The sequence below is a fragment of the Paenirhizobium cremeum genome (assembly GCF_022884085.1).
Lineage (GTDB): Bacteria > Pseudomonadota > Alphaproteobacteria > Rhizobiales > Rhizobiaceae > Allorhizobium > Allorhizobium cremeum.
The window spans coordinates 56,999-170,286 of record NZ_JAGGCS010000004.1 but is presented as its reverse complement, the minus strand read 5'-3'; the positions used below and the strand labels follow the sequence as shown (position 1 = coordinate 170,286).

General features: G+C 61.3%; 108 protein-coding genes, 1 tRNA gene and 2 pseudogenes (2 of these 111 running past the window's edge). 69 read left to right on the top strand and 42 right to left on the bottom strand.

Annotated features, from left to right (window positions below):
• Positions 1-28, bottom strand: partial view of a YiiD C-terminal domain-containing protein gene (locus J5N58_RS09400; RefSeq protein ID WP_244710584.1) — the 5' end (the start) only. It extends 443 nt beyond the left edge of the window; 28 of the gene's 471 nt are visible here — the first part of the coding sequence; its start codon is at positions 26-28; its stop codon lies beyond the left edge, outside the window.
• A gap of 188 nt (positions 29-216) precedes the next feature.
• Between J5N58_RS09400 and typA the strand changes: the two genes are divergently transcribed.
• Together typA and J5N58_RS09390 are read left to right on the top strand one after the other, a co-directional pair.
• Entirely contained in the window at positions 217-2,043 is a 1,827-nt protein-coding gene (typA, locus tag J5N58_RS09395) for a translational GTPase TypA (RefSeq protein WP_112830450.1), read from the top strand.
• 200 nt (positions 2,044-2,243) lie between these two features.
• Positions 2,244-2,750 (top strand): GNAT family N-acetyltransferase, encoded by a 507-nt coding sequence (locus J5N58_RS09390; RefSeq protein ID WP_244710582.1) that lies wholly within the window; start codon positions 2,244-2,246, stop codon positions 2,748-2,750.
• 11 nt (positions 2,751-2,761) lie between these two features.
• Here J5N58_RS09390 and J5N58_RS09385 read toward each other — a convergent pair whose 3' ends face one another.
• Positions 2,762-3,319 (bottom strand): hypothetical protein, encoded by a 558-nt coding sequence (locus J5N58_RS09385; protein ID WP_244710580.1) that lies wholly within the window; start codon positions 3,317-3,319, stop codon positions 2,762-2,764.
• Between the two features lie 260 nt (positions 3,320-3,579).
• Between J5N58_RS09385 and ppa the strand changes: the two genes are divergently transcribed.
• On the top strand, positions 3,580-4,113 hold the full coding sequence (gene ppa, locus J5N58_RS09380) for an inorganic diphosphatase (RefSeq protein ID WP_112830447.1): 534 nt from the start codon (positions 3,580-3,582) through the stop codon (positions 4,111-4,113).
• A 2-nt stretch (positions 4,114-4,115) separates the two neighbouring features.
• On the opposite strand, the gene J5N58_RS09375 is transcribed toward ppa, so the two are convergent.
• Both J5N58_RS09375 and J5N58_RS09370 read right to left on the bottom strand, forming a co-directional pair.
• Positions 4,116-4,430 carry a DUF167 family protein gene (locus tag J5N58_RS09375; protein WP_244710578.1) on the bottom strand — a complete coding sequence of 105 codons (315 nt, stop codon included), beginning with the start codon at positions 4,428-4,430 and terminating at the stop codon, positions 4,116-4,118.
• Positions 4,427-4,747 (bottom strand): YggT family protein, encoded by a 321-nt coding sequence (locus J5N58_RS09370; protein ID WP_113338171.1) that lies wholly within the window; start codon positions 4,745-4,747, stop codon positions 4,427-4,429. The genes J5N58_RS09375 and J5N58_RS09370 overlap by 4 nt, the downstream gene beginning before the upstream one ends.
• 110 nt (positions 4,748-4,857) lie before the next feature.
• On the opposite strand from J5N58_RS09370, the gene J5N58_RS09365 reads away from it, so the two are divergent.
• Entirely contained in the window at positions 4,858-6,105 is a 1,248-nt protein-coding gene (locus J5N58_RS09365; RefSeq protein ID WP_244710576.1) for an MFS transporter, read from the top strand.
• 20 nt (positions 6,106-6,125) lie between these two features.
• On the opposite strand, the gene J5N58_RS09360 is transcribed toward J5N58_RS09365, so the two are convergent.
• The 6 genes from J5N58_RS09360 to hemC form a co-directional block, all read right to left on the bottom strand.
• The gene (locus J5N58_RS09360) at positions 6,126-6,857 is read right to left on the bottom strand and encodes a glutamine amidotransferase (protein ID WP_244710574.1); all 732 of its coding nucleotides are present in this window, start codon (positions 6,855-6,857) and stop codon (positions 6,126-6,128) included.
• Positions 6,850-7,326, bottom strand: coding sequence for a tellurite resistance TerB family protein (locus J5N58_RS09355; RefSeq protein WP_113457780.1), 477 nt, complete (start codon positions 7,324-7,326; stop codon positions 6,850-6,852). Before J5N58_RS09355 ends, J5N58_RS09360 begins: the two co-directional genes overlap by 8 nt.
• Before the next feature lie 12 nt (positions 7,327-7,338).
• The gene (locus J5N58_RS09350) at positions 7,339-8,937 is read right to left on the bottom strand and encodes a heme biosynthesis protein HemY (protein WP_112830442.1); all 1,599 of its coding nucleotides are present in this window, start codon (positions 8,935-8,937) and stop codon (positions 7,339-7,341) included.
• Positions 8,938-8,949: 12 nt separating this feature from the next.
• On the bottom strand, positions 8,950-10,242 hold the full coding sequence (locus J5N58_RS09345) for a COG4223 family protein (RefSeq protein WP_244710572.1): 1,293 nt from the start codon (positions 10,240-10,242) through the stop codon (positions 8,950-8,952).
• A gap of 89 nt (positions 10,243-10,331) precedes the next feature.
• Positions 10,332-11,144, bottom strand: a complete 813-nt coding sequence (locus J5N58_RS09340; RefSeq protein ID WP_244710570.1) for a uroporphyrinogen-III synthase — start codon at positions 11,142-11,144, stop codon at positions 10,332-10,334.
• On the bottom strand, positions 11,065-11,994 hold the full coding sequence (gene hemC, locus J5N58_RS09335) for a hydroxymethylbilane synthase (protein WP_112830439.1): 930 nt from the start codon (positions 11,992-11,994) through the stop codon (positions 11,065-11,067). The genes J5N58_RS09340 and hemC overlap by 80 nt, the downstream gene beginning before the upstream one ends.
• Before the next feature lie 74 nt (positions 11,995-12,068).
• Here hemC and tsaD point away from each other — a divergent pair, with 74 nt between their 5' ends.
• The 5 genes from tsaD to J5N58_RS09310 are packed head-to-tail and all read left to right on the top strand — an operon-like array spanning position 12,069 to position 15,565.
• Positions 12,069-13,166, top strand: a complete 1,098-nt coding sequence (tsaD, locus tag J5N58_RS09330) for a tRNA (adenosine(37)-N6)-threonylcarbamoyltransferase complex transferase subunit TsaD (RefSeq protein WP_244710568.1) — start codon at positions 12,069-12,071, stop codon at positions 13,164-13,166.
• On the top strand, positions 13,163-14,152 hold the full coding sequence (locus tag J5N58_RS09325) for an NAD(P)H-dependent glycerol-3-phosphate dehydrogenase (RefSeq protein WP_112830437.1): 990 nt from the start codon (positions 13,163-13,165) through the stop codon (positions 14,150-14,152). Before tsaD ends, J5N58_RS09325 begins: the two co-directional genes overlap by 4 nt.
• A 28-nt stretch (positions 14,153-14,180) precedes the next feature.
• Positions 14,181-14,474, top strand: coding sequence for a YciI-like protein (locus J5N58_RS09320; protein ID WP_112830436.1), 294 nt, complete (start codon positions 14,181-14,183; stop codon positions 14,472-14,474).
• Between the two features lie 5 nt (positions 14,475-14,479).
• A complete protein-coding gene (locus J5N58_RS09315; RefSeq protein ID WP_112830435.1) occupies positions 14,480-14,911 on the top strand; it encodes an EVE domain-containing protein in 432 nt (143 codons plus the stop codon).
• A gap of 9 nt (positions 14,912-14,920) precedes the next feature.
• Positions 14,921-15,565 (top strand): class I SAM-dependent methyltransferase, encoded by a 645-nt coding sequence (locus J5N58_RS09310; protein ID WP_112830434.1) that lies wholly within the window; start codon positions 14,921-14,923, stop codon positions 15,563-15,565.
• 15 nt (positions 15,566-15,580) lie between these two features.
• Here the strand turns inward: J5N58_RS09310 and J5N58_RS09305 are convergent, their stop codons facing one another.
• Complete coding sequence (locus J5N58_RS09305; RefSeq protein WP_112830433.1) at positions 15,581-15,955, bottom strand: hypothetical protein; 375 nt, start codon at positions 15,953-15,955, stop codon at positions 15,581-15,583.
• A gap of 298 nt (positions 15,956-16,253) precedes the next feature.
• Here J5N58_RS09305 and sdhC point away from each other — a divergent pair, with 298 nt between their 5' ends.
• The 17 genes from sdhC (at position 16,254) to J5N58_RS09220 (ending at position 33,545) form a co-directional block, all read left to right on the top strand.
• Positions 16,254-16,649 carry a succinate dehydrogenase, cytochrome b556 subunit gene (sdhC, locus tag J5N58_RS09300; protein ID WP_112830706.1) on the top strand — a complete coding sequence of 132 codons (396 nt, stop codon included), beginning with the start codon at positions 16,254-16,256 and terminating at the stop codon, positions 16,647-16,649.
• 10 nt (positions 16,650-16,659) lie between these two features.
• A complete protein-coding gene (gene sdhD / locus J5N58_RS09295; protein WP_112830432.1) occupies positions 16,660-17,040 on the top strand; it encodes a succinate dehydrogenase, hydrophobic membrane anchor protein in 381 nt (126 codons plus the stop codon).
• Positions 17,041-17,046: 6 nt separating this feature from the next.
• Positions 17,047-18,888, top strand: coding sequence for a succinate dehydrogenase flavoprotein subunit (gene sdhA / locus J5N58_RS09290; protein ID WP_112830431.1), 1,842 nt, complete (start codon positions 17,047-17,049; stop codon positions 18,886-18,888).
• An 18-nt stretch (positions 18,889-18,906) separates the two neighbouring features.
• Entirely contained in the window at positions 18,907-19,686 is a 780-nt protein-coding gene (locus J5N58_RS09285) for a succinate dehydrogenase iron-sulfur subunit (RefSeq protein ID WP_112830430.1), read from the top strand.
• 209 nt (positions 19,687-19,895) lie between these two features.
• Positions 19,896-20,417 carry a protease inhibitor Inh/omp19 family protein gene (locus J5N58_RS09280; protein ID WP_112830705.1) on the top strand — a complete coding sequence of 174 codons (522 nt, stop codon included), beginning with the start codon at positions 19,896-19,898 and terminating at the stop codon, positions 20,415-20,417.
• Between the two features lie 68 nt (positions 20,418-20,485).
• On the top strand, positions 20,486-21,649 hold the full coding sequence (zapE, locus tag J5N58_RS09275; RefSeq protein ID WP_112830429.1) for a cell division protein ZapE: 1,164 nt from the start codon (positions 20,486-20,488) through the stop codon (positions 21,647-21,649).
• A gap of 178 nt (positions 21,650-21,827) precedes the next feature.
• Positions 21,828-22,790 carry a malate dehydrogenase gene (gene mdh, locus J5N58_RS09270; protein ID WP_112830428.1) on the top strand — a complete coding sequence of 321 codons (963 nt, stop codon included), beginning with the start codon at positions 21,828-21,830 and terminating at the stop codon, positions 22,788-22,790.
• 33 nt (positions 22,791-22,823) lie between these two features.
• Entirely contained in the window at positions 22,824-24,017 is a 1,194-nt protein-coding gene (sucC, locus tag J5N58_RS09265; RefSeq protein ID WP_113443101.1) for an ADP-forming succinate--CoA ligase subunit beta, read from the top strand.
• Positions 24,018-24,034: 17 nt separating this feature from the next.
• Positions 24,035-24,937, top strand: a complete 903-nt coding sequence (sucD, locus tag J5N58_RS09260) for a succinate--CoA ligase subunit alpha (protein ID WP_112830426.1) — start codon at positions 24,035-24,037, stop codon at positions 24,935-24,937.
• Between the two features lie 172 nt (positions 24,938-25,109).
• Positions 25,110-28,106, top strand: a complete 2,997-nt coding sequence (locus J5N58_RS09255) for a 2-oxoglutarate dehydrogenase E1 component (protein WP_112830425.1) — start codon at positions 25,110-25,112, stop codon at positions 28,104-28,106.
• 13 nt (positions 28,107-28,119) lie between these two features.
• Positions 28,120-28,446 (top strand): YciI family protein, encoded by a 327-nt coding sequence (locus J5N58_RS09250; protein ID WP_112830424.1) that lies wholly within the window; start codon positions 28,120-28,122, stop codon positions 28,444-28,446.
• Positions 28,447-28,473: 27 nt separating this feature from the next.
• Positions 28,474-29,706 (top strand): 2-oxoglutarate dehydrogenase complex dihydrolipoyllysine-residue succinyltransferase, encoded by a 1,233-nt coding sequence (odhB, locus tag J5N58_RS09245; protein WP_112830423.1) that lies wholly within the window; start codon positions 28,474-28,476, stop codon positions 29,704-29,706.
• Between the two features lie 92 nt (positions 29,707-29,798).
• Positions 29,799-30,434 carry a LysE family transporter gene (locus tag J5N58_RS09240; RefSeq protein ID WP_112830422.1) on the top strand — a complete coding sequence of 212 codons (636 nt, stop codon included), beginning with the start codon at positions 29,799-29,801 and terminating at the stop codon, positions 30,432-30,434.
• 1 nt (position 30,435) lies between these two features.
• Positions 30,436-30,933, top strand: coding sequence for a hypothetical protein (locus J5N58_RS09235; protein ID WP_113338185.1), 498 nt, complete (start codon positions 30,436-30,438; stop codon positions 30,931-30,933).
• Positions 30,934-30,980: 47 nt separating this feature from the next.
• Complete coding sequence (gene lpdA, locus J5N58_RS09230; protein WP_113425508.1) at positions 30,981-32,387, top strand: dihydrolipoyl dehydrogenase; 1,407 nt, start codon at positions 30,981-30,983, stop codon at positions 32,385-32,387.
• A gap of 137 nt (positions 32,388-32,524) precedes the next feature.
• On the top strand, positions 32,525-33,025 hold the full coding sequence (locus J5N58_RS09225) for a cytochrome b (RefSeq protein ID WP_113425509.1): 501 nt from the start codon (positions 32,525-32,527) through the stop codon (positions 33,023-33,025).
• A 43-nt stretch (positions 33,026-33,068) separates the two neighbouring features.
• On the top strand, positions 33,069-33,545 hold the full coding sequence (locus J5N58_RS09220; protein WP_113425578.1) for a DUF2867 domain-containing protein: 477 nt from the start codon (positions 33,069-33,071) through the stop codon (positions 33,543-33,545).
• Positions 33,546-33,551: 6 nt separating this feature from the next.
• Here J5N58_RS09220 and J5N58_RS09215 read toward each other — a convergent pair whose 3' ends face one another.
• Positions 33,552-34,646 (bottom strand): TraB/GumN family protein, encoded by a 1,095-nt coding sequence (locus tag J5N58_RS09215; protein WP_112830418.1) that lies wholly within the window; start codon positions 34,644-34,646, stop codon positions 33,552-33,554.
• A 103-nt stretch (positions 34,647-34,749) separates the two neighbouring features.
• Positions 34,750-35,685 (bottom strand): tyrosine recombinase XerC, encoded by a 936-nt coding sequence (locus J5N58_RS09210; RefSeq protein WP_113443099.1) that lies wholly within the window; start codon positions 35,683-35,685, stop codon positions 34,750-34,752.
• A 140-nt stretch (positions 35,686-35,825) separates the two neighbouring features.
• On the opposite strand from J5N58_RS09210, the gene J5N58_RS09205 reads away from it, so the two are divergent.
• The 9 genes from J5N58_RS09205 (at position 35,826) to J5N58_RS09165 (ending at position 47,465) form a co-directional block, all read left to right on the top strand.
• Entirely contained in the window at positions 35,826-36,725 is a 900-nt protein-coding gene (locus J5N58_RS09205) for a GNAT family N-acetyltransferase (protein WP_113338191.1), read from the top strand.
• A 376-nt stretch (positions 36,726-37,101) separates the two neighbouring features.
• Complete coding sequence (locus J5N58_RS09200; RefSeq protein ID WP_162757392.1) at positions 37,102-39,417, top strand: methyl-accepting chemotaxis protein; 2,316 nt, start codon at positions 37,102-37,104, stop codon at positions 39,415-39,417.
• Positions 39,418-39,542: 125 nt separating this feature from the next.
• Positions 39,543-41,747 carry a primosomal protein N' gene (locus J5N58_RS09195; RefSeq protein WP_113443097.1) on the top strand — a complete coding sequence of 735 codons (2,205 nt, stop codon included), beginning with the start codon at positions 39,543-39,545 and terminating at the stop codon, positions 41,745-41,747.
• A 102-nt stretch (positions 41,748-41,849) separates the two neighbouring features.
• Positions 41,850-42,233 carry an AGROH133_08824 family phage infection protein gene (locus tag J5N58_RS09190; RefSeq protein ID WP_112830413.1) on the top strand — a complete coding sequence of 128 codons (384 nt, stop codon included), beginning with the start codon at positions 41,850-41,852 and terminating at the stop codon, positions 42,231-42,233.
• Between the two features lie 261 nt (positions 42,234-42,494).
• Positions 42,495-43,061, top strand: a complete 567-nt coding sequence (locus J5N58_RS09185; protein ID WP_113338194.1) for a F0F1 ATP synthase subunit delta — start codon at positions 42,495-42,497, stop codon at positions 43,059-43,061.
• Positions 43,061-44,590 carry a F0F1 ATP synthase subunit alpha gene (gene atpA / locus J5N58_RS09180; RefSeq protein WP_244710566.1) on the top strand — a complete coding sequence of 510 codons (1,530 nt, stop codon included), beginning with the start codon at positions 43,061-43,063 and terminating at the stop codon, positions 44,588-44,590. Before J5N58_RS09185 ends, atpA begins: the two co-directional genes overlap by 1 nt.
• 29 nt (positions 44,591-44,619) lie before the next feature.
• Positions 44,620-45,498 (top strand): F0F1 ATP synthase subunit gamma, encoded by an 879-nt coding sequence (locus J5N58_RS09175; RefSeq protein ID WP_113338195.1) that lies wholly within the window; start codon positions 44,620-44,622, stop codon positions 45,496-45,498.
• A gap of 24 nt (positions 45,499-45,522) precedes the next feature.
• Entirely contained in the window at positions 45,523-46,986 is a 1,464-nt protein-coding gene (gene atpD, locus J5N58_RS09170; RefSeq protein WP_112830409.1) for a F0F1 ATP synthase subunit beta, read from the top strand.
• A 71-nt stretch (positions 46,987-47,057) separates the two neighbouring features.
• Positions 47,058-47,465: a F0F1 ATP synthase subunit epsilon gene (locus J5N58_RS09165; protein ID WP_113447416.1), complete on the top strand. Its 408-nt coding sequence runs from the start codon at positions 47,058-47,060 to the stop codon at positions 47,463-47,465.
• Positions 47,466-47,566: 101 nt separating this feature from the next.
• Here J5N58_RS09165 and J5N58_RS09160 read toward each other — a convergent pair whose 3' ends face one another.
• The 4 genes from J5N58_RS09160 to J5N58_RS09145 form a co-directional block, all read right to left on the bottom strand.
• The gene (locus J5N58_RS09160; RefSeq protein ID WP_113425514.1) at positions 47,567-49,180 is read right to left on the bottom strand and encodes a GMC family oxidoreductase; all 1,614 of its coding nucleotides are present in this window, start codon (positions 49,178-49,180) and stop codon (positions 47,567-47,569) included.
• A 10-nt stretch (positions 49,181-49,190) separates the two neighbouring features.
• Positions 49,191-50,408, bottom strand: coding sequence for a mandelate racemase/muconate lactonizing enzyme family protein (locus J5N58_RS09155; protein WP_113425515.1), 1,218 nt, complete (start codon positions 50,406-50,408; stop codon positions 49,191-49,193).
• 64 nt (positions 50,409-50,472) lie between these two features.
• Entirely contained in the window at positions 50,473-51,897 is a 1,425-nt protein-coding gene (gene aldA, locus J5N58_RS09150) for an aldehyde dehydrogenase (protein ID WP_113425516.1), read from the bottom strand.
• A gap of 101 nt (positions 51,898-51,998) precedes the next feature.
• A complete protein-coding gene (locus J5N58_RS09145) occupies positions 51,999-52,943 on the bottom strand; it encodes a LysR substrate-binding domain-containing protein (protein ID WP_113425517.1) in 945 nt (314 codons plus the stop codon).
• 179 nt (positions 52,944-53,122) lie between these two features.
• Here J5N58_RS09145 and J5N58_RS09140 point away from each other — a divergent pair, with 179 nt between their 5' ends.
• The 8 genes from J5N58_RS09140 (at position 53,123) to J5N58_RS09105 (ending at position 61,702) form a co-directional block, all read left to right on the top strand.
• Positions 53,123-54,055 carry an L-lactate dehydrogenase gene (locus tag J5N58_RS09140; protein WP_112830403.1) on the top strand — a complete coding sequence of 311 codons (933 nt, stop codon included), beginning with the start codon at positions 53,123-53,125 and terminating at the stop codon, positions 54,053-54,055.
• A 127-nt stretch (positions 54,056-54,182) separates the two neighbouring features.
• Positions 54,183-54,557: an ArsR/SmtB family transcription factor gene (locus J5N58_RS09135; RefSeq protein ID WP_112830402.1), complete on the top strand. Its 375-nt coding sequence runs from the start codon at positions 54,183-54,185 to the stop codon at positions 54,555-54,557.
• Between the two features lie 59 nt (positions 54,558-54,616).
• Positions 54,617-55,510, top strand: a complete 894-nt coding sequence (locus J5N58_RS09130; RefSeq protein ID WP_112830401.1) for a LysR family transcriptional regulator — start codon at positions 54,617-54,619, stop codon at positions 55,508-55,510.
• A gap of 193 nt (positions 55,511-55,703) precedes the next feature.
• Positions 55,704-56,183: a formate dehydrogenase subunit gamma gene (locus J5N58_RS09125; RefSeq protein WP_112830400.1), complete on the top strand. Its 480-nt coding sequence runs from the start codon at positions 55,704-55,706 to the stop codon at positions 56,181-56,183.
• The gene (locus tag J5N58_RS09120; protein WP_113438929.1) at positions 56,180-57,736 is read left to right on the top strand and encodes a formate dehydrogenase beta subunit; all 1,557 of its coding nucleotides are present in this window, start codon (positions 56,180-56,182) and stop codon (positions 57,734-57,736) included. The genes J5N58_RS09125 and J5N58_RS09120 overlap by 4 nt, the downstream gene beginning before the upstream one ends.
• A 4-nt stretch (positions 57,737-57,740) precedes the next feature.
• Positions 57,741-60,623 (top strand): formate dehydrogenase subunit alpha, encoded by a 2,883-nt coding sequence (gene fdhF, locus J5N58_RS09115; protein WP_244710563.1) that lies wholly within the window; start codon positions 57,741-57,743, stop codon positions 60,621-60,623.
• 31 nt (positions 60,624-60,654) lie between these two features.
• On the top strand, positions 60,655-61,482 hold the full coding sequence (fdhD, locus tag J5N58_RS09110) for a formate dehydrogenase accessory sulfurtransferase FdhD (RefSeq protein WP_244710561.1): 828 nt from the start codon (positions 60,655-60,657) through the stop codon (positions 61,480-61,482).
• Positions 61,472-61,702, top strand: coding sequence for a formate dehydrogenase subunit delta (locus J5N58_RS09105; RefSeq protein WP_112830396.1), 231 nt, complete (start codon positions 61,472-61,474; stop codon positions 61,700-61,702). Before fdhD ends, J5N58_RS09105 begins: the two co-directional genes overlap by 11 nt.
• Before the next feature lie 172 nt (positions 61,703-61,874).
• On the opposite strand, the pseudogene J5N58_RS09100 reads toward J5N58_RS09105, so the two are convergent.
• From J5N58_RS09100 to rocF, 4 genes and pseudogenes are all read right to left on the bottom strand, one after another.
• Positions 61,875-63,530 (bottom strand): annotated as a pseudogene (locus J5N58_RS09100) (methyl-accepting chemotaxis protein); the annotation flags it as partial.
• A gap of 218 nt (positions 63,531-63,748) precedes the next feature.
• Positions 63,749-64,228: a chemotaxis protein CheW gene (locus J5N58_RS09095; RefSeq protein ID WP_112830394.1), complete on the bottom strand. Its 480-nt coding sequence runs from the start codon at positions 64,226-64,228 to the stop codon at positions 63,749-63,751.
• Positions 64,228-66,015, bottom strand: a complete 1,788-nt coding sequence (locus tag J5N58_RS09090; RefSeq protein ID WP_244710559.1) for a methyl-accepting chemotaxis protein — start codon at positions 66,013-66,015, stop codon at positions 64,228-64,230. The genes J5N58_RS09095 and J5N58_RS09090 overlap by 1 nt, the downstream gene beginning before the upstream one ends.
• A gap of 539 nt (positions 66,016-66,554) precedes the next feature.
• Positions 66,555-67,487, bottom strand: a complete 933-nt coding sequence (gene rocF / locus J5N58_RS09085) for an arginase (protein WP_244710557.1) — start codon at positions 67,485-67,487, stop codon at positions 66,555-66,557.
• Between the two features lie 131 nt (positions 67,488-67,618).
• On the opposite strand from rocF, the gene J5N58_RS09080 reads away from it, so the two are divergent.
• Positions 67,619-68,044 (top strand): Lrp/AsnC family transcriptional regulator, encoded by a 426-nt coding sequence (locus J5N58_RS09080; RefSeq protein ID WP_112830391.1) that lies wholly within the window; start codon positions 67,619-67,621, stop codon positions 68,042-68,044.
• A 39-nt stretch (positions 68,045-68,083) separates the two neighbouring features.
• On the opposite strand, the gene J5N58_RS09075 is transcribed toward J5N58_RS09080, so the two are convergent.
• The 3 genes from J5N58_RS09075 to J5N58_RS09065 form a co-directional block, all read right to left on the bottom strand.
• Complete coding sequence (locus J5N58_RS09075; RefSeq protein ID WP_244710555.1) at positions 68,084-72,241, bottom strand: translocation/assembly module TamB domain-containing protein; 4,158 nt, start codon at positions 72,239-72,241, stop codon at positions 68,084-68,086.
• Between the two features lie 31 nt (positions 72,242-72,272).
• Positions 72,273-74,198: an autotransporter assembly complex protein TamA gene (locus J5N58_RS09070; RefSeq protein ID WP_112830389.1), complete on the bottom strand. Its 1,926-nt coding sequence runs from the start codon at positions 74,196-74,198 to the stop codon at positions 72,273-72,275.
• A 154-nt stretch (positions 74,199-74,352) separates the two neighbouring features.
• Entirely contained in the window at positions 74,353-74,619 is a 267-nt protein-coding gene (locus J5N58_RS09065; RefSeq protein ID WP_112830388.1) for a YMGG-like glycine zipper-containing protein, read from the bottom strand.
• Between the two features lie 303 nt (positions 74,620-74,922).
• On the opposite strand from J5N58_RS09065, the gene J5N58_RS09060 reads away from it, so the two are divergent.
• The 5 genes from J5N58_RS09060 (at position 74,923) to J5N58_RS09040 (ending at position 81,299) form a co-directional block, all read left to right on the top strand.
• The gene (locus J5N58_RS09060; RefSeq protein WP_112830387.1) at positions 74,923-75,411 is read left to right on the top strand and encodes a (2Fe-2S)-binding protein; all 489 of its coding nucleotides are present in this window, start codon (positions 74,923-74,925) and stop codon (positions 75,409-75,411) included.
• An 84-nt stretch (positions 75,412-75,495) separates the two neighbouring features.
• Positions 75,496-77,844: a xanthine dehydrogenase family protein molybdopterin-binding subunit gene (locus J5N58_RS09055; protein ID WP_244710553.1), complete on the top strand. Its 2,349-nt coding sequence runs from the start codon at positions 75,496-75,498 to the stop codon at positions 77,842-77,844.
• A gap of 15 nt (positions 77,845-77,859) precedes the next feature.
• Positions 77,860-78,660: an FAD binding domain-containing protein gene (locus J5N58_RS09050; RefSeq protein ID WP_113443087.1), complete on the top strand. Its 801-nt coding sequence runs from the start codon at positions 77,860-77,862 to the stop codon at positions 78,658-78,660.
• A 224-nt stretch (positions 78,661-78,884) separates the two neighbouring features.
• Complete coding sequence (gene hemA / locus J5N58_RS09045) at positions 78,885-80,099, top strand: 5-aminolevulinate synthase (RefSeq protein ID WP_244710551.1); 1,215 nt, start codon at positions 78,885-78,887, stop codon at positions 80,097-80,099.
• Between the two features lie 78 nt (positions 80,100-80,177).
• Positions 80,178-81,299 (top strand): serine hydrolase domain-containing protein, encoded by a 1,122-nt coding sequence (locus J5N58_RS09040; RefSeq protein WP_244710549.1) that lies wholly within the window; start codon positions 80,178-80,180, stop codon positions 81,297-81,299.
• Between the two features lie 26 nt (positions 81,300-81,325).
• On the opposite strand, the gene dxr is transcribed toward J5N58_RS09040, so the two are convergent.
• On the bottom strand, positions 81,326-82,519 hold the full coding sequence (gene dxr, locus J5N58_RS09035) for a 1-deoxy-D-xylulose-5-phosphate reductoisomerase (protein ID WP_244710547.1): 1,194 nt from the start codon (positions 82,517-82,519) through the stop codon (positions 81,326-81,328).
• A 125-nt stretch (positions 82,520-82,644) separates the two neighbouring features.
• On the opposite strand from dxr, the gene J5N58_RS09030 reads away from it, so the two are divergent.
• Together J5N58_RS09030 and J5N58_RS09025 are read left to right on the top strand one after the other, a co-directional pair.
• Positions 82,645-84,489: a heavy metal translocating P-type ATPase gene (locus J5N58_RS09030; RefSeq protein WP_113443084.1), complete on the top strand. Its 1,845-nt coding sequence runs from the start codon at positions 82,645-82,647 to the stop codon at positions 84,487-84,489.
• A gap of 87 nt (positions 84,490-84,576) precedes the next feature.
• Positions 84,577-85,077: a YciE/YciF ferroxidase family protein gene (locus J5N58_RS09025; protein WP_112830380.1), complete on the top strand. Its 501-nt coding sequence runs from the start codon at positions 84,577-84,579 to the stop codon at positions 85,075-85,077.
• 72 nt (positions 85,078-85,149) lie between these two features.
• On the opposite strand, the gene J5N58_RS09020 is transcribed toward J5N58_RS09025, so the two are convergent.
• Entirely contained in the window at positions 85,150-85,707 is a 558-nt protein-coding gene (locus J5N58_RS09020) for a sigma-70 family RNA polymerase sigma factor (protein WP_244710545.1), read from the bottom strand.
• 239 nt (positions 85,708-85,946) lie between these two features.
• Between J5N58_RS09020 and J5N58_RS09015 the strand changes: the two genes are divergently transcribed.
• Both J5N58_RS09015 and J5N58_RS09010 read left to right on the top strand, forming a co-directional pair.
• Positions 85,947-86,144: a hypothetical protein gene (locus J5N58_RS09015; RefSeq protein WP_112830379.1), complete on the top strand. Its 198-nt coding sequence runs from the start codon at positions 85,947-85,949 to the stop codon at positions 86,142-86,144.
• Positions 86,145-86,225: 81 nt separating this feature from the next.
• The gene (locus J5N58_RS09010) at positions 86,226-86,390 is read left to right on the top strand and encodes a hypothetical protein (RefSeq protein ID WP_162708312.1); all 165 of its coding nucleotides are present in this window, start codon (positions 86,226-86,228) and stop codon (positions 86,388-86,390) included.
• A gap of 72 nt (positions 86,391-86,462) precedes the next feature.
• On the opposite strand, the gene J5N58_RS09005 is transcribed toward J5N58_RS09010, so the two are convergent.
• The 3 genes from J5N58_RS09005 to J5N58_RS08995 form a co-directional block, all read right to left on the bottom strand.
• Positions 86,463-86,753, bottom strand: a complete 291-nt coding sequence (locus J5N58_RS09005) for a hypothetical protein (RefSeq protein ID WP_112830378.1) — start codon at positions 86,751-86,753, stop codon at positions 86,463-86,465.
• A gap of 147 nt (positions 86,754-86,900) precedes the next feature.
• A tRNA-Arg gene (locus J5N58_RS09000) sits at positions 86,901-86,977 on the bottom strand.
• Between the two features lie 66 nt (positions 86,978-87,043).
• Positions 87,044-88,207, bottom strand: a complete 1,164-nt coding sequence (locus tag J5N58_RS08995) for a M20 aminoacylase family protein (protein ID WP_112830377.1) — start codon at positions 88,205-88,207, stop codon at positions 87,044-87,046.
• A gap of 208 nt (positions 88,208-88,415) precedes the next feature.
• On the opposite strand from J5N58_RS08995, the gene J5N58_RS08990 reads away from it, so the two are divergent.
• On the top strand, positions 88,416-89,483 hold the full coding sequence (locus tag J5N58_RS08990; protein WP_244710693.1) for a D-alanyl-D-alanine carboxypeptidase family protein: 1,068 nt from the start codon (positions 88,416-88,418) through the stop codon (positions 89,481-89,483).
• 14 nt (positions 89,484-89,497) lie between these two features.
• Positions 89,498-90,664: a CobW family GTP-binding protein gene (locus J5N58_RS08985; protein ID WP_113443083.1), complete on the top strand. Its 1,167-nt coding sequence runs from the start codon at positions 89,498-89,500 to the stop codon at positions 90,662-90,664.
• 70 nt (positions 90,665-90,734) lie between these two features.
• Here J5N58_RS08985 and J5N58_RS08980 read toward each other — a convergent pair whose 3' ends face one another.
• The 4 genes from J5N58_RS08980 to xerD all read right to left on the bottom strand — a co-directional run bounded on the left by J5N58_RS08980 (position 90,735) and on the right by xerD (position 94,403).
• Entirely contained in the window at positions 90,735-90,971 is a 237-nt protein-coding gene (locus J5N58_RS08980) for a sulfurtransferase TusA family protein (RefSeq protein ID WP_112830375.1), read from the bottom strand.
• Positions 90,972-90,976: 5 nt separating this feature from the next.
• On the bottom strand, positions 90,977-92,257 hold the full coding sequence (locus tag J5N58_RS08975) for a L,D-transpeptidase family protein (protein ID WP_244710543.1): 1,281 nt from the start codon (positions 92,255-92,257) through the stop codon (positions 90,977-90,979).
• 173 nt (positions 92,258-92,430) lie between these two features.
• Positions 92,431-93,384 (bottom strand): acetyl-CoA carboxylase carboxyltransferase subunit alpha, encoded by a 954-nt coding sequence (locus J5N58_RS08970; protein ID WP_112830701.1) that lies wholly within the window; start codon positions 93,382-93,384, stop codon positions 92,431-92,433.
• Positions 93,385-93,461: 77 nt separating this feature from the next.
• Entirely contained in the window at positions 93,462-94,403 is a 942-nt protein-coding gene (gene xerD, locus J5N58_RS08965; RefSeq protein WP_113438933.1) for a site-specific tyrosine recombinase XerD, read from the bottom strand.
• Between the two features lie 316 nt (positions 94,404-94,719).
• Between xerD and J5N58_RS08960 the strand changes: the two genes are divergently transcribed.
• From J5N58_RS08960 to J5N58_RS08950, 3 genes and pseudogenes are all read left to right on the top strand, one after another.
• Positions 94,720-95,316, top strand: coding sequence for a shikimate kinase (locus tag J5N58_RS08960; RefSeq protein WP_112830372.1), 597 nt, complete (start codon positions 94,720-94,722; stop codon positions 95,314-95,316).
• On the top strand, positions 95,309-96,436 hold the full coding sequence (gene aroB, locus J5N58_RS08955; protein WP_112830371.1) for a 3-dehydroquinate synthase: 1,128 nt from the start codon (positions 95,309-95,311) through the stop codon (positions 96,434-96,436). Before J5N58_RS08960 ends, aroB begins: the two co-directional genes overlap by 8 nt.
• A gap of 11 nt (positions 96,437-96,447) precedes the next feature.
• A pseudogene (locus J5N58_RS08950) lies at positions 96,448-97,317 on the top strand (HlyC/CorC family transporter); the annotation flags it as partial.
• Positions 97,318-97,383: 66 nt separating this feature from the next.
• On the opposite strand, the gene J5N58_RS08945 reads toward J5N58_RS08950, so the two are convergent.
• The gene (locus J5N58_RS08945; RefSeq protein ID WP_113338222.1) at positions 97,384-97,665 is read right to left on the bottom strand and encodes a BolA family protein; all 282 of its coding nucleotides are present in this window, start codon (positions 97,663-97,665) and stop codon (positions 97,384-97,386) included.
• A gap of 107 nt (positions 97,666-97,772) precedes the next feature.
• Between J5N58_RS08945 and J5N58_RS08940 the strand changes: the two genes are divergently transcribed.
• From J5N58_RS08940 to J5N58_RS08925, 4 genes are all read left to right on the top strand, one after another.
• On the top strand, positions 97,773-98,399 hold the full coding sequence (locus J5N58_RS08940) for a J domain-containing protein (RefSeq protein ID WP_113338223.1): 627 nt from the start codon (positions 97,773-97,775) through the stop codon (positions 98,397-98,399).
• A 66-nt stretch (positions 98,400-98,465) separates the two neighbouring features.
• Positions 98,466-99,458 (top strand): cobaltochelatase subunit CobS, encoded by a 993-nt coding sequence (gene cobS, locus J5N58_RS08935; RefSeq protein WP_244710541.1) that lies wholly within the window; start codon positions 98,466-98,468, stop codon positions 99,456-99,458.
• A 13-nt stretch (positions 99,459-99,471) separates the two neighbouring features.
• On the top strand, positions 99,472-101,376 hold the full coding sequence (cobT, locus tag J5N58_RS08930; RefSeq protein ID WP_244710538.1) for a cobaltochelatase subunit CobT: 1,905 nt from the start codon (positions 99,472-99,474) through the stop codon (positions 101,374-101,376).
• Positions 101,366-102,403 (top strand): esterase-like activity of phytase family protein, encoded by a 1,038-nt coding sequence (locus J5N58_RS08925; protein ID WP_244710536.1) that lies wholly within the window; start codon positions 101,366-101,368, stop codon positions 102,401-102,403. Before cobT ends, J5N58_RS08925 begins: the two co-directional genes overlap by 11 nt.
• Positions 102,404-102,428: 25 nt before the next feature.
• On the opposite strand, the gene J5N58_RS08920 is transcribed toward J5N58_RS08925, so the two are convergent.
• The gene (locus J5N58_RS08920) at positions 102,429-103,064 is read right to left on the bottom strand and encodes a queuosine precursor transporter (protein ID WP_112830365.1); all 636 of its coding nucleotides are present in this window, start codon (positions 103,062-103,064) and stop codon (positions 102,429-102,431) included.
• A 104-nt stretch (positions 103,065-103,168) separates the two neighbouring features.
• On the bottom strand, positions 103,169-103,459 hold the full coding sequence (rpmB, locus tag J5N58_RS08915; protein WP_112830364.1) for a 50S ribosomal protein L28: 291 nt from the start codon (positions 103,457-103,459) through the stop codon (positions 103,169-103,171).
• 240 nt (positions 103,460-103,699) lie between these two features.
• Here rpmB and J5N58_RS08910 point away from each other — a divergent pair, with 240 nt between their 5' ends.
• Genes J5N58_RS08910 through J5N58_RS08900 form a run of 3 tightly spaced genes read left to right on the top strand, consistent with a single transcriptional unit; the run spans position 103,700 to position 106,049 of the window.
• Entirely contained in the window at positions 103,700-104,464 is a 765-nt protein-coding gene (locus J5N58_RS08910) for a DUF3108 domain-containing protein (RefSeq protein WP_113443080.1), read from the top strand.
• A 40-nt stretch (positions 104,465-104,504) separates the two neighbouring features.
• A complete protein-coding gene (gene yddG, locus J5N58_RS08905; RefSeq protein WP_113447396.1) occupies positions 104,505-105,392 on the top strand; it encodes an aromatic amino acid exporter YddG in 888 nt (295 codons plus the stop codon).
• A gap of 30 nt (positions 105,393-105,422) precedes the next feature.
• Positions 105,423-106,049, top strand: coding sequence for a lysoplasmalogenase family protein (locus J5N58_RS08900; RefSeq protein WP_244710534.1), 627 nt, complete (start codon positions 105,423-105,425; stop codon positions 106,047-106,049).
• Between the two features lie 4 nt (positions 106,050-106,053).
• Here J5N58_RS08900 and J5N58_RS08895 read toward each other — a convergent pair whose 3' ends face one another.
• Positions 106,054-106,479 (bottom strand): cupin domain-containing protein, encoded by a 426-nt coding sequence (locus J5N58_RS08895; RefSeq protein WP_113443077.1) that lies wholly within the window; start codon positions 106,477-106,479, stop codon positions 106,054-106,056.
• Positions 106,479-107,249 carry a hydroxyacylglutathione hydrolase gene (gene gloB / locus J5N58_RS08890; protein ID WP_113338229.1) on the bottom strand — a complete coding sequence of 257 codons (771 nt, stop codon included), beginning with the start codon at positions 107,247-107,249 and terminating at the stop codon, positions 106,479-106,481. Before gloB ends, J5N58_RS08895 begins: the two co-directional genes overlap by 1 nt.
• Positions 107,250-107,333: 84 nt before the next feature.
• On the opposite strand from gloB, the gene J5N58_RS08885 reads away from it, so the two are divergent.
• The 3 genes from J5N58_RS08885 (at position 107,334) to J5N58_RS08875 (ending at position 110,231) form a co-directional block, all read left to right on the top strand.
• Positions 107,334-108,083, top strand: coding sequence for a class I SAM-dependent methyltransferase (locus tag J5N58_RS08885; RefSeq protein WP_113443076.1), 750 nt, complete (start codon positions 107,334-107,336; stop codon positions 108,081-108,083).
• Positions 108,084-108,195: 112 nt separating this feature from the next.
• A complete protein-coding gene (gene hisC, locus J5N58_RS08880; protein ID WP_112830357.1) occupies positions 108,196-109,302 on the top strand; it encodes a histidinol-phosphate transaminase in 1,107 nt (368 codons plus the stop codon).
• Positions 109,302-110,231 (top strand): prephenate/arogenate dehydrogenase family protein, encoded by a 930-nt coding sequence (locus tag J5N58_RS08875; RefSeq protein ID WP_112830356.1) that lies wholly within the window; start codon positions 109,302-109,304, stop codon positions 110,229-110,231. Before hisC ends, J5N58_RS08875 begins: the two co-directional genes overlap by 1 nt.
• Positions 110,232-110,242: 11 nt before the next feature.
• On the opposite strand, the gene J5N58_RS08870 is transcribed toward J5N58_RS08875, so the two are convergent.
• Entirely contained in the window at positions 110,243-111,226 is a 984-nt protein-coding gene (locus tag J5N58_RS08870) for a DUF2125 domain-containing protein (RefSeq protein ID WP_162757391.1), read from the bottom strand.
• A gap of 82 nt (positions 111,227-111,308) precedes the next feature.
• Here J5N58_RS08870 and J5N58_RS08865 point away from each other — a divergent pair, with 82 nt between their 5' ends.
• Positions 111,309-111,857 carry a gamma-glutamylcyclotransferase gene (locus J5N58_RS08865; protein WP_112830354.1) on the top strand — a complete coding sequence of 183 codons (549 nt, stop codon included), beginning with the start codon at positions 111,309-111,311 and terminating at the stop codon, positions 111,855-111,857.
• Positions 111,858-111,863: 6 nt separating this feature from the next.
• Here the strand turns inward: J5N58_RS08865 and J5N58_RS08860 are convergent, their stop codons facing one another.
• From J5N58_RS08860 to J5N58_RS08850, 3 genes are all read right to left on the bottom strand, one after another.
• On the bottom strand, positions 111,864-112,223 hold the full coding sequence (locus J5N58_RS08860; RefSeq protein ID WP_112830353.1) for a response regulator: 360 nt from the start codon (positions 112,221-112,223) through the stop codon (positions 111,864-111,866).
• Positions 112,224-112,392: 169 nt separating this feature from the next.
• Positions 112,393-112,935, bottom strand: a complete 543-nt coding sequence (gene hpt / locus J5N58_RS08855) for a hypoxanthine phosphoribosyltransferase (protein ID WP_112830352.1) — start codon at positions 112,933-112,935, stop codon at positions 112,393-112,395.
• A 68-nt stretch (positions 112,936-113,003) separates the two neighbouring features.
• Positions 113,004-113,288, bottom strand: partial view of a hypothetical protein gene (locus J5N58_RS08850; RefSeq protein WP_113443074.1) — the 3' end only. The gene runs 399 nt beyond the window's last position; the window shows 285 of its 684 coding nt (coding positions 400-684); its start codon lies beyond the right edge, outside the window; its stop codon occupies positions 113,004-113,006.

Below are 113,288 nucleotides of genomic sequence, written 5' to 3'. Positions count from 1 at the left end.
CAGCAGGTGTCATCATCGGGCCGGCCATGTCGGTTTTCCTCTCCGCAAAGGGCTCTTTCGTGACTGGATTTAGGTTGGCTCAGAGCCTCGCGAAAGCCCCTTCTGCCGCTCCGCAGGCTCTTTCCCCTTTCGCAATTGCAAAAAACAGGCTATGAGCGCGCCAAAGAAACAAGGCGCCGCACCCCGTTTCGCGCCCCAGCCATCAGAGATCTGTTCATGAACCTTCGCAATATCGCGATCATTGCGCACGTTGACCATGGGAAAACGACCCTCGTCGACGAGCTCCTCAAGCAGTCCGGTTCGTTCCGCGAAAACCAGCGCGTCATGGAACGCGTGATGGACTCGAACGACATCGAAAAGGAACGCGGCATCACCATTCTCGCCAAGGCGACGTCGATCGAGTGGAAGGACACCCGCATCAACATCGTCGATACGCCCGGCCACGCCGACTTCGGCGGTGAAGTCGAGCGTATCCTGTCGATGGTGGATGGCGCCATCGTTCTCGTCGATGCTGCCGAAGGCCCGATGCCGCAGACCAAGTTCGTGGTCGGCAAGGCGCTGAAGGTCGGTCTTCGCCCGATCGTCGCGATCAACAAGATCGACCGTCCGGACGCCCGTGCTGAAGAAGTCATCAACGAGGTCTTCGACCTGTTCGCGGCGCTCGACGCCACCGACGAACAGCTCGACTTCCCAATCATGTACGGTTCGGGCCGCAACGGCTGGATGAACCACTCGCCGGAAGGTCCGCAGGAAGAAGGCCTCGCGCCGCTGCTCGACCTCGTCGTCAAGCATGTCCCTGCGCCGAAGGTCGAGGAAGGCCCGTTCCGGATGATTGGCACGATCCTGGAGGCCAACAACTTCCTCGGTCGCATCATCACCGGGCGCATCGCATCCGGCTCGATCAAGCCGAACCAGGCGGTCAAGGTTCTCGGCCAGGACGGCAAGCTCATCGAAACCGGCCGTATTTCGAAGATCCTCGCTTTCCGCGGTATCGAGCGCACTCCGATCGAAGAGGCCCAGGCGGGCGACATCGTCGCCATTGCGGGCCTGTCCAAAGGCACTGTCGCGGACACGTTCTGCGATCCCTCGGTCAACGAGGCAATGACGGCCCAGCCGATCGACCCGCCGACGGTCACGATGTCCTTCATCGTCAACGACAGCCCGCTTGCCGGCACCGAAGGCGACAAGGTGACGAGCCGCGTCATTCGCGACCGCCTGTTCAAGGAAGCGGAAGGTAACGTCGCTCTCAAGATCGAGGAATCGGCCGACAAGGATTCGTTCTTCGTATCCGGTCGCGGCGAACTTCAGCTTGCGGTTCTGATCGAAAACATGCGCCGCGAAGGCTTCGAACTTGCCGTGTCGCGTCCGCGTGTCGTCATGCACAAGGACGAAACGACCGGCCAGATGATGGAGCCGATCGAGGAAGTCGTGATCGACGTGGACGAGGAGCATTCCGGCGTCGTCGTCCAGAAGATGTCCGAGCGCAAGGCCGAGATGGTCGAGCTTCGTCCGTCGGGCGGCAACCGCGTCCGCCTGGTGTTCTTCGCACCGACCCGCGGCCTTATCGGCTATCAGTCGGAACTTCTGACAGACACCCGCGGCACCGCCGTGATGAACCGCCTGTTCCACGACTACCAGCCTTACAAGGGCGAGATCGGCGGTCGCGTCAATGGCGTGCTGCTCGCCAACGAGGCCGGCGAAGCCGTTGCCTACGCACTGTTCAACCTCGAAGACCGCGGTCCGATGATTATCGATGCCGGCGAGAAGGTCTATGCCGGCATGATTATCGGCATCCACAGCCGTGACAACGATCTCGAGGTCAACGTTCTCAAAGGCAAGAAGCTCACCAACATCCGCGCTGCCGGCAAAGATGAAGCGGTCAAGCTCACCCCGCCGATCAAGTTCACGCTGGAGCGCGCCCTGTCGTGGATTCAGGACGACGAACTGGTCGAGGTGACCCCGAAGTCGATCCGTCTTCGCAAGATGTATCTCGACCCGAACGACCGCAAGCGTATGGAAAAGGCCCGCGCCGCTCAGGCCTGATCGTTTCTTCAAGGTCTTTCTTCCAACCCCGGCTCTCCGAGTCGGGGTTTTTGTTTGTGGTTTGGCGGTGGCTGGGCTTGCGGCCAAGGTTAAAAAAGCGTTAAATTTTCGTCGTTGCCCTAATGAAAAGTCTGTGGGTTCTTCTGCTTTTCCGGCGATTGCCGGTGGTGGCTGAGGCGCAGCGGGACGAAAGTGACGTTATGAAGACGTTGTCGATTGATGTTCGCCCTGCCGAGCGGCAGGATGCGGCTGCCATAGCGGAGGCGCACCGCTCGTCCTGGCAGCACGCCTATGCGGGCCTCATTCCTTATCGCGCCCTGACGAAGATGATCGAGCGCCGCAGCGAAACATGGTGGCGCAAGGCGACTGCCGGTCCGGCGACCGTTCTCGTCGCTGATGTCGCAGGGACGATTGCGGGCTATACGACCGTCGGCCTCAATCGCGCCCGAGCCCTGCCGCAGGAAGGCGAAGTCTACGAGATCTATATGCGCCCGGAATATCAGGGCATCGGCCTCGGCTACACGCTTTTCGGCGAAGCCCGTCGGTTGCTGAAGTCGCTCGGCTGCCGCGGCACCGTCGTGTGGTGCCTGGAAGAGAGCCATCACGCGGTCGATTTCTTCCGTTCGAATGGCGGGATCGATGCCGTCGAGGGGATGGAGGATTTCGACGACATTCAGCTCAAGAAGCTCGGCTTCATCTGGAACTGATCCCGTCCTTCCTATTCCTTGGCGAAGCCTTCCGGCCAGACATGGGTCGGGTCGGCGGCCTTGTCGCCACGCTTTCCCTCCCATCTCGCCTCCTGGTAACCGCAGGCGAAGTCCTTGGCCTCAGCGTCGGCGAGCTTGCGTGCCAGTTCGTTGGCGTTCGGATTGGCCAGGGCATCGACATAGCCCACGACGCAGCCTAGGCCGTCCGCCCGTTGTGCGACACGGCTGACCACGAGCACTTGGCCGGTGCTGGCCTCTGTCGGTACGCCCTCCGGGCCGACATTCTCGATAAACCATCGCAGGATTGCGGCGAAAGGCTTGCCTGAACCGTCGAGCCGCCATTCGATCTTGGTGCCGATGTGGTTGAAAGGCTCGAAGGATTCGAAAGCCTCTTCCTGCAGCTTCTTGTCGAGCGGGCCGTAGAAAACGCTCTGGCGCAGGTCTCCTTCGGCAAAATGGATGTCATAATCGCGGTAGCCGCGACAGAGCATGATGGCGCCCATGTCGTCGGAGGCGACCGTCTTGCATTTGTCGAGATCAAGATCGGTATAGGTGCTGTCGTTTGCCATTGCACCTTGCGGAAGTGCACACAATGCAACCAGTATTGCCAGCGGCGCGAAAGAAAAGCTCTTCATAGTCGATCCCCTCCGTATTCGGGGTCTTATACCAGACGAGGGCGGGGCGGTTGCAAGGGACGAGGGGGAAAAACATGCAAATCTGGCCGGTAACCTTGCCCGCAATTGCCGGTCTGTCCGTCCAAAGCCGTGTTGCATTGCGTTATGATTCCCTTTAGGAAATCCGGGATTTCAACATTCCCATGGGGACGAAAATGCGTATCGATGCAATCGCCATTGGCAAGAATCCGCCGGAAGACATCAATGTCATCGTTGAAGTACCGGTCGGGGGGCACCCGATCAAGTACGAGATGGACAAGGACGCCGGCGCTCTGGTCGTCGACCGCTTCCTCTATACGCCGATGACCTATCCCGGCAACTACGGCTTCGTTCCGCACACTCTTTCCGACGACGGCGACCCGATCGACGTTCTCATCTGCAACACCCGTCCGTTGCTGCCCGGCTGTGTCATCAACGTGCGCCCGATCGGCGTGATGATTATGGAAGACAATTCCGGCAAGGACGAGAAGATCATTGCCGTGCCGTCGCAGAAGCTGACCCAGCGCTACGACAAGATCATCAACTACACCGACATGCCCGAGATCACGCTGAAGCAGATCGAGCACTTCTTCGAGCACTACAAGGATCTCGAGCCCGGCAAGTGGGTGAAGATCGGTGGCTGGCAGGATGTCGGCGTGGCCAAGAAGCTGATCGTCGAAGCCATCGAGCGCTACAAGGCGCAGAATTGATTTCAGCCGGCTGAGAGGCCGTCTATTCTCTTTTCCAGGTCCTCCGGGTCGCCATCGATCCGGAGGATTTTTTGTCTGGCGGTTTCTCCTGATACGATGGAGATAGAGGATTTGGAAACGCCGAGCGTCTTGGCGAGCAGGGCGATCAGCGCCTTGTTGGCCTTGCCCTTTTCGGGAACGCTGGTAACCCGGGCGCGCAGATAGACCTCGCCATCCGCATTTTCCTCCAGCCCCTCCAATGCATCGCGCCCCGCATTCGGCGTCAACCGGATCGCGAGGCGCAGATGATCTTCCTGACGCTTGTAGGGCCGCCTCACGCGAAGAGCGGATAGACGCTGTTCCACATCAGGGAGCGGATAAAGAAGATGATGAGCAGGACGACGATCGGCGAGATGTCGATGCCGCCGAGATCCGGCAGGACCCTGCGGACGGGGCGCAGAACGGGCTCGGTCACATTGTAGAAGAAAGTCCCCAGCGAGTTGACGAAGCTGTTGCTCGAGTTGATCACGTTGAACGCATAAAGCCAGGAAAAAATGGCACTGGCGATCAGCACCCAGGTATAAAGGTTCAATGCCAGATCGATCGTCTGAAACAGCGCAAGCATGCGGGTCTCCATTTCTCGGTTGACAGACATGTAGACATTGGCGACTAAGCGGGCAAGTCCTGCAGTCTGCCGGAAAACAAAACATGTTTAACGGTGCGCCGGTTTCTCCGTGCCGCCTGCCAGATTGGAAAGTCCTTTTCATGCATGCTTCCAGTGCCGGGGACCGTTTCGCAGCCTTTCGGCATGTTTCCTATCTGCGCTTCTTCATCGCCCGTTTCCTGGGCGCCTTCGCCACGCAGATTCTCAGCGTCTCCGTGGGCTGGCAGATGTATGAGGAAACTAAAAACGCGTTCTATCTGGGATTGATCGGGCTGGTGCAGTTTCTGCCCGCGCTCCTTCTGATCCTCGTCACCGGTTCGGTCGTCGATCGCTACAATCGCCGAGCGATCGTCGCGATCTGCATGATCGTCAGCGCCCTTTGCGGCGGCGCCATGCTGGTCATCACCGCTGTCGCCGCCTTCGAACCGGTCATCGTCTTCATCATCCTGACCATCTTCGGCATTGAACGTGCCTTCAATGCGCCGGCCGTGCAGTCGCTCGCTCCCAATCTCGTGCCGGCGGAGGACCTTCCGAATGCCGTGGCGTGGAATTCCTCCTCGTGGCAGACCGCCTCGATCATCGGGCCGGTGGCCGGCGGCCTGCTTTACGGCGTCAGTCCCATTCTCGCCTATGCCATTTCCTTCGTCTTCTTTGCCGGCGCAGCCATTCTGGTCTTCATGGTCAAGAAGCCGGCGCAGCGCACGTCGTCGAAGACGGTCACCTGGGATACGATCCTTGCGGGTTTCCGTTTCATCTTCGGCGAGAAGGTGGTGCTGGGCGCAATTTCGCTCGACCTGTTCGCTGTCCTGCTCGGCGGTGCCGTTGCACTGATGCCGGTCTTTGCCAGCGATGTGTTGACCCTCGGCCCTTGGGGCCTCGGTCTCCTGCGCTCGGCGCCCGGAATCGGCGCGATTGCGGTGGCCGTGGTCCTCGCAAGTTTCCCCATCCGCCACAATGCCGGTGTCTTCATGTTCGTTGGCGTTGCCCTCTTCGGGGCGGCCACCGTGGCATTCGGTCTTTCCCAGACGGCGTGGATCTCCATTCTCGCGCTCATGCTGATGGGGGCTGCCGACATGGCCTCCGTCTATGTGCGTGAAACGCTGATCGCGCTTTGGACGCCGGACGAGGTGCGGGGCCGGGTGAATGCCGTCAACATGGTCTTCATCGGTGCATCCAACGAACTCGGTGAATTCCGCGCCGGTACCATGGCGCATCTGGTGGGACCTGTTCCGGCGGTGGTGATCGGCGGGTTCGGCACGCTTGCCGTTGCAATCCTCTGGTCCCTCGGTTTTCCGCAACTGAGGCGTATCGACAGCCTCGATGCACCGGGCCCGCAGAAGCGGACCTAAGAACTGCAAGGCACGACGGATCAGATCGGGCAGCGGTTCTTTTCAAAGACGAGGTCCAGGAACTCGGACAGCCAGGCTTTCAGCGGCGCGTCGAAGATCATGCGCCCTTCGAGATGATCCCGTCCCTGCTGGGCATTCGGCATGACGAAACGGCTTGCGCCATGCACCACCCAACGATGCATCATTGCGCGGGTCAGTTCCGCATGGAACTGGATGCCCCAGGCGTTTTCGCCGTAGCGGATGGCCTGATTGCGATAGACATCGCCTTCCGCGAGAAGCTGGCATCCATGGGGAAGATCGAAACCCTCCCGGTGAAAATGATAGACCATTTGCGGCCAGCGCATCATCAGACGGCCATGTTCGGTCGGGCGGATGGGATACCAGCCGATTTCGACACGGCCATGCGGTTCGGCCTCCACCTTGCCGCCGAGATGGCGTACCAGCATCTGGGCGCCGAGGCATATACCGAGATAGGGCTTGTTTTCCTTGAGGGGGACGTCGAGCCAGTTGATCTCGGTCTTTACGAAATCGTCCGGATCGTTGGCGCTCATCGGACCGCCAAAGACGACGGCGCCGGCGTGACCGGCCAGTGTTTCAGGCAGCGCATCGCCGAGCACGGGCCGGCGAATGTCGAGCGGGTAGCCTTTTTCGAGCAGCAATTGTCCGACGCGGCCAGCGCTGGAGCGTTCCTGGTGCAGGACGATCAGCACAGGCGCCTTGTTCCCCCGGCTGCGACCCGGCTTGTCAAGCATCGCTGTCAGTCTCCAGCCCGGCGCGGGTAACGGCGTCACGGCGCTCGATGACGCGATCGCGGGCGGAAACGCCGAGCAGGTCGGCGATCCGCCATATCACATGATCTTCCATCTCGCTTCTGGCACCGTCCGCATAGACGATATCCCAGAGAATGCCGACGAACTGCTGGCGCTCGGCTTCGTTCAGGTGGCGTTTCAGGTCGGATGTGAAACGGTAATAGTCGACCGCCTCGCTTTCGGCCTTCTGGCCGGCATCGATAAGCTCTTCGAGCTGTGCGCCTTCTAGGCCGTATTGTTCGTTCAGCAATTGCCGCAGCTTGTCGCGCTCGGCCTTATGGACGGAGCCATCTGCCTCCATTACCTGAAAGCAGAGGGCCGCGACCGCGATCCTTGGATCGTCGGGCGCCAAGGCCTTTCTCTCCCGGTTGTGGGTCAGGGTCTGGAAGAAGGATTGCAGGCGTTCCAGCATTGGGTCTCCCTGTCAGAAAAGCCGGAGGCGGGTCTTGCTGTCTTCGGTGTTACGCGCGGGATCGCGCACGCCTGGATCGTCGGGCGGGCGGCCGAAGAAGGGTTCGGGAACCGTTGCCGAAGCAGCCTCCTTCACCTTCGGCGTCTCCCTCTCTTGTCCGCTGGCGGGAGCCGGTACGGCGGCAGACGGTTCGGCCTCGATCATCGGCTGCATCTCTTCGCCTTCGGGCGTGGCAGGCCCTGACGGCCTCGTCTGCAGGGGCGGCAGCGCGCTTAGCGCCTGCTCACCGCGATTGACGGTGCCGTCCTCGATGGCGCCCTCGATCTGGTCGAACGGCACCTTCCATTCGAAGGCATCCAGCTTGCCGGTGACGGGGGAAAGCGGCAGCCACTTTTCCGATATATAGCCATCGGCAACCCAGGCGGGGTCGCGGCCGGCCTTCAGCGCCTCGCCCATCCAGTAGCGGATGCGGCCCTGGTCACCGGTCTCCGCCTCCTCGATATCGGCGAGGAGCAGATAGACGCGCTCGCTGGCCGCCATGCGGGCCGCGGCTTCCGCCTTGCTGCGCGCCTTGGCGAAGTCCTGGGCGTCAAGCGCAGCCTCGGCGACGATCAGAAGCGATTCGATATTGTTGGGGCGAAGGTGCTCCAGACGCTCCGCCTTCTTCAGCCGGTCGACGGCACTGTCGCCGCTGCGCGCCCTGAGATAGGTGCGGGCGATATCCGGATGCGGCGAAAGCTTCCAGACCTGCTCCAGCACACTCGTGGCTTTCCGCAGGTTGTCCTCCCGAAGATAACCCTTTGCGGCGACGATGGCCGCCGGCACCAGATCCTTGGCAAGCTTCAAAGCCTGCACGGCATTGTCGCGGGCAACAGACGGGTCGCTTTCCAGCCGGTCTTCGGCCTTGGCGGTCAGCAACACGGCCTTCAGGCGGTCGGCCTCGGCACGCTGTAGGACATGGGCGACACGCTGCTGGTCGAGCAGCCGGATTGCATCGTCCCAGTGGCCGGCTCGACAGCGGTATTCCAGCGTCGACTTCGCGGCCCAGGGCAGGTAAGGCGCAGTCTCGGCTGCCGTTTCCGCATATTGGCGAGCGGCCTCGTGGGCGCCGAGCCGGGTTGCCTCGACGTGAAGTCCTCGCAGACCGAGTTCGCGGGTTTCCGGATCCTCCGACATCTGCTGGAACAGGCGGCGGGCTTCATCGAAACGGCCCTCGATCACGGCGGCCTGCGCATCGAGCACGAGGATCAGCGGCTCCTGATCGGCGCGCAACAGCCCACGAGCGCGGGCGCTCATCTTGCGGGCGAGTGCGGCATTGCCAGCGCCGGCCGCGATCAAGCCGGTGGAGAGCGCCTGATAACCCCGATCGCGGGTGCGGGCGCGAAAATAGCGGCGCACGGAGTGTGGTGAGGTCCAGAGTGTGCGGATGAACCACCAGCCGAACATCACGAGCGCCACGATCGACACCAGCATGGCCGCGGCGACCATCAGGCTCATCTCGATCAACTGGCCCTGCCAGACGATCGACAGCGAACCGGGACGTTCGGCAAGCCATGCAAAGCCGATACCGAGAAGAAGGACGAGGACGACGTAAGACAGGATTCTGAGCATGGGTTCTTTTCCTCAGCCCGGCGTGCCGGCGACTGCGGTGGCCATGGCCGCACCGATCAGTGCTTCCACATCGATGCGGGTCTTCAGCAGATCATTGAAACCGGAGGAGGCCGCCTTGGCCGCGTCGGGCAGGGTATCCCATTCGAGTGATGCGCCCTTGAGGTCGCCATTCCGCAGCTTGTCCTCAATGCGGGCCATGATCGCCTCGGGCGTTTCTCCCTCGACGTTGCCGACGGGGCGGACCTTCACCACGGACAGCGCACTGGAGAGAAGCCTTTGGGCGATCCCTTCGTTGGGATCCGGCTGGTGGATGGCGGCAAGGGCGGCATCGGCGCTTTGCGAAAAACGACGAACGAGATCGGTCCGCGACGGCACACCGGTTGCCGCATGCGGGCGCAGTCCCTCAACTGCGGGATCATCGGGCGCGATGCTGGCGAGCGCATCGAGTTCCGCAAGATAGGGGCCGCCACGGTCGATAGCCGACTTCAGGGCCGTCACCGCAATGGCACGCGCCATCTGAACATCCGTTCGCGGCTCCTCGATTTTCTTTTCCGCTTCCGCAAGGCGGCGCTCGCTCTCGGAAAGGGCTTCGCTGTTGCTGGCGATCGCACTGCGAAGCGCTGCGAGCGCCTCTTCATTTCGTGCGAGTTTCAGTCGGAGTTCTTCGATCGCTGCGGGATCGACTGTCGTTTCCGGTCGGTTGGCCGCGGCGGCTTCGAGAGCCGTGACACGGTCCGCCAAGGCCGGGTCTGTTGCAGCCGTTCCGGCGGCGGGAAGGCTGGCGATCTGCGACCTGAGCGTTGCGATATCGGCAGACAGGGCGGATGTATCGGAGGCGGCCTCCCCCTCTGGAGAGACGCTCGGCAGGAAACCGGCATATTGCATGCTGCCGGCCGCCGCGAGCGCGATCAGTCCGCCGAGAATGCCGGCGGCGACCAGTGAAGACGTCGCGGGAGCGGGACGAGGCGCCGGAGCGGAGGGGGATGCCGGATCGGACGGAGGCACCTCAGCGGAGGTTGCCTCCGAGGCTGTCTCCGTTTCGGAAAAGATGTCTTCTTTCGGCCTGGTTTCCGCGGCCTCAGTCGTGGCAGTCTCTTCCGTCGGCGTGGCGATTTCAACGTCCTTGACCGGCGCGTCGATCGGACTGGTATCGGCATGCGGCATCCGGGCTTCTGCGGATATTTCCGCGCTTTCCGTCTGCTGCGTGGCCTCGCCGTCGGCTGGCTTCGCTTCCTCTGCTGTCAGGTCGATGGTGACCGGATCGTGCGGCGACTTCGATCGACGGGGCGGCTTTCCGGAAACCATGGCAACCTCTTCATTTCCCTGCGGTGCAGTAAAACTAGTCAGTGAAACAGAGGAAGGGAAGGCCGAAGATCAAATTTGGGCCATCGACCTTAGAGTAGAGCAAGGAGCGAGGACTCCGCCGGAGCCTCGGCGGCGCAGGCTTTCCGCTGCAATTCGGGGGGGAGCGCGCTACGGATTTTCTCACTGAGACAAAGGAATTTCATCGGTGCGAGCGCCTCACGGTGGGCGTTTATGAACGGCAAAGCGAAAAAGCGCCGCACGCTTTCCGGGGAGTAGAAGAGAATGGCATCGACCGGCTGCTCCACGAGACATGCCCGCAAGGCTTGTTCTGCGATGAGGGTATCTTCCATGCGATAGCATTCGCAGACGCTTGCCGGAATGCGCCATTCCTGCAGTGCATCCTCAAGACCGGATGCACGTGGTTTGCCGGCCAGATAAAGCAGCGGCCGCTCGGTGGAAATTCCACCTCCAATATTTCCGGCGATGATTGCCGCCAAAGCCGCACCATCGCCGTCTCCTGCCAAGATCCGCCGGAAGCCCAGTTGTCTCGCGGCCTCGGCGCTTGCGTTGCCGACGGCGAAGAACAGGTCTTCGCGATACGGCGAAATGGCGTCACTCCCCATTTCCTCCAGCGCGCGCACGGCTTCGGCGCTGGTGACGGCGATTGCCACATGGGGTGAGGCAAGGGCGGCACCCACCGCCTGCACGTCGTGCACTGCCCGTGCGAGGGGCAGGACCACCGGCACATGTCCGAGGCGGCGCAGTCTTTCGGCCGTGCGTGTGGCCGAAGGCTCCGGGCGCGTCACGAGAACGCGCACGGTTTCAGCTCCAGCTTTCGAAAAAGCCGGGGCCGGCCTTTGACCGCACGGCCTCGCCGGCGTCTCGCCCGATCCGCTCGGCATTGCTGGCATTTCCTTCGGACGAAATCTCATGGAAACGGCTGCCGTCCGGCGTCAGGATCATGCCGTAGAAGCGGATCTTTCCGCCTTCCGAAACTGCGTGGCCGGCAATCGGTGTGCGGCACGAACCGTCGAGCGCACCGAGAAAGGCCCGCTCGCAGGTCACGGCATCATGGGTCGTGCGGTCGTTGACCGCCTCCAGCAGGGCATTGATCCGTGCGTCGCCGATGCGGCTTTCGACGCAGATGGCGCCCTGTGCAGGGGCAGGCGGGAAATCCCTGGGGTCGAGCAGCTCGGTCGGCACGTCCTGCTTTCCGAGACGTTTCAGTCCGGCAAAGGCAAGCAGCGTCGCGTCTACCTGGCCCTCGGCCAGCTTGCGCAGGCGGGTATCGACGAGACCACGGAAGGTGATGACGTTCAGATCCGGACGCAGGCGCCGGATCAGCGCCTGGCGGCGGAGGGAGGATGAGCCGACGGTCGCGCCTTCGGGAAGTTCGATAAGGCGCGGAGCGGTCGTGCCGACGAAGGCATCGCGCACGTCCTCGCGCGGCAGGAAGGCCGAAAGGAAAAGTCCGTCCGGCAGGACGGTCGGCATGTCCTTCGAGGAATGGACGGCGAAATCGAGCTCGCCGGAAGCAAGCTGTTCCTCCAGTTCGGCGGTGAAAAGTCCCTTGCCGCCGATTTCGGCGAGCGAACGGTCGGTGATGCGGTCGCCCTTGGTCGTTAGCGGGACCACTTCGAACATCTCTTCCGGCAGGCCGTGGGCCGCCATCAGCCGATTGCGGGTCTCATAAGCCTGAGCGAGCGCCAACGGGCTGCCGCGCGTGCCGATGCGAAAAGGTTTTGTTTGCATCCGATCTGATCCGTTGTTACCGACAGTCCTCGTAGACCGGTTTCCGGGTGATCGCAATCAACGAACACAGGCAAATGACATCCAGACTTCGTATTCTCGGCATCGAGACGAGCTGTGACGAAACGGCCGCGGCCGTCGTCACACGCCTCGAGGACGGCACCGGCATCGTCGAAGGCGACGTTGTCCTGAGCCAACTCGACGAGCATAGCGCCTATGGCGGCGTGGTTCCCGAGATCGCCGCGCGTGCTCATGTCGAGGCGCTGGACAGCCTGATCGAGGAGGCGCTGCAGCGCGCCGGTGTCACGCTAAGCGAGATCGATGCGGTGGCTGCGACATCCGGTCCCGGGCTGATCGGCGGACTGATCGTCGGGCTGATGACCGGCAAGGCAATCGCGCGGGCTGCCGGCAAACCGCTTTATACGGTCAATCATCTCGAAGGCCATGCGCTGACAGCGCGGCTGACCGACAATCTTACCTTTCCCTATCTGATGCTGCTCGTTTCCGGCGGCCATACCCAGCTCGTCCTGATCCGCGGCGTCGGCGAGTACGAACGCTGGGGCACGACGATCGACGATGCGCTGGGCGAGGCTTTCGACAAGACCGCCAAACTGCTCGGTCTGCCCTATCCCGGCGGACCTGCGGTGGAAAAGGCGGCCGCGAAGGGCAATCCGAAGCGTTTCAATTTCCCGCGGCCGCTCAAGGGGGAGGAACGTCTCGACTTTTCCTTTTCCGGGCTGAAGACGGCGGTTCGGCAGGCGGCCGAAAGCATCGCCCCCGTCAGCGATCAGGATATTTCCGACATATGCGCCTCCTTCCAGCGGGCCATTTCGCGCACACTGGAAGACCGGATAGGGCGTGGTTTGCAACGCTTCCTTGCCGAGTTTCCGGAAGTCGATGGCGTTCCGGCTCTCGTGGTCGCCGGGGGGGTCGCCGCCAACCAGGAACTCAGGCGTACGCTGCAGGTGCTTTGCGACCAAAACGGTTTCCGCTTCGTCGCGCCGCCGATGCAGCTTTGCACCGACAATGCCGTGATGATCGCCTGGGCCGGGCTGGAGCGTATGGTGAGCGGTGTCGCTCCCGACGATCTCGATGTGCAGCCGCGTTCGCGCTGGCCGCTCGATACCGAAGCCAAGGCCGTGATCGGTTACGGCAAGCGGGGAGCCAAGGCATGAGCGTTTCGGAACGTATCGCCGTGATCGGCGCGGGCGCCTTCGGCACGGCGTTGGCGGCTGTCATTGCCATTGAGGGGCGGGCGCAGGTGACGCTTGTCGGGCGCGATGAGACGCTGATGGCGGATCTCGCGTCAAGCCGCCGCCATGATGCCGCTCTTCCGGGCATCGCGCTGCCGGATAATCTTTCGTTCTCCGCCGACCCTTTAGTGATTTCGGAAGCCGGTATCGTGCTCTTCGCCATGCCGTCGCAGGCGCAGGTGGAAGCCGCGCAGCGGTACGGCCCCTTTCTCGCCGACGATGCCATCGTCGTTACCTGTGCGAAAGGGATCGACCGCAGTTCGGCGCGTCTCTTGACGGATGTACTGGAGGAGGCACTGCCGCGCCATGCCATCGCGGTGCTCTCCGGGCCGGGTTTCGCTGCCGATATCGCCCGCGGCCTGCCGACGGCCATGGCCGTTGCCGCAAGCGACCATGTCGTCGCGGAGAGGTTGGCGCATGCGATTTCGGGGCGGACCTTCCGGCTCTATGCATCGATTGACCGGATCGGCGTGCAGCTCGGCGGCGCGCTGAAGAACGTGCTGGCGATTGCCTGCGGCATCGTCGAAGGCATGGGGCTTGGAGATTCCGCGCGCGCGGCGCTGATCGCCAGAGGTCTTGCCGAAATGTCCCGTCTCGTCGAAGCAATGGGCGGCAAGGCGGAAACGGTCTCCGGGCTTTCCGGTCTCGGCGACCTTGTGCTCACTGCCACCAGCCATCAGTCGCGCAATCTGCGTTTCGGGATTTCGCTCGGGCGCAGAGAGCCGATCGATTTTTCCCATGGCCAACTCGTTGAAGGCGCCTTTGCCGCGGCCGTCGCGTCGCGTCTGGCGGAAGGCCTCGGGGTGCGCATGCCGATCACCGATGCTGTTGCGCAGGTGATCGACGGCAGCCTCGATATTCCGACCGCCATCGAACAGTTGATGTCGCGGCCGATCACCACCGAATGATGAAACCGATTGCAACAGGAGAAATGCGATGCTGTTTGCCTTTATCTGCAAGGACAAGCCTGGCCACCTGAACGTGCGGATGGAAACCCGCCCGGCGCATCTCGAGCATCTGAACAAGCTCAACGCCGAAGGTACCCTGAAGATCGCAGGCCCCTTCCTCGATGCGGAAGGCAAGCCGAACGGAAGCCTGGTGATCGTGGAGGCTGCCGATATCGATGCCGCCAAGGCACTGGCGGAAGCCGATCCCTACGCCAAGGCCGGCCTCTTCGAAAGCGTCGATGTGAAGCCCTACAACTGGGTTTTCAACAATCCGGAGGCATGAGCGGGATGGCTTTCTGGCTCTACAAGTCGGAACCCTTCAAATGGTCCTGGCAGATGCAGAAGGATGCGGGCGAAGCCGGCACCGAATGGACTGGAGTGCGCAACTATCTCGCCCGCAACAACATGCGGGCCATGAAGATCGGCGACAAGGGGTTTTTCTACCACTCCAACGAGGGGTTGGAGATCGTCGGGATCACCGAGGTCTGCGCTCTGTCCCATCCCGATTCGACCGCCGAAGGCGATGCACGATGGGACTGTGTCGACATCCGGGCCGTGACGGACATGCCGAAGCCGGTTTCGTTGAAAGATATCAAGGCGAATGAGAAACTCGCCAAGATGTCGCTCGTCACTTCGATGCGCCTTTCCGTTCAGCCGGTGACGGAGGAGGAGTATTTCGAGGTATGCCGCATGGGTGGCCTTGAAAATCCGCCGGTCTGAGGTTCGTCGTTGGTCACCGATCCGGAGACGTTCATCCTTGCCAATACCAGCTTGATGGCGCCGCCGCATGTGCCGGAAATCCGGCTGCGGCTTGCAAGCGAGGTGCATGATCTCTGGCTGAAGACCGAAGAGGATCTTCAGGAAATCGGCCTGCCGCCGCCGTTCTGGGCCTTTGCCTGGGCCGGCGGGCAGGGGCTTGCCCGCTACATACTGGATCATCCGGAAACCGTGGCCGGCAAGCGGGTCCTCGATTTCGCCAGCGGCTCGGGTCTCGTGGCAATTGCGGCTGCGCTTGCCGGGGCAGATAGCGTGCTTGCCGTCGATATCGACCCCTGGGCGGCAACCGCGGTGCGGCTGAATGCCGAGGCAAACGGTGTGGCGGTCCGCTTTTCAAGTGACGACCTGATCGGGCATTCGCTCGATGCGGATCTGGTTCTTGCGGGAGACGTCTTCTACGACAGGGATTTTGCCGCAGCGCTTGTGGAATGGTTTACGAGCCTCACGGCAGACGGTCTCACAGTTCTGGCGGGGGACCCCGGGCGCAGCTATCGCCCGACCGAACGGCTGGAACCGCTGGCGACGTATCAGGTGCCCGTCACGCGCGTTCTGGAGGACAGCGAGATCAAGAAAACCACCGTCTGGAAGTTCCGCTGACGGACCCGCGTAAGCTCAGTGCGGGCGGATGACGCAGACGCCTGCCTCATAGGCGCACGCGGCGTCGCTGGTTTCCGCATTGATTTCGATGATCTTGGCTTTCGGCGGCTGGTCGGTCCTGCTGCGATCCACCGGCCAATTCTCGATCGCCATGTAAATTCCTGTGCCCTTCACGCGCACGGCAGCGAGCGAACCGGCAAAGGTGCCAAGCCCCGGAATGATGGAGGGCAGGCCGTTTCCGCCGATGACGGCGCCGCCGTCATGACGAGGCGGGAGATGGCGGGACGAGTTGTAGAACCGGTCGTTTCCGGCCTGAAGCGGTGCCGATGCAAGAACGGCACAGGTCGCTGCAAGGACGAAAAGCCCTTTCGATCCAGCAGGCAAAACCATGGGCAAGTCCCTCGCAATTGTGGCGCCGTTAACGGAAAATTAACGCCACTTTGCCGGATTTTAGCCCCAAAGTCACCCCGCCCAGGCGATTTTCCGCCAGCCGGATCAGGGCAGGGGTAGGCATAAAGTTCTATCCATCCGAATCGATTAAATTGAAATCATCAAGCAATAGTGCTTGTCGCGCGACATTTGGGGGATTAAACGTCGCCGTTGATGCAATGCACCAAGCTCCTTTTTTGGGCATTGCCACGGGGGATGTCCGACATTTCGGAACGCATTGAAACGCCGCGAGGTTCTGATGGCGAATGTGACAAATAACCGGCCCTTGTCGCCGCATTTGCAAATCTACAAGCCGATCCCGACTATGGTGATGTCGATCCTGCATCGAATTACCGGCGGTGCGCTTTATTTCGGGACGCTGCTGGTCGCCTGGTGGCTGATCGCCGCTTCTACGGGAGCCGCCTATTTCGAGTGGGTCAGCTGGTTCATGGGTTCGTTCATCGGCCGACTGATCCTGTTCGGCTACACCTGGGCTCTGGTCCACCACATGCTGGGCGGTCTGCGCCACCTGATGTGGGATCTCGGCCACGGCTTCGACAAGCATTTCTCGACCAAGCTCGCCAAGGCCAACATCGTCGGGTCCGTTGTCCTGACCGTGGTGATCTGGGTGATCGCCTACATCGTTCGCGCTTGAGGTAATTTCCATGGATATGCGTACTCCGCTCGGCAAGGTCCGCGGCCTCGGCTCGGCAAAGGACGGGACCGATCATTTCTGGCGCCAGCGTGTGACGGCCGTCGCCAACATTCCGCTTATCATCTTCTTCGTCGGCTTCGTGGTTCTCTACGGCGGCGCTCCCTATGCCGAAGTCGTCGGCGCGCTTTCGAGCCCGGTTGTCGCCGTGGTCATGGGCCTCGTGGTGATCTCGGCGCTCATCCACATGAAGCTCGGCATGCAGGTGATTATCGAGGACTACGTCCATGCGGAAGTGGCCAAGCTCGTCCTCCTGATGCTCAACACGTTCTTCGCGGTTCTCATTGGCGGTCTCTGTCTTTTCGCCATCTTGAAGATCGCATTCGTAGGATAATTCAACATGGCATCGAACAGTTCTCCCGCCCAGAACGGCAAGGCCTACAAGTATGTCGACCATTCCTATGACGTTGTCGTCGTAGGCGCCGGCGGCGCCGGTCTGCGCGCCACGCTCGGCATGGCCGAACAGGGCTTCAAGACAGCCTGCATTACCAAGGTCTTCCCGACCCGCTCCCACACCGTTGCCGCGCAGGGCGGCATTGCCGCCTCGCTCACCAACATGACGCCCGACTGCTGGCAGTGGCACCTTTACGATACCGTCAAGGGGTCCGACTGGCTCGGCGACGTCGACGCCATGCAGTATCTCGCCATGGAAGCGCCGAAGGCCGTCTATGAGCTCGAGCATTACGGCGTTCCCTTCTCGCGCAACGAGGAAGGCAAGATCTATCAGCGCCCGTTCGGCGGCCACATGCAGAACTATGGCGAAGGCCCGCCGGTGCAGCGTACCTGCGCCGCCGCCGACCGTACCGGTCATGCCATCCTGCACACGCTTTATGGCCAGTCGTTGCGCAACAACGCCGAATTCTTCATCGAATATTTCGCGCTTGACCTCATCATGTCGGCCGATGGCCGCTGCACCGGCGTCGTCGCCTGGTGCCTGGACGACGGCACGATCCATCGCTTTGCCGCCAAGATGGTGGTTCTGGCGACCGGCGGTTACGGCCGCGCCTACTTCTCGGCAACCTCGGCTCATACCTGCACCGGCGACGGCGGCGGCATGATCGCCCGTGCGGGCCTGCCGCTGCAGGACATGGAATTCGTGCAGTTCCATCCGACCGGCATCTATGGCGCCGGCTGCCTCATTACCGAAGGCGCGCGCGGCGAGGGCGGTTATCTCGTCAACTCCGAAGGCGAGCGCTTCATGGAGCGCTACGCCCCGTCGGCCAAGGACCTCGCCTCGCGCGACGTCGTTTCGCGCTGCATGACGATGGAAATCCGTGAAGGCCGCGGCGTCGGCAAGAACAAGGATCACATCTTCCTGCATCTCGACCACCTCGATCCGGCGGTGCTGCACGAGCGCCTGCCGGGCATCTCGGAAAGCGCCAAGATCTTCGCCGGCGTCGACGTGACCCGCGAACCGATCCCGGTTCTGCCGACCGTTCACTACAACATGGGCGGTATCCCGACCAATTACTGGGGCGAAGTGCTGAACGCCGATGCACAGAACCCGGAACGCATCGCGCCCGGCCTGATGGCCGTGGGCGAAGCCGGCTGCGCCTCGGTGCATGGTGCAAACCGCCTCGGTTCGAACTCCCTGATCGATCTCGTGGTCTTCGGCCGTGCCGCTGCAATCCGTGCCTCCCAGGTCATCAACAAATCCGAGCCGGTTCCGGCGCTCGACGTTGCCGCCTGCGACAGGATCATGGACCGCTTCGACGGTCTGCGTCACGCTTCCGGCCAGACGCCAACCGCCGTGCTGCGCGACAAGATGCAGCGCGCCATGCAGGAAGACGCTGCCGTGTTCCGTACGCAGGAATCGCTCGAAAGCGGCTGCCGCCGCCTCTCGGCGATCTGGAAGGAACTGCCTGATGTCAAGGTCACCGACCGTTCGCTGATCTGGAATTCGGATCTCGTCGAAACGCTCGAACTGCATAACCTGATGGCCAACGCGATCACCACGGTCTACGGCGCCGAAGCGCGCAAGGAAAGCCGCGGCAGTCATGCCCGCGAAGACTATGTCGACGGTCCGTTCGCAGGCCGCGACGACGTCAACTGGCGCAAGCATACGCTCGCCTGGGTTTCCGAAGCCGGGGACGTGAAGCTCGACTATCGTCCTGTTCATACCGAACTGATCGCCGAAGGTATCGATCCGAAGAAGATCGCGCCGAAGGCCCGCGTCTATTGATCTGAAGAGGAACTGGACATGGTTGAACTCGCTCTCCCCAAGAACTCCCAGATCACCGAAGGCAAGGTCTGGCCGAAGCCGGCCGGCGCCAAGAACGTTCGCGAATACCGGATCTATCGCTGGAACCCGGATGACGGCCAGAACCCGCGCATCGATACCTATTATATCGACATCGATGACTGCGGCCCGATGGTTCTCGATGGTCTCTTGTACATCAAGAACAATATCGACCCGACGCTGACGCTGCGCCGCTCCTGCCGCGAAGGCATTTGCGGCTCGTGCGCGATGAACATTGACGGCACGAACACGCTCGCCTGCACCAAGGGCATGGACGAGATCAACGGCACGGTTAAGGTTTATCCGCTGCCGCACATGCCGGTGGTCAAGGACCTCGTTCCGGATCTGACCAACTTCTATGCCCAGCACCGCTCGATCGAGCCATGGCTGAAGACGGTTTCGCCGCCACCCGCGAAGGAATGGAAGCAGAGCCACGAAGACCGCCTGAAGCTTGACGGCCTCTACGAGTGCATTCTCTGCGCCTGCTGCTCGACCTCCTGTCCGAGCTACTGGTGGAACGGAGATCGTTACCTCGGTCCCGCCGTGCTTCTCCAGGCCTATCGCTGGCTGATCGACAGTCGCGACGAAGCCAAGGGTGAGCGCCTCGACAATCTGGAAGACCCCTTCCGGCTCTATCGTTGTCACACCATCATGAACTGTGCGCAGACCTGCCCGAAGGGGCTCAACCCGGCCAAGGCCATCGCCGAGATCAAGAAAATGATGGTGGAACGCCGGGTCTGATCCGGAGCTCTTGCGACCGCTTTCGGGAATGGGTTGCATTTTGACCGGTGTAGCCCATTTACCATATCGTAATGCGATTCAGTCTTGGTGAAGGACAGTACGCGGAGTTCGCAAGGCGTATTGCCTTGATTCGTCCAGGTCGTTTGCGATAATTCCGCCGTGTTTTCGGGTGAGAAACCGGCAAGAAGCGGTTAACCGGGAGTGTTATGATGAAGTTGAAGTATGCGGCGACGGGGGTCGCGATCGTTCTTTCGCTTGCTGGCTGCCAGCGGACCTCCTATAGCGGCCTCGATCAGGGGAGTGCTCTTCCGCCGCTGCAGGCTCAGCCGGTTCCTTCCGTCCAGTCAGGCCAGTTGCCGCCTCCCGGCGCCGGCGCCAACCAGTTTCCCGCGGCGCCCGCTGCTGCAACACCGGGTCCGCTGACCGGCGACGTCGCGCCGGCGACCGCGCTCGACGTGACGAAGGAATCCATGGTCGGCAACTGGAAGGTCACGAACGGGGGCGCCTCCTGCGACATGTTCCTGACGCTCACCAATCTCGGCAGCGGTTCGCGGGGCGGAACGCGCGGCTGCGCCGGCGAACTCACGCAGATGGGTTCCTGGGAAGTGGCCGGCAAGCAGGTGGTCCTGAAGGATCGCAACGGTAATGCGATCGGTCGTCTCTACAAGAGCGCCGACGCCCGCTTCGATGGTACGACCGCAAGCGGCCAGCCGATCAGTCTCAGCCGCTAAGATTTCTCCTTCCTTCGTGCCGTGCGGGCCAATGCCGAGGCGGCGCCCGCTCCGGCGGAGCGTTCCGCATGCAGCCCATTCCCGATTACGCCGCGAGCGTTGCCGAGCAGCTCAGGTCGATGACCGAGGTCGGTACGCTCAAGGCGGACAAGGCGCAGATGGAGGTGGCAGGCCACCTCGACCGCATCCTGCACGACCTGAAGCAGCGTCGCCCTGCCGCCAAAAAAAGCGCGCTCGGCTGGATGTTCGCTCAGAAGCGCAAGCCGCAACAGTCGGTTCGCGGCCTTTACGTGCATGGCAGCGTCGGGCGCGGCAAGACCATGCTGATGGACCTCTTCTTCCGGATGGCGCCGGTGGAAAAGAAGCGTCGGGCGCATTTTCATGAATTCATGGCCGATGTGCACGGACGTATCCATGCGCATCGCCAGAAGCTGAAAAGCGGGGAAACCCGCCAGGCCGATCCCGTGCCGCCGGTGGCGGCGGCGCTGCGTGAGGAGGCGGAACTTCTCTGCTTCGACGAGTTCACGGTGACGGATATCGCCGACGCCATGATCCTTGCCCGGCTTTTTACCGAACTCTTCGCGCGCGGCTGCACACTGGTCGCGACGTCCAATGTCGAACCCGAAAATCTCTATCGCGACGGTCTGAACCGCGGTCTCTTCCTGCCCTTCATCGATCTGCTGAAGCGGTATGTCGAAGTGACGACGCTCGATTCTCCGGTCGATTATCGCCTGGAAAAGCTTGAAAGCCTGCCGGTCTACGTGGCGCCTCTGTCGAGCGAGGCCGACCGGATCATGGATATCGCCTGGCAGAGGATCACCGAAGGAGGGAAAGAGAGCCCGACAGAGATCGCGATGAAGGGGCGGAGCGTCCCGGTCCGGCGGTCAGTCGGTCCGGCCGCGCGGTTCTCCTTTTCCGAACTCTGCGAGCAGCCGCTCGGTGCGGCCGACTATCTTGAGATTGCCCGACGGTTCGATGTGGTGTTCGTCGATCACATTCCTCTGCTCGGTCCACAGAAGCGCAACGAGACCAAGCGGTTTATCATCCTGATCGATGCGCTCTACGATGCATCCGTCCGGCTTTTTGCCTCGGCTGCGGCGATGCCGGAAGCTCTGTTGACCGAGAAGAAGGGCACCGAGGGCTTCGAGTTCGATCGCACGATTTCGCGTCTCTTCGAGATGCGCAGCGCCGACTATCTTGCCCTTCATCAAACGAAACGTGTTGAAGTTTGACAGTTTTGCGTCACAAATTTTGACGTTTACGTAAGAAAAAATCCATCTAACCGATTGAAAATGCTGTGCTGAAAATAATCGGTTGCAGTTTCATCCCAGTGGGGATATGCGATTTTCCACAAGGGACGGCAGCCAATCCCTGTCAGCCTTGGTTTTGGATCTAAAAGGAAGCACTTCAATGGCGCGCAATAAGATCGCTCTTATCGGTTCTGGAATGATTGGTGGTACGCTGGCGCATCTCGCCGGCCTCAAGGAACTGGGCGATATCGTCCTGTTCGACATTGCCGACGGCATCCCGCAGGGTAAGGGCCTGGATATCGCCCAGTCGTCCCCCGTTGAGGGCTTCAACGCCAAGCTGACCGGCGCCAGCGACTATTCGGCCATCGAAGGCGCTGACGTCTGCATCGTCACCGCAGGTGTAGCGCGCAAGCCGGGCATGAGCCGCGACGATCTGCTCGGCATCAACCTGAAGGTCATGGAGCAGGTTGGCGCCGGCATCAAGAAGTACGCCCCGAACGCTTTCGTCATCTGCATCACCAATCCGCTCGACGCGATGGTATGGGCTCTCCAGAAGTTCTCGGGCCTTCCGACCAACAAGGTCGTCGGCATGGCCGGCGTTCTCGATAGCGCCCGCTTCCGCCTCTTCCTTTCCGAAGAGTTCAAGGTTTCCGTTCAGGACGTCACCGCATTCGTTCTCGGCGGTCATGGCGACACGATGGTGCCGCTCGCCCGCTACTCCACCGTTGCCGGCATTCCGCTGACCGACCTCGTCAAGATGGGCTGGGTCACCAAGGAGCGCCTTGAGGAAATCATTCAGCGCACCCGTGACGGCGGCGCCGAAATCGTCGGCCTGCTCAAGACCGGTTCGGCTTACTACGCTCCGGCCGCCTCCGCCATCGAGATGGCTGAATCCTACCTCAAGGACAAGAAGCGCGTCCTGCCCTGCGCCGCCTACCTTTCCGGCCAGTACGGCGTGAAGGACATGTATGTCGGCGTGCCGACGATCATTGGCGCCGGCGGTGTCGAGCGCATCATCGAAGTCGAATTCAACAAGGCCGAAGAAGAAGCCTTCCAGAAGTCCGTCGGCGCTGTCGCCGGTCTTTGCGAAGCCTGCATCAATATCGCCCCCGCCCTCAAGTAATCCGCCTGACAGGCCCAATACAGGGACAAGACGATGAATATTCATGAATACCAGGCCAAGGCCCTCCTGAAGGGTTACGGCGCACCGGTCGCGGAAGGTGTCGCGATCCTCAAGGCGGAAGAGGCGGAAGCGGCTGCCAAGTCTCTTCCGGGCCCGCTCTACGTGGTCAAGAGCCAGATCCATGCCGGCGGTCGCGGCAAGGGCAAGTTCAAGGAACTCGGCCCTGACGCCAAGGGCGGTGTTCGCCTGGCGAAGTCGATCGACGAAGTCGTTGCCAACGTCAAGGACATGCTCGGCAACACTCTGGTGACCGCGCAGACCGGCGAAGCCGGCAAGCAGGTCAACCGCCTCTACATCGAAGATGGCGCCGACATCGCCCGCGAACTCTACTGCTCACTGCTGGTCGACCGCTCGGTCGGTCGCGTTGCCTTCGTCGTCTCGACCGAAGGTGGCATGGACATCGAGGCTGTCGCCCACGACACGCCGGAGAAGATCCATACCATCGCGATCGATCCGGAAACCGGCGTGACCGCCGACGACGTTGCGAAGATCGTCAAGGCGCTCGAACTGACCGGTGCTGCCGCCGAAGATGCCAAGTCGCTCTTCCCGATCCTTTACAAGGCGTTCAACGAGAAGGACATGTCCCTTCTCGAAATCAACCCGCTGATCGTCATGACCAACGGTCACCTGCGCGTTCTCGACGCCAAGGTTTCCTTCGACGGCAATGCGTTGTTCCGTCACGACGACGTTCGCGCGCTGCGTGACGAAACCGAAGAAGACGCCAAGGAAATCGAGGCCTCCAAGTGGGATCTCGCCTATGTGGCTCTCGACGGCAACATCGGCTGCATGGTCAACGGCGCAGGCCTTGCCATGGCGACGATGGACATCATCAAGCTCTACGGCAAGGAGCCGGCAAACTTCTGCGACGTTGGCGGTGGCGCCGGCAAGGAAAAGGTTGCGGCTGCCTTCAAGATCATCACGGCTGACCCGAAGGTCGAGGGCATCCTCGTCAATATCTTCGGCGGCATCATGAAGTGCGACGTGATTGCCGAAGGCGTCGTCGCTGCGGTTCAGGAAGTCGGCCTGAAGGTTCCGCTCGTCGTTCGTCTCGAGGGCACCAATGTCGAACTCGGCAAGAAGATCCTGAACGAATCGGGTCTGGCGATCACCGCAGCCGACGATCTGGACGACGCTGCGAAGAAGATCGTAGCCGCGATCAACGGCTAATTGAGGGACCTGAACCAATGTCGATTCTCGTCAATAAGAACACCAAGGTCCTCGTTCAGGGCCTGACCGGCAAGACCGGCACCTTCCACACCGAACAGGCGCTTGCCTATTACGGTACGCAGATGGTTGGCGGCATCCACCCGAAGAAGGGCGGCGAAACCTGGACCGGCTCCAAGGGCGAAACCCTACCGATCTTCGCTTCCGTTGCCGAAGGCAAGGAAAAGACCGGCGCCGACGCCACCGTGATCTACGTTCCGCCGGCAGGTGCTGCCGACGCGATCATCGAGGCGATCGAAGCCGAGATCCCGTTCATCACCTGCATCACCGAGGGTATCCCGGTCATGGACATGGTGCGGGTCAAGGCCAAGCTCGACAAGTCCAAGTCGCGCCTGCTGGGTCCTAACTGCCCGGGCATCCTCACGCCGGAAGAGTGCAAGATCGGCATCATGCCGGGCTCCATCTTCCGCAAGGGTTCGGTCGGTATTGTTTCGCGCTCCGGCACGCTTACCTATGAAGCCGTGTTCCAGACCTCGAACGAAGGCCTCGGCCAGACCACCGCAGTCGGGATCGGCGGCGACCCGGTCAAGGGCACGGAGTTCATCGACGTCCTGGAAATGTTCCTGGCCGACGACGCCACGACCTCGATCATCATGATCGGCGAAATTGGCGGTTCGGCCGAAGAGGATGCAGCGCAGTTCCTCATCGACGAAGCCAAGAAGGGTCACAAGAAGCCGATGGCGGGCTTCATCGCAGGTCGTACGGCTCCGAAGGGCCGCACGATGGGCCATGCCGGCGCCGTGGTTTCGGGCGGCAAGGGCGATGCGGAATCGAAGATCGCAGCCATGGAGGCCGCCGGCATCAAGGTTTCTCCTTCGCCGGCGCGTCTCGGAAAGACGCTGGTCGAAGTCCTCAAGGGCTGAGATCGCACAAGCATGCGCCAGGCAAGGTGGATCCGATAGTGATCCTCTTGCCTGGATTTGGCATTTTAGAGTCCCTGAATACAGCTTGCGTTCGGGTTGATGAAAGCGGCAGGTCGGGCATCCGGCCATCATCTTAAAGTCGGGAGGCGAACGGAGACGTTCGCAGAACACAATGGGTAGGCAAGAAGCCAACGAGCAATTTCTGATCACGTCCTTCCTCGACGGATCGAATGCGGCCTATATCGAGCAGCTCTATGCGCGCTATGAGGATGATCCTTCCTCGGTTTCGGCCGAATGGCAGGCTTTCTTCCGCGCGCTGGCCGACAATCCGGCCGATGTGAAGAAGGCAGCCGCCGGTGCTTCCTGGCAGCGCAAGAACTGGCCGATCGCTGCGCAGGGCGAACTGGTCTCCGCGCTCGACGGCAACTGGGGCGTGATCGAAAAGGCCATCGAGACAAAGGTCAAGGCCAAGGCCGAGGCGACCGCCGCCGCAACCGGCAAGCCGGCGAGCGAAGCCGAGGTTCTGCAGGCGACCCGCGATTCCGTCCGGGCCATCATGATGATCCGGGCCTATCGCATGCGCGGCCACCTGCATGCCAATCTCGATCCGCTCGGGCTTGCTGCTCCGGTCGAGGACTATAACGAGCTTTCGCCGGTAGCCTACGGCTTCACCGAAGCCGACTTCGGCCGCAAGATCTTCATCGACAACGTGCTTGGTCTCGAATACGCGACCATTCCGGAAATGCTCGATATCCTGAAGCGGACCTATTGCTCGACCATCGGCGTCGAGTTCATGCACATGTCCAATCCGGATGAGAAGCACTGGATCCAGGAACGCATCGAAGGTCCGGACAAGGGCGTCGACTTCACGCCGAACGGCAAGAAGGCGATCCTGTCGAAGCTGATCGAGGCCGAAGGCTTCGAACAGTTCATCGACGTCAAGTACAAGGGCACCAAGCGCTTCGGTCTCGACGGCGGCGAGTCCCTGATCCCGGCGCTCGAGCAGATCATCAAGCGCGGCGGCCAGGAAGGCCTTGAGGAAATCGTCTTCGGCATGGCCCACCGGGGTCGCCTGAACGTTCTGACCAACGTCATGGCGAAGCCGCACCGCGCCGTGTTCCACGAGTTCAAGGGCGGTTCGTTCAAGCCTGACGAAGTCGAGGGCTCCGGCGACGTGAAGTACCATCTCGGTGCTTCCTCCGACCGCGAGTTCGACGGCAACAAGGTTCACCTGTCGCTGACCGCCAATCCCTCGCACCTGGAAATCGTCAATCCTGTCGTCATGGGCAAGGCGCGCGCCAAGCAGGACCAGCTCGCCAAGGTTTGGGAAGGCGATATCATTCCGCTTCGTGAACGCGCCAAGGTTCTGCCGCTGCTTCTGCACGGTGATGCGGCCTTCGCCGGCCAGGGCGTCGTTGCCGAGATCCTGGGGCTTTCCGGTCTGCGCGGCCACCGCGTTGCCGGCACGATGCACTTCATCATCAACAACCAGATCGGCTTCACCACCAATCCGGCCTTCTCGCGTTCGTCGCCCTATCCGTCCGACGTCGCCAAGATGATCGAAGCGCCGATCTTCCACGTCAATGGCGACGATCCGGAAGCGGTCGTCTATGCCGCCAAGATCGCGACCGAATACCGGATGAAGTTCCACAAGCCGGTCGTCATCGACATGTTCTGCTACCGCCGATTCGGCCACAACGAGGGTGATGAACCCGCGTTCACCCAGCCGAAGATGTACAAGGCGATCCGCGCCCACAAGACCGTCGTTCAGCTCTATGCAGAACGCCTGATCGCCGAGGGCCTGATTACCGAAGGCGAATTCGAGAAGATGAAGGCCGACTGGCGCGCGCACCTCGAACAGGAATTCGAGGCCGGCCAGTCCTACAAGCCGAACAAGGCCGACTGGCTGGACGGCGTGTGGTCGGGCCTGCGTGCCGCCGACAATGCCGATGAACAGCGTCGCGGCAAGACCGCCGTGCCGATGAAGTCGCTGAAGGAGATCGGCCGTAAGCTCTCGACCATTCCCGAGGGCTTCAAGGCGCATCGGACGATCCAGCGCTTCATGGACAACCGCGCCCAGATGGTGGAAACCGGCGAGGGCATCGACTGGGCCATGGGCGAGGCGCTCGCTTTCGGTTCGCTGGCCGTCGAGGGTCACAAGATCCGCCTTTCGGGTCAGGATTGCGAACGCGGTACCTTCTCGCAGCGTCACTCGGTTCTCTATGACCAGGAGACCGAAGAGCGCTACATCCCGCTCGCCAATCTCGCTCCGAACCAGGCGCGCTACGAGGTCATCAACTCGATGCTTTCGGAAGAGGCGGTTCTGGGCTTCGAGTACGGTTACTCGTTGGCCCGCCCGAACGCGCTGACGCTCTGGGAAGCCCAGTTCGGCGATTTTGCCAACGGTGCGCAGGTTGTCTTCGACCAATTCATCTCGTCGGGCGAACGCAAGTGGTTGCGCATGTCCGGTCTCGTTTGCCTTCTGCCGCACGGTTATGAAGGCCAGGGCCCGGAACACTCCTCCGCCCGTCTGGAGCGTTTCCTCCAGCTCTGCGCGGAAGACAACATGCAGGTCGCGAACGTCACGACGCCGGCCAACTACTTCCACATCCTGCGCCGCCAGGTGAAGCGCGACTTCCGCAAGCCGCTCATCCTGATGACGCCGAAGTCCCTGTTGCGCCACAAGCGGGCTGTTTCCAGCCTGTCCGAAATGGCCGGCGAGAGCTCGTTCCACCGACTGCTTTGGGACGATGCGGAGGTCACGAAGGACGGTCCGATCAAGCTGCAGAAGGACAACAAGATCCGCCGCGTCGTCATGTGCACCGGCAAGGTCTATTACGATCTTCTGGAAGAGCGTGAAAAGCGCGGCATCGACGACATCTACCTGCTGCGCGTCGAACAGCTCTATCCGTTCCCGGCCAAGGCGCTCATCAACGAGCTTTCCCGCTTCCGCAATGCGGAGATGGTCTGGTGCCAGGAAGAGCCGAAGAACATGGGCGCATGGTCGTTCATCGATCCTTATCTGGAGTGGGTCCTGGCTCACATTGACGCCAAGTACCAGCGGGTTCGCTACACCGGTCGTCCGGCCGCAGCATCGCCAGCTACCGGCCTGATGTCGAAGCATCTCGCCCAGCTGGAAGCTTTCCTCGAGGACGCGCTCGGCGGCTAAGGAGACGGGTCGAATGGCCTATTTTTTTCTCAAGCTCATACCGCCGCGGTCGAGCTTCCCGCATGATGCAACGCCGGAAGAGATGACGGCGATGCAGGCTCATGGAGGATATTGGCACGCTCTGGCGGAACAGGGGCCGGCCATCGCGGTGGGTCCTGTTTTCGCCGAGAGCGGTGCCTTCGGGATCGCCGTCGTGGAGGCGGCCGATGCCGCAGCCGCTCAGGCTCTTGCGGACAACGATCCGGTCATCAAGGCGGAGCTCGGTTTCCGCTTCGAAACCTCGCCCATGCCATCCATCATAATCAGGACTTCCGCGGGCGGTGCCGCGGCTGCCGAATAAACGAAACAACAGTCAGGACATACACCAATGGCTACTGAAATCCGCGTCCCGACCCTCGGGGAATCCGTAAGCGAAGCCACCGTCGGCACCTGGTTCAAGAAGGTCGGCGACACCGTCAAGGCCGACGAACCGCTCGTCGAACTCGAAACCGACAAGGTGACCGTCGAAGTGCCGGCTCCGGCTTCCGGCGTGCTGACCGAGATCGTTGCCGCCAATGGCGAGACCGTTGGCCTTGGCGCACTGCTCGGCCAGATTGCCGAAGGCGCCGGCGCCACGGCTTCGGCACCGGCAGCGGCTCCTGCTGCCCCGGCTCCGGCCGCAGCGCCCGCAGTCGCAGCACCTGCCGCCGCTGCACCGGCAGCATCGGCCATGCCGGCTGCTCCGGCTGCGGCCAAGATGCTTGCTGAAAACAATCTTTCGGCCGATCAGGTCGACGGTTCCGGCAAGCGGGGCCAGGTCCTGAAGGGTGACGTGATCGCTGCTATTGCCAAGGGTGCGGCCGCCGTCGCTGCTCCGGCTCCGGCTGCTGCTCCCCGTCCGGCTTCGAGCGCCGATGACGCGGTTCGCGAAGAACGCGTCAAGATGACCCGCCTGCGCCAGACCATCGCGAAACGCCTAAAGGACGCCCAGAACACCGCCGCCATGCTGACCACCTACAATGAGGTGGACATGTCGGCCGTTATGGACCTGCGCAACCGCTACAAGGACATCTTCGAGAAGAAGCACGGCGTAAAGCTCGGCTTCATGGGCTTCTTCACCAAGGCCGTCACCCATGCGCTGAAGGAAATCCCCTCGATCAACGCCGAGATCGACGGCACCGACATCATCTACAAGAACTTCTGCCACATCGGCATGGCGGTCGGAACCGACAAGGGTCTTGTCGTTCCTGTTATCCGCGATGCCGACCAGATGTCGATCGCTGGCGTCGAGAAGGAACTCGGGCGTCTTGCCAAGGCCGCCCGTGATGGCGCGCTCGGCATGGCCGACATGCAGGGCGGCACCTTCACCATCACCAATGGCGGTGTCTACGGCTCGCTGATGTCCTCGCCGATCCTGAACGCGCCGCAATCGGGCATTCTCGGCATGCACAAGATCCAGGAGCGTCCGGTCGCCATTGGCGGTCAGGTCGTCATTCGTCCGATGATGTATCTGGCCCTGTCCTACGACCACCGCATCGTCGACGGCAAGGAAGCCGTGACCTTCCTCGTCCGAGTGAAGGAAAGCCTGGAAGATCCGGAACGCCTGGTTCTCGATCTCTGATCGTTCTGGCGGGAGACCGGCTTTCGGCCTCCCGCCGTCCTGTTTTCCGGTAAGCGCAACCGCACGAGCGGCATTGCCGGCATGGAGGCATCATGCACGCCTATCTTCTGGAACTCGCATCGCTGATGGCGGTGTTTTCCTTCGCGATCGTTTCCCCCGGCGCCGATACCGCGATGGTCATGCGCCAGGCCATGGTTCATGGGCGGCGTGAGGCGATCCTCACGAGCTTCGGCATCGGCACGTCGCTGATGTTCCACGTGACCTACACCATTCTCGGCCTCGGCCTGATTATCTCGAAGTCGCTGCTCCTGTTCAGCATCATCAAATGGGCGGGCGCCGCCTATCTGATCTATATGGGTGTCATGGCGCTGCGGGCGGGCAAGAGCGACCTCAATCCGGTTGCCGATGGCGCCGAGCCTGCCCGGCAGAGTGCTCTGCGAGCCTTTGGCCTCGGCTTCCTCGCCAACGCGCTGAACCCGAAGCCTGTCCTTTTCTTTCTGTCGATCTTCTCGGCTCTGGTCGCCGCCTCCACGCCCGGCATGGTGAAGTTCGGATACGGTCTGGTGATGGCGACCTGCCTCATCGCATGGTTCGTCGGCGTATCGTTTTTCATGACGACGCCGCGCATGCGGGCTGCCTTCTCCCGAGCAAGCAAGTGGATCAATCGCGCGTCAGGCATGGTGTTCATCGCTTTCGGCCTGAAACTTGCGGCGACGAAGGCGAGCTGAGATGAGGCGGTCGCTCGTCGCGTCGCTCGCCTTTGCCGTTGCGGGGTTCCAAGCCCCGGCGATGGCCGATGCGTGCCGTGTCGAGCATGCCGTCTATGCGGAAGGCGAAACGGGTCTGGAACTGCGCTTCAGGCCAGGGAGCGGCGAGAACACGCCGGTCTCCCACAAGTTCGAGGTTCGGGCGGCAAAGGCCGGCCTCACGCTCGACGGGCATGTGATGTACGACGAGGAAATCGCCCGGCCGGTGGGTATGGCTATGAACAATTGCCCGGAGGGCGACGTGACCGGCGCGGATCTTGATGCCTGCACCGTCTGGCAGGGTATCGTCTATGCGGTGGACGGGCAGGGCAATGTCGACCTTCTGCCTCCGGAGGGTGCCGAAGCGCCGAAGACGTTGCTTCTTCCGGGTTTCGGAGCGGCTTTCAAGCTGTCCGCCGTCGGCGGCAAGGTCGAGGCCATGCCGTGGGACGGATTTTCATTCAGGGAATGCGCGCCGTAAGCGGAGACCGGAACGGCGGCAAAGGAACACACAGAGGAACGACGAAAATGGCTTATGATGTAGTGGTAATCGGCAGCGGCCCCGGTGGTTACGTATGTGCAGTCAAGGCAGCCCAGCTCGGTCTGAAGGTTGCCGTCGTCGAAAAGCGGGCGACCTATGGCGGCACCTGCCTCAATATCGGCTGCATTCCGTCCAAGGCCCTGCTGCATGCCTCCGAGATGTTCAACCATGTCGCCCATGGCATGGACGCTCTCGGCGTCGAGGTTGCCGCGCCGAAGCTGAACCTCGGCAAGATGATGGCCCACAAGGACAGCGTCGTGAAGGCGAACGTCGAAGGCGTTTCCTTCCTGTTCAAGAAGAACAAGATCGACGGCTTCCAGGGCACCGGCAAGATCGTTTCGGCCGGGAAGGTTTCCGTCACCAATGACAAGGGCGAGGAACAGGTTCTCGAGACGAAGAACATCGTCATTGCCACCGGTTCCGACGTTGCCGGCATTCCGGGCGTTTCCGTCGAGATCGACGAGAAGGTAATTGTATCGTCTACCGGCGGCATCGCGCTCGACAAGGTGCCGGGCAAGCTGGTTGTCGTCGGCGGCGGCGTCATCGGCCTCGAACTCGGTTCGGTCTGGTCGCGTCTCGGCGCCAAGGTCACCGTCGTCGAATATCTCGACAACATCCTCGGCGGCATGGACGGCGAAGTTTCCAAGCAGTTCCAGCGCATGCTGGCCAAGCAGGGCATCGAATTCAACCTCGGCGCCAAGGTCACCGGTGTCGAAAAGTCCGGCAAGGGCGCCAAGGTCACGTTCGAGCCGGTCAAGGGTGGTGAGGCGCAGGTCCTGGAAGCCGATGTCGTCCTCGTTGCCACCGGCCGCAAGCCCTACACGGCAGGCCTCGGTCTCGAAGCCGCAGGCGTCGTGCTCGACAATCGCGGCCGCGTCGAGATCGACGGCCATTTCCGCACCAATGTCGCCGGCATCTATGCGATCGGCGACGTCGTGCGCGGTCCGATGCTTGCTCACAAGGCCGAGGACGAGGGTGTGGCGCTCGCCGAAATCCTCGCCGGCCAGCATGGCCATGTGAATTACGACGTCATTCCGGGTGTCGTCTACACCCAGCCGGAAGTCGCTTCCGTCGGCAAGACCGAGGAGGAACTGAAGGCTGCGGGTGTCGCCTACAAGGTCGGCAAGTTCCCGTTCACTGCGAACGGCCGCGCCCGCGCCATGCTGGCGACCGATGGTTTCGTCAAGATCCTCTCGGACAAGGAAACCGATCGCGTCCTCGGTGGCCATATCGTCGGCTTTGGCGCCGGCGAGATGATCCACGAGATTGCCGTACTGATGGAATTCGGCGGTTCGGCGGAAGATCTGGGCCGCACCTGCCATGCGCATCCGACCATGTCGGAAGCGGTCAAGGAAGCAGCCCTTGCCGCTTTCTTCAAGCCGATCCACATGTAAGAGATTTTCCGGATAATAAGACTAATCCGGTAAAGTATTATATTTTTGTAAGAATTGAGGCCGCGGCTTGTTATTCAGGTCGCGGCTTTTATCATGGCCTTGTCGTGTTTTTCATATTTTGACAAAAGGCAAACGCCATGACGACGAATCCTGTACTCGGCTATTCTCTGTCGCAGAAGCTCATTCACTGGCTGATGGCGGCTTTGATCTTTTTCAACCTGCTCTTCACGGAGGGCATGGAAAACTGGAACCGGCTGGTGAGCCGCGGCGAAACCGCAACGCCCGAAGACATCGCTTCCGCCAATGTGCATGCCTATGTCGGCATCGCCATCCTCTGTCTTGCGGTGGTCCGTCTTGTCCTGCGCCTGGCGCATGGTGCACCCGACGCCCCGGCTGAGGAACCGCCTGTCTTTCGAATTGCCTCCAAGCTGGCGCACGGGACGTTCTATCTGTTGTTCTTCCTCCTGCCGATCAGTGGCGCTGCCGCCTATTACTTCGGGGTGGAAGCCGTGGGTTCATTGCATGGCGGACCCCTGAAGCTGCTGATGTGGCTCCTGATCGTGGTGCATATTGCCGCAGTTCTGGTTCACCAGTTCTATTGGAAAACGCCGGTCGCGCAGCGTATGACCAAGGGCTGAGAATAACGGCCGTACCGGTCGTGTCATCCCCGAAGGAATGCGCATGGCGAACATCGTGCCGGAACCTGTGAAATTGCCGCATCCCGCATTGCCTGAGGCGGATTGGGCAGACTGCTATGCTGTCGCCAGCGCCGCCCCCCAACTCGTGGCGCTGGATGCCGCGAAGCTGTTGCTCGGTCGCTCTCCAGGATGGGTCCGGATGCTGATGGCGCTACGCAACCGGATCGTCTCTCTGTTCGGGTTGAAGGTTGCCGGTCTGAAGGTGGCGGATGCCAATACCGTCGCCGCATTCCCGGTTGTTTCCGAGCGGGACGAACAGGTCGTGCTCGGTTTCAATGACAGCCATCTCGATTTCAGGATCGTGGTCGACGTTGAGCCGTTGGGGGAAGCCGAAGGCAAGGTGTCGGTGACGACGCTGGTGCGTCGCCACAATGCGTTCGGGCGTTTCTACATCGCGGTGGTCACGCCGTTCCACAGACTGATCGTCAGGACGATGCTCGGGCGCCTCGTTCGAGGCTGACAGGGCTCAGCCGCCGGCGGGCGTCAGGGTGAAGCCCTGCTTCTTCAAAAGCTCGACAAGGCCTTCCTCGCCTGGAAGGTGAAGCGCGCCGACGGCGATGAAAACACCGCCCTTGGCCAGCATGGGACCCGCCCGTTCCGCCATGACATGGTTCCGGTCGGTGACGATCCGCTTTTCGAAGGCGGCATAACTGCTTTCGTCCTTGCCGGTCTGGGCCGGCGTGACGATTTCCAGCATGGGCATGGTCATGCCGATGTCGCCGGAAAGATAAAGCGTCGTCATGGTTTCGATGACGTCGTCCATCTTGTCGCCAAGTTCCAGCGTTTCGATCAGCGCCTGAAGGTGGAATTCCGTCGGAAGATCCGCCATGGCGCGCAATTGTTCAGCCAGCGTCTCCAGCCCCGCGACGTTCTTGCCGGCCTTTATCGCATCCTCGGCGATATGTTTATCGAGAAAGGACGCGCCTTTCGATTTGCGTGCCGTCTCGCAGGCGGGCAGGGCAACGAAGCTCGAAATTATCCAGGGTTGCATCCGCTGGACGGCGGCGAGCGCCAGCCCGCGCTTTTTCAATCCGTCCTCAAGGCGGGTGGCCTGGTCGGGGCTCAGATGGTCGCGGATGGTCTTGCCGTCTGTGAACATGGTGAGCTCCGGATGCATGAGCATCGCGGCAGCCGCCTTTTTTTCATCGAGGATTTCGTCGGATTCGATGATGATGGTCGATGCCTCTGCGGCGGCGGTCCGCGCTGCCGCCGGCATCGTCAGGACGCGGGGATCGGTGACATGCATGGTGCCGAGCAGCCAGGAGGGGGCGAGGCCCGGCTTCTCTATCTTCCAGAAGATGCCCCTGCCGTTCGGGATCGCATCCGCCTCGGCGCGAAGCTTCGCGTAGGTCGCCGGTTCATCCGTCTGCAAAGCTGCCAGCAGATCCTTTCCGCCGCAGGTTGGTTCCTCCTGCGCGTGAGCGGGTTTCAGCGTCAGCAGCACGAAGAGGAAGGCCGCAAGCAGCGCGAGATGGAAGGCCGCAGCCAGCCATAGCGCGGCGTCTCCCAGAACGGATAGCGAGAGACGGTTTCGGATGCGGTCTATGGAATGCGCGATCATGGTTTGTCCGTTGGTGGCGGGTCGGCCCGGATTGTAAGGACATGTTCCTTCTAGTCCCGCGGCCCTCAATTCTTCTTAACGGTTTTGGTTAACGGTCCTTCCGTCAGGCGCGGGGATGCGCGCGGTCATAGACATCCAGCAGGCGGGCGGCATCGACTCCGGTATAGACCTGGGTCGTCGACAGACTGGCATGGCCGAGGAGTTCCTGGATGGTGCGAAGATCCCCTCCGCCGCCGAGCAGGTGGGTGGCGAAGGAATGGCGTAGCGCATGGGGTGTTGCTGTGTCCGGCAGGCCGAGGGCGGAGCGCAGGCGTTGCATTTCCCGCTGAATGATTGCCGGCTGCAGTTTGCCACCTCTCGCGCCGCGAAAGATCGGTTCGTATGGCGCCAGATGATAAGGGCAGAGCTTGATGTAGGTTGCGACAGCTTCTGTCACAGCCGGGAGAAGCGGGACGAGACGGGTCTTGTTGCCCTTGCCGATAATCCTGAGAGCGGTGGTTCTTTCGCCGAAGTCGGCAGGCGTCAGGGCCAGCGCTTCGGAGATGCGCAGACCGCAACCATAAAGCAGGGTCAGGACCGCGGCGTCGCGTGCGGCGACCCAGGGTTCCTCATGCATTTGCGCGTCGCGGCTGACGACAGCCAGCGCCTGGCTGTCGGACAAGGGTTTCGGAAGGGATTTCGGCTGTTTCGGCGAACGAACGGCGCCGGCGCCGGCGGCGTTGACCAGCCCCCGTCTTTCAAGGTGACGCAGGAAGGAGCGAAGGCCTGCGAGATGGCGCCCGAGCGAGCGGGAGCCGGAGCCCTGCTTGCGTCGATAGGCGAGAAAGGCGCGAAGATCCGCCGGTCGCAATTCCTTTATATCGCGAATGCGCGCGGGTCCGCCGAGATGGCCGGTCAGGAATGTCAGGAATTGTCGGGTATCACGCTCATAGGCGTCCAAGGTGTTTTCCGAAAGCCTTCTTTCTCCGGCAAGACCCTGCAGCCATGCGGCGCGCTCGGCGAGAAGATCGGTATCGGCGAAGACCAGCAGGTCGTTCATCGGCGCTGCCTTTACATTGAGAATCTGCTAAGCCAACATGATCTTCAGATGTTAGGGAATGCCTAAAATGCCGCATCCGGTGTCATGCTTCGATCACATTGGGCTGCGATAGAGGCTGATCGGTACAGTCGGGGTTTTCTATGGCGCGCCGTGATTCGATGACGATGTTCGGGCAATTCGCCGAGGCGGTTGCTCTGGTCTCGCAAGGCCAACCGGGGCACATCGTCGACACACTGATCGCCGAACGTGGTCAGAGGATCGTGCATCATCCCCTGTGGCCGGTGATGCGACCATTTCTCTATACGTTGTTGCGCTATGCAAAGGCGGTCGAATTCGCCGACGACATCGCGAACATGCCGGGTTTCCAGGCCTTCGAATATCTCAGCAATATCCTGCGCCTCGACATCAACATCATCAATGGCGAACGGATACCCGAGAAGGGTGGTTTCATCATGGTGAGCAACCACCCGACCGGCATTGCCGACGGCGTGGCGGTTTTCGATCTTCTGAAGCGCCGGCGGCCGGACATGATGTTCTTCGCCAATCGCGATGCCATCAGGGTCAATCCGCGCTTCGCCGAAATCATCATTCCCGTCGAGTGGCGGGAGGAACACAAGAGCAAGCTCAAGGCCCGCGAGACGCTGAAGCTCACCAACCGGGCGATCGAGGAGCAGAAGGCGACCGTGCTCTTCCCCTCCGGCCGCATCGCCTATTGGGCGAACGGGCGACTGAACGAGCGGCCGTGGAAGACGTCGGCTGTCGGTCTCGCCCGCAAATACGATCTGCCTATTTTGCCGGTACACATGACCGCGCGCAACTCGGGCCTGTTCTACTGGTTCGCCAAGTGGTCGACCGAGCTCAGGGACATGACGGTGTTCCACGAACTCCTGAACAAAAGGGGCGACCGGTTCGATTTCGTCATCGGTGACCTGATCTCGCCCGCACGGCTCGAAGGCGATCTGAATGATGTCACTGCCGCGCTCGAACATCATACCGTGCATGCCCTTGCGGCAGACGGCAACGCTTCCTTTAGCCCGTAGTCGACGGCTGCCGGTGCTGACTGAGTACGATCGCCGGGCGATCTGCGGGACGCTGCACCGTGATCTGCTTTCGGCCGGTTGTATGCGGTGCCGGAGATGGCGCGCAGCCGGGAAAAACATATCCAGGGTTGCGGTTTTTCGCCTGGTCTTCCCCCGGTGGCGTGGTGTCGCGAAATCGCTACAGTTTTCGAAATTGCTTAATTAGGATTCGTTTTCCCTCCCGGTTTTTAGTGGGTATTCGTTAACCACGTCGACCCCCAAGCTAGCGTCCGTCTCAGGGAGCATTCAGCTCCCCGATCAGTGTGCGCCATAGGGGGACCGGGGAATGCGCTTCAAATCCATACAGTTAAAAATTGCAGTCTTGTCGGGGGTCTGTGTGCTGGCGGCCACAGCGGCCCTGGTGGGGTACGGCATCATTTCAGCGGCCAGTACGCGGGAGTTCGTTGCCACCCAGGTGACGAGCCTCACGGATGTGAAGACGAAGCAGAGCCTTCAGACGCTTGCATCGACACAGGCGGGGGTCATCCGCTCTTCGCTTGACGGTGCCTTCGATGCTGCCCGCGTAATGGCGCGCAGCTTCGAGACGCTTGCCGGCGGGGACGCAACCACTCCTGCGGCAACTCGTCGTGCGCAGCTCAATGCCCTTCTTTTGAACGTGCTCAAGGACAATCCGCGCTTCAACGGAACCTATAGTGCATGGGAACCGAATGCGCTGGACGGGGCCGATGCCGAGTTTCGCGATCGCCGGGACATGGGATCGGATGTGACGGGGCGGTTCCTTCCCTATTGGACTCGGGATGCTGCTGGCAAGATCGCGCTCCAGCCGCTCGTTGAGTACGACAGTTCAGAGCTTCATCCGAACGGCGTGATGAAGGGAGGCTGGTATATCGGGCCGCAGACGGGCCATGGCGAGAGCATCCTCGATCCGCTGCCCTATATCGTTCAGGGCAAGAATGTCTATCTGGCGACAATGTCGGTTCCGATCACCATCGGCGGCAAGTTCGCCGGCGTGGCCGGGGCGGATTTCGATCTCTCCTTCGTCCAGAAGCTTGCCGAACAGGTGAAGGCGTCGATCTATGACGGCAAGGCCTCGGTTTCGATCGTGAGCTACAAGGGGCTGATTGTCGCCTCGAGCGAGAAGCCTGAAAGCATCGGCCAGCCCTTCGACCAGGGCGATAGCGCGCTTTCGCAATATCTGGCGCTTATCCAGTCCGGTAAGGAGGAGGTCCACGCCAGCGGCGATGCGTTCAAGGCGTTTGCTCCAATCGTCATCGGCAGGACGGCAACACCCTGGTCCGTGATGATCGACGTCCCGCGCGCCGTCGCCATGGCCGAAGCGACGAAACTCGACCGGGATCTGACCGAGCGTAACGGCAGCGACGGTGTTCTGCAGGTCATTGTGGCCGCCGTCATCGCAATGGGTGGCGTCGCAGCCATGTGGCTTGTGGCGCGCAGCATCGCCGGCCCGATCCGCAACATGACGGCCAGCATGCGTCGGCTGGCCGATGGCGACACGACATGCGACATTCCGGGTGTCGGCCTTCCCGACGAGATCGGTGCCATGGCCGCAGCGGTGGAGATCTTTCGCAACAATGCCATCGCCAACCGGCGACTGGAGGAAGAGGCCGCAGCCGCGCAGGAAACGACGGAACGTGAACGCCGGCGCAACCTGGATATCGAGCGCATTCGCACCGAGGCCATGACGCAGGCCACGGCCGGCCTTGCCGACGGTCTGAAGCAACTCGCATCCGGCAATCTTTCCTTCCATCTCGGCGAACCCTTCGCCCAGGAATTCGAAAGCCTGCGCAGCGACTTCAATTCAGCGGTGTCGCAACTCAGCCGTACGATGGCCGCCGTTGCTGCCGCGTCCCGTTCCATCGATTCAGGTACGCAGGAGATCAGCCAGAGCGCAGACGATCTTTCGAAGCGCACGGAACAGCAGGCTGCATCGCTTGAGGAGACCGCGGCGGCTCTCGATGAAATCACCGTCAATGTCACGAATTCATCGAAACGCGCCGAGGAGGCGAGGATCGTTGCGGTGCAGGCCAATACCAGCGCCGTCCATTCCGGCGCCGTGGTGGCCGATGCCGTCAACGCCATGCAGCGCATCGAACAATCGTCCAACCAGATTGCGAGCATCATCGGTGTGATCGATGAGATCGCCTTCCAGACCAACCTTCTGGCGCTGAATGCAGGCGTCGAAGCAGCGCGCGCCGGAGAAGCCGGAAAGGGGTTCGCGGTGGTGGCGCAGGAGGTTCGCGAGCTTGCCCAGCGGTCGGCGCAGGCAGCAAAGGAGATCAAGGATCTCATCCGCAATTCCAGCACCGAGGTTGAAAGCGGAGTAAAGCTGGTGAAGGACACCGGCGAGGCGCTGATGACGATCGAGGCCTATATCGTCACCGTCAACCAGCACATGGATGCGATCGCGACCTCCGCCCGTGAGCAGTCGGTGGGGCTTTCGGAGGTCAACACGGCCGTCAACCAGATGGACCAGGTGACGCAGAAGAATGCGGCCATGGTCGAAGAGGCGAATGCTGCCAGCGCGACGCTCGCCATGGAATCGCAAAGGCTTCGCGACCTGATTGCCCAGTTCCGGCTGGACGGGATTTCGTCTGACGCCGTTTCTCAGCTTCGTCGAACCGCCGGTGCCGTGGCCGCTTCGCCGGTGCAGCGTTACGCTACCTACGGCTGATCCGGACGGCGCATTGTCAGCCGGTGATTTCGAACGGGATGACCCGCGGTTTTCCGCGGGCTATCCGCTTTCCGTCCCGCATTAGCAGTTTTCTTTCCGGGTCCTTGGATGCAAGTTGGCGACCCATGAGAGACGATTCGCCCGGACTGTTCGGTTTGCCGCCACGCCCTCGCGTCGTGCCCGTTCTGGTGCCGATGCCGGCGCCGACCGCCTACAGCTATGCCGTGCCCGAGGGCATGGTCGCTGAGCCGGGCTCGATCGTTCAAGTGCCGCTCGGGCCGCGTCAGGTCATAGGTGTCGTGTGGGACGGGCCGGACGAAGGCGCCGTCGATCCGAAGAAGTTGCGCGCCGTAACCAAGGTCTTCGATTGCCCGCCGCTTGACCTGAACATGCGCACCTTTCTCGACTGGGTGGCATCCTACACCCTGTCGCCGCCGGGTTATGTGGCGCGCATGGCGCTTCGCGCGCCCGCTGCCTTCGATCCCGAGCCGATGGTAGAAGGCGTCAGTTTTTCCGGCATCGAGCCGGAGAAACTGACGCCCGCGCGGCGCAAGGTTCTCGATCTCGCGGCGGACGGTCTTTCGTGGACCAAAAGCGGCCTTGCCCACGCTTCCGGAGTTTCTTCGAGCGTGATCGACGGGCTGGTGAAGCAGGGGGTGTTCGAGACGGTCTTCCTGCCGCCGCCACCGCTGGTGGCAAAGCCCGACCCCGAGTATGCCGAATCCCGACTGGCCGGACCGCAGAAGGACGCGGCCGACGAAATCCTCGAAGGCGTTCGCGCCGGTGGCTTTTCTGTCGCGCTTATCGACGGCGTGACGGGGTCCGGCAAGACGGAAGTCTATTTCGAGGCGATTGCGGAGACGTTGCGGCGGGGAAAGCAGGTTCTGATCCTCCTGCCGGAAATCGCCTTGACCGCCAATTTCCTCGAACGCTTCCAGGATCGTTTCGGCGCGAAACCCGGTGAATGGCATTCGGATCTTGCCACGAAGACCCGTGAAAAGGTCTGGCGGCAGTGCGCCACCGGCGATATCCGCGTGGTGGCCGGTGCGCGCTCAGCTCTCTTCCTGCCCTTCGAGGATCTCGGTCTCATCGTCGTCGATGAAGAGCATGATCCCGCCTTCAAGCAGGAAGATCGGGTCTTCTACAATGCCCGCGACATGGCGGTGGTGCGCGCCCGGATATCCGGCTTCCCGGTTGTACTGGTATCGGCGACGCCCTCGGTCGAAAGCCAGGTCAATTGCATGAACGGGCGCTACAGGCGCATTCATCTGCCGACCCGCTTTGCCGGGGCGGCGCTGCCGGATCTGCATCTGATCGACATGCGCCGACATCCGCCGGAACGAGGGGGGTTTCTTTCACCGCTTCTGCTCAAGGCCGTCGGTAAGACGGTGGAGCGCAAGGAGCAGGCGCTTCTGTTCCTCAACCGTCGCGGCTATGCGCCGCTGACGCTCTGCCGTGTCTGCGGCCATCGTTTCCAGTGCCCGCAATGTTCGAGCTGGCTGGTGGAGCACCGGTTTCGCGGGCAAATCCAGTGCCATCAATGCGGCTATGCCGAACCGACGCCGCAGGCCTGCCCGGAATGCGGGACGTTCGATCATCTGGTCGCCTGCGGACCCGGCGTCGAACGCATTGCGGAGGAAGTCGAGAAACACTTCCCCGACGCCCGGACGCTGGTGCTTTCCTCCGACCTTGGCGGCGTGAAGCGACTGCGCCTCGAACTGGAGGCCATCGCCAATGGGGAAGCGGATATCGTCATCGGCACCCAGCTCGTCGCGAAAGGACATAATTTCCCGCTGATGACGCTTGTGGGCATCGTGGATGCCGATATCGGCCTTGCCAACGGCGACCCGCGCGCGGCCGAACGCACCTTCCAACTCCTTTCGCAGGTGACCGGTCGTGCTGGCAGAACGGGACGCAAGAGCCACGGCCTGCTGCAGACCTTCCAGCCAATGCATCCGGTGATGCAGGCGATCGTCTCCGGCGATGCCGAAGCCTTCTACGATCGTGAGATCCTCGAACGGGAGCGTGCCGGCCTGCCGCCCTTCGGCCGGCTGGTGTCGATCATCGTTTCGGCGGACAACCGTATCGATGCCGAGACCCACGCACGGCAGCTCAGGCAGGCGGCGCCCGCCGAGCCCGGGGTCGCGGTGCTTGGGCCGGCCGAGGCGCCGCTTGCGTTGATCCGTGGGCGCCATCGCTTCCGGCTGCTCGTCCACGGTCGCCGGACCAGCGACATGCAGGGCTTTGTGCGGACCATGATTGCCAATGGACCGAAGGAGCGGCGGTCGATCCAGGTTCAGGTGGATGTCGACCCGCAAAGCTTCCTGTAATCCACCGAAATCCCCCAGATCGGAGGTTTCCGAGATATACCGCGATCCCGCGGTTTGTGCGATAAGCCTCGCCTGAGTGATTTTCCAAGACGGGGATGACAAATGGAGTTCTACCTTCCGACGGAGTTCGGCGAGCAGCTGGCCTTCGGATCGGCTGCCGCAATGGTCCTGATCGGCGCTTTCGTGATGTTCGCGCCGGGTCTTGCCATGGGATTTTTTGGTGTCCAGCCTCGGGACGGTCGGCCGGAAGGGTATGGTGCAACGCGTTCGGCGGGCGGTCTGATTGTCGGTTTTGCCGGGACTGCGCTTCTCGTGGCGCAGCCGATGGTCTATCTCGCGCTTGGTTTCGCCGTTGTTCTCGCGGCATTCGGCCGGGTTCTTTCCATCATGTCGGACAGGGGCGCGACGGCTCTGAATTTTCTACTCTTGATTGTGGAAATCGCTCTGGCTGCTTTGCCGATCATCTACGTCTTCGGTCTTGTGTGAACGGGCCGGTCGATCCGGCATCGGCGGCTTTTGCCAATTTGACGCAGATTCGCGGAAAATTGCTGCCAAGGCCTTGTCCTAAAGACTCATTCCGTTAATACGCGTGTTGCGAGTCCAGAGTTCCTATGCTAGACGGACCGCGAAATTCGGAAAACGCAAGCGGCCTTTCCTTGTGTTTTCGGGGGAAAACGTAACGATTTCAGGATCATGTGCATCGCCTTCCAAAGGCGTGGGGATTCTGGATGAAAATCAGGGAATATTTTGCCCGTGGCAGACACATCCCAAGTCATTTCAGGTGTGGCGGAGCGCTATGCGTCCTCGCTTTTCGAGCTTGCTCTCGAAGCCGGTTCCATTGATGCCGTCGCCGCCGATCTCAACCGTTTCCAGACGATGATCGATGAAAGCGACGACCTGAAGCGACTGGTGCTTTCTCCGGTGTTTTCCGCCGAGGATCAGTCGAAGGCTGTCGCGGCGCTGTGCGAGAAGGCCGGTATCGGCGGCCTCGTCGCGAACTTCCTGAAGGTTGTCGCCGGCAACCGGCGGCTTTTTGCAGTGTCGGGCATGGTTGCCGCATTCCGGCAGATCGCCGCCCGCCATCGTGGCGAAGTCACCGCCGAGGTGGTGTCTGCCCATGCGCTGACTTCCGAACAGGAAGATGAATTGAAGGCGGCGCTGAAGAGCGTCACCGGCAAGGATGTTTCGGTCGCAGTCTCGATCGATCCGTCCATTCTCGGTGGTCTGATCGTCAAGGTCGGCTCGCGCCAGATCGACACGTCTCTTCGCACCAAACTTTCCACCCTTAAGCTTGCACTGAAAGAGGTTGGCTGATGGATATCCGCGCCGCGGAAATTTCCGCAATTCTGAAAGATCAAATCAAAAATTTCGGCAAAGAGGCGGAAGTCTCGGAAGTCGGCCAGGTTCTCTCCGTTGGTGACGGTGTCGCCCGCGTTTATGGCCTCGACAACGTTCAGGCCGGCGAAATGGTCGAGTTCCCCGGCGGCATCCGCGGCATGGCGCTGAACCTCGAAGCCGACAACGTCGGTGTGGTTATCTTCGGTTCCGACCGCGACATCAAGGAAGGCGACACCGTCAAGCGGACCGGCGCCATCGTGGACGTTCCGGTTGGTCCGGAACTGCTCGGCCGCGTCGTCGATGCGCTCGGCAACCCGATCGACGGCAAGGGCCCGATCAACGCTGCCCGCCGCGCCCGCGTCGACGTCAAGGCTCCCGGCATCATTCCGCGCAAGTCGGTTCATGAGCCGATGTCGACCGGCCTCAAGGCTATCGACGCCCTGATCCCGGTCGGTCGCGGCCAGCGCGAGCTGGTCATCGGTGACCGTCAGACCGGCAAGACCGCCATCATCCTCGACACCTTCCTGAACCAGAAGCCGATCCACGACAACGGCCCGGACCAGGACAAGCTGTTCTGCGTCTACGTCGCCATCGGCCAGAAGCGTTCGACCGTTGCCCAGTTCGTGAAGGTTCTCGAAGAGCGCGGCGCTCTCAAGTACTCGATCGTCGTTGCCGCGACCGCGTCCGATCCGGCTCCGATGCAGTATCTTGCTCCGTTCGCCGGCTGCGCCATGGGCGAATATTTCCGTGATAACGGCCAGCACGCGCTGATCGGTTATGACGACCTTTCCAAGCAGGCCGTGGCGTACCGCCAGATGTCGCTGCTGCTGCGCCGCCCGCCGGGCCGCGAAGCTTATCCGGGTGACGTTTTCTACCTGCACTCCCGCCTTCTGGAGCGTGCCGCCAAGCTTTCGGACGAGCGTGGCGCCGGCTCGCTGACCGCTCTGCCGGTTATCGAAACCCAGGGTAACGACGTTTCGGCGTTCATTCCGACCAATGTGATCTCGATCACCGATGGCCAGATCTTCCTTGAAACCGACCTGTTCTACCAGGGCATTCGTCCGGCCGTTAACGTCGGTCTGTCGGTTTCCCGCGTTGGTTCGTCGGCCCAGATCAAGGCGATGAAGCAGGTTGCCGGCTCGATCAAGGGCGAACTTGCCCAGTATCGCGAAATGGCCGCATTCGCCCAGTTCGGTTCTGACCTTGACGCTGCAACGCAGCGCCTGCTGAACCGCGGTGCGCGCCTGACCGAACTTCTGAAGCAGCCGCAGTTCTCGCCGCTCAAGACGGAAGAACAGGTTGCCGTGATCTTCGCCGGTGTGAACGGTTACCTCGATAAGATCGCCGTCAACCAGGTCGGCAAGTTCGAACAGGGCCTGCTCTCCTACCTGCGGTCGGAAGGCAAGGCTATCCTCGACACCATCCGTACGGAAAAGGCCATCAGCGACGACACCAAGGGCAAGCTCAAGGCTGCTCTTGACGCCTTCGCCAAGTCTTTCGCCTAATCGGGGCTCAAGCCAAGGACGGATAACGGATGCCTTCACTTAAGGATCTGAAAAACCGGATCGCCTCCGTCAAGGCGACGCAGAAGATCACCAAGGCGATGAAGATGGTCGCCGCGGCGAAGCTGCGTCGCGCGCAGGAGGCGGCCGAGGCCGCCCGGCCCTATTCGCAGCGGATGAGCGCCGTCCTTGCCAATATCGCCCAGGCGGTGGGTGGTGATGACAGTGCGCCGCGGCTGATGACGGGCACCGGCAAGGACGACGTGCATCTGCTCGTCGTCTGCACGGCGGAGCGCGGTCTTTGCGGCGGCTTCAACTCGCAGATCTCGCGCTTTGCCCGCGATCATGCCCGCAAGCTCCTGGCGGCCGGCAAGACCGTCAAGATCTTCTGCGTCGGCAAGAAGGGCTACGACAGCCTTCGTCGTGAGTTCGGCGGCCTGATCGTCGAGCGCACGGACCTGCGGGAAGTCAAGAAAATCGGTTTCGAAAACGCCGATGCGATCGGTCGCAAGATCATTGCGATGTTCGACAAGGGTGAGTTCGACGTCTGCACTCTGTTCTATTCGGAGTTCAAGTCGGTCATCAGCCAGGTTCCGACCGCGCAGCAGCTCATCCCGGCTTCCGCCGGCGAAGCAGCCCCGGCGAACGGCGCAACCGCCGTCTATGAATACGAGCCGGATGCAGGCGCGATCCTGACGGATCTCATTCCGCGCAACATCTCGGTTCAGGTCTTCAGGGCGCTGCTCGAAAACGTCGCCGGCGAAATGGGCGCAAAGATGAGCGCCATGGACAATGCGACGCGCAATGCAGGTGAGATGATCAACAAGCTGACGCTTTCCTACAATCGTCAGCGTCAGGCGCAGATCACCAAGGAACTCATTGAAATCATTTCGGGCGCGGAAGCGCTCTGAGGTTAAGGAAAGAGGGTAAGAAACATGGCTAAGGCAGCTACCCCGAAATCTACCGCGGCGAAGTCCGCAACCGGCTCTGTCGGCCGGGTTACCCAGGTCATCGGCGCTGTTGTTGACGTCGCTTTCGACGGCGAGCTGCCCGCGATCCTGAACGCGCTGGAAACCGACAACCAGGGCAACCGTCTGGTTCTCGAAGTTGCCCAGCACCTCGGCGAAAACCAGGTTCGTACGATCGCCATGGACTCGACCGAAGGTCTGGTCCGCGGCCAGCCGGTCACCGATACCGGCGCTCCGATCTCGGTTCCGGTCGGCAAGGAGACCCTCGGCCGCATCATGAACGTCATCGGCGAACCGGTTGACGAAGCTGGTCCGTTGAACACGGAAGCCAAGCGCGCCATCCACCAGGAAGCTCCGGCTTATGTCGAGCAGTCCACGGAAGCGCAGATCCTCGTCACCGGCATCAAGGTCGTCGACCTTCTCGCTCCTTACGCCAAGGGCGGTAAGATCGGCCTGTTCGGTGGTGCGGGCGTCGGCAAGACCGTTCTCATCATGGAACTCATCAACAACGTTGCAAAGGCACACGGCGGTTACTCGGTATTCGCCGGCGTTGGCGAGCGTACCCGCGAGGGCAACGACCTCTATCACGAAATGATTGAGTCCGGCGTTAACAAGCACGGTGGCGGCGAAGGCTCCAAGGCTGCGCTCGTATACGGCCAGATGAACGAACCGCCGGGCGCCCGCGCTCGCGTCGCCCTGACCGGTCTGACGATCGCTGAACAGTTCCGTGACGAAGGTCAGGACGTTCTCTTCTTCGTCGACAACATCTTCCGCTTCACCCAGGCAGGTTCCGAAGTGTCGGCTCTGCTCGGCCGTATTCCTTCGGCCGTGGGTTATCAGCCGACGTTGGCAACCGACATGGGCGCCATGCAGGAACGCATCACCACCACGACCAAGGGTTCGATCACCTCGGTTCAGGCCATTTACGTTCCGGCCGACGACTTGACCGACCCGGCTCCGGCCACCTCGTTCGCCCACTTGGACGCAACGACCGTTCTGTCGCGTTCGATCGCCGAAAAGGGCATCTACCCGGCCGTTGACCCGCTCGATAGCACCTCGCGCATGCTCGACCCGCTGATCGTCGGCGAAGAGCACTACGAAGTCGCCCGTAAGGTTCAGTCGACGCTGCAGCGCTACAAGGCCCTGCAGGACATCATCGCCATCCTGGGTATGGATGAACTGTCGGAAGACGACCGTCTGGCCGTTGCCCGCGCCCGTAAGATCGAGCGCTTCCTGTCCCAGCCGTTCTTCGTGGCCGAAGTCTTCACCGGTTCGCCGGGCAAGCTCGTTGCTCTCGAAGACACGATCAAGGGCTTCAAGGGTCTCGTCAACGGCGAATACGACCACCTGCCGGAAGCTGCCTTCTACATGGTCGGCTCCATGGACGAAGCCATCGAGAAGGCCAAGAAGCTGGCCGCCGAAGCTGCCTGATAATGGATCTGCGGCACGCGGAACAAAGGTTTCGCGTGCCGGTCCTTCATCCACGAGAGAAGTGAACCATCATGGCCGACAATTTCAATTTTGAACTCGTTTCGCCTGAGCGCCTGCTGCTTTCCGAAAAGGTGAGCGAAGTTGTCATTCCGGCAACCGAAGGCGAAATGACCGTCATGGCCAATCATGCGCCGACCATGACCACCATCAAGCCGGGCGTGGTCTCGGTCAAGCTCGCTTCCGGACAGGTCAGCAAGTATGTCGTTTTCGGTGGTTTCGCAGACATCGTTCCGACCGGCTGCACGCTGCTGGCCGAGTCGGCTGTGGCGATGACCGAGCTCAACCGCGAAACGCTGACCAAGCGGATTGAGGCTGCTCGCGCGGAACTGAACGCGGCCGACAACCACGAGCACAAGACCCGGCTCGAGCAATACCTCGCCGAGCTCACCCATCTGAACGGTATACTGATCGCTGCGTAAGCCGCTACGACGGATAGACCGCGACTTCGGAATGAAAGAAAGCCGGGCCTTGTGCGCCGGCTTTTTCGTTTTCGCAGTCGTGCTCGTCGATACTGCGGTTCTTAGCGGGCATCTTCCAGAATCATGGCGGAGCCTTTTTCAGCCACCATCATGGTCGGCGCGTTGATGTTGCCGGCCGTGACATTCGGAAAGATGGAAGCATCGACAATGCGGAGTCCGCGCAAGCCATGTAGCCGCAGGTGTGCGTCGACAACGGCCTGGCGATCGTCCGGACCCATCGCGCAGCTTCCGCAGAGGTGATAGATCGAACCGCTGTTCAGCCGGAAATAGTCGAGCAGTTTCTCGTCGGTATCGGCGGCAGGCGAGGGGGATACTTCATTCGCGATGATCGCGGACAGGGACGGGGCGGTCGCGATGCGGCGGACCAGATGGCTGCCCTGCAACACCTCATCGATGTCATGATCCGTGGAGAGATAGTTGGGACGGATCAGCGGCGCGCGATCCGGATCGGAAGAGGCGATGGCGATTTCGCCGCGGCTGGTCGGCCGGCAGGCATTGAATGCTATCAGAAAGCCGGGATAGGGCTCCGGCTTCAATCCTGCTTTCGGATTGTCCGGGATACGGTAGGAGAGGGGGTTGAAATAGAGCTGGATGTTCGGGCGAGGCGCACCGGCGGTGCCGCGGAAGAAACCGCCGGCCTGGTTGACGCTCATCGCGAAGGGACCTTTGCGGGTCAGAAGATATCGCAGACCCAATGCCGCCTGCCCGAAAATGCTGCCGAAGCTGCCATTCAGCGTGGGCCGGGTGGCGCGATAGTAGAAGCTGGCGCAGAGATGATCCTGGAGGTTCTTGCCGACGGCGGGCAGGTGGTGGCGTGTCTCTACTCCGAGATGCTGTAAAGCCGTTCCATCGCCGATGCCAGAGAGCTGGAGCAGTTTTGGCGTATCGACGGCGCCGGCCGCGAGGATCACTTCCCTGCGCGCCCTGAAGGAACGTAGCCGGCCATGCTGCATCACCTCGACGCCATCCGCCTTGCCATCTTCTGCGAAGAGGAGGCGCTGGGCGACCGCATTACGTTCGATGGCAAGATTGAACCGGTTCAATGCTGGCCGCAGATATTCGGCACTGGAGTTGGAGCGCTGGCCGCAGCGCGTGTTGATGTCGTAGACGCCGGCTCCTTCGATCGAGGCTCCGTTGAAGTCTGTGTTGACCGGAAGTCCGCGCTCTTCGCAGGCTGCGAGGAAGGCGTGGGAAACGGGATGAATATCATCGCGCATCGGCGTGACATGGATGGGGCCATTGCCGCCATGCCATTGCGAAGTACCTCCGGCATGGGTCTCAAGTTTGCGGAAAAAGGGCAATACGTCGCTTGCGCCCCAGCCGGGATTGCCGGCGGTTTCCCAGTCGTCAAAGTCGGATGCGGCGCCCCGTACGAAGATCATGGCGTTGATCGATCCCGATCCACCCTGCACCTTGCCGCGGGGGGCGTAGATGCGGCGGTTGCCGAGTTCGGGCTCCGGCTCGGTGGAATACATCCAGTTGACGGCCGGGTTGTAATAGCTGCGGGCGTAGCCGACCGGGATCTTGAACCAGAAGCTGTCGTCCTTGCCGCCGGCTTCGATGAGCAGAACGCTGTAGCGGCCGTTCTCGCTCAGCCGGCTTGCCAGAATGCAGCCGGCGGAGCCTGCGCCAACGATGATGAAATCGTAAGTCATGGCTTGCCGTTCAGCCCTTGGCCGGAGCGAAAGCTTTGACGTCGGCCGGTTCCGCTCCCATCTGCAGATGCAGCCGCTCGCCGGTATAGGGTGTGTGCTGTTCCACGACGGCCATGTCGAGTTCGATGCCGAGGCCCGGTTCGCGAGAGGGAATGAGATAACCGTCGTCGAAGGCGAGCTTGTTCTTGAGGAGGCGTCCGTGGAAGTCGCTGAAGTCCCTGATCGCCTCGTGGATCAGGAAGTTCGGGGTTGCCGCGGAAAGCTGGATGGATGCGGCGGCACCCACCGGGCCGTTGTAGAGATGCGGCGCGATCTGGGCATAGAAGGCTTCGGCCATTCCCGCGATCTTCTTTGCCTCGAGAAGACCGCCGACGCGGGCGACGTTCATCTGCAGGATGGAGGCCGCGCCGAGCTGGAGAACGCGCTGGAATTCGTATTTCGTGGTGAGCCGCTCGCCGGTGGAAACGGGGATCGAGGTTGCGCGGGCCACCTCTGCCATGGCGGCCTCTTGACCGGGCGGTACGGGCTCCTCGAACCAGAGGGGATCGTATTTCTCCAGCCGTTTTGCCAGCCGGATCGCGGAGGAGGGAACCATCTGGCCATGGGTGCCGAAGAGGATGTCGGCGCGGCTGCCGACGGCATCGCGGATCTTGCGGCAGAATTCTTCGCAGCGATCCATGACCCCGAGCGAAAGCTGGTGGCCGGAATAGTTTGTGTAGGGGCCAGCCGGGTCGAACTTGACCGCGGTGAAACCCATTTCCACCATTCGGACCGCCTCTTCGGCGGCGAGATCGGGATCGTTGTAGTCGTATTCGCCGGCGGCGTTTTTCGGATAGAGATAGGTGTAGGCGCGCAGCTTTTCGTGGACGGTTCCGCCGAGCAGATCGGACACCGGCCGGTTCGCCGCCTTGCCAATGATGTCCCAGCAGGCGATCTCCAGACCGGAAACGATGCCCATCATCGTCGGGTCGGGGCGCTGGGTGAAGCCGCTGGAATAGGCCGCCCGCCAGAAGCGTTCGATCCGATGGGGGTCGTGATCCAGCAGGTATCGCTGGAAGACATCCTCGATCAGAGGCACGAGCCCGGACGGGTGGAAGGCGGTATCGTAGATTTCGCCGATACCCCTGATGCCGCAGGCCGTCTCGAGTTCGACGAAGATCCAGTACATGCCGCCGATATGGGGCGGCGGGACGGCGACGACGTAGGTCTTGAGCGATGCGATCTTCATGGTGGTTCCTCGGGGCGTATCGTTCGATCGTATTTCGTGAGCTTGCAGGCCGGTGGCTGTCCCGTCAGTGCTTCAGGATGACCAGCCGGGTCTGGGTGAACTCCAGCATGCCATGCTTGCCGTCGTCTCCGCCGAGGCCAGAACGTTTCCAGCCGGCGTGGTAGCCTTGATAGGGATCGGCCGGGAAACGGTTGACGTAGAGTTCGCCGGCCTCGATCTCGTTGGCGGCCTTCATCACCTTGCGGTAGTTTTCCGAGAAGACGACGGAGGCGAGGCCATATTGGTGGTCGCTCGCCATGGCCAGTGCTTCGTCGAAATTCGCGTAAGGGATGACCGCAAGTACGGGACCGAAGACCTCCTCGCGGACGATCTCCATGTCCTGCCGGCAACCGGAAAGTAGTGTCGGCGGATAAAAGAAGCCGGCCCCTTGAGGGATGACGCCGCCTGCCTCGACTTTTGCGCCTTCCGCCGCGGCGCGTTCGACCATGGCATGGATGCGCGAACGGGCAACCGCGTTGGCGAGAGGCCCCATCAGGTCGGGGTCCTTTGAGCGGTCGCCAAAGCGGCGGGAGGAAAATGCGGCGCGGAGCTTGTCGAGCAGGGTGTCGTGGACGCTCTCGTGCACATAGAGACGTTCGACCGAGGTGCAGACCTGTCCGCAATGGGCGGTCTTGGCTGCGATCACTAGGCGCGCAACTGCATCGAGATCTGCGTCGGGCTCGACGATCACCGGCGTCTTTCCGCCGAGTTCCAGGGATGGTTTGGCGATGTTCGCCTTGCAGTATTCGAGAACGGTGCGGCCGGCTGCCACACTGCCGGTGAGTGTTATCATGCCCACTTCGGGCCGGGTGCAAAGGGTTCCGGCGACGTCATGGGTCATCGTCATGATGTTGACGAGCCCGGCCGGCAAAACAGCTTCCTCCATCGCTTCGGCAAAGACGAAGGCGGAGGTGGGCGTGTTGTTGCTCGGGCGCACGACGACCGCGTTGCCAGCGATCAGAGCCGGAGCGATCTTGCGCACGAGCGTATAGATCGGAAAATTGAAGGGGATGAGGCAGGCGACAACGCCGATCGGGGTGCGTTTCAGCATCAGCGTCTCGTCCGGCGTGTCGCTCTCGATCACCTCTCCCTCGATGCGCCTTGCCCATTCGGCGTGATAACGCATGAGAATGGCGGCGTAGATCGTCTCGGCGGTCGCATCCGCAATGCTCTTGCCGGACTCCCGGGCAAGAGCCTCCCCGATCTTTTCGGAGCGGCGTTCCACCGCGTCGGCGAGCCGGCGCAACGCATCCCCTCGCTCGATCGCGGGAAGCCGGCCCCAGACCTTCTGGGCGCGGGCCGCTGCCTGGACGGCCCTGATGGCATCGGTGTTCGACGCCGCTGGGACGCTCGCAAAGATTTCACCGGTGGCAGGGTTTACGACGTCGATCGCGGGAGTCTCGCTTGGCGAGACGAAATGGCCGTCGATGAAATTGCGATAGTCCGTCATGGGCTCCTGCTCTTCCCGCGTATTTTCCATCAAGTAGGAGCCGTCCCGCCTGTTCGTGCAAGCGAGTTATTCTCGGGGTCATCATTCAAAAATCGAATGTTTCAGACTGCGCCGGCCTTGCTGGCAATTTCCTTGCCGCCAGCGGGTTCCGGATCTCTGGAGAGCTCCAGATGCAGCCATTGCCGGAAGGCTTTCACGTTCACCGGCTCCGCTTGTTCGGCCCGCGTCACCAACCAGTAGGATTCGTGGCCTTCCACCTCGACGTCCAGCACTTGCATCAGTCGACCCTCCTCCATCAGCGACGCTACCATGAAGCGGTCGGCGACAGTCACTCCAAGGCCGTTGCAGGCGGCTTCGATCGCCATATCGAGGAGGTCGAATTCCAGTCCGCCTCGCGTATCGGTGTGGCTCAGGCCCGCTGCATCCAGCCAGTGCTGCCAGGTGAGGTAACGCCGGTCGGTGGAGGCGAGGACATGGAGGAAGGTCAGGCCGGAAAGATCGAGCGGTCCGTCTCTCGTGCGACCGGCAAGCAGTTGAGGCGCGCCGACGGCGATGTGGCGTTCGGTCATCAACAACTGGGATTGTAGCATGGGCCACTCGCCATCGCCGAAGCGAATCGCGCAGTCGAGGATGCTGCGTTCGGTCAGGCTGTCCTGCAATTCGGTGGTGATGCTGATCTCGATCTCGGGAAGAAAGCGTCGCAGGCTGCCGAGCCGGGGCATCAACCAGCGCTTAGCGAAGGTCGGCGGCACGTTGACGCGCAGGCGATGCTGGTTGCTTTTCTCCATGATGTTGCGAACCGTCAGTTCCACGTCGTGGAACGCGCGCTGCAGCGCTTCGAGCAATTCGATGCCCGAGGGCGTCAGGTCGAGATGATGATGGCGGCGTATGACCAGCTTCTCGCCGAGCTGTTCCTCGAGATTGCGCACCTGCCGGCTCACGGCGCTCTGGGTCAGGTTCAGTCTGTCGGCAGCGCGGGTGAAGCTGCGGGTCTGTCCCACGACCTCGAAGATCTTCATGGCGGAAAGCGCCGGCAGTTTTCGCATGATAGTCCCGTCTCCGCCGCCGATTGCGGCCTGCTGTCACGTCATTAAAACAGAACCATCGTAACGACGTCATCCGGTTTATGCCGGATGTTTTTCGATCCTGGCAAAGCGAGGCAATTGAAACGCGGCCGGTAGCGATGAGATAGTCCACCAGCCGTTCGTCACAGGGGAAGACAGTCATGAAAGTCGGTATCGTCGGAGCAGGCATGGTGGGAAGCTCGGCTGGCTATGCGCTCGCCCTGATGGGCATCGTCAGCGATATCGTGCTGGTCGATCGCAATGCGGCGCTGGCGATCGCGCAGGCGGAGGATATCTCGCATGCCGTACCGTTCATGTCGGCCACCAGCGTTCTGGCTGGCGACTATGCCGATCTTGCGGGCGCAGGCGTTGTTATTCTTGCCGCCGGCGTCAGCCAGAAACCCGGCGAAAGCCGGCTCGAATTGCTGGAGCGCAATGCCGCCGTCTTTCGCGAGGTCGTAGGCGAAGTGCTGCGGGTTGCGCCGGACGCGATCCTGCTGATTGCCACCAACCCCGTCGATATCATGACCCAGGTGGCCACTCGTCTTTGCGGCTTGCCGCCGCAACGGGTGATCGGCTCGGGAACGATCCTCGATTCGGCCCGGTTCCGCAGCCTGATTGGCCGCCATCTCGGCATATCCCCGCAGTCCGTTCATGCCTATGTTCTCGGGGAGCATGGCGACAGCGAAGTCCTGGGCTGGTCGAATGCGCGGGCTGGATCGGTTTCGCTCAGATCCTTTGCCGAGCAGATCGGCTCGCCTCTGACGGACCATGTGCGCCAGTCGATCGATGACGGTGTGCGCAATGCCGCCTACAAGATCATCAACGGCAAGGGCGCGACCTATTACGGCATCGGCGCCGGCCTTGCGCGCATCGTCAAGGCAATCGCCCAGGATCAGCGTGACGTGCTTTCGGTGTCGATCGTCACGCCGCATATCGTGGATGTGACGGATGTCGCTTTGTCCGTTCCCCGAATCGTTGGTGCGGAAGGTGTGATCGCTGACCTCATTCCGGAACTGGATGTCGGCGAATATGCCGCGCTTGGCAGGAGTGCGGCCCTTCTCAAGGAAAGGGTCGAATCAATCGCGCTTTGATTTTCGTCAATTTCTGTGGGTTGGGCGGGCTCTTTTCCTGAGAGTGACAGTCGTCTATTTGGGGTTTCGCTGCATTGCGTTATATATATCGCACGAGCGATGCTTACCCTCGCGCCCGGATGGTTTGATGAGTGTTCCGACGTTCAGTCCTGATTTGAAACTGGACCAGCTCGACGATTTTATGTCGAAAGCTCGGGCGGCCAGCGCGTTGCTGAAGGCATTGTCGCATGAGACCCGTTTGCTGATGCTGTGCATTCTCAGCCGGGGCGAGAAAACGGTGGGCGAAATCGAAGCCATTCTCGGACTGCAGCAGGCCGTCGTTTCCCAGCAGCTTGCGCGCCTGCGCGGAGAACATCTCGTACGCACCCGGCGCGATGGGCGAATGATCTATTATCGCATCGCCGATCCGGCACTCAACGAACTCGTGTCTGTGCTCTACAAGATGTATTGCGAGCCGGGCGAAAAGGCGCATGCTGCCGATGATGCGCGCGAGGATGCCTGAAAGCTGCAACGTTGTAGCGAACTTCTTCCTCCCGACGATGCACGCACGGGAGGGCGGCGTTGATCGACAAGCTTGAATTCTTCATCGCGCTCGCAAGGGCGGAACATTTCGGCCGGGCGGCCGAGGAATGCGGCATTACCCAGCCGACCCTCTCGGCCGCGATCAGGCAGTTGGAGGACCAGCTTGGCGTCATGCTGGTGCAGCGTGGTTCCCGCTATCAGGGGCTCACCCCGGAAGGGCAGCGGGTTCTGGAATGGGCGCGGCGCATCGTCGGCGATGCGCGCACCATGCGGGAGGAAATGCGCGCTGCGCGCCGGGGTCTTGCCGGTCATATCCGCATCGCCGTCGTTCCCACCGCGCTTTCGATGGTGCCGCGCATCACGGAGCCCTTCCAGGCCAAGCATCCAGACGTGACCTTTTCCATCCTGTCGCGCACCTCGCTCCAGGTTCTCAGCCTCCTTGAAAATCTCGAGATCGACGCCGGCATCACCTATCTCGACAACGAACCCCTTGGGCGGGTTAGCATGGTGCCGCTTTATTCCGAGCGCTATCACCTGATTACGGCGGCGGGAACGCCCCTGTCGGATCGCGAAAAAGTGACGTGGCGGGATATGGCCGATCTTCGACTTTGCCTATTGACCGCAGACATGCAGAACAGGCGTATCATCAACCAGCATATGGCAGAGGCTGGCGTCACGCCGCATCCGACGCTCGAATCCAATTCGATGATAGTGCTGTTCTCCCATATCCGCACGGGTCGCTGGGCTTCCATCATGCCACGCAACGTTGCGGAATCCTTTGGCTTTTCAGAGGAGATCCGGATGATCCCGATAGGCGAGCCGGAGGCTGAGCACTCCGTCGGTCTGGTTGCGCAGTATCGTGAACCCTTCACGCCGCTTGTGTCGGCGCTGCTCCACGAAGCCGGCCGGCTGGCGAATGCGCAGGCGTTTTGATAGATTTTTTCTATCAATCCACACGACTGCTTTATTGACCATGCCGGGTGGGGAGGCTCATTCTCCGTAAAGGTCGGCTGGGAATGACAAGTTCCGGTCTTCGTCAATGTTACGACCAGTTTATCCGACGACGGCGCCCGGTTTCGAAAGTCAGCCTGCTGGTGATGTTCGTGTCGGTTTGGGAGGGCTGAACATGAATGTGAGATCGTCTTCGGATGATGTTCTGTCTCGCACGTCTGCGATCATTTCCGAGTTTCGGGGCACGGAAGGCCCGCTGCTGCCGATCCTGCATGCCGTACAGGATACGTTCGGCTACGTGCCGGAAGAGGCCAAGCCGTTGATCGCGCAGGCGCTCAATCTCTCCCGCGCGGAGGTGCATGGCGTCGTTTCTTTCTATCATGATTTCCGCTCCCACCCTGCCGGTCGCCATGTGCTGAAGCTCTGTCGCGCCGAAGCCTGTCAGTCGATGGGCGGAGATGGACTGGCCGAGCGGGTCAAATCGCTTCTAGGTATCGACTTTCACGAGACCACATCCGACGGGGCCGTGACGCTCGAGCCGGTCTTCTGTCTCGGGCTCTGCGCCTGCGCGCCCAGCGCCATGCTGGACGGCGAGTTGCGTGGGCGTCTCGATGAAGACTGTCTTGGCGAACTTGTTGCGGAGGCACGCCGATGACCGTGACCGTTTTCGTTCCCGGAGATTCTGCCGCACTTGCCGTCGGTGCCGACAAGGTTGCCGCCGCGATCGAACGCGAGGCAAAGACACGCAGTCTCGATGTGCATGTGGTGCGCAACGGTTCGCGCGGTCTTCTATGGCTGGAACCGCTTGTCGAGGTCCGTGTCGATCATCACAGGATCGCCTACGGCCCTGTCAGAGCCGCGGACGTGCCCGGCCTCTTCGATGCGAATTTCCTTGAGGGCGGCGTTCACCCGCTCTTCCAGGGGCAGACCAGGGATATTCCCTTTCTTGCGCGCCAGACACGCCTTACTTTTTCGCGCTGCGGCGTGACCGATCCGCTTTCACTGGAGGATTACCGTCGCTATCAGGGCCTGAAAGGGCTGGAAAAGGCGATTGCCATGGCGCCTGCTGATATCGTCAAGCAGGTGACCGACAGCGGCCTGCGTGGCCGTGGCGGTGCGGGTTTCCCGACCGGCATCAAGTGGAAGACGGTTCTCGATGCGCCGGGCGATCGCAAGTACATCGTCTGCAATGCGGATGAGGGCGACAGCGGCACATTTTCCGACCGGATGATTATGGAGGGCGATCCGTTCGTTCTAATCGAGGGTATGGCCATTGCCGGCCTCGCGACCGGAGCGACCAAGGGCTATGTCTATACCCGTTCGGAATATCCGCATGCGATCCGCATGATGACTGCGGCAATCGAGATCGCGCGGGAAGCCGGAATCCTCGGTCCTTCGGTCATGGGATCGGGCCACGCTTTCGATATGGAAGTGCGCATGGGCGCGGGCGCCTATGTCTGCGGCGAAGAGACGTCGCTGCTCAACTCGCTTGAGGGCAAGCGCGGCATCGTTCGGGCCAAGCCGCCGCTGCCGGCGCTGCAGGGACTGTTCGGTTGTCCCACGGTCGTCAACAACGTCATATCGCTGGCCTCGGTGCCGGTCATCATGGACCGGGGCGCCGCCTTCTATCGCGACTACGGCGTCGGCCGCTCGCACGGCACGATCCCGATCCAGCTAGCCGGCAATGTCAAGCATGGCGGTCTCTATGAAACGGCTTTCGGTCTGACGCTTGGCGAACTTGTCTATGACATCGGCGGCGGTACGGCGAACGGTCGTCCGGTGAAGGCGGTGCAGGTCGGCGGGCCTCTGGGCGCCTATTTCCCGCCCTCCCTGTTCGATACGATCTTCGACTATGAGGCTTTCGCGGCGAAAGACGGCCTGATCGGTCATGCGGGTATCGTGGTGTTCGACGACACGGCGGACATGATGAAGCAGGCGCGGTTCGCCATGGAGTTCTGCGCGGTCGAAAGCTGCGGAAAATGCACGCCGTGCCGCATCGGTTCGACCCGTGGCGTCGAGACGGTGGACAGGATTGCGCGCGGCATCGAGCCCGAGAAGAACAGGGCGCTGCTCGCCGATCTTTGTAACACGATGAAATTCGGTTCACTCTGTGCGCTCGGCGGATTTACGCCCTATCCGGTGATGAGCGCCATGACGCATTTCCCCGAGGATTTCGCGCCAACCCCACTCGTTGAAGCAGCGGAGTAAAGCCATGTCTCTCATTCATGAAATCGACTACGGCACGCCAGCATCGAAATCCACAGAGACGGTGACGCTGACGATCGACGGCCGGCAGGTGACGGTGGCTGCGGGCACTTCGATCATGCGCGCCTCCATGGAGGCGGGCATCCAGGTGCCGAAACTCTGCGCTACCGATATGGTCGAAGCCTTCGGCTCGTGCCGCCTCTGTCTCGTCGAGGTCGAGGGGCGTAACGGCACCCCGGCCTCCTGCACCACGCCCTGCGCGCCGGGAATGGTCGTGCATACGCAGACGGATCGCCTGAAGCAGATCCGCAAGGGGGTGATGGAACTCTATATCTCCGATCATCCGCTCGACTGTCTGACCTGCGCCGCCAACGGCGATTGCGAATTGCAGGACATGGCAGGCGCCGTTGGCCTTCGCGACGTGCGCTATGGTTATGATGGCGACAATCACGTCAAGGCGCGCGACGGCTTCGGCGAGGTGAATGCGCGCTGGATGGCGAAGGATGAATCGAACCCCTATTTCACTTACGATCCGTCGAAATGCATCGTCTGCTCGCGGTGTGTGCGTGCTTGCGAGGAAGTGCAGGGCACGTTTGCCCTGACAATCGAGGGCCGCGGCTTCGATAGTCGCGTATCGCCGGGCATGCACGAGCATTTCCTCGATTCCGAATGCGTCTCCTGCGGCGCCTGCGTGCAGGCCTGCCCGACCGCCACGCTGACGGAAAAATCGGTGATCGCCATCGGCCAGCCGGAGCATTCGGCGGTCACCACTTGTGCCTATTGCGGTGTCGGCTGCTCGTTCAAGGCCGAAATGCGCGGTGAGGAACTGGTGCGCATGGTACCGTGGAAGGACGGCAAGGCCAATCGCGGCCATTCCTGCGTCAAGGGCCGTTTCGCCTATGGCTATGCCAGCCACAAGGATCGCATCCTCAATCCGATGATCCGTGAAAAGATCAGCGACCCCTGGCGCGAGGTCACCTGGGAAGAGGCCTATGCCCATGTGGCGAGCGAATTCCGCCGCATCCAGTATCAGTATGGAAAGGATTCGATCGGCGGCATCACCTCGTCTCGTTGCACCAATGAAGAGACCTTCCTCGTCCAGAAGCTGATCCGCGCCGGCTTCGGCAACAACAATGTCGATACCTGCGCCCGCGTCTGCCATTCGCCGACGGGTTACGGTCTCGGTCAGGCTTTCGGCACCTCGGCCGGTACGCAGGATTTCGATTCCGTCGAGCATTCCGATGTCGTCATGGTCATCGGTGCCAATCCTACGGACGGCCATCCGGTATTCGGTTCGCGGCTGAAGAAGCGGTTGCGCCAAGGCGCCAAGCTGATTGTCGTTGATCCGCGCCGCACGGATATCGTGCGCAGCCCGCATGTCGAGGCTACCTACCATCTGCCGCTGAAGCCCGGCACCAATGTTGCGGTGATGACGGCGCTCGCCCACGTCATCGTCACGGAAGGCCTGTGCGACGAGACGTTCATTCGTGAGCGTTGCGACTGGTCGGAATTCGAGGACTGGGCGGCGTTTGTCGCCGAGCCGCAGCACAGCCCCGAAGAGATCGAGCAATTTACCGGCGTTCCGGCCGATCTCGTGCGTGGCGCCGCAAGGCTCTTTGCTACCGGCGGCAATGGCGCCATCTATTACGGCCTGGGCGTGACCGAGCACAGTCAGGGTTCCACCACGGTCATGGCGATCGCCAATCTTGCGATGGCGACCGGCAATATCGGCCGGCCGGGTGTCGGCGTTAATCCGCTGCGCGGTCAGAACAACGTGCAGGGTTCCTGTGACATGGGTTCCTTCCCGCACGAGCTTCCGGGTTATCGCCACATCTCCGACGATGCGACGCGGGAGACCTTCGAAAAACTCTGGGGCGTCAAGCTCGACAATGAGCCGGGCCTGCGCATTCCGAATATGCTGGACGCAGCCGTCGACGGCACTTTCAAGGGTATCTATATCCAAGGTGAAGATATCCTCCAGTCAGATCCGGATACCAAGCATGTCTCTGCCGGGCTTGCCGCGATGGAGTGCGTGGTGGTGCAGGATCTTTTCCTCAACGAGACGGCCAATTATGCCCATGTCTTCCTCCCGGGCTCGACCTTCCTCGAAAAGGACGGCACCTTCACCAATGCCGAGCGGCGTATCAACCGCGTGCGCAAGGTGATGACGCCGAAGAACGGCTATGGCGACTGGGAGATCACCCAGAAGCTCGCCCAGGCCATGGGTCTCAACTGGAACTACAAGCATCCGTCCGAAATCATGGACGAGATCGCCGCGACGACGCCGAGCTTCGCCAGCGTTTCCTACGACTATCTGGAGAAGGTCGGCTCCGTTCAGTGGCCGTGCAACGAGAAGTTCCCCGAAGGTTCGCCGATCATGCATGTCGACGGCTTCGTGCGCGGCAAGGGCAAGTTCATCCGGACCGAATATGTCGCGACCGACGAACGGACCGGGCCGCGTTTCCCGTTGCTTCTGACGACCGGCCGTATCCTGTCGCAGTACAATGTCGGGGCGCAGACCCGCAGGACAGACAATGTCACCTGGCACGCGGAGGACCGGCTGGAAATCCATCCGCACGACGCCGAGCAGCGGGGCATCAAGGACGGCGACTGGGTCAAGCTTGCCAGCCGTTCCGGCGATACAACGCTTCGTGCGCTGATTACCGAGCGCGTGGCTCCGGGCGTGGTCTACACCACCTTCCACCATCCGGACACGCAGGCGAATGTCATCACCACGGATTATTCCGACTGGGCGACCAACTGTCCGGAATACAAGGTGACGGCGGTGCAGGTGTCGCCGTCCAACGGTCCGACGGAATGGCAGCAGGATTATGAAGAGCTGTCGCGCCGTTCGCGGCGCATCGCCGGCAAGCTGGAGGCGGCCGAGTGAGAAGCATTCCGCAGGGCAGGGGAGCCGATCCGTGAGCGCATTGAAGACCACCGCGACGGTTCCGGAAATCGCCAGTCGCAATGGTGTCGTCCGTTCCGGCTCGCGCGTCGTGCCGGAAGAGATGCCTATCGCTTTTTCTTATGGCGGTTCCACCCATGCGGTCATGATGGCGACGCCTGCGGATCTTGAGGATTTCGCCTTCGGGTTTTCGCTGGCGGAAGGAATTATCGTTTCGCCGGATGACATCATCGCCGTCGAACCGATCGAAGCCGGGGCGGGGATCGATGTTCAGGTGACATTGCGGGACGTGACGGCGGAAGCGTTGACGGCGCGCCGGCGGCGAATGGCAGGCCCGGTCGGATGCGGTCTTTGCGGTATCGAATCGATCGAGCAGGCGAGCCGTCCCGTGCCGCGTGTGGCTGCCGCGGGCTTCGGGTTAACGCCTTCGGATATCGAGGAGGCCATGACAGCGCTTGGTCGCGCGCAGTTGCTCAATCGCGAAACCCATGCCGTACACGGAGCCGGTTTCTTCGTACCCGGCGAAGGTCTGATTGCGCTGCGTGAGGATGTCGGCCGCCACAATGCGCTGGACAAGCTCATCGGAGCGGTGCTGCGTGCGGGCCGAAAGGGGGAAGAGGGCGCCGTGGTCGTCACAAGCCGACTTTCCGTGGAGATGGTGCAAAAGGCCGCGATCCTTGGCGCGTCGGTGCTTGTTGCCATTTCGGCGCCGACCGCACTTGCCATCCGCACGGCGGAGGAGGCGGGCATGACCATGATCGGAATTGCGCGCGGCCAGGATTTTGAAGTTTTCACCGGACCAGAACGCATCGTCGCCGGAGTTGCCAGCAATGTCGCATGATACCTCGGAAAAACTCGTTCGTATGGCGAACCAGATCGCCACCTTCTTCCTCTCCCAGCCGGAAGGCGTGCGGGTGGAAGGAGTTGCGAACCACATCAACCGGTTCTGGGAGCCGCGCATGCGTCGCCAGCTGTTTGAACATATCGATCATGGCGGCGAGGGACTGCTGCCGCTGGTGATCGAGGCTTCCAAGGCAGTCAAACGGCCGGTAGCGGCGTAAACGGCTCGTCTGTTCCTGTCTTTCGAGGGCGGTTGATCCGCTCCGCCGGACGGCCTTCGCACCATTTGCCGGGGCGTGATTTCCAAAACTAAAAAGGCAGAGACAAGACATCGTTTTGCCTCTGCCTTATTGTGTCGCCGATACGCTTTACCTATGCCGCGACGAGTGAGTGTCTGTTGTCACCGGGCCGGCCGATCCGGAAATTGCCGAGAAGATCGTGGAGGCTTTCCGCCTCGCGGGCCAAGTTGTGGCTGGCGGCCGTGGTTTCCTCGACCATGGCGGCATTCTTCTGGGTCGCCTGATCCATGTGGTTGACGGACTGGCTGATTTCCGTGAGTGCGCCCGACTGTTCGCGGGAGGCGCCGACGATTGCCGTGACGTTGAGGTCTATCTCGCCGACGCGTGAGGATATCTCGTGCAACGCCTTTCCTGTTCTGCCGACCAAGGAAACGCCGTTCTTCACCTGCTCGCCGGATGTGTGGATCAGCGTCTTGATTTCCTTGGCCGCCTGAGCCGAGCGCTGCGCCAGTTCCCGCACTTCCTGTGCGACGACGGCAAAACCCTTTCCTGCCTCTCCTGCACGGGCGGCCTCAACGCCGGCATTGAGCGCCAGCAGATTGGTCTGGAACGCGATCTCGTCGATGACGCCAATGATGCTGGTGATCTGCTTTGACGACTCTTCGATGCGGCTCATGGCGTCGATAGCCTGTTCGACAACCTCGCCCGAAGTTTCGGCGCTTTGGCGCGTCTCGCGGACGAGGCGACCTGCCTCGTCTGCCCTGCGGGTCGCATCCGCAACGGTGGTGGTGATTTCCTCGAGCGCGGCAGCAGCTTCTTCTAGCGAGGCGGCCTGACGCTCGGTGCGTCGTGCCAGATCATCGGAGGCCTCGCGCACTTCCGCGGAAGCAGATGCGATACCTTCCGCATTGATGGCAACCGTCTGAAGGGCGTTGCGCAGCTTGGCGACGGCACTGTTGAAATCCTGACGTACTTTTTCCATGGTCGGGACGAAAGGCTGGTCGAGGCTTTGCAGGAGATCGCCGTCTGCAACGGCGTTAAGAGCGCGGCCCAGGGCGTCGATCGCGGTCATGCGCGGTGTGACATCGGTTGCGAACTTCACCACCTTGTAGACCTTTCCGTTCAGGTCGTGAATGGGATTGTAGGAGGCCTGGATCCAGACTTCCTTGCCGCCCTTGCCATAACGGACGAATTCATTGGCCATGAAGCGGCCCTCGGCGAGTCGCGTCCAGAAGGTCTTGTATTCGGCGCTGGCAGCATATGCCGGATCGCAGAACATGCTGTGATGCCGGCCGACGATTTCGGAAAGGTTGTAGCCCGTAGCGTTGCAGAAATTCTCGTTGGCTTTTAGGATTCGGCCGTCCGGGGTGAATTCGATCACGGCCTGGGAGCGGGAGATGGCGGAAATCTTGTCGGCGTCCTCGAGGCTTCTCTTCTTCGCTTCTGTGATGTCGGTCGCGATCTTGACCACTTTGTACGGCTTGCCGCCGGAAAAGACGGGATTGTAGGAGGCCTGAATCCAGATTTCCCGGCCGCCCTTGCCGAAACGCTTGTACTCACGGGCGTCGAACTTGCCTGCAGCCAAGCCTGCCCAGAATTCGCGGTATTCAGGGGATTCCGTATAAGCCGGGTCGCAGAAGATCCTGTGGTGCTTGCCGACGATTTCTTCCCGGCTATAGCCAAGCGACTGGCAGAAATTCTCATTGGCATCGAGAATGGTCCCGGCCAGATCGAACTCGATCATTGCCTGGGACTTGGAAAGTGCGGCACGTACGTTGCTGGAGTCACTGCTTGCTGCAAACCATGCCATCCGAGTTGCCTTTCCCCTGGCTGCGTCCTCTCTCCAGCTGTGCCGTCATTTCGGCGACCACACCGAAATACACGCAAAGATGGCATTTTCACATTTAATAATCTTCTAATTTCATAAGTAAATTTTGATAAACGCAAATACGGAGGGGAAGCGCAAGACGAAAAAGGCCCCACGAATGGAGCCTTCAAAGCAATCCCATCTATTCTATTAGAAAAGGATCAGGCCGCGAGGTCGTCCGCTTCGTTGCCCTTGAACATTTTGGAAAGGTTCAGGAAGCAGATCATGCCGTTCTCGTTGGCGATGATGCCTTCGGAGAAGGATTTGTCGAAGGAGGCCGAGATTTCCGGAACTGGCTGCACCTGGCTCGACGAGATGGTGAGGATATCGGAAACCCGATCGACCAGCATGCCGATGACCATGTTGTGCACTTCGGCAACGACGATGGCCGACCGCTCGTTGGCGACGGTGCTCTTCATGCCAAGCTTGTAAGCGAGGTCGATGATCGGGATCACCGAACCGCGCAGGTTCATGACGCCGATAACGTCGGCCGGGGCATGCGGGATCGGTGTCGACGGAGCCCAGCCGCGGATTTCGCGGATGGTGGTCGTCTTCACGCAGAATTCCTGGTCATGCAGGCGGAAGGCGATGATTTCGAGGGTTTCCCCGCCGAAGGTCGTGGAGTTGATCGTCGTTGCCATCAGAATTCTTCCCAACTTTCCTGTGCCTGGGCAGAAGCGGCCGCGCCGCCGGTGGCGCGGGCTACCTTTGCGATTAGAGTGCGTGCCGGGGATGCGACGGGCGAGGCATCAGGACGCGCTACCTTGACTGTAACGGAAGAGTGTTGCCCAAATCTAAACTGTGCCAGGAGATTGCGGAGCGTTTCGGCCTCCCGCGCAAGACTGTGGCTTGCTGCGGTCGTTTCCTCGACCATGCCTGCGTTCTGCTGGGTATTCTGGTCCATGCCGTTGACGGCCTTGTTGATCTCCTGAAGCGCCGTCGATTGCTCGCGAGACGCCTCGACGATCGCCATCACGTTGCGATCGATTTCCTGGACCTCTGCAACGATCTGGTCGAGTGCCTTCCCGGTCTCGCCGACCAGCGAGACGCCGTTCTTGACGTGGTCGCCGGAGGTATTGATCAGCGTCTTGATCTCCTTTGCCGCATTGGCGGAGCGTTGGGCGAGTTCGCGGACTTCCTGGGCGACGACCGCAAAGCCCTTCCCGGCTTCGCCGGCGCGCGCGGCTTCGACGCCGGCGTTGAGCGCCAGAAGGTTCGTCTGGAAGGCGATGTCGTCGATCACGCCGATAATATTGGAGATTTCATGGGACGAATTTTCGATCTGGCCCATGGCGCCGATTGCGTTCTTGACCACCGCGCCGGATTTCTCGGCGGCGGCCTTGGTGCGGGCGACCAGTTGTCCCGCCTCGCCGGCGCGTTTCGAGCTGTCGGCAACGGTCTGCGTGATCTCTTCCAGGGCGGCGGCGGTTTCCTCGACGGCTGCCGCCTGCTGCTGTGTTCTCGTTGCGAGGCTGTCGGACGCCGAACGAATCTCCGCCGAACCGGCGGCGATACCCTCTGCATTTTCTCCGACAGTGCGCATGGCTGCCTGCAGTTTCTCGATCGACGCGTTGAAGTCCACTCGAACCTTTTCGAGGGTCGGAATGAAGGGTTTCTCTATCCTTGCCGTCAGGTCGCCATTGGCCAGCGCGGTCAGGCCGGCGGCCAGATCGTCCACGGCGCGCACGCGTTCGGTGATGTCTGTCGCAAACTTGACGACCTTGAAGACCCTGCCGTTCATGTCGAAGATCGGATTGTAGGATGCCTGTATCCAGACGATCTTGCCTCCCTTGCCGATGCGTTTGAATTCTTCCGCGACGAAATCGCCGTTTGCGAGTTTCTTCCAGAAGAGCTTGTAGTCGCTGCTCTGGACATAGGAGGGTTCGCAGAACATCGAATGATGCTTGCCCCTGATCTCGGGCAGAGTATAGCCAAGGGTGGTGAGAAAGTTGTCGTTGGCGCTCAATACTTCGCCTTCCGGCGTGAATTCGATGATCGCCTGGGCCCGGGAGATCGCATCCAGCTTGCCGGCATCCTCGGCTGCCTTCAGCTTCGCCGCCGTGATATCGGTTGCGAACTTCACGACCTTGTAAGGCTTGCCGCCGGAGAAGACCGGATTGTAGGACGCCTGGATCCAGACTTCCTTTCCGGATTTCGCGATGCGCTTATATTCACGCGCATCGAATTCGCCCTTAGCAAGCTTGGCCCAGAAATCCTTGTATTCCGGAGAGCTTACATAAGCGGGTTCACAGAATATGCGATGATGCTTGCCTTTGATTTCGGCGAGTTCGTAGCCCAGCGCCCTACAGAAATTCTCGTTGGCATCGAGAATGTTGCCCTGCAAATCAAATTCGATGATTGCGAGCGATTTCGTCATCGCGGCGAGGATGGCCTTTGCATCCGAACCGAAGGGCATCAGGAAGGTCATATCAACGCCTTTGCTTCGAGGTTCCGTTTCAATCGCGTCAGCAGATTGGAGTTTGCAAATGTCAAATCTAGCTGGCGCACGCTCCCGAGATTTACCCTGGGAGTTGTTTCATATTCGAAGCATTTTTATATGTATTTTAGTTAAAATATCGTTGTGAGTTTTCGGTGGCCACGGTCCAGCTGTAGTTTTATGCTTTTAATTACCGATGGTTGATGAATATTATTAAATCAACCCTCGGTAATATTTAGATGAAATACTCTCTTATATATTTTTTCAGGTATAAATTTAATTCACTGCTCGCGTTAATGTTTCACCCATAGCGCGCATAATTTTTCGATAATCGCTCAGGTGGCTGAAAAGGGTGCAGGCGCCGTATTCCGCTCGATCGGCTCGATCAAGACCCCGATCGGGTTTCACTGACATCCCCTTTGATCCCTGACATACATGTCGTTACGTCAGTGCGAAATCTGGCGGTTTGTCTTCGTGGTGCTGGGGTATCCGATCCCGGACGATGGTGATGTCCGGGATCTCCTGGCCGGTCAGGCGGCGCGGGTGGGGCGGTCCAGGACGCGGCGGCCGAAAAGACTCGCCGCCAGTTCGACCATCACACGGGCACTCTTGCCCCGATCATCAAGAAAGGGATTGAGTTCAACCAGATCGAGGGAGGAGACGAGCCCGCTGTCGTGCAGCGTTTCCATGACGAGGTGGGCCTCGCGGAAGGTGGCTCCTCCCGGCACGGTGGTGCCGACGCCCGGCGCGACATCCGGATCGAGGAAATCCACGTCAAGGCTGACATGCAGCAGGCCGTTGGCGTCGGAGACCTCGGCGATGATGCGGCGCACGATCGCTCCTATGCCCTCCTCGTCGATGGCGCGCATGTCGAAAACCTTGACGCCGTTTTTCATGATCGCCACCCGTTCCTCGTCATCGACGGACCGGATGCCGACCTGGTAGACGTGCTTCGGATCGACGAGAGGACGGCCGCCTGGCAGGATGGGCGCGAACTCGGCCTTGCCGCAGAAGAATGCGACCGGCATGCCGTGCATGTTGCCGGAAGGCGAGGTCTCAGGAGAATTGAAATCGGCGTGGGCGTCCAACCACAGCACATAGAGCGGACGGCCGAGTTCCGCGGCATGGCGCGCCATGCCCGAAACGCTGCCCATCGAAAGGCTGTGATCGCCGCCGAGAAGGATGGGAACGGTTCCGGCACGGGCCGCCTGGTAGGTGTGCTCGTCCAGCGCGCGCGCGAAGGCGGCGACGACGGGCAGGTGCCGGGCGTTTTGATGGCGAGGGAGGTCCGTCGCAGGCGCCGGACGCAGGTCGCCGATATCGGTGACGGCATAGCCGAGTTCGCCGAGTGCGTGGCCGATGCCGGCAATGCGCAGCGCAGCCGGCCCCATGGCGCAACCGCCACGGCCGGAGCCTTCTTCAAGGGGAACGCCGATGAGTGTTGCCGCCTTCTTGTCTGTCATCCGCATCTCCTTCGGAACTGGCGCTGAAAGCCGGAATTCTTGCCGAGGTCGCTGTTGGCAAAAAGATGGAAAATCGTCGGAAAGTCAGTTAAATTGCACAAAGTGTAGAACTTGATTGACAGAATGTACGTATGGATGATCTCGATCGCGATATCCTCGGCGCTTTGCGCCACAATGCAAGAATTTCCGCCTCGTCTCTGGCGGCGATGACGGGCGCATCGCGTGCGACGGTGGCTGCGCGCATCGAGCGGATGGTGGCGGATGGCACGATCGCGGCCTTCACGATCCGGACCGGCAGCGAGATCAGGCCGGCCGGCGTCAGGGCGATTGCGATGATCGAAGTCATCGGCAAGTTTGCCGATCGGGTAGCCCATCAGCTGCGTGGTCTGCCGCAGGTCAGGGCGCTCCACAGCACCAATGGCCGATGGGATTTCATCGCCGAACTGGAGGATCGCGACCTCGCTTCGTTCGACGAGACCCTGCGGCGCATACGCCTGATCGAGGGTATCAATACGACGGAATCGAGCATTTTGCTGAAGTCCAGCAAGGTCGGTTGAGACGAGGGCGGGGACAGCGATCGAACGATGCTCTCCCGATCAATATTCTTTTTCGTAAAAGATACCGCCACCCGCGCCTTCCGCTCCCGCTTCGCCCTTCAGCTTCACGCCGCGGCCGACGTCGAGGTTGATGACGGCCTTGCTCTGACCCGAGCCGCTTTGCTGCAGCTCGATATAGGTGCGGTTATTCAGGTATTTGCCGGCGCTGACATTGGTCTGGCCGGTCTCGTCGGTGGAAATATCGAGGTCGTCCACACCGAGTGTGGAGCGCAGGCTCTGGAAAAGCGAGGTCGAGCGGCCGCCGGCGAGCTGGCTTGCCGCGTCGGCGAGCTGGGCGATCTGCAGAGCGGAGAGGCGTGACATCGACTGGCCGAAGATCAGCTGTGCCAGAATTTCGTCCTGTGGCAATGCGGGAGAGGAGGAGAAGGAAACCGCTGGATCGTTGGCGAAACCGGCTATCTTTATGGTGATCGTGGTGGTGCCCGATGTCGTGCTGGCTTCCATGTCGAGGATCGGAATGAGACCGCCGCCGAAGGTGATCGTGCCTTCGGTGAATTCCAGCCGCTTGGTCAGGATAGACATGCGGCCGCGCCTCAGATCGAAGGCGCCGGAGACATTTGGCGCTGCCGCCGTTCCGGTGACCCGCACCGTACCACCGAGTTCAGCATCAATCCCGCGCCCGCGCACGAAGATCTGCGTCGGCGACGAAACGGTGAGATCGAGCGCAATGGTGGAGGAGGAGCCATGCTCTTCGCTCTTGGTGACCTTGGCCATCTGGCTCCTGACGGCAGCCGGCGCGTTCTTGTGCCGGATATCGAGCTGGGAAAGACTGGCGGGCAATTTCTCAGGGATGGTGATCGCGGTCCTGGAAAGTGAAATGGTTCCAGAAAGCACGGGATTGTTGAGCAGCGGTCCCTTGAGGGCAAGTTTGCCGTCGGCCGTGCTGGCGACCATCGTTCCGTCGACATAGACGGCTTTGTCCAGCGTGATGGCGATATCGGCCGGCAGCCCCGGTGCACGGATGTCGATTGTGCCGCTGCCGGAAATGCGACCGCCGCTTGCCAGTTTGCCGGTGAGTTCGGTGATGTCCGCCCGGTCGCCGCGAAGGCTGACTGTGGCGGCCAGCTGTTCGAGCGCAAGGTTGCGGCGGACATCGATCAGTCTGGCGCCGGCGGTTCTCGCCGTACCGTTGATTTCGGGCGCGCCGGCATTGCCGGTAATGGCCACATCGGCTGTGGCATTGCCCTCGAGCACCAGGCCTTGGCCGGAGAGGATGCTTCCCAAGGCTGCGAAAGACAGGTTGCCGGTGAATTTCATGTTGATCGGCCGGCTTCCGGCCAGCCCCAACGTTCCCCCGCCGGCAAAGGCCAACCCCTGCTGGCCGGTGACCCTGGTGTCGAGGGAAAGATTCTGATCCTTGAACTCGCCGTTCGCGGAGACGGAGAAAGTGCCGATGCCGGACGACCTGGTTTGCGCGATACCGGCATTTGCCCAGTCGAGACGATAGGCGAGAGCGGGGGCGGCGGTCGGACCCTTGACCTTCAACGTGCCGGATATGACGCCCTCCGGCGATAGGTTCGGTGCTGCCTTTGCCGCCAGCGAGGCCGGTAGCCGGTCAAGCGTTACGGTCAGATCAAGCTCGTGACCGGCGCTGCCCTTGATGTCGACCGAGCCACTGCCGGCGACGATCGTGGCCGTCCTGATGGTCAAGGTTCCTTCGCTCAGGCGCAGTGCGGCCGGCCGCGCGAGTTTCAGGGAGATGCCACCGGGTGTCGCGGACGCCTTGTCGAGAGCGATAGCCATCCCGCCCTCCTGCTGCTCGACGCTGCCTGTCACGACAAGAGGACTCGCATCGTAGCGGGCGTTCAGATCGAAAGCGGTACGGCTGCCCTGACGGTTGAAGGAAAGATTGGGATTCTCGACCCGGTTCGTCCCGCTCTTGACCTCGGCCGCGGAGATTGTTCCCTCGACCGCGAAAGCGGCGAGATCGGAGATATTCAGCCGCAGGTCGGGCTTGGCTACCGCAAGGGTGTCCCGCTTGAGATTTGAGCCGGAAGCGGCGATCTGCGCGGCCAGCTTTCCGTTATTTTCCTGCAGGGCGATCGTGCCCTTGAGATCACCGGCCGCCGTCTGTCCGGCGAAGGCAGCGAGCAGGCCGATGTCAGGAAAATCGAATGTCAGGTTCCCCGACGGCAGGAAAGCGGGTGAAAAGGCGATTGCGCCGTCCAGCCTGTTGCTGCCGACGGTGATGTTCAGGGCCGGAATGGCGGAGCGGCCATTTTCGGCAACGAGATCCGCCGTGCCCTGTACCTGCTGTTCGTCGATACGGCCGGCCATCCGCAGGGTTCCCTTCGGTGCGGTCTTGTCCGCCGTGCCCTCGACATCGATCGTGAAGCCCTCAAGCTTGCGGCCCGCAACCGTTGCAGCGTCGCTTCGGAGCGAAAGACGGGCAATCAGCGCCTCCAAAGGTCCGCTTGCGGCGAGCGAGAAATCGGAGGGCCCGGTGGTGTTTTCTACGATCGCGCCGATATCGGCAATGCGGCCGGCGAGATCGGCGGTCAGCTTTTTTTCCGCGTCGAGTTCGATATTGCCCGTGGCTTCCCCAAGATTGGTAGTGATCTTCAGGTTGTTCAGCCTGATATCCTGCGGAAGATTGTAGTTGAGGTTGCCAGAGACGCGGATGGTGTCGCGCAGCTTGGCGGCGACGGCATCCGGAAGAATGCCGGGAATGCCGAAGAGTTCGAACCGGCCGGTCAGGCGCTTGTCCTCAAGCGCATATTGACCGACCACGGTGCCCCCTATGCTGGCGCTCTCGATGGTGGCGGCCTCCAGCCCGACCGCGGTTGCGGCAAGTACGATCGGCGCCTTCAACGTCATCGGCGCCTGCAGGAGACGGTTGAGTTCGGCGTTGACAAACTGCATGCCGGTCAGGGTCACCATCGTTTCGATGCGGCCGGTCATGTTCGTCAGGTTGAAGGCCCTGCTCTTCGCCTCCAGGGCAAGCCCGGCGAATTCGCCTTGGGCGGCCTTCACCTTGTCCAGCTTGGCGGACATTTCGAAGAGGGCGGCGTCGGCACGGCCGCGCAGCGAGAGGCTCGCTTCCCGGATGGCTGCAGTGACGGCTTCTCCATTGCTTTCATAGCTGAAATCGACGGGGCCTTTCAGTCCAGTGAGCTCGGCCGAAAGATCATTTTCTCCTTCGGGATCATAACGCCCTGATGCGGAAAGGGAGAGCGCTCCGGTCGACAAGGCGCCACGGTCGATCTGGATTGCGCCATTGCGGGTGAGGCTCGCATCGAGATCGATTGTCGTTTCGTCGGCAAAGGGCGGCCGCAATCCCGGTGGGAGTATGGCATCGAACCGGCCGCCGCCCTCGACCAGAATGCGGCGGGTGCCATCGGTTGATTGCCGGTGGGTCGCCTGGACGGCGAGGGTAGGCCGTCCATCGAGCTTTGCAGCAATCTTTCCTTGCCAGTCGGACAGCGGTCCGTCACCGTCGACGGTCAGATCGACAGCGGGTGCGCCCGGCAACTTCAGCAGGTTGGCGAGGAGCCCGCCGGAAGGTTCCGCGAGATTGGCGGCGACCTGCAGACGGTTCTTTGCGGGTGCGTAAACGAAATCGGCACGCAGGCTTGTTTCAGGTGAGCCGGGACGCTGTGCCTCGATGTGCGCGGTTATCGTGTCGCCGGAAGCCCTGCCGGAACCGGTGAGAGAGAGACGGACGTCCCGACTTGCAAGCGCGGCACCGATATCGATCGCCGGCAGCTCCAGTTTCTTGATGGCAATCGCGACCGGCAGGGAAAATCCGCCGTCGTTTTGGGTCTGTCCGGCGGATGCGACAGGCGGGCGGTCGATCTTCACCCTGTCTGCGGCCAGGCGCAGGGCCCGGAAGGTGCCCGATAGAAGATCCAGCGGGGTCCAGTCGAGCGCCAGATTGTCGATCTCCGCATAGACGCCCTCGCCATCGGCGATCGCCAGGTGCTCGACGCGCAGTGCGCCTGTCAGCAGTGGCCCGGCACCGTCGATGGTGATGCGTCGCTCGGGTGTCGAAAGCAGGGCCGAGAGCCAGTTGGTGACCATGCCGGCGCCGGCCGTCGTGAAGCCGCCGAACAGGATCGCGACGATGGCAAGCGCAAGCGTTCCGCCTGCCGTATAGGCGAACAATCGACGGATCCATATGATCAGGCGCTTCAGCATCCGGGTTTCGTCTTCCTGTCGTAACGGTCCATCAGAAACTCTGCCCGATCCCGGCATAAATGCCGTATTGGCTGCCGCCGTCATAGCGGTCGAGCGGCATGGCGACGTCAAGTCTCAATGGTCCGAATGGCGTCATATAGCGCAGGCCTATGCCCGCTCCCATGCGCAGATCTGAGAAATCCGGAAAATTCGCCGTCGAGACGCTGCCGATGTCGAGAAAAGGCACGATTCCGATCCTCTCCGTGATGTTCACCCGTGCCTCGAAGGAGCCAAGGGCATAAGAACGACCGCCCGTTGCGTCGTCATTGTCGTTATAGGGAGAAATCTCCTGGTAGGCGTAACCCCGCACCGAGCCTCCGCCTCCGGCAAAAAAGCGGCGTGTCGCCGGAATGGCTTTCAGGTCGCCGGCGCCGAGCAGGGTTCCGGCCGACAGTTTCGCGGCAAGAACCACGCGATCTTCCGCCCCGATGCCGTAATAGCCGGAGACCGAGCCTTCGAAGGACGAAAAGAAGGTGCTCCCGGTGATCTCGTAGCTCGGGATCGCAGTCACCGATGCGTAGTAGCCCTCGGTCGGGTTGAGCTTGTTGTCTCGCGTATCGCGAATATAGCCGATGGGGAGTCCGAATGTCAGGTAGCTGTTATTGCCGAAGGCGTCGTCGATGTCGTCATAGGTCAGCGAAAGACCGCCGCTGACGGTATCGTAGTCACTGATCTCGTAGGCGAGGGTGACCTTTCCGGCAATGGAATTCGCGTCGTAGGAATCCGTGGTGAGCGTCGTACCCTTGATGCTGGCTTCCAGCGTCGCGGACGGGAAGAAGGCACCGGGCTTTATGAAGGTTATGCCGGCGGAATAGTCGAGGTCGTCGATGATGTTTCCGTCGCCGAGGCCACTGACCGTTCCTTCCAGCCGCAGCGATTCCGCCTGGCCGAAGAGGTTGCGATGGCCCCAATAGCCCTGCAGACCGAGGCCGTCGATCGAGGACATGCTGGCGCCGAAACCGAAGTAGCGGTGCTTGCCTTCCGATACGATAATTCCGAGCGGCAGCGTGCCATCGCTCGCGAGCTTGTCGGCTTGCTCGATGGTCACGCTGGAGAATACGCCGAGCGCGCGGAGCCGCTCGCCGGCCTTGCGCAACTGCTCGGGCGAATATTGCTGGCCCGGCTGGAGCCGCGAATATCGGCGGATGAAGGCCTCATCGACCTTGCGGGCACCCTTGACGGCAATCGGTCCAAGCGGCGCCACGGGACCGGCCTCGGCGGCAAGTACGACGTCGATGGTGTTCGTCTCGTGATCGGCGACCACCTCGCGTTTCGTCAGCTCCGCCAGCGGCCTGCCTTCTGCCTTCAGGTCGTCCACGATCTTGTTGCCGGCTTTCAGAATCACCAGCGAGCCGGCCGGACCGCCGGTGCGAAGATCGTATGCGGTCGGGTCGAGCCGCGCGGCATCCCCTTCCAGCCTGACGTCGCCGAGTGTGAAGAGAGGGCCGGGGTCGATTCTGACGGAGACCGGAACCGGAGCCGAGCGATCGAAGGACGGATTCGGCGGCAGCAGGTCGAGATTCTGACCCGCGACGGTGACTGTGACAACTCCGCCGTAACGGGCATTTTCGTAAAGAGTTGCGATCAGCCGGTCCCGGTCGTCGCGCGCCTTGATGACCACGCCGAGATCTCCGGAAACCGGTTTTTTCTCGTCGCTGACGAGGAGCGAAGTGCGGTTCAGTGCGTCGGCGAGTTCCTTGTCGGAACCGTCGCTATCGAAAGAGACGGTATAGCGGACGGGATCGAGGACTGTGACCTCCGCTTCGTCGTCACCGAAGATGGTAATGCCAAAAATCTTGAATGCGTAGGCTTCGTCGGCAAAGACCAGCGAAAAACAGAGGCTTGCAGCAAGCGTGAATGCAGTGCCGGCCGTCCGAAACGCGATACGTCCTATCGGTGGTCTCAATCTACTCGGCATGCACTACTTTGCTCAAAAACGGGATCGGCCGTACGGACAATTCCGCTCAACCCTCTCCAGTTTAGACGCAAATGACCGGATGGGACATACTTTTTAGAGAAAAACGAATCAAGGAGAGGGGCCGGACAATGCCGGACCCTCCCTATATCGGACCTCAGTAGCCGCCGCGCGGGCACGAGTCGATGTAGCGGCGACCGTAGCGGTCGCGGTAGTAGCACTGGCCGGGCTGGTCTGCCACATTGCCGATGACGGCGCCGGACACGCCACCAATGGCGGCACCTACGGCTGCACCCCGGACGTCGCCGGTAATTGCTCCGCCGATGATTGCGCCCGAAGCCGCGCCGATGGCAGCGCCCTTTTCGGTCTGCGTGCAGCCTGCGACCGAAAGGCCGAGCAGTACGAGCACAAGAGCTTTTTTCATGCGTTTCTTCTCCACTGGTTACGCGTCCGGAAAAACCGGCCCCTGCATCGGTCGTGCCCGTTTCTCAGGCATTGTCTTGACGACCGTGCCTGCAGAATAGCCGCCAAATCGGGAAAGTCCATGGAGATCAAAGTCGAGGACGCGGCTCCAGTCCAGGACATGCTTGGGGTTTCAATAATGTGGGCCGCTTTTGTTGCGCCGCGAAATATAATTTTCGGACATGCATTAAAGTACAGGTTGAAGATGATGTGAAAAAGTCAAATGATGCTCCTCGTGTCCGGGAGAGACACGAGGAGGAACAATATGGCAAAAGTAACGCTGACGGTGAACGGCCGTTCGGTGAGCGGTGAGTGCGAGGATCGAACACTGCTCGTGCATTTCATTCGTGAAAAGCTCGGCCTGACCGGAACCCATGTCGGTTGCGACACGACCCAGTGCGGCACCTGCGTGGTGCATATGGATGGCAGATCGGTGAAGAGCTGTTCGATCCTGGCGGTACAGGCATCCGGCTCGACCATCACCACCATCGAGGGATTGGCGAGCGGTGGCGATCTTCATCCGGTTCAGGCGGCCTTCAAGGAACATCATGGTCTGCAATGCGGTTTCTGCACGCCGGGCATGGTGATGACGGCCGTGGACATGATTAACCGCCATGGCGGCCACCTCGACGAAGCGACGGTTCGCCACGAACTCGAAGGCAATATCTGTCGTTGCACCGGCTACCACAACATCGTCAAGGCGGTGCTGGCAGCCAATGCGGAAATGCATGGCAGACGGCAGGCTGCCGAATAATCGTTTCATCCTCCGGCCGGACGTCATGGTTGAGGAGCCGCGACGAAGGGATTTTCGGGCCGGGAACGCCATCGGGAGGAAATCATGGGTGTTGAGGGAATTGGCGCGCGCGTGGCGCGCAAGGAAGACAAGCGTTTCCTGACAGGCAAGGGCCGGTATACGGACGACATGGTCGTGCCGGGAATGAAATATGCGTACTTCGTGCGTTCACCCTATGCCCATGCCAGGATCAAGGGCGTGGACGCATCCGCCGCCAAGGCGATGCCCGGCGTGATCGACGTTCTGGACGGCAGGCAACTGCTGGCGGACGGCATCGGCAACCTGATCTGCGGCTGGATGATCCATTCCAAGGATGGATCGCCGATGAAGATGGGCGCCTGGCGGCCGTTGGCGCACGAGACGGTGCGCTATGTCGGCGATGCCGTCGCGGTCGTGGTGGCCGATAGCGCCGCGGAAGCCCATGATGCCGCGGAAGCGGTGGTGGTCGATTACGAAGAATTGCCTGTCGTGACCGAGGCGACCGAAGCCCTGAAGCCTGGTGCGCCGCAACTGCATCCGGAGGCGCCCGGCAATCTGATCTTCGACTGGGAAATCGGCGACAGCGCCGCAACGGACCAGGCCATTGCTTCCGCGGCGCACGTCACCGAGATCGAGATCCACAACAACCGCCTTTCGCCCAATCCGATGGAGCCGCGCGCGGCACTCGGCATCTATGATGCGGCCGAAGATCACTATACCTGCTATACGACGAGCCAGAACCCGCATGTTGCGCGTCTGGTGATGAGCGCCTTCTACAACGTCGCGCCGGAACACAAGTTGCGCGTCATCGCTCCCGATGTCGGCGGTGGCTTCGGCTCGAAAATCTATATCTATCCCGAGGAGATCGTCTGTCTCTGGGCATCGAAGAAGACCGGCGTGCCGGTCAAGTGGACCTCCGATCGCACGGAGGCCTTCCTGACGGACGCTCATGGCCGTGACCACGTGTCCAAGGTCAAGATGGCCTTCGACAAGGACAACCGGATCATTGGCCTCAAGGTCGACACCATCGCCAATCTCGGCGCCTACATGTCGCTCTTTTCGTCGGCAGTGCCGACCTATCTCTATGCGACGCTGCTTTCGGGCCAATATGCGATCCCGACGATCCACGCTAATGTCCGGACCGCCTATACCAATACGGCGCCGGTCGATGCTTATCGCGGCGCGGGCCGGCCGGAGGCGACCTACCTCCTGGAGCGGACGATGGAAACGGCCGCGCGCGAACTCGGTGTTTCTCCAGCCGAACTGCGGCGGCAGAATTTCGTCCGCACCTTCCCGCACCAGACGCCTGTCATCATGAATTATGACGCTGGCGACTACGATGCTTCGCTGGAGGCGGCGATGGCTGCGGCCGACTGGGCAGGTTTCCCTGCACGGCGGGCGGAGGCGGCCGCGCGCGGCAAGAGGCGCGGCATCGGCATGAGCTGCTACATCGAGGCCTGCGGTATCGCACCGTCCCAGGCGGTGGGTTCGCTCGGCGCCGGCGTCGGCCTTTGGGAATCGGCTGAAGTGAGGGTCAATGCCGTCGGAACCGTTGAAGTGCTGACCGGGTCGCACAGTCACGGCCAGGGGCACGAGACGACTTTTGCGCAGCTCGTTTCCGACCGGCTCGGGGTGCCGATCGACAATGTTTCCATTGTTCACGGCGATACCGACAAGGTACAGATGGGCATGGGAACCTATGGTTCCCGCTCCGGGGCGGTTGGCATGTCCGCGATCGTCAAGGCGCTCGACAAGGTCGAGGCCAAGGCCAAGAAGATTGCTGCCCATCTGATGGAAGCAGACGAACGCGATATCGTCATCGAAAACGGCGAACTGAAGGTGGCCGGCACCGACAAGACGCTGCCGTGGTTCCAGGTGGCGCTCGCCGCCTATACCGCGCACAATCTGCCGGCAGGCATGGAGCCCGGATTGAAAGAAGGAGCGTTCTACGATCCTTCCAACTTCACCTTCCCGGCCGGCTGTTACATCTGCGAGGTCGAGGTGGACCCGGAAACGGGCAAGACCACGGTTGAGAAGTTCGTCGCGGCCGACGATTTCGGAAATATCATCAATCCGATGATCGTCGAGGGACAGGTGCACGGCGGTATTGCTCAGGGCATCGGGCAGGCGCTGCTCGAAGGCGTTCACTACGATCCGTCGAACGGGCAGCTCCTGACGGCAAGCTACATGGACTATGCCATGCCCCGTGCCGACGATCTGCCCTCCTTTGTGGTGTCGCACCAGAACACTCCATGTCCGGGCAATCCGCTCGGCATCAAGGGCTGTGGCGAAGCCGGCGCCATCGGTTCTCCGCCAGCGCTCATCAACGCCATCACGGATGCCATCGGGAACAACAGGCTCAACATGCCCGCCACGCCGAATGCGGTCTGGTCGGCGCTGCAGGCCGCGGAATAAGAGGGGGGACGTTTCATGCAGCTTTATCCAACCAGCTATCATCGCGCTTCTTCCCTGGAGGAAGCGGGCCGACTTCTTTCCGGAGCCGATGACGGCAAGTACATCGCCGGCGGTCAGACGCTGATCGCGACGCTGAAGCAGCGGCTCGCGCAACCGTCCGACCTGATCGATCTTCGGCATATTCCCGTGCTCAAGGGAATTTCCGTCGATGGACGGTCGGTCACCATCGGCGCCGGCGTCACTCATGCCGAGGTGGCGGAATCGAGTCTTATCCGCTCGGTCTGTCCGGCCCTATGCCATCTCGCCTCATTGATCGGTGATCCGCACGTCCGTCATCTCGGCACGATCGGCGGATCGATCGCCAATGACGACCCGGCGGCCGATTATCCGGCGGCGATGCTCGGGCTCGGCGCAACCATCGTTACCGATCGCCGTGAGATCGGGGCGGACGACTTCTTTGTCGATCTCTTCGAGACGGCGTTGCAGGAGGGCGAGATCATTACGGCCGTCCGGTTCACGGCGCCGGAACGGGCGGCCTATGCCAAGTTTTCCAACCCGGCTTCCCGGTTTGCCATGACCGGGGTTTTCGTCGCGAAAGGCCCGGCCGGCGTGCGGGTTGCCGTGACCGGCGCGGGGTCGAACGGCGTGTTCCGACATGCGGGGCTGGAGGAGGCGCTTGCGCGCGACTGGTCACCGGGCGCGATTGCCGATGTCGTAATTGATTCGTCGGATCTGATGTCGGACCTGCATTGCACGGCCGAGTATCGCGCCAATCTCGTGAAAGTGATGGCCAAACGCGCGGTCGGGGCCTCGTGATGTCGCCTGAAACGAGCCATTGCAGGAAAGGGCGGCCGCGGCCGCCCTTTTTTCTCCTGCTTGACGCAGATCAAGTTTGAAATGGAGACGATCGATTAGCACTTCTCTGGAAAGATTCTCAAAGCCGCGCCTTTTGTCGCAGTTTAGAATGAATTTACAAAGCCGGGGTTGACCGCCGACGCGTTGGATCCCAAAAGGGAAATAGCAGGCTGGAGTTTTTGACGATGGATTTCGAGGCGTTTTTCAAGAGCCAACTGGAAGGCCTTCACGAAGAAGGGCGTTACCGGGTTTTTGCGGATCTTGAGCGGCAACAGGGCAATTTCCCCCGCGCCACGCGCTATACCCAGGACGGTCAGCACGACGTTACCGTCTGGTGTTCCAACGACTATCTGGGCATGGGCCAGAACCCGACCGTGATCGAGGCGATGAAGTCGGCTATCGATCACTGTGGCGCGGGTGCGGGAGGCACCCGGAATATTTCTGGCACCAATCATTACCACGTCCTTCTGGAGCGTGAACTCGCCGACTTGCACGGCAAGGAATCCGCGCTGATCTTCACCTCCGGCTATATTTCCAACTGGGCGACGCTCGGTACGCTTGGCCAGAAGATCCCTGGCCTCATCATCTTCTCCGATGCGCTCAATCACGCATCGATGATCGAAGGTATCCGCTATGCGAAGTGCGAGCGGGTGATCTGGAAACATAACGATCTCAAGGACCTCGAAGCCAAGCTGGCGGCGGCCGACCCCAAGGCGCCGAAGCTCATCGCCTTCGAATCGGTCTACTCGATGGATGGCGATATCGCCCCGATCAAGGAAATCTGCGATCTCGCCGACAAGTACGGCGCGATGACCTATCTCGACGAGGTGCATGCTGTCGGGATGTACGGTCCGCGCGGTGGCGGCGTTGCCGAACGCGAAGGCCTGATGGATCGCCTGACGATCATCGAAGGCACGCTCGGCAAGGCCTTCGGCGTGATGGGCGGTTACATCGCGGCTTCCAATGCGCTTTGCGATTTTATCCGTTCCTTCGCATCCGGATTCATCTTCACGACAGCGCTGCCGCCGTCGCTGGCTGCCGGCGCGGTCGCTTCGATCCGTCATCTGAAGTCGAGCCAGATCGAGCGTTTCGCTCATCAGGAACGGGTGCGGCGCCTGCGTTCCATGCTTGATGCCCGTGGCATTCCGCACATGCCGAACCCGAGCCACATCGTTCCGGTGATGGTCGGCGATGCGGCCAAGTGCAAGTGGATCTCCGACATCCTGCTCGACAACTTCAACATCTACGTGCAGCCGATCAACTATCCGACTGTACCGAAGAAGACGGAGCGCCTGCGCATTACTCCGACACCGCTGCATTCGGATGCCGATATCGATCATCTGGTCGGTGCGCTGCATCAGTTGTGGTCGCGTTGCGCGCTTGCCCGGGCTGTCGCTTGATCCTTTATTCGATCGCTGTCATTTCGATGCGGAGCATGGAAACATGGTCCGCATTTTTCGTTTCAGGGATTTTCAGGAATGACTGTTGCAGATCGTGTCGACCGGATGATCGATCAGGCTGTCGAACAGGAGCGCATCACCGGCGCCGTGGTGCTGGTCTATCGGGACGGCGAACCTCTGCTGCGGCGCGCGGCTGGTTTTTCGGATCGCGAAGCCGGTATCCCCATGCAGATCGACAGCATCTTCCGCTATTCTTCCATCACCAAGCCGATCGTGGCGACAACGGCGCTGGCGATGGTCGATGCGGGCCTGTTCGGGTTAGACGACCGGGTTTCGGAATACCTGCCATGGTTTCGGCCGAAAACCGCCGATGGGGCCGAGGCGGCGATCACCGTTCGTCATCTTCTCACCCACACATCCGGTCTCGTTTATAATCCGGGGCTGGAACTCTTGCCCGCCGACCGGGCGATTACGCTTGGGATATCCGATACGGAGCTCGGGCTGGAGGAAAATTTCGCGCGCCACAACGATATTCCGCTCGCCTTTGCGCCTGGCGAACGCTGGGCTTATTCCTTCGCGACGGACATTCTCGGCGGTGTGGTCGCCGCCGTGCATGGCGGCAGCCTCGAAGCAGCCGTGGTTCACTACGTCGCCGGTCCTCTCGGGATGCACGATGCGCGCTTTCACGTGACCGATCCCGGCCGTCTCACCGTGGCTTACGGAGACGGCCCGTCGCGGCCTGTCCGCATGTCCGATCCCTGGGTTGCCGGAGAAGATGCAGGCTGGAGGGCCGTCTTTTCTCCTTCACGGATCTTCAATCCCAAGGCTTTCCAGTCAGGCGGGGCCGGCATGGCGGGCACGGCGGACGACCTTCTCAAGCTTCTGGAAACGCTTCGCACCGGCGGTGCACCGATCCTGAAACCCGAAACCGCCATAGCCGGCCTTTCCAACCAGATCGGGAATATTGAGGGTGAGCCCGGCTCACGCTTCGGGTTCTTCGGCGCGGTGATTACCGATCCCCGCGAGGCAGGAACCGCGCTGCCGCCCGGAGCGGTCCAATGGGGCGGCGTCTATGGCAACACATGGTTCATCGATCCGGCCGAAGGTCTGACGGTCATCAGCATGACGAACACGGCCCTTGAGGGTTGCATGGGCTTTTATCCCGAGATGCTGCGACGTGCGGTCTATGGCCGCCGCTGAACAGCTTGCGCGGCGGGAGTGGGATTTCAGGCAGCCTGTTCGCGGATGGCAATGATCTGAGCGGCGGTCCGCCTTGCCTCGGCATCTGCGGCGAAGACGTCAGCGATCGTCGACGCAGGCGGGCATGAGACTAGCCGGTCCATCACGGCCTCAACGACCTCGGCCATGTCGAGGAAGCCGATCCGCCGTTCCACAAAAGCGTTGAAGGCGGTTTCTTCCGCGGCATTCATTATCGCAGCCTGTACCCCGCCGCGTTCCAGCGCGATGCGTGCGAGCCGCAGTGCCGGAAACCGAGCCTCGTCGGGTGCTTCGAAATCGAGCCGGGCCAGTTTGGCGAAATCGAGCCTTTCCACATCCAGCTTCGGGCGCCTCGGATAGGTCAGCGCATAGCCGATGGCGGTGCGCATGTCAGGTGTGCCGAGTTGGGCGATGACCGAACCGTCGCTGTAACCGACCATCGAATGAACGATCGACTGAGGATGGACGATCACCTCGACCTGATCGGGACGCAGACCGAAGAGATGCTTGGCTTCGACCATTTCCAGCGCTTTGTTGAACATCGAGGCGCTGCCGACAGAAATCTTCAGGCCCATCGACCAGTTGGGATGGGTTCTTGCCGTCTCAACGGTGACGCCCGCCATCTGGTCGCGTGTGAAGGTGCGGAAAGGGCCACCGGACGCGGTAAGGATGATCCGCTCCAAAGCGTGCCGCTGTTGATTGTCGAGACACTGGAAGATCGCGCTGTGCTCGCTGTCGACCGGGATGAGCCTCCCGCCGCCGGCACGGACGGCCTCGACGAAGAGTTCACCTGCCGACACCAGACATTCCTTGTTTGCGAGTGCGATGTCAGCGCCGCGGCTTGCGGCTTTCAGCGTGGGGGCAAGCCCCGCCGTACCGACGATTGCCGCCATGACCCATTCGGCCTCAAGGCTTGCCGCCTCGTCGAGCCCCGACACGCCTGCCGCAACGTCGACACCGCTGCCGGAAAGCGCGTCCTTCAAGGCAATATACTGGCTTTCGTCCGCGGTCACCGCCAGCTTCGCACCCGTCTCGCGCGCCTGCTGTGCCAGAAGCTCGATATTGCCGTTGCCCGTCAGTGCCATAACCTCGAAGGTGTCGCGTCCGCCAAGTTGCCGTACGACATCGAGTGTATTGACGCCGATCGAACCGGTGGAACCGAGGATTGTGAGGCGTCGCGGCCTTCCGGTGTCCGTCGTCATATGGGTTTGTCCGGAGATTGCTTCATTCGCCGATCCGTCTACAAGGGAAAGCGGCGGGCGGCAAGCATTGCTTATAAATGCTCGTTCGGCTCGACGGCGATTGGTGGTGGCGGGGTGAGGAAGCTATGAGGTCCATATCGGTGTTCGCGCGCGACTATGGATCGGTATTTCTCGCCGTTCTCGCGCTCGCAGCGCTCGGCGGTGGTGGTCTTGCCTTTTTCCTCGGTCGTCCCGATCTTGCAATGCTTGCGTGGTTCGGCGGAACGGGGGTTGTCCTCGCTGCACTTGCAGTGGAAATCCTGCAGTCGCTTGCGAGGGGGCATCTCGGCGTCGATGTGATCGCCGGGCTTTCCATGTCGGCGGCGCTGGCTTTCGGGGAACCGCTTGCAGGCGCCATCGTGGCGCTGATGTATGCCGGAGGACAGCAGCTCGAAAATTTCGCCGAAGGGCGAGCGAGGCGGGAAATGACCGCGCTCCTTGGTCGCGTGGCCCGTACCGCCATGCGCTATGTCGATGGCCATTTGGAGGAAGTGCCGATCGAAAGTCTCTGTCCCGGCGAACGTATCCTGATGCGGCGCGGCGAGGTCGTACCTGTCGATGGGCGACTTCTGTCCGACCAGGCGGATGTCGACATGTCGGCGTTGACCGGTGAATCGCTCCCTGTGCGGCTTTCACGGCAGGACGAGGTGGCGAGCGGTGGCACCGTGGTGGGCAGCGCCTTCGATCTCGAGGTACTACGGCGTTCGGAGGAAAGCACGTATGCCGGCATCGTGCGACTGGTGGAAACGGCCCAGCAAAGCCGCGCGCCGATGATGCGTCTTGCCGATCGCTATGCTCTCTGGTTCCTGCTGCTGACGCTTGCGCTCGCCGGCAGCGCATGGTGGGCGAGCGGAGACAGCACTCGAGCGCTTGCCGTTCTCGTCGTTGCCACGCCGTGTCCTCTTATCCTTGCGGTTCCGGTCGCGATCATCTCCGGCCTCTCAAGGGCTGCATCCCGCGGCGTGCTGGTGAAAAGCGGCGGAGCGCTCGAAACGCTTGCGACGATCCGTGTCGCGGTGCTCGACAAGACCGGTACGTTGACCGGCGGACAAGCGGGGGTCGTTGCGATCCGGTCTTCCGGTGCCGTGCCGGAGGACGAAGTCTTGCGCCTTGCCGCTTCGCTCGACCAGGCTTCCAACCATGTCAGCGCGGAAGCGCTGGTGCGCGAAGCAAAGACGCGAGGCATGGTTCTTTCCACGCCTGTGGAGGTCGTCGAAACGCCGGGTACCGGTCTGGAAGGCCGGATAGATGGCCACGCGGTGGTGGTGGGCGGCAGCGATTTCGTGCGTGGCAGATGCTCGTCCGGCGATCCTCGCGCTCTGGGCGCCGATCTGCCGCCCGGCACTGCCGTCGTCGCCCTCGGCATCGACGGCAAGGTGGCGGGTATCATCCTGCTGGCGGATCGGCTGCGCCCAGACGCGGGTGCGGCAATCGATGCGTTCCGGGCGCAGGGCATTCGGCGCTTCGTGCTCGCATCGGGGGATCGCGCCGACGTGGTGGATGCTGCCGGCAGGATGCTGGGAGTCGACGAGATTCGGGGAGGCTTGCTGCCCGGAGAAAAGGTGGAGGTAGTTCTGGGCGAACGCCGCAATGGTCCGGTGATGATGATTGGAGACGGTGTCAACGACGCGCCGGCCCTGGCCGCGGCCGACCTGGGCGTGGCCATGGGCGCGCGCGGCGCTGCTGCATCCTCCGAAACCGCCGACGTGGTACTCTTGGTCGACATGCTGGAGCGTCTCCCACAGGCTCTGGCGATTGCCCGCAGGACGCGGCGTATCGCCCGCCAAAGCGTTGTCGCCGGGCTGGCTCTTTCTGTCGGGGCGATGATCTTTGCCGCGGGCGGATATCTCCCACCCGTCCAAGGCGCACTGTTGCAGGAAGTGATCGACGTGGCGGTAATCCTGAATGCCCTGCGTGCGTTGCGCGGCTGACCGCAGGGTGTTCGAATTTTCCGGAACAAAGCCGCCCGTGCTTGGTTCTCATCCTGTGCAATTCACCATGATGAGGAGACAGCGGTAATGACACAGAAGACTCTTGATGACCTGTTTCTTGAAACCCTCAAGGACATCTATTACGCCGAGCGCAAGATCCTGAAAGCCCTGCCGAAGATGGCGCGCGGCGCACAGGATTCCAAGCTGAAGATGGCATTCGAGAAGCATAAGGAGGAAACCGAGGGACAGGTCGAGCGTCTGCAGCAGGTTTTCGAGATCATCGGCAAGCGTGCTCGGGGCAAGACGTGTCCGGCGATCGACGGGATTATCGAGGAAGGCGAGGAGATCCTCGAGGAGTTCAAGGGAACGCCCGCACTCGATGCCGGGCTGCTGGCGGCGGCACAGGCGGTCGAACATTACGAAATCAGCCGTTATGGCACGCTGCGGGCCTGGGCCAAGCAGCTCGGCCATTCCAAGGCAGTCGCCTTGCTGGACGCCACCTTGGAAGAAGAAAGTGCGACGGATGACGCATTGACCAAGCTTGCCGAAAGCGCCGTCAATGTCGCAGCGCGGAAGAAGGCGGCCTGATTGCGTCGCGATAGCGGGTCCCGCGATTTGCCGGGACCCGTCCTTCCCAATTCCGAGAAATGAATACACAGGTCAAACGCGCCGCAGGTTCGACCGAATGGATCCGCCCGGTTCTCGGTCGTCTGTTTCTTGTGGCGCTTCTCCCAATTCCCTGAGCAATTGTCGCCTTGCGCGGTTCAAACGGCTCTTCACCGTCCCCATGGGACAGCCGCATATGGCGGCCGCGTCCTCGTAGCGTTCTCCCAGCATGACGATCAATATCAGCATCTCGCGATGGTGCTCAGGTAGCCTCCAGAGCGCGCGGCGAACGTCTTCGACCTCTACCGACCATTCCTGGCTGGCTTCCACCGTCAGATATTCGGCTATGTCGTCGGGCAGGCCGACATTTTCGCGACCCCGCCGCCGGATGTTCGTGAAAAAGCTGTTGCGCATGATGGTGAACAGCCATGACTTCAGGCGGGTGCCCGGCTCGAACTTGTCGAGATTGCCAAGCGCCTTGGTCAGGGTTTCCTGAACGAGATCGTCGGCATCCTCGGCCTTGCTGCAAAAGGTTCGGGCAAAAGCCCGGAGCGCCGGAATGAGTTCGACCACCTCCATCTGCGCATCGCGCCTGGCTCTCTGGGCTGCCAATGTCGTCTTCCTCTATGGCGAACAATACGGACGGGAGATATGCTATTTAACGCCGCCCGCCTGCTGTGGTTCCGGCCGGCGCCAACGGGGTATCGCGTTTGCGCAGGAACATCCGGAGCCGCGAACGGTTGGAATGACAGGACGAAGAACTGGCGAAGGGTAGGCATATCGCCGCGAAACAGGGCTGCGCCCCGGAGAAAGATGACGGAGACGGGCCTTTCGGACCGCTGGAGGTGGGCATGGGGAACGATCCAGGCAGCAATGCGCAGGATACGAAGGCTGACAGCCGGCTGGTTCGCCGCAAGCTGGACTTGCTGCATGGCGCCATCGAAGGAGAGCCGGTTCCAAACCGCCTGATCGAGGCCGCCTTCGCGCTTCAGCGCGCCATCGATCAAAAGCGTCAGTCCGGCTGGACGACGCGAAAATCGAAGAGATAGATCGAATTTTAGCGATCGGCTTAAGCGGACTCAAAAACCTCTCTGCCATTCTGCTCCAGACTGATCCAGGAGCAACCCGCCATGACCACGAGGATGAAAGCCCTCATTGTCGCGACTAACATTTCACTCGCCATGTGGGCGGGATTGATCGGCGTCGGTGTGTGGGCCCTCGGGGACGACAGGCCGCATCTCGACGGCCAGCTTACCGCCAGCATCGGCAGTGCAGAAGGCACCAAGTGCTATTGAGCTCCGGGCTTTGAATCTGCCGAAGGACCGCTGCCTGGTCGCCGGGTGAATGCCCGTTGGGGCGAAGATCCGTCAGGGCCGTACCAGTTCGGGGTCCACTTCCCGCAGAAGCTGCCGCATCGCATCCTGCCGGTCGCAGGCGTGCTTTCCCATGTAATGCCGGATGATGGCCTCCATCATCTCGTCGTCCGTCAGGGAGAATGTCTTGCGGAAAGTGGTTTCGATGTTCTGCGGTCTCGATGCAGCCCGCCGCAGCATGGCAAACACGCCCACGAAAGCCACTATGGCGAAAAGCCATAACGGCCATCCCATCTCCTGCAGCGTGCGGATTTCGAGACCGGTGATGCTGATTTCGTTCTGCATTGCGCCCCCGCAGCAATGATGACGCGCCCAATATCGTCGAATGCAGCATTCGCGATCAAGACGTGAAGCGCTATTCACGAGGGGGAATCTGAAAGACTGGTAAATATTCCCGGTGCGATTGCCCGCTCGACCCGCAGCAGGAATGAATGGTGATCCCGGCGCGATTCGAACGCGCGACCCCCAGATTAGGAATCTGATGCTCTATCCTGCTGAGCTACGGGACCACTCGACGCATCCATACAAAAGGCCGGGCGGGAAGCCAAGCCCTTTTGCGGCTGCAGGGTGTGGCATCAATCGGTCAGTCGCTGTTCGGCGAGGCGCACCCAATAGGATATGCCATAGGCAAGAACCTCGTCGTTGAAGTCGTAGGACGGATTGTGCAGTCCGGGGGTGTCGCCGTGGCCGATCATGATATAGGCGCCAGGTTTCGACTGCAGCATGAAGGCGAAATCCTCCCCGGCCATCGAAGGATCGATCTCGGTGTTGACCTTGTCCTTGCCGGCGACGTCCATGGCGGCGCGGGCGGCATGTTCGGTTTCTTCCGGATGATTGACCGTGACCGGGCAGGCACGTTCGTAGACGACTTCCGCTTCCGCCCCGTTGGCGGCGGCGAGGCCGTGGGCAATGTCATAGATACGCTTCTCGGCGAGGTCGCGGACGTTTTCGTCGAGCGAACGGACGGTGCCGGTCAGCGAAGCCTCTTCCGGAATGATGTTGTGGGTCGTTCCGGCGTTGAAGCGGGTGACGGAAACCACGACGGAGCGCAGCGGGTTGGCGTTTCGCGCGGCGATCAGTTGCAGGTTGGTGACGATTTGGGCGCCGATGGCGATCGGGTCTACCGTATTATGCGGTTCGGCCGCGTGGCCGCCGCGGCCTTTGACGGTGATGAAAAACTTGTCCGGAGCAGCCATGATGCCGCCCTTGCGGATCGAGAAGGTGCCGACCGGCTGGCCTGGCATGTTGTGCATGCCATAGACTTCCTTGATGCCGAAACGTTCCATCAGCCCGTCCTGAACCATGGCGAGCGCTCCTGCGCCGCCTTCTTCCGCCGGCTGAAAGATGACGATGACCCTGCCGTTGAAGTTCCGGGTTTCGGCGAGGTATTTTGCCGCACCCAGCAGCATGGCGGTATGTCCGTCATGGCCGCAGGCATGCATCCTACCGGCGATTCTCGAGGCCCATGGCTTGCCGCTCATCTCCTCGATCGGCAGCGCATCCATGTCGGCGCGCAGGCCGATGGAGCGACGGCTCTCGCCACGTCCGTTGATTACGCCCACGACCCCGGTTCTCCCGATGCCGGTCACGATTTCGTCAACGCCGAATTCCTTGAGCTTCTCTGCGACGAAGGCCGCGGTGTTCTCGACATCGTAGAGAATTTCCGGATTGGCATGAAGATGGCGACGCCATTCGCTGACCTCCGCCTGGAGTTCGGCAGCGCGGTTCAATATCGGCATGTTGCTTTCCTGCTCGACGATTTCAGAGTATTGCTTGGGACGGCGCGGGAATGTGCGCCTCAAGATTGACGTATTCAATGGGCTTTGCCATTGCTTGAAGTCATAGGGCAAATAATTGCCATTTGCGAGACTCATCCGCATCCGAAGAGGACTGATCGTGTCGACGAAGTATTCCGCCGTGCAGAAAACGCAGAAGACCGGTCGGGGGCTGGCAGCTCTCGTCTGCGTCCTGACTCTCGCGTTTCCGACGCTCTCCCATGCCAATCCCAAGATGGTCGTGGATGTCGGGTCGGGCCGGGTGATCGAACATGAAGATGCGTTCCGCAAGTGGTATCCGGCATCGCTCACCAAGATGATGACCGCCTATTCGACCTTCAAGGCGATCCGTGCGGGCGAGGTCTCGCTCGAAAGCGTGGTGACGATGAGCAAGAACGCCGCGGATCAGCCGGCGAGCAAGATGTATTACAAGCCGGGCGCCCAGTTGACGCTCGACAGCGCACTCAAGATCCTGCTGGTCAAATCGGCCAACGACATTGCCGTTGCTATCGGCGAGCGGGTCAGCGGGTCGGTCGATAACTTCGTTGCCCGCATGAATGCGGATGCAAGGAGCCTCGGCATGACCTCCTCGCATTTCATCAACCCCAATGGACTGCCGGGCAAGGGCCAGTACACAACCGCTCGCGATCTTGCGATCCTCGCGGTCGCATTGCGGCGCCAGTTTCCGGAATATGCCGGTTATTTCTCGCTGGAAGGGATCAATACCGGCAAAAAGGAATATCCCAATTACAACCTGCTCATCGGTCGTTTCGACGGCGCCGATGGCATGAAGACTGGTTATATCTGTGCGTCCGGCTTCAATCAGGTTTCCTCGGCGACGCGCAACGGCCGCACGGTCGTGTCCGTCGTGCTCGGTGCGGACAGTCTCGGCGGACGCGCCGATATTTCCGCCGAACTGCTGCAGAAGGCGTTGACGACATCGGGCAATTCCGGCCCGCGCCTCGATACGCTGCAGCCCTATGGGGACGCCTATGGCGAGGTGACCGATATCAGCGCCGAGGTCTGCAATCCGAAGGCGCGCGAAGTTCGTAGCGAAGGGCGCGACGAGGCCGGCCGCATGAAGCTGCGCTCGCCCCATATCCATGAAATGGGGCGGCCGCCACGCACGGTCTTTGCGGGTCTGATCCCCGGTACGGAAGCTCCCGCGAAGAAGCCGGGCAGCGCCGATGTCGCCGAGATCGCCAACGTGCCGATTCCGAAGCCGCGGCCCACATTCTGACTTCGAGAGATATCATGTCGCCTGTAAAAAGCCGGATTCCGGTTTCGATCATCACCGGCTTCCTCGGTGCCGGAAAGTCGACACTTCTCAACCGTATCCTCAAGGATGCGGCGATGAAGGATGCCGCCGTCATCATCAACGAGTTCGGAGAAGTCGGAATCGACCACATGTTGGTGGAGGCATCGAACGACTCCGTCATCGAGCTTGCGGACGGTTGCCTGTGCTGTACGGTTCGCGGCGAACTGGTCGAGACGCTGGCCATGCTGGTCGACGGCATGCAGACCGGCAGGTTGAAGCCGATCTCGCGGGTCGTGATCGAGACGACGGGACTTGCCGATCCGGCGCCGGTCATGCAATCGGTGATGGGGCATCCGGCCATCGCCCAGCATTTCGATCTCGATGGCGTGGTAACCGTCGTCGATGCCGTCAACGGCATGAAGACGCTGGACAGCTTCATTGAGGCGGTACGGCAGGTCGCGGTAGCCGACCGGCTGATCCTGACAAAGAAGACCCTCGCCGATGCCACAGGGATCGATGCGCTCGTGGCGAGGCTCAGAGAGCTCAATCCGCGTGCCGTGGTCACCGATGGCGACAGCGAGGAAGCCGGAGAGGTTGCCGTTCTTGTCAACGGGCTCTACGATCCGGCGACGAAGATCGCCGACGTCGACCGTTGGCTAAAGGACGAGATCGCGGAGGAACATCGTCACGACCATCACGACCATGGGCACCATGGTCACGGCCATCATGATGACCACGGGCACCACAGCCATGGGCATCATCACCATCATGACGTGAACAGGCACGGGGATGACATCCGTTCCTATTCGATCATCCATGACGCGCCGATCGATCCGATGGCGCTGGAGATGTTTCTCGATATTCTTCGCTCCACCCACGGAGATAAACTGCTGCGCATGAAGGCCGTGGTGGCGCTGACCGACCGGCCGGACTGGCCGGTGGTGTTGCACGGGGTACAGTCCATCTTTCATCCGCCGGTTCGCCTGCCGGGCTGGCCGGATCCATCGGATCGGCGCACGCGTCTGGTGTTGATTACTAGGGATCTGCCGGAAAGCTATGTGCGCGAACTGTTCGACGCCTTTACCGGACGTCCCGGAATTGACCGGCCGGACAGGGCTGCGCTCGAAGACAATCCGCTCGCCATTCCTGGCTTGAAGATATGAGGCGCCGAGATTTGGTGTCATGGCGCATGCCGTCATCGTGTAGCCGCTGCCGGTTTGCAGACAGCGGGCTCTAACGATCCGACCCCTTGCGGATGAGGAAACGATGACCGTCGTCGGTCCTGGTCGCCTCCAGGAGATCGTGGCCGTCTTCGCGGCAGAAATGCGGGATGTCGATCACAGCAAGTGGATCGGTGGTTTCGACCCTGAGTTCGGCCCCGGCGACCATGCCGGCCAGTCGGCGGCGGGTCTTGAGGACCGGCAGGGGGCATTTCAGTCCCTTGAGGTCATAGACCGCAGGCTCGCTCATGGCGACTACCAGAACTTCCAGAACGGTTTCTTTTCGGCCTGAGCGGTTTCCTGTGCCGGTGCGGTGGCGGCGTTCGCGGTCGCCGTCAGCGGATTGGGCTGCGGTACGGGAACGGCGGCCGGCGTGCCCTGCGGCGCGGTTGTCGCGGACAGAGCCGCAGCGGTCTGCTGCGGAAGCTGTGCGGTTGCCGGCGCGGGCGTGCTCTGGTTCGGTTTTGCAGCGGCCATGCGGGCAATCGCGGCCGGAGCCGAGGTCGGCGCAGCGGTCTGAGCAAGCTGCATTTTCTCGGCGTCCTCCACCGAGACAAGCTTGCCGGCCTTCAGGGCGGAACCGGTCGGCGCATAAGCGAGATCGTGACCCTTGCGCTGATCGGCGACGATCGCCTTGCGCTCGGCTTCGGTCGGATCGTACCAGACCTTGCCGCCAAGCTTCTTCAAGGCCTTTTCATAGGCCATCTGGTAGGTCTTGTTATAGGAATTCAACGCCATTTCCAGCGCCGGCGGGGTCGACATGGGCGGGCAGGCTGCGCCCGCACTCATGGCCTTGCCGCCTTCCACCTGCTGGTTGAAGACATATTTCTTGCCGCATATGCCGACTTCGGGCGGCCGCTTGGTCACCTCGAAATTGTCATAACCCACCTTCAGCATCTGCCAGAATTCGAAATGCTGGCTGTTGCGATGGCGCGCCATGTTTTCCGCCGTCATGCGGAAGGGGAAGGCCTGCAACTGAATGGTCTGCTGTCCACCCTTGAAAGCGTCGCGGGCAAAGGCGTAGATCTCGAGAATCTGTTCGTCGGTCATCGAATAGCAACCGGCCGACGAGCAAGCGCCATGGATCATCAGGTTCGTGCCGTTGCGGCCGTTCGCAACATCGTAACGGTTCGGGAAGCCGGTGTTGATCGCCAGGTAATATTTGGAATTCGGATTGAGATGCTGGGGCGAGAGGGGATAGAAGCCTTCCGGTGCCTGCCGGTCCCCTTCCTTCATCTTCGGGCCGAGGCGGCCGGACCAGGCGCAGATCGCGTATTCCTTGATCTTTTCGAAACGGTTGTCCGTCTTGGCTTTCCAGATCTCCAGAACGCCTTCTTCCTTGAAGATGCGGATGGCGATCGGCGAGTTGCGATCCATGCCCTTCGCCTGCATGTCCGCGAGGATCTTCGGCGAAAGGGGATGATCGTCCTTGTCCCTGACCTGGGAAAGATCGACGGTTTCGAGCGTTTCGTTGACTGTGCAACCGGCCAGAACTGTGGCGAGGGTCAAAACGAGGACTGACGATTTCCAACGCATTCGGGACGGCTCATCTCGAAGAAGATACAAGTGCTTTCGTCGGAAAGCGCCATGCTGCCAGTTTATGATTTCAATCTTTACAAACCATAAACCAAAGGCGCTTGCCCGACCAGTATAGTGCCGCCCCTAACGCCGCAAAGCAGCAGGATTGTGGCCGATTTGCACTGCAAGCCTCAGAGATTGCGCCCGATATTGAGGAATTTCTGGCGGCGGTCGTTGCGCAGCTTTTCGCCCGGCTGGCCAGAAAGCTCTGCAAGGGCGCCCGCGATGACATCGCCAGCGGTATCGATCACGCGCTCCGGATCACGGTGGGCGCCGCCGACCGGCTCGGGGATGATACCGTCGATAACGCCGAGTCCCTTGAGGTCGTCGGCAGTGATCTTCATGTTGGTGGCTGCCTCCTTGGCGCGGGTGGAATCGCGCCAGAGGATGGACGCGGCACCTTCCGGCGAAATAACCGAATAGATCGCGTGTTCCAGCATATAGACGCGGTTACCGGTTGCGATCGCGATGGCGCCCCCGGAGCCGCCTTCACCGATAACGACCGAGATGATCGGAACGTGCAGCGAAAGACACATTTCCGTCGAACGGGCGATCGCTTCCGCCTGGCCGCGTTCTTCGGCGCCGACGCCGGGATAAGCGCCGGCGGTGTCGATCAGGCTGACGACCGGCAGGCCAAAGCGGTCGGCCATTTCCATGATGCGGATGGCCTTGCGATAGCCCTCCGGACGGGGGCTTCCGAAATTGTGCTTGAGACGCGACTTGGTGTCGTTGCCCTTTTCCTGCCCGATGACGGCGACCGCCTGGCCGCGGAAACGGGCGAGGCCGGCCTGGATCGCGGCGTCCTCGGAGAATTTGCGGTCGCCTGCAAGCGGCGTGAAATCCGTAAACAGCCTGGCTGCGTAGTCAACGAAATGCGGACGCTGCGGATGGCGCGCGACCTGCGTCTTTTGCCAGGCGTTGAGCTTGGAATAGATCTCCACCATGGCCTCGCCGACCCTGGCTTCCAGTCGACCGATTTCCTCGGACGTGTCGATGCTCTGGTCTTCCTCGGCAAGTTTCTTCAGCTCGTGGATCTTTGCCTCGAGGTCGGAGATGGGCTTTTCGAAGTCGAGATAGTTGTGCATGAAATCCGTTCCGATCTTTCTGCCCTGGGCCATTCTTAAACATGGCGCTGGCATTGCCAGTCTGGAGAGCCGAGGCTCTAATCGTGGTTTTTGGCCTGTTTTGCAAGGGGGTGATGTGTCTGGACCAGCTTCTGAAGCCTTTCATCCAGCACATGTGTATAGATTTGGGTCGTGGAAATGTCGCTGTGGCCCAGCAATTCCTGCACGACGCGCAGATCCGCGCCGTTCTGCAGGAGGTGGCTGGCAAAGGCATGGCGCAACACATGCGGAGAAATGGCTGACGCCTTCAGGCCGGCTCGGATTGCAAGATCCTTAAGGTCGCGGGCGAAAACCTGCCGGGGCAAATAACCTTCCTTGCTGGCGGCGGGGAAAAGGAAAGGGCCGGTCTCGCCGCCCGTATCCGCGGCCAGCCTTTGACCGTAGTGGGCAACTGCCGCGATCGCCGCACGGGAGAGAGGCACCAGCCTTTCCTTGTTTCCCTTGCCGCGGATCATCAGGAAACGCCCTTCCTGGGCCAGAACCTTGACCGGCAGCGCCACCAGTTCGCTGACGCGCATGCCTGTCGCATAAAGCAGTTCCAGCAGGGCCAGCATGCGCAGCCGGGATAATTGCCCTGGGTCCGGCATGGCCGCTTCCTCCGCGGCCAGCGAGAGCAGTCGGTTCACGTCCTCCATCGAGAGTGTCTTGGGCAGGGGCCGCGCTTTTTTCGGGGAATCGAGGATCGCCGTCGGATCGTCGCCTCTCAAGCCCTCGGCATAGAGAAACTTGTAGAACTGCCGCATGGTGGAGAGGCGCCGCGCCTGCGAGGTCGGCTCGTATCTTCGCCTGGCGAGGTCCGACAGATAGGCGGAAAGGGCCTGCCGGTCGGCCGCGTACAGGCTAATGCGGCGGGAGGACAGGAACTCGTGGAGATCGTCCAGATCGCGTTCATAGGATGAAAGCGTGTTGGCCGCGGCGCCGCGTTCAGCGCTCATCATCTCCAAAAAGGCCTCCACGTGGGCCCGGCTCAGATCGGACAAGGTGGCCTCCGCTGATTATTGCGCTGGCGGATTGACGCGCTCAGATGGAATGCGAACGGTGACTTCCCGTTCCCGCGGCTCCACGAAAACCACCAGCGACCACATGATGCCATAAACGATCGCAACGGCAGTGGCGCAAAAGAAAAGGAAACGGAACAAGGTTGGCATGGCATCGTCCTCGGGTCAGGCCGAAAGCTGATATGACGACGTATCCTGCGCATTGCAAGGCGCGCGGCCATCGCTTTCCTTCATGCGTATGGCTTGACGCTTGCCCTTCATTTGTAAATACCGTGTTAAAACACTTGCGAACAGGCCGATGACCGATACGATTTTTCCCGATGTCCCGACTTTGGGCGAACGCGCCCGGGCCGCGCTGGGGCGCCGCAATCTCGTTTTCGTCGGATTGATGGGCGCGGGAAAATCCGCGATCGGCAGGATGGTCGCGGGGCAGCTCGGTCTGCCGTTCGTCGATACCGACATGGAAATCGAACGTGTCTCGCGCATGACGATCAGTGAGCTGTTTGCGGCTTATGGCGAGGACGAGTTCCGCGCTCTTGAGACGCGCGTCATCAAGCGCCTGCTCAAGTCCGGTCCACGGGTGGTTTCCACCGGCGGTGGGGCCTTCATCAACGAGAGAACACGCAAGCAGATCGAGAGGGGCGGCATTTCACTGTGGCTCAATGCCGATCTCGACGTGCTCTGGGAGCGGGTCAACAAGCGCGATCACCGGCCTCTTCTCAAGACGGAAAATCCCAAGAAGACGCTGGAAGACCTGATGCAGAAGCGCTACCCGATCTATGCGCTGGCGGATATCACCGTCCTGTCGCGCGACGTGCGCAAGGAGGTCATCGCCAATGAGGTTCTAGCGGCGATCATCGATTACACGGCAAAGGCAGCAAGCAAGAATGAGTAGATCAGACAATACCGAACGGCTGGTGCATGTCCCGCTGGGCGAGCGCTCGTATGACATTCTGATCGGACCCGGCCTGATCGGCCGGGCGGGCGGAGAAATTTCCACGCGGATCAAGGGTCGCAAGGCAGCGATCATCACCGACGAGCATGTCGGCGCGCTCTATCTCGACCCGCTGATGGACAGCCTGCAGACCGATGGCATCGAAGCCGTGTCGCTCAGCCTGCCGCCGGGAGAGAAGACCAAGAGCTTCGATTGCCTGACCAAGGTTTGCGACGTGCTGCTCGAGGCGCGGATCGAGCGAAACGACACCGTCATCGCGCTCGGCGGCGGCGTGATCGGGGATCTCACCGGTTTTGCGGCTGGGATCGTCCGCCGCGGGGTCCGTTTCGTGCAGATCCCGACGTCGCTCCTGTCGCAGGTCGACAGCTCCGTCGGGGGCAAGACCGGCATCAACACCCGGCACGGCAAGAACCTCGTCGGCATCTTCAATCAGCCCGATCTCGTTCTTGCTGATACCGACGTGCTGAACACGCTGAGCGAGCGCGAATTCCGTGCGGGCTATGCCGAAGTCGCAAAATACGGACTTATCGACAAGCCGGATTTCTTCGAATGGCTCGAACGCAACTGGAAAGACGTGTTTTCCGGTGGCGAGGCCCGCATCGAGGCGATCGCCACGAGCTGTCAGGCGAAGGCGGACGTGGTGGCGGCGGACGAGCGCGAACATGGCCGTCGCGCCCTCCTGAACCTCGGCCATACCTTCGGCCATGCCCTGGAAGCCGCGACCGAATATGACAGTCGCCGTCTCGTTCATGGAGAGGGGGTCTCGATCGGCATGGTGCTGGCGCACCAGTTTTCCGCCCGGCTCAATCTGGCAAGCCCGGACGATGCGGGGCGGGTCGAGGCTCATCTCAAGGCCGTCGGGTTGCCGACCCGGATCGACGAAATTCCCGGTGAACTGCCGTCGACCGAATTCCTGATGGATGCCATCGCCCAGGACAAGAAGGTCAAGAGTGGTAAGCTTACCTTCATCCTGACCCGCGGCATCGGCCAGTCCTTCGTCGCCGACGACGTGCCGGCCTCCGAAGTGTTCAGCTTCCTGGAGGAAAAGCGGGAAAAATGACATCCGGGGATGGCTTGCTGTCGCGCGCTGTCAATGCCTTGATCCGCAGCCTGTTGCGCATCACGGGCGTGCCTCTTGGCGGGGAAACGCTGGCGCTCGCCAATTCCGACACGCTGCACGTGGCGCTCCAACTCATGCAGCGCGAGGCCTCCACAGACAAGCAGGATCGCGACCGGCTGAGCGGCCTTTTCGAACTGGATGAGCTCGAGATTTCAGACGTCATGCGGCATCGCACCGCGATGCGGGGCGTCAATGTCGATGATCCGCCAGAGGTGGCGGTTCGGGCGGTGCTGGAAAGCCCTTATACGCGCATGCCTCTCTGGAAGGGGTCCGCCGAGAACATTGTCGGCGTGGTGCATGCCAAGGACCTGTTGCGGGCGCTCGCCGAGCCCGGCGTCGAGCCGGAAAAGCTCGATATTACCAAGGTTGCGCAGAAGCCCTGGTTCGTGCCTGACACCACTAGCCTTCGGGATCAGCTCGGTGCCTTCCTGCGGCGCAAAGTGCATTTCGCCGTGGTCGTCGACGAGTATGGCGAGGTCCAGGGCATCGTGACCCTTGAGGATATTCTTGAGGAGATCGTCGGCGATATCGCCGATGAGCACGATCTCGAAATTCAGGGTGTGCGTCAGGAAGCGGATGGCTCCATCGTGGTGGATGGCTCCGTGCCGATCCGCGACCTCAACCGGGCGCTCGATTGGAGCCTGCCGGACGAGGAAGCGACGACGATTGCCGGTCTTGTCATCCATGAATCGAAATCCATACCGGAGGAGCGCCAGGCGTTCACGTTCCACGGCAAGCGGTTCATTGTGATGAAGCGCGAGAAGAACCGCCTGACCAAGCTCAGGATCCGTCCGGTCGACGATGCGGCGAGATCGGAATAACGCTTGAAATCGCCTCGTCCGGGAACCATCTGAGGGTGGTTCCCACGACGACGGATCGCCTTGCGGCTACCAGCGGGTTTCCTCGCCCGGTGCGGCGGGCTCTATCGCCAGCGCATGCAGGCCGGCGTCGAGTTCCGGCTGAAGCAGCGCGGTGATCGCCCGGTGGCGGGCGAGCCTCGGCATGCCGCTGAAAGCGGCCGCCACGATCCTGACCCGCATGTGGGTTTCGCCCGTGCCTGTGATGTCCGGCTGATGACCGGCGTGATGGGCGCTTTCATCAATCACGAGAAGCCGCTCAGGCGAAAAGGCCGCGCGCAGTTTCGCCTCAATTGTGGTGCGTATGGACATGCTTTACCGCCCTGCTTCGGCAGCCCCCGAAAAAGCCCCCACAAAGCTCCCAACATTCGCGTTTGTCAATTCTTGTCGTCATTTGCCGGAGGCACCATAATCACCGGATGAAACTCGATTCAAAATATTTCGATCGGATCCGGACGCGTCGGAAAAAGGCGCCGGAAGCCGAGTCGGCACCTGCGACCTGTCAGTGGGACGGCTGCGACAAGCCGGGCGTGCATCGCGCGCCGGTCGGTCGCAACGCCGAGGGGCAGTTTTTTCTGTTCTGCTTCGAGCATGTGAAGGAATACAACAAGGGCTATAATTATTTCTCCGGCCTCTCCGACGGCGAGATCGCGCGCTACCAGAAGGAAGCGATTACCGGTCATCGTCCGACCTGGACGGTTGGCGTCAACAAGGCTGCCCGTTCGAGCCCCCTTCACTCGACCGCGCGGTCGGGTTCCGCGGCCTCCCAGGCACGCCTGAAGGACCCTTTCGGTTTCGTGCAGCAGAGCCGCGGCAATGGGCCGCGCTTCCAACCGCAGCTGCGGAAACTGAAGAGTCTGGAAGCCAAGGCCTTCGATACGCTGGGGCTTTCCGGCAATTCTTCTGCAGCGGAGATCAAGAGCCGTTACAAGGAGCTTGTAAAAAAACACCATCCTGACGCAAATGGCGGAGACCGAGGCTCGGAAGAGCGCTTTCGCGCTGTTATTCAAGCGTATCAATTGTTAAAGCAGGCTGGTTTCTGTTAATCCGAAGCTTGGGCAAGAAGCTTCATTTTATGCGGCCGGCTCCGGGGCGTCCGGCATGGAGAGACGATGAGCAAAATTGAACTTGATATTTCCAATCTCCCCGACACGACTGTGTCGGTTCGCGAGGTTTTCGGCATCGACACCGACCTGCGCGTGCCGGCCTACAGCAAGGGAGATGCCTATGTGCCGGATCTCGACCCCGATTATCTGTTCGACCGCGAAACCACGCTCGCCATTCTTGCCGGCTTCGCCCATAATCGCCGCGTGATGGTTTCCGGTTTCCACGGAACCGGCAAGTCTACCCATATCGAACAGGTTGCCGCCCGTCTGAACTGGCCGTGCGTGCGCATCAACCTCGACAGCCATGTCAGCCGTATCGACCTCGTCGGCAAAGACGCCATCGTTCTCAAGGATGGCAAGCAGATCACCGAGTTCAAGGACGGCATCCTGCCCTGGGCCTATCAGCACAATGTCGCGCTCGTGTTCGACGAATACGATGCCGGACGTCCGGACGTGATGTTCGTGATCCAGCGCGTGCTGGAATCGTCCGGACGCCTGACGCTTCTCGACCAGAGCCGCGTCATCCGGCCTCATCCGGCCTTCCGCCTATTCGCGACCGCCAACACCGTCGGTCTCGGCGACACCACAGGCCTCTATCACGGCACGCAGCAGATCAACCAGGCCCAGATGGACCGCTGGTCGATCGTTACCACGCTGAACTATCTGCCGCACGACAAGGAAGTCGATATCGTTCTCGCCAAGGTGAAGAGCTTTGCGGGCAACGATGCCGGCCGTGACACCGTTTCGCGCATGGTCCGTCTGGCGGATCTGACGCGCGCAGCCTTCATGAACGGCGACCTTTCGACGGTCATGAGCCCACGTACCGTCATCACCTGGGCCGAGAATGCCGAGATCTTCGGCGATGTTGCCTTCGCCTTCCGCGTGACCTTCCTCAATAAGTGCGACGAACTCGAGCGTACGCTGGTGGCCGAGCAGTACCAGCGCGCCTTCGGTGTCGAACTCAAGGAGAGCGCCGCCAATATCGTTGTAGGCGCATAAGAAGGCGATCGAAATGGCAGGTCGCGGCGACAATGTGAACGCGAAGCCCGGTGCGGGCGTCGATACCGAGCCGATGCGGCGGGCGATAACTGGCTGCGTGCGGTCGGTTGCCGGCAGTCCCGAGGTTGAAGTGGTGTTCGCCAATGAGCGGCCCGGCCTTGCCGGCGAGCGCGTGCGCCTGCCGGAGCTTTCCAAGCGACCGACGGCTCATGAGCTTGCCGTGACCCGTGGTCTCGGCGATTCCATGGCGCTTCGCATTGCCTGCCATGACCAGAAGGTGCATGCCGCCCTGGCGCCGCAGGGTGCGGATGCCCGCGCCGTTTTCGATGCGGTGGAGCAGGCGCGGGTTGAATCGATCGGAGCGCTCAGAATGAGCGGTATGGCCGCCAATATGAGCGCGATGAATTCGGAAAAATACGCCAAGGCGAATTTCTCCGGCATCAGCCGGCAGGAGGATGCTCCGATCCAGGAGGCCGTCGCCATGCTAGTCCGCGAGCAGCTCACGGGAGAAAAGCCCCCGGCCAGCGCCGGCAAGGTGCTTGATCTATGGCGTCCTTTCATCATGGAGAAGGCGGCCTCCAGCCTCAATGAACTGAAAGACGCGATCGACGATCAGCAGGCCTTCGCCAAGGTTATCAGACATATGCTCTCGGCCATGGAAATGGCGGAGGATGTCGGCGAGGACCAAGAGGAAGGCGACGAAGACCAGTCGACCGACGAGGATCAACCGCGCAGCAACGAAGAAGAACAGGAAAACGCCGAAGAAGAGGCCGGTTCGGAATCCGCTCCCGCCGAGGAAAGCGAAGCCTCGCAGGAACAGATGGAAGACGGCGAGATGGACGGCGCCGAAATCTCCGACGACGACATGTCGGACGAGGGCGATGACGATTCCGAAACGCCCGGCGAAATGCGCCGGCCGGCCAGTCCCTTCGACGATTTCAACGAGAAGGTCGATTACCGGATCTACACCCAGGAATTCGACGAGGTCATCACGGCGGAAGAGCTTTGCGACGAAGCCGAACTTGATCGTCTCCGGTCCTTCCTCGACAAGCAGCTCGCACATCTGCAGGGTGCCGTGGGACGCTTGGCGAACAGGCTTCAGCGTCGTCTGATGGCGCAGCAGAACCGTTCCTGGGACTTCGACCTGGAAGAAGGCTATCTCGATACCGCCCGCCTGACCCGTCTGGTGATCGATCCGATGCAGCCTCTGTCCTTCAAGCGGGAGCGCGACACCAAGTTCCGCGACACGGTCGTGACGCTGGTGATCGACAATTCCGGTTCGATGCGCGGCCGGCCGATCACGGTTGCGGCCACCTGCGCCGATATTCTTGCCCGCACGCTTGAGCGTTGCGGCGTCAAGGTCGAGATCCTCGGCTTCACGACAAAGGCCTGGAAGGGCGGTCAGTCGAGGGAGAAGTGGCTGGCGAGCGGCAAGCCCGCGACGCCCGGTCGCCTCAACGACCTGCGCCATATCGTCTACAAGTCCGCCGATGCTCCGTGGCGGCGCGCCCGCCGCAATCTCGGTCTGATGATGCGCGAGGGTCTGCTCAAGGAGAACATCGACGGCGAGGCCTTGATGTGGGCGCACGGCCGTCTTATGGCGCGGCAGGAGCAGCGCAAGATCCTGATGATGATCTCGGATGGCGCGCCGGTCGACGATTCGACGCTGTCGGTCAATCCGGGCAATTATCTGGAGCGCCACCTGCGCGCCGTGATCGAACAGATCGAGACGCGTTCGCCGATCGAACTGCTTGCCATCGGGATCGGGCACGATGTGACGCGCTACTATCGCAAGGCTGTGACCATCGTCGACGCAGACGAGTTGGCGGGTGCGATGACCGAACAGCTTGCTGCACTTTTCGAGGACCAGAGCGAGAGCGGCGGCAAGCGCGGCGGTCGCACGCGCCGTGCTGGCTGACCGCGTGGGGGCTGGAGAATTGCGGTCTGGACGGCTGCTTGCGGCTGCACTGATCGGTATTTCCGTTGCGTGGGGTGATGTGGGCGCTGCGGGCGAGATTGTTGCCGCACCCATGGACGCCCGGCCGATCACCTCTTTCCTGCCTGGCTCCGGCGACACCCGTTTCGGTGCGTTTGAATTTTTGGGCGGGCTCGAGCTTTCCTCCTCCGAACGGCTCTTCGGGGCATGGTCGTCGATCAGGTTGACCGATGACGGGCGGAAATTCATCGGTGTTCTCGATACCGGTCACTGGCTGACGGGTTCGATCAAGCGAGACCCATCCGGTCGTCTTGCTGGTCTGGACGATGTGACGATTGCGCCGATGCTAGATGCCGCCGGCCGCAGTTCGGCGCCGAAGCGCACTGTTGATGCGGAGAGCCTTGCCCTGCGCGGCGATGAAGCCTTCGTCGGTTTCGAGCAGGTGCATCGCGTCACGGGCTATTCTCCGCTTTCGACCATTGAGACCGCGCGGCCGTTCCTGCGGGCACTGCCCTTGCCATTTCCGGCAGGCAGATTGCGCGGCAACGGTGGGATCGAGACGCTGGCTGTCGCCTCCCAGGATGGGCCGCTGAAGGGCGGTCTCGTGGCAATTGCGGAGAAGAGCGTCGACAGCGACGGCAACCTCTTTGCCGGTATTCTCGACGGTCCCCTGAAAGGCGGTTTTCGCGTGGTGCCTCACGACGGCTTCGACGTGACCGACGGGGATTTTCTGCCCGATGGCGACATGCTGCTGCTGGAACGCCGGTTCACCATCGCCACGGGCGTTGCGATGCGCTTGCGCCGGATCGAGGCCGCAAGCCTCAAGCCCGGTGCCGTCGTTGACGGCGAGATCATTCTCGAGGCCAACGGTTCCGCAGAGATCGATAATATGGAGGGGTTGGACACCTTTGTCGCTGCAGACGGGTCCACCCATGTCATCCTGGTTTCGGACGACAATCATTCGATCCTGCAGCGGACGGTGATGCTGGAATTCCGGCTCGTGGACTGACGAGCCGGAACAATCGATGTCGAAATCAGGCGGAGCGGGCCGGAGCCATGGGCTTCAGCACGTTCATCAGGGCTCCATAAGGCAGAAGCATGAAGAGGCCGACAAGTATCTTCACGCACAGGTCACCCAGCGCCCAGGAGATCCAGCGCGGAGCCTCGGTGGAGAAGATGCCGAGGATCGGAGCCGATGCGATGGCAAAATCGTCGTTGGGGCCGATCATCGAGAAAATGGGAGCAAAGGACAGCGAAAAGAAGATCGCGGTGTCCAGGGCCGAGCCGATGAGCGAGCCCATCAGTGGCGCCTTCCACCAGTCAAGCCGGCGCAGGCGATTGAAGACGGAGATGTCGAGCAGCTGGCCGGCCAGATAGGCGGAGCCGGATGCAATCGCGATGCGGGGCTGCGAGGTGACGAAGGAGAGGACGACGCCCACCACAAAGCCCATGAAAACCACCTTGCGAGCGGTCGAGGGGCCGAACTGGCGGTTGGTCAGATCTGTAATCAGGAAGGCGACCGGATAGGTGAAGGCACCGTAGGTCAGGAGATCGCCGAGATTGATGCCTGCGAATTCGCCAGAAAGCGGATACTGGACGAGAATGTTGGATGCGACCACCACGGCCGTCATCAGCAGGCTGTAAACGAAAATAGCACGTGTCATCTGCATTTTTTTATCCTGGGTGATGCCACCAGTTGGAGGGACAAAGGAAAAGGCCTGCCGATTAACCCGGTCAAGCCTTCATGCCTTTGATAGCGATGTGGTGCAGAAGCTTATGCGGCTTCTGCGGTCTTCTTGACGATCTGGCGGCGCAGAAGGCGCGCGCGCATCGACAGTTCGTTTTCGTTCGCCTTCAGCAGGAAGGCATCGAGGCCACCGCGATGCTCGACGGAGCGGAGGGCGGCAGCGGAAACGCGCAGGCGGAAACGCTGGCCAAGTGCATCCGAGATCAGCGTGACGTCACACAGGTTCGGCAGGAACTTGCGCTTGGTCTTGTTGTTCGCGTGGCTCACATTGTTGCCCGACTGGACGCCCTTGCCGGTCAATTCGCAACTGCGGGACATGGTACACCTATTTTTCTTTGCCAATGCACTGCTTCCGGACAACAGCCGGTCAAGCAATCCAACGGCGCTTGATTGGAAAGTTGCGGTTCTATAGTCAGACTGGCCGGCCACGTCAAGCCAAAGCTTGGATTTTCCTTCACGCGCGGGCCATTTCCGCTATGTTCTTGCCACAGTCCGGTTGAAGGATAAAGCTCGAAGCGATTTGCCGAATGCGCTTTCTCGAACCCGGGGGTCCCAATCTTGCGTTTCTCCAGCCTTGCTTTTGCTGTTGCGGTGTCGGTTGCCACATCTGCGGCCGGGCAGGATATTCGCTACCGGACGGACTACAGCGTTTCGCTCGGTGCACTGCCGATCGCCAGGGCTTCGTTCCTGACGGAGGTGAACAACGAGAACTACAAGATTTCCGCCAATTTCCGCTCGTCCGGGCTCATTGACATCATTTCCCGGATTTCCGCAGAGAGCACCGTTTCCGGTCTCCTGAGCGGCCAGCGCATGCAGGCGCAGCATTATCGACTGGTCTATCAGACGGGCAGGAAGACCAGCGTCTATGACGTCAGCTACCAGAACGGCAATGTTACGAAGACCGTTGTCGAACCGCCGCCCAAGCCGCGTTCTGCAAGCTGGATCGCCGTGACCGACGAAGACCTCAAATCGGTATTCGATCCGATCACTGGGCTCATTGTTCCCGATGGCGAAGCCGTCTGCCCGCGGACGCTGCCGATCTATGACGGCGAGAGCCGGATGGATCTCATCATGACGCCGAAGGGGACGCGCAGTTTTACCGCCGGAGACGTGGAAGGAGAGGCTGTCGTCTGCGGTATTCGATATGTCCCGAAGTCCGGCTTTCGCAAGGGACGCAAGGATATCGAATATCTTCGCAGCGTGACCGGCATGGAAATCTGGTTTGCCAAGACGGCACAGCTGAAGGTATACGCTCCGGTCTACGCGCGCGTGCCGACGCGCATGGGCACTCTGTATGTAACCGCCGTCAAGTTTGACGGCTGATGACGCGGGAACGCCTCTATTCCCGCAATGGGGGATAAAGGTGAAGATCAGGTCGACGCTTATCGGGTTCACGGCCATTCTCATGTGGTCGTTTCTGGCGCTGCTGACGGCCGCCTCCGGCAAGATGCCGCCCTTCCAGCTTTCGGCGATCACCTTTGCGATCGGCAGCCTGCCTGGCATCATAACCTTCATCCTCCGGCCCGAGCGGATCCGGCAGCTACGGCAACCCGCCAGGGTCTGGCTCACCGGCGTGATCGGGCTTTTCGGCTACCATTTCCTTTATTTCACCGCGCTCAGAAACGCTCCGGCCGTCGAGGCCGGGCTGATCGCCTATCTATGGCCGCTGCTGATCGTTGTGGGTTCAGCGCTGCTGCCGGGTGAAAAGCTGCGCTGGTATCACGTCCTCGGCGCGATGGCCGGTCTTGCCGGCACGGTGCTGATCGTTGCTAAGAACGGCATCTCCTTCGACCCTGCCTATGGCTTCGGTTATTTTGCCGCTTTTCTCTGCGCTTTCACCTGGTCGGCCTATTCGCTGATGACGCGGCGTTTCGAAGCCGCTTCGACGGATGTCGTCACGGGCTTCTGCCTCGCGACCTCGCTCCTTTCGCTCGTCTGCCATCTGGGGTTGGAGACGACCGTGTGGCCGGAATCGGCTTCTCAATGGATCGCCGTGGTCGGCCTCGGCCTCTTCCCCGTCGGTCTTGCCTTCTACGCCTGGGATTACGGCGTGAAAAACGGCGATATCCAGATCCTCGGAGCGTCTTCCTACGCGGCACCGCTGCTCTCGACGCTGATCCTCACGCTCTTCGGTTTTGCGGAGCCGAGCCTCAGGATCGGCCTTGCCTGCCTGTTGATTACGGGCGGAGCCATGCTCGCCGCCCGGGATATGATCCGTCGGCGTCAGCCTGAAGTGGAAGTGGAGGCTTGACGGTTCTGCGCCGCATGCCAAAGTGCCGGCATGACGATATTTTACCTCGCCGTATTATTGGGCATTGCCTATTTCGCGATATTGCCGCGCCCGGAAAGCCATTTCCGGACGGTGGCGAAAACCCTGCCGATCGTTCTTCTTTGTGTTTTTGCGGCTCTTTCCGGCGCATGGGCGCTTGTCGTTGCCGCGTTGGCGTTGAGCGCCGTTGGCGACGCCCTGATTTCCCGCAGCGGTGAGCTTGCCTTCAAGCTCGGTCTCTGGGCCTTCCTCATCGTTCTCTTGATCTATGCCACGGTTTTCTATCAGGCAGGCGATGCCGATATCTTTATGGCCGCTCTGTGGCGGTGGGCCGGGGCCGCCGCTTTGCTGGTTGCCGGAATTTTCCTGCTACGCATTCTCTGGAAGCCGACGGGACCATTGGCGCCTGCCATTGCCTCCTATATCGCCGCGATGCTGGCGATGGGCCTGATGTCCTTGACCATGCCGTCGCCCTTCGTTTTCATCGGGGCTGTGGCGTTCCTAATTTCGGATGCCCTGATCGCGCTCGAGACTTTCCTGTTGAAAGATGAGGGCCAGAAGAAGATAGCAAGCTATGCTGTCTGGGCGTTTTATTTTCTCGCCCAGTGCATCCTGACCCTCTCGCTGGTGTATCTCTAGTCGATCAGATGCCTGTCGGTTTCCAGCCTGGCGGAGCCATCTCGAAGGATGCGTATTCGAATCCCGGTGCGACGGTGCAGCCGACAAGCGTGAAGTCGCCGAGGCTTTCGGCGGCCTGCCAGCCGCCGGCTGGTATAACGGCCTGTGGTCTGGCGCCGCCGGCAAGGTCCGGCCCAAGCACGAGAGTTTCAACGGTGCTACCATCCGGCGAGCAATGCAGCGCCAGCGGCGCGCCGGCATAATAGTGCCAGATCTCGACGGCGTCCTTCACGCGATGCCAGTGGGACCGTTCGCCCTCCTGAAGCAGATAATAGATGGCAGTGGAGTGTCCGCGCGGCGCGCCTGCGGGATCGCGAAAGGTCTCGACGAACCAGCCGCCTTCCGGATGGCGCTGCATGCCGAGCGTTTCGATGATTTCTTCCGCCCGCATTAGAAATTGTCCTTGCGCTTGCGGATCTCGGCGAAGACTTCCTCGTTGGTTCGTCCTTCCATCAGCAGGTTCCGGCGAATGGCCGGGTCTTCCGCCCGCAGGAAGGGGTTGGTTTCCTTCTCGAGGCCGATGGTGGTCGGTATGGTGAACTCGCCCTTCTGCCGTTTCTCCTCGATTTCGGCGGCGCGGCTCACCAGTCGCGCATTGTCCGGATCGATGGTCAGGGCGAAGCGGGCGTTGGAGAGCGTATATTCGTGCCCGAAATATACGGCGGTTTCGTCCGGCAACGCCGCCAGTTTCTGCAGCGAATGCCACATGTCGGACGCGGGCCGTTCGAAAAGACGTCCGCAACCGAGCGCAAACAGCGTATCGGCGGCAAACAGGATCTTGCTGTCAGGCAGGTGGTAACAGATGTGGCCGGCGGTGTGACCGGGCGTTTCGATCACCCGAACCGTCCTTGATCCGAAGGTGAAGCTGTCGCCGTCGCCGACGGCGCGATCGAGCCCCGGTATGGCGATTGCCTCGTTGCGGGGGCCGATGATCTCGCAGCCGAAATGCTCCTTGAGCGCCAGATTCGCCTCGACGTGATCGCCGTGATGATGCGTGGTGAAGATGTGGGTGATCGACCAGCCACGCCGCTTTGCCGCGGCAAGAATAGGCTCCAGTTCCGGCGCGTCGATCGAGGCGGTGACGCCGGATTCCTCGCAATGGATAAGAACGCCGAAATTGTCGCTCCGGCAGAGAAAGACTTCGATGTCCAGGGGTTTCATCAGACCTCAGTTCCTTCCTGATGGTTCGCCGGAATGTAGCGTGTTCGGTCTTGAAGTCCAATCGCTGGCTGCTATCAATGAGGCATGCACGTCGATATCGTCGATCTTCGCCAGTTCTACCACTCCATGCTGGGGCGCGTGGCGGAGCATTCGATTGCCATGGCTCTTTCATCGCTCTGGGCGCGTATGCCGGAGGAGCGGTTGGTCGGTCTCGGCTATGCCGTTCCTTTTCTCGACCGCTTCAGGGCCGATACCGAGCGGACCTTCGCCTTCATGCCTGCGGGGCAGGGGGCGGTGAACTGGCCCGTCGGAGAACCCTCTGCCACGGCGCTGGTGTTCGAAGAGGAATTGCCGCTGCCAGATGCCTCGATCGACCGGGTGCTGATGGTGCATTCGCTGGAATTTACGGAAAACCCGCGTGAGACGCTGAAGGAGATCTGGCGCATCCTTGCACCCGGTGGCCGGCTGGTGATCGTGGTGCCCAACCGGCGTGGCGTCTGGGCGCGGATGGAGCATACGCCCTTCGGCTCCGGGCGGCCGTATTCGCGCGGGCAGCTCACCACCCTGCTCAGGGAAACCAATTTCACGCCGGGCGCAAGCGCGGAGGCATTGTTCTTCCCGCCGTCGAAGATCCGGGCGGTGCTGAGGCTCAGGAGCGGATTCGAGCGGATCGGGCGCATGCTCTGGCCGGCCTTTTCCGGTGTTATCGTGGTCGAGGCCCAGAAACGTCTCTATCAGGGGCTGCCGGTCGCGGCCCGCGCTTCTCGCCGGGTTTTCGTGCCGGTTATCGCGCCGCATGGCGTGCCGACCACGCGGCAGGCGGTCAGGCGCTGAGAGCCGTCGGTTTTCTGCCCGAAGTCTCGACAAATCCGGTGTTCCGCTTTATTGGCTTTCGCCGACATGACCGGGTCTTCACCCGGATTTTTCGAGACAGAAAGCCAGTTTGATGAGCATCGAAGTGATGAAGCCGACACCGCGCCCGGGTATTCTCGACATTGCCGCCTATGTGCCGGGCAAGGAGCATGCGCCGGGTGTCGCCCGCGTCTTCAAGCTGTCGTCCAACGAGTCGCCGCTTGGCCCGAGCCCCAAGGCGATCGGCGCTTTCCAGCAGAGTGCAGGCCATCTCGAAATGTATCCCGACGGACAGGCGCTGGCGCTCCGCGAGGCGATTGCCGATGTCCACGGCCTCAACATGCACAATATTCTGTGCGGCAACGGTTCCGATGAGCTTTTGGGCTTGCTCTGCCACGTCTACCTTGGCGCCGGCGACGAGGGCATCATCACCGAGCACGGCTTCCTAGTCTACAAGATCCAGATCATGGCCGCGGGTGCCACCCCCGTCGTGGTGAAGGAGAAGGATTGCACTGTCGACGTCGATGCGATCCTTGCTGCCGTCACCGAGAAGACGAAGATCGTCTTCCTCGCCAATCCGGGCAATCCGACGGGCACCTACGTGCCGGCAAGCGAAATCCGCCGTCTGCATGCCGGACTGCCGGGCAATGTCATTCTCGTGCTCGATGCCGCCTATGCCGAATATGTGCGTCGCAACGATTACGAGGCCGGTGTCGAACTGGTATCGAGCAATCGCAACGTCGTCATGACCCGGACCTTTTCCAAGGTCTACGGTCTGGCTGCGCTGCGTATCGGCTGGGTCTACGGGCCGTCCGAAATTCTCGATGCCCTCAATCGCGTGCGCGGTCCCTTCAACCTCAACGCGCCTGCCATCGCTGCCGGTGCCGCCGCCATCCGCGACCAGGAGTTCGTCGGCAAGGCCGTCGAGCACAATCTCGTCTGGATCGAAAAGGTCACCGAGGCGCTGACCGGGCTCGGTCTCAAGGTCACTCCTTCCGTCGCCAACTTCGTTCTCGTGCATTTTCCCGATGTCGACGGCAAGCGCGCGCCGGAGGCCGATGAATTCCTGACCAGCCGCGGTTACATCCTGCGAGCGGTGCGCGGCTATGGCTTCACCAACTCGCTTCGCATGACGATCGGCAGCGCCGAGGCCAATCTCGGCGTCATCGAGACGCTTACCGAATTCATGGGACGCGCGTGATGCCGGAACCCATGTTCGACCGTATCGCGCTGATCGGTATCGGCCTTATCGGCTCTTCAATCGCCCGTGACGTAAAGGAACTCGGATTGGCTCGCGAGGTGGTGGTCTCGACGCGCAGCGCCGATACGCTGAAGCGGGCCGAGGAACTGGAACTCGGCACATCCTATTCACCGTCGGCTGCGGACGCCGTCGAGGGCGCCGATCTCGTGATCGTTTCCGTGCCTGTCGGTGCTTCCGAGGCTGTGGCGAAACAGATTGCTCCGCGGCTGAAGCCGGGCGCGATCGTCACCGACGTCGGCTCCACCAAGGCTTCCGTCATCGCGCAGATGGCGCCGCATATGCCGGAAAACGTGCATTTCATTCCCGGCCATCCGCTGGCCGGTACGGAAAAATCCGGTCCCGATGCCGGTTTCATCGGCCTCTTCAAGGGGCGCTGGTGCATCTTCACGCCGCTGCCCGGAACGGATGCCGATGCGTTGGCGCGGCTCAAGGCTTTCTGGGAAGCGCTCGGCTCCCGGGTGGACGAAATGGACCCTCAACACCACGACAAGGTGCTGGCGATCGTTTCCCATCTGCCACATATCATCGCCTACAACATCGTCGGCACTGCCGATGATCTCGAAACGGTGACGGAATCGGAAGTCATCAAATATTCGGCCTCGGGCTTCCGCGATTTCACCCGCCTTGCGGCTTCCGATCCGACCATGTGGCGCGATGTCTGCCTGCACAACAAGGACGCCATCCTTGAAATGCTGGCTCGGTTTTCGGAGGACCTCGCCTATCTGCAGCGGGCGATCCGCTGGGGCGAGGGTGACAAGTTGTTCGAACTCTTCACCCGCACACGCGCGGTTCGCCGTTCGATCATCGAGGCCGGCCAGGACGTCGACGTTCCGGATTTCGGTCGTCACGCCCTCGACAAGAAACCCTGATTTGCGGACCCTCAGATCGGCGGCAGGACGCCGATCGGGATAAAGCCACCGAGTATGATGACGCCGTTTTCGATCTTCAGGTCGACACCGCCGTTCTGCTTGCCGGAGAACAGCGCCTTCAGGATCTTCGTGCCGCTTTTGATGTTGTCAGCGGCATCGGGAAAGGCTGTGACAAGGGTATCTTTCCAGCCGTCTATTCCTTCCATCTCGAGGCGGAGCTTGCCGGAAATCTGACCGTCCGTGCCGACAGAAAAAGGCCCGTTCGCCGTCAGGACACGGCCTCCGCCAAGATCGATCGCAATTCGGCGGATCTCGCCGCTGCTGCCGTATAATCCCTCTCCCCGGTCGCCCTGCATGTCGAGATATTTCGCCTTGCCGGCAAGGGTCAGGTCCACAGTCGTCGAAACCGGCGGCATGACCGGCGCTCCGCCTGCCAGGCGGAAAATCCCGTTGCGAATGAGGAGAGCGATATCGAGGTCGTCGCCGTTGCGGCGGGCGTGGGCTTCGAGATGTTCGGACGCGGTATCGAAAGTCTGGCCGGTGGTCATCGCGGTCAGGGTCGCTTTTGCGCCTGTTGCTTCCAGCGAGGTGCGATCGACTCCCGACAGACCGGAGTTGACGCTTGATCGCAGGGCCTGCCATTGCAGCGCGGCGGAGAAGCCGAGGGCGGAACGCACCTCGCCCGGACCGTCGAGCTCCCAGACGACATGGCCCGGCGCGTAGATCTGGGCAGCCGAGCGCAGCGCGCCGAACGAGGCCGAAAGACCATGGAAGCGGTCGTCGAGACCGACCCTGGAGCAGAAAAGTCCGATGCGGAAGGGAAAGCCGCGAACCGCCGTGTCCTCGCAACTGATGTTGACTTCCGCCGGATTTTCGCCGCCGAAGAAGGCGAGAAGGCTCTTCTGCAGCGAATTGGCCGCGAAGAACCACGCCCCGCAATAGACGGCGATGGCGAGCAGGATGAGGATGCCGAGACGCATAATCTTGCGGCTCATGGCACTTGTCCCGGGCTTGTTCGTTGCCATCCGGCGCTCCGATCGTAAAATGGTTGTTCGGCAAACGGGAATGACTTGCGATATGGACGAATTTTGGGTGTTTGGCTACGGATCGTTGATGTGGAATCCGGGCTTCCCCTTTGAAGAGCGGGTTCAGGCGCGGCTGATGGGATATCGCCGCTCGCTCTGCGTGCGTTCATGGGTGCATCGGGGTACAGAACAGCAGCCGGGACTGGTGCTCGGCCTTGACCGGGGCGGATCGTGCAGGGGTGTGGCCTTCAAGGTTTCCGATGCCAACCGGGACGAGACGCTCGACTATCTCAGGCAGCGCGAACTTGTCACGCACGTTTATCTCGAGCGGTTTCTGCCGCTGAAACTCGATGACGGCCGCATCGTCAAGGCTGTAACCTATGTCGTAGATCGGGCGCATCATCAGTATGGCGGCGGCGTCACGGTCGGCGAGGCTGCCCGGATCGTCAACGCGGCTGTCGGTCAATCCGGTCCCAATCCGGTTTATGTCGCCAATACGGTCGCTCATCTGAGAGAGATGGGTATCCGCGACCATTGGCTCGAGGCCGTGGTCGCGGAAATTGCAAGGCTTGAGGGTGTTGGCGTGGAAGAGGCGTTGTGAAACGCCTCAGCCTGCCAGGGCGCGTGCGACGGCCGCACGAATATCCGGCAGGGCGAAGGGCTTCGAGACGACGTCGATGATCTTTGCGGCGAGGTCGTCGGCGCGTTCGCGCTGCTCGGCATAGCCGGTCATCAGCAGGATCTTGAGGTCAGGGAAGGACGAAGCAGCACGGTGCGCCAGTTCTATCCCGTCCATGACGGGCATGCGGATATCTGAAAGCAGGAGATCGAAGGATTTTTCCGAGAGGCGCTCGAGTCCTTCGGCGCCATCGGCCGCCTCATAGGTTTCGTGGCCGTCGAGGCGCAACGCCCGGGCCACGAAGGACCGCAGCGAATCTTCATCTTCGGTAATCAGGATTCTCGCCATGATCGAACTTGCGCTCCCGTCTTGTCTGTGCGCCCCGGGAGGCAAATCATCATGCTTTCCTTTTCGATCGGTAAACACCGCAGACAGCGGCCGTGCCCATGGTTAACAAGTGCTCTTTGTCATCCGGCAAGAGTTGGCCTCCCGCCGATGCTCCGAACCCTGAAAGGCCCTAAGCGTCACCGGTGACGACACCCACGAAGGGCAACTCGCGGAAGGCGTAGGCTACGTCCATGCCATAACCCACGACGAAATAGTCGGGGCATTCGAAGCCCACATAGTCGGCCTCGAAGACTTCCTTACGCTTGACTTTCTTGTCGAGCAGTACGGCTATGGTCACGCTTTTCGCGCCGCGTTCATACATCAGGTTCTTGGCGAAGAGCAGCGTGCGTCCGGATTCCAGGATGTCGTCGATCAGGAGGACGTTGCGACCGCTGACATCGCTGTCGATGTCCTTGATGATCTTCACGCCTTGAGACACCGTGCCGGTGCCGTAGCTCGACAAGGTGATGAATTCGACTTCTGGAGCGAGGCCGACGTCGTGCAGGGCGCGGATCAGGTCGGCGGCGAAAATAAAGGAGCCCTTGAGGACCGAAATGACTAGGAGATCATCGCAGGGGCCGCTGGCAATCTCGGCGGCCAGCGCATGGTTGCGCTCGGCGATCTGCTCTGCAGTATAGAGCGGTTCGATGTTCTTTCCGCGGACGACGGGCATGGATGCACTCCTTCAGCACAGCGGCCTCATGCTGCTGGCGGCCGCGGGAAGGTTGGCGGATAGCACAGTCAGGAGCGTGAGGCATCCGCTTCTTCGAAGGAAAGCCGCAATTCCGGCAATTTTCCACCGGGATGCTGCAGCCGTGCCGAGATTCCGCGGCTATGTCCGGCGTCAAGTTCATTCACCGGACTGTCGATATAGGTGCTGGCAATCACCTGGCCGCCGGAGATGAGATCCGCACGCAGCTTCGGGACGAGCGTACGGTTTTCACTGCGATTCTCGACGATCGCATTGACGAGCAGAACACGCATGCCGTTAGCGTCCTGTGGCGTCAGGCTGATATGGGTGATGTC

Coding starts and splice junctions, on each gene's coding strand:
- typA (WP_112830450.1), top strand. CDS start 217: ATGAACCTTCGCAATATCGCGATCATTGCGCACGTTGACCATGGGAAA.
- J5N58_RS09390 (WP_244710582.1), top strand. CDS start 2,244: ATGAAGACGTTGTCGATTGATGTTCGCCCTGCCGAGCGGCAGGATGCG.
- J5N58_RS09385 (WP_244710580.1), bottom strand. CDS start 3,319: ATGGCAAACGACAGCACCTATACCGATCTTGATCTCGACAAATGCAAG.
- ppa (WP_112830447.1), top strand. CDS start 3,580: ATGCGTATCGATGCAATCGCCATTGGCAAGAATCCGCCGGAAGACATC.
- J5N58_RS09370 (WP_113338171.1), bottom strand. CDS start 4,747: ATGTCTGTCAACCGAGAAATGGAGACCCGCATGCTTGCGCTGTTTCAG.
- J5N58_RS09365 (WP_244710576.1), top strand. CDS start 4,858: ATGCATGCTTCCAGTGCCGGGGACCGTTTCGCAGCCTTTCGGCATGTT.
- J5N58_RS09360 (WP_244710574.1), bottom strand. CDS start 6,857: ATGCTTGACAAGCCGGGTCGCAGCCGGGGGAACAAGGCGCCTGTGCTG.
- J5N58_RS09355 (WP_113457780.1), bottom strand. CDS start 7,326: ATGCTGGAACGCCTGCAATCCTTCTTCCAGACCCTGACCCACAACCGG.
- J5N58_RS09350 (WP_112830442.1), bottom strand. CDS start 8,937: ATGCTCAGAATCCTGTCTTACGTCGTCCTCGTCCTTCTTCTCGGTATC.
- J5N58_RS09345 (WP_244710572.1), bottom strand. CDS start 10,242: ATGGTTTCCGGAAAGCCGCCCCGTCGATCGAAGTCGCCGCACGATCCG.
- J5N58_RS09340 (WP_244710570.1), bottom strand. CDS start 11,144: ATGCCGAGCGGATCGGGCGAGACGCCGGCGAGGCCGTGCGGTCAAAGG.
- hemC (WP_112830439.1), bottom strand. CDS start 11,994: ATGCAAACAAAACCTTTTCGCATCGGCACGCGCGGCAGCCCGTTGGCG.
- tsaD (WP_244710568.1), top strand. CDS start 12,069: ATGACATCCAGACTTCGTATTCTCGGCATCGAGACGAGCTGTGACGAA.
- J5N58_RS09325 (WP_112830437.1), top strand. CDS start 13,163: ATGAGCGTTTCGGAACGTATCGCCGTGATCGGCGCGGGCGCCTTCGGC.
- J5N58_RS09320 (WP_112830436.1), top strand. CDS start 14,181: ATGCTGTTTGCCTTTATCTGCAAGGACAAGCCTGGCCACCTGAACGTG.
- J5N58_RS09315 (WP_112830435.1), top strand. CDS start 14,480: ATGGCTTTCTGGCTCTACAAGTCGGAACCCTTCAAATGGTCCTGGCAG.
- J5N58_RS09305 (WP_112830433.1), bottom strand. CDS start 15,955: ATGGTTTTGCCTGCTGGATCGAAAGGGCTTTTCGTCCTTGCAGCGACC.
- sdhC (WP_112830706.1), top strand. CDS start 16,254: ATGGCGAATGTGACAAATAACCGGCCCTTGTCGCCGCATTTGCAAATC.
- sdhD (WP_112830432.1), top strand. CDS start 16,660: ATGGATATGCGTACTCCGCTCGGCAAGGTCCGCGGCCTCGGCTCGGCA.
- sdhA (WP_112830431.1), top strand. CDS start 17,047: ATGGCATCGAACAGTTCTCCCGCCCAGAACGGCAAGGCCTACAAGTAT.
- J5N58_RS09285 (WP_112830430.1), top strand. CDS start 18,907: ATGGTTGAACTCGCTCTCCCCAAGAACTCCCAGATCACCGAAGGCAAG.
- J5N58_RS09280 (WP_112830705.1), top strand. CDS start 19,896: ATGAAGTTGAAGTATGCGGCGACGGGGGTCGCGATCGTTCTTTCGCTT.
- zapE (WP_112830429.1), top strand. CDS start 20,486: ATGCAGCCCATTCCCGATTACGCCGCGAGCGTTGCCGAGCAGCTCAGG.
- mdh (WP_112830428.1), top strand. CDS start 21,828: ATGGCGCGCAATAAGATCGCTCTTATCGGTTCTGGAATGATTGGTGGT.
- sucC (WP_113443101.1), top strand. CDS start 22,824: ATGAATATTCATGAATACCAGGCCAAGGCCCTCCTGAAGGGTTACGGC.
- sucD (WP_112830426.1), top strand. CDS start 24,035: ATGTCGATTCTCGTCAATAAGAACACCAAGGTCCTCGTTCAGGGCCTG.
- J5N58_RS09255 (WP_112830425.1), top strand. CDS start 25,110: ATGGGTAGGCAAGAAGCCAACGAGCAATTTCTGATCACGTCCTTCCTC.
- J5N58_RS09250 (WP_112830424.1), top strand. CDS start 28,120: ATGGCCTATTTTTTTCTCAAGCTCATACCGCCGCGGTCGAGCTTCCCG.
- odhB (WP_112830423.1), top strand. CDS start 28,474: ATGGCTACTGAAATCCGCGTCCCGACCCTCGGGGAATCCGTAAGCGAA.
- J5N58_RS09240 (WP_112830422.1), top strand. CDS start 29,799: ATGCACGCCTATCTTCTGGAACTCGCATCGCTGATGGCGGTGTTTTCC.
- J5N58_RS09235 (WP_113338185.1), top strand. CDS start 30,436: ATGAGGCGGTCGCTCGTCGCGTCGCTCGCCTTTGCCGTTGCGGGGTTC.
- lpdA (WP_113425508.1), top strand. CDS start 30,981: ATGGCTTATGATGTAGTGGTAATCGGCAGCGGCCCCGGTGGTTACGTA.
- J5N58_RS09225 (WP_113425509.1), top strand. CDS start 32,525: ATGACGACGAATCCTGTACTCGGCTATTCTCTGTCGCAGAAGCTCATT.
- J5N58_RS09220 (WP_113425578.1), top strand. CDS start 33,069: ATGGCGAACATCGTGCCGGAACCTGTGAAATTGCCGCATCCCGCATTG.
- J5N58_RS09215 (WP_112830418.1), bottom strand. CDS start 34,646: ATGATCGCGCATTCCATAGACCGCATCCGAAACCGTCTCTCGCTATCC.
- J5N58_RS09210 (WP_113443099.1), bottom strand. CDS start 35,685: ATGAACGACCTGCTGGTCTTCGCCGATACCGATCTTCTCGCCGAGCGC.
- J5N58_RS09205 (WP_113338191.1), top strand. CDS start 35,826: ATGGCGCGCCGTGATTCGATGACGATGTTCGGGCAATTCGCCGAGGCG.
- J5N58_RS09195 (WP_113443097.1), top strand. CDS start 39,543: ATGAGAGACGATTCGCCCGGACTGTTCGGTTTGCCGCCACGCCCTCGC.
- J5N58_RS09190 (WP_112830413.1), top strand. CDS start 41,850: ATGGAGTTCTACCTTCCGACGGAGTTCGGCGAGCAGCTGGCCTTCGGA.
- atpA (WP_244710566.1), top strand. CDS start 43,061: ATGGATATCCGCGCCGCGGAAATTTCCGCAATTCTGAAAGATCAAATC.
- J5N58_RS09175 (WP_113338195.1), top strand. CDS start 44,620: ATGCCTTCACTTAAGGATCTGAAAAACCGGATCGCCTCCGTCAAGGCG.
- atpD (WP_112830409.1), top strand. CDS start 45,523: ATGGCTAAGGCAGCTACCCCGAAATCTACCGCGGCGAAGTCCGCAACC.
- J5N58_RS09165 (WP_113447416.1), top strand. CDS start 47,058: ATGGCCGACAATTTCAATTTTGAACTCGTTTCGCCTGAGCGCCTGCTG.
- J5N58_RS09160 (WP_113425514.1), bottom strand. CDS start 49,180: ATGACTTACGATTTCATCATCGTTGGCGCAGGCTCCGCCGGCTGCATT.
- J5N58_RS09155 (WP_113425515.1), bottom strand. CDS start 50,408: ATGAAGATCGCATCGCTCAAGACCTACGTCGTCGCCGTCCCGCCGCCC.
- aldA (WP_113425516.1), bottom strand. CDS start 51,897: ATGACGGACTATCGCAATTTCATCGACGGCCATTTCGTCTCGCCAAGC.
- J5N58_RS09145 (WP_113425517.1), bottom strand. CDS start 52,943: ATGCGAAAACTGCCGGCGCTTTCCGCCATGAAGATCTTCGAGGTCGTG.
- J5N58_RS09140 (WP_112830403.1), top strand. CDS start 53,123: ATGAAAGTCGGTATCGTCGGAGCAGGCATGGTGGGAAGCTCGGCTGGC.
- J5N58_RS09135 (WP_112830402.1), top strand. CDS start 54,183: ATGAGTGTTCCGACGTTCAGTCCTGATTTGAAACTGGACCAGCTCGAC.
- J5N58_RS09125 (WP_112830400.1), top strand. CDS start 55,704: ATGAATGTGAGATCGTCTTCGGATGATGTTCTGTCTCGCACGTCTGCG.
- J5N58_RS09120 (WP_113438929.1), top strand. CDS start 56,180: ATGACCGTGACCGTTTTCGTTCCCGGAGATTCTGCCGCACTTGCCGTC.
- fdhF (WP_244710563.1), top strand. CDS start 57,741: ATGTCTCTCATTCATGAAATCGACTACGGCACGCCAGCATCGAAATCC.
- J5N58_RS09105 (WP_112830396.1), top strand. CDS start 61,472: ATGTCGCATGATACCTCGGAAAAACTCGTTCGTATGGCGAACCAGATC.
- J5N58_RS09095 (WP_112830394.1), bottom strand. CDS start 64,228: ATGGCAACGACGATCAACTCCACGACCTTCGGCGGGGAAACCCTCGAA.
- J5N58_RS09090 (WP_244710559.1), bottom strand. CDS start 66,015: ATGACCTTCCTGATGCCCTTCGGTTCGGATGCAAAGGCCATCCTCGCC.
- rocF (WP_244710557.1), bottom strand. CDS start 67,487: ATGACAGACAAGAAGGCGGCAACACTCATCGGCGTTCCCCTTGAAGAA.
- J5N58_RS09080 (WP_112830391.1), top strand. CDS start 67,619: ATGGATGATCTCGATCGCGATATCCTCGGCGCTTTGCGCCACAATGCA.
- J5N58_RS09075 (WP_244710555.1), bottom strand. CDS start 72,241: ATGCTGAAGCGCCTGATCATATGGATCCGTCGATTGTTCGCCTATACG.
- J5N58_RS09070 (WP_112830389.1), bottom strand. CDS start 74,198: ATGCCGAGTAGATTGAGACCACCGATAGGACGTATCGCGTTTCGGACG.
- J5N58_RS09065 (WP_112830388.1), bottom strand. CDS start 74,619: ATGAAAAAAGCTCTTGTGCTCGTACTGCTCGGCCTTTCGGTCGCAGGC.
- J5N58_RS09060 (WP_112830387.1), top strand. CDS start 74,923: ATGGCAAAAGTAACGCTGACGGTGAACGGCCGTTCGGTGAGCGGTGAG.
- J5N58_RS09055 (WP_244710553.1), top strand. CDS start 75,496: ATGGGTGTTGAGGGAATTGGCGCGCGCGTGGCGCGCAAGGAAGACAAG.
- J5N58_RS09050 (WP_113443087.1), top strand. CDS start 77,860: ATGCAGCTTTATCCAACCAGCTATCATCGCGCTTCTTCCCTGGAGGAA.
- hemA (WP_244710551.1), top strand. CDS start 78,885: ATGGATTTCGAGGCGTTTTTCAAGAGCCAACTGGAAGGCCTTCACGAA.
- J5N58_RS09040 (WP_244710549.1), top strand. CDS start 80,178: ATGACTGTTGCAGATCGTGTCGACCGGATGATCGATCAGGCTGTCGAA.
- dxr (WP_244710547.1), bottom strand. CDS start 82,519: ATGACGACGGACACCGGAAGGCCGCGACGCCTCACAATCCTCGGTTCC.
- J5N58_RS09030 (WP_113443084.1), top strand. CDS start 82,645: ATGAGGTCCATATCGGTGTTCGCGCGCGACTATGGATCGGTATTTCTC.
- J5N58_RS09025 (WP_112830380.1), top strand. CDS start 84,577: ATGACACAGAAGACTCTTGATGACCTGTTTCTTGAAACCCTCAAGGAC.
- J5N58_RS09015 (WP_112830379.1), top strand. CDS start 85,947: ATGGGGAACGATCCAGGCAGCAATGCGCAGGATACGAAGGCTGACAGC.
- J5N58_RS09010 (WP_162708312.1), top strand. CDS start 86,226: ATGACCACGAGGATGAAAGCCCTCATTGTCGCGACTAACATTTCACTC.
- J5N58_RS09005 (WP_112830378.1), bottom strand. CDS start 86,753: ATGCAGAACGAAATCAGCATCACCGGTCTCGAAATCCGCACGCTGCAG.
- J5N58_RS08995 (WP_112830377.1), bottom strand. CDS start 88,207: ATGCCGATATTGAACCGCGCTGCCGAACTCCAGGCGGAGGTCAGCGAA.
- J5N58_RS08985 (WP_113443083.1), top strand. CDS start 89,498: ATGTCGCCTGTAAAAAGCCGGATTCCGGTTTCGATCATCACCGGCTTC.
- J5N58_RS08980 (WP_112830375.1), bottom strand. CDS start 90,971: ATGAGCGAGCCTGCGGTCTATGACCTCAAGGGACTGAAATGCCCCCTG.
- J5N58_RS08975 (WP_244710543.1), bottom strand. CDS start 92,257: ATGCGTTGGAAATCGTCAGTCCTCGTTTTGACCCTCGCCACAGTTCTG.
- J5N58_RS08970 (WP_112830701.1), bottom strand. CDS start 93,384: ATGCACAACTATCTCGACTTCGAAAAGCCCATCTCCGACCTCGAGGCA.
- J5N58_RS08960 (WP_112830372.1), top strand. CDS start 94,720: ATGACCGATACGATTTTTCCCGATGTCCCGACTTTGGGCGAACGCGCC.
- aroB (WP_112830371.1), top strand. CDS start 95,309: ATGAGTAGATCAGACAATACCGAACGGCTGGTGCATGTCCCGCTGGGC.
- J5N58_RS08945 (WP_113338222.1), bottom strand. CDS start 97,665: ATGTCCATACGCACCACAATTGAGGCGAAACTGCGCGCGGCCTTTTCG.
- J5N58_RS08940 (WP_113338223.1), top strand. CDS start 97,773: ATGAAACTCGATTCAAAATATTTCGATCGGATCCGGACGCGTCGGAAA.
- cobS (WP_244710541.1), top strand. CDS start 98,466: ATGAGCAAAATTGAACTTGATATTTCCAATCTCCCCGACACGACTGTG.
- cobT (WP_244710538.1), top strand. CDS start 99,472: ATGGCAGGTCGCGGCGACAATGTGAACGCGAAGCCCGGTGCGGGCGTC.
- J5N58_RS08920 (WP_112830365.1), bottom strand. CDS start 103,064: ATGCAGATGACACGTGCTATTTTCGTTTACAGCCTGCTGATGACGGCC.
- rpmB (WP_112830364.1), bottom strand. CDS start 103,459: ATGTCCCGCAGTTGCGAATTGACCGGCAAGGGCGTCCAGTCGGGCAAC.
- J5N58_RS08900 (WP_244710534.1), top strand. CDS start 105,423: ATGACGATATTTTACCTCGCCGTATTATTGGGCATTGCCTATTTCGCG.
- J5N58_RS08895 (WP_113443077.1), bottom strand. CDS start 106,479: ATGCGGGCGGAAGAAATCATCGAAACGCTCGGCATGCAGCGCCATCCG.
- gloB (WP_113338229.1), bottom strand. CDS start 107,249: ATGAAACCCCTGGACATCGAAGTCTTTCTCTGCCGGAGCGACAATTTC.
- J5N58_RS08885 (WP_113443076.1), top strand. CDS start 107,334: ATGCACGTCGATATCGTCGATCTTCGCCAGTTCTACCACTCCATGCTG.
- hisC (WP_112830357.1), top strand. CDS start 108,196: ATGAGCATCGAAGTGATGAAGCCGACACCGCGCCCGGGTATTCTCGAC.
- J5N58_RS08875 (WP_112830356.1), top strand. CDS start 109,302: ATGCCGGAACCCATGTTCGACCGTATCGCGCTGATCGGTATCGGCCTT.
- J5N58_RS08870 (WP_162757391.1), bottom strand. CDS start 111,226: ATGAGCCGCAAGATTATGCGTCTCGGCATCCTCATCCTGCTCGCCATC.
- J5N58_RS08865 (WP_112830354.1), top strand. CDS start 111,309: ATGGACGAATTTTGGGTGTTTGGCTACGGATCGTTGATGTGGAATCCG.
- J5N58_RS08860 (WP_112830353.1), bottom strand. CDS start 112,223: ATGGCGAGAATCCTGATTACCGAAGATGAAGATTCGCTGCGGTCCTTC.
- hpt (WP_112830352.1), bottom strand. CDS start 112,935: ATGCCCGTCGTCCGCGGAAAGAACATCGAACCGCTCTATACTGCAGAG.